General features: G+C 69.5%; 97 protein-coding genes, 3 pseudogenes and 1 riboswitch (2 of these 101 cut by a window edge). Of the genes and pseudogenes, 43 read left to right on the top strand and 57 right to left on the bottom strand.

Features of this window, described 5'->3' with window-relative positions; all coding sequences use genetic code 11:
- A protein-coding gene (locus ABEA24_RS39935; RefSeq protein ID WP_345438375.1) for an MFS transporter crosses the window boundary here: on the top strand, positions 1-796 show its 3' portion. It extends 473 nt beyond the left edge of the window; 796 of the gene's 1,269 nt are visible here — the last part of the coding sequence; its start codon lies beyond the left edge, outside the window; the stop codon is at positions 794-796.
- Positions 797-854: 58 nt separating this feature from the next.
- On the opposite strand, the gene ABEA24_RS39930 is transcribed toward ABEA24_RS39935, so the two are convergent.
- The 3 genes from ABEA24_RS39930 to ABEA24_RS39920 all read right to left on the bottom strand — a co-directional run bounded on the left by ABEA24_RS39930 (position 855) and on the right by ABEA24_RS39920 (position 4,966).
- The gene (locus ABEA24_RS39930; protein WP_345438373.1) at positions 855-2,780 is read right to left on the bottom strand and encodes an ATP-binding protein; all 1,926 of its coding nucleotides are present in this window, start codon (positions 2,778-2,780) and stop codon (positions 855-857) included.
- Between the two features lie 3 nt (positions 2,781-2,783).
- Positions 2,784-4,382 carry an acyl-CoA carboxylase subunit beta gene (locus ABEA24_RS39925; RefSeq protein ID WP_345438371.1) on the bottom strand — a complete coding sequence of 533 codons (1,599 nt, stop codon included), beginning with the start codon at positions 4,380-4,382 and terminating at the stop codon, positions 2,784-2,786.
- Between the two features lie 131 nt (positions 4,383-4,513).
- Positions 4,514-4,966: a MarR family winged helix-turn-helix transcriptional regulator gene (locus ABEA24_RS39920; RefSeq protein ID WP_345438369.1), complete on the bottom strand. Its 453-nt coding sequence runs from the start codon at positions 4,964-4,966 to the stop codon at positions 4,514-4,516.
- 99 nt (positions 4,967-5,065) lie between these two features.
- Between ABEA24_RS39920 and ABEA24_RS39915 the strand changes: the two genes are divergently transcribed.
- The 4 genes and pseudogenes from ABEA24_RS39915 to ABEA24_RS39900 form a co-directional block, all read left to right on the top strand.
- Entirely contained in the window at positions 5,066-6,112 is a 1,047-nt protein-coding gene (locus ABEA24_RS39915) for an alpha/beta hydrolase family protein (RefSeq protein WP_345438367.1), read from the top strand.
- Positions 6,109-6,513, top strand: a complete 405-nt coding sequence (locus tag ABEA24_RS39910) for a PPOX class F420-dependent oxidoreductase (protein WP_345438365.1) — start codon at positions 6,109-6,111, stop codon at positions 6,511-6,513. The genes ABEA24_RS39915 and ABEA24_RS39910 overlap by 4 nt, the downstream gene beginning before the upstream one ends.
- Positions 6,514-6,564: 51 nt before the next feature.
- Positions 6,565-6,798, top strand: a complete 234-nt coding sequence (locus ABEA24_RS39905; protein WP_345438363.1) for an RNA polymerase subunit sigma-70 — start codon at positions 6,565-6,567, stop codon at positions 6,796-6,798.
- A gap of 2 nt (positions 6,799-6,800) precedes the next feature.
- Positions 6,801-7,325 (top strand): annotated as a pseudogene (locus ABEA24_RS39900) (Clp protease N-terminal domain-containing protein); the annotation flags it as partial.
- Positions 7,326-7,524: 199 nt separating this feature from the next.
- On the opposite strand, the gene ABEA24_RS39895 reads toward ABEA24_RS39900, so the two are convergent.
- The gene (locus tag ABEA24_RS39895) at positions 7,525-8,316 is read right to left on the bottom strand and encodes a TetR/AcrR family transcriptional regulator (RefSeq protein WP_345438358.1); all 792 of its coding nucleotides are present in this window, start codon (positions 8,314-8,316) and stop codon (positions 7,525-7,527) included.
- Between the two features lie 165 nt (positions 8,317-8,481).
- Between ABEA24_RS39895 and ABEA24_RS39890 the strand changes: the two genes are divergently transcribed.
- Positions 8,482-9,123 (top strand): NAD(P)-dependent oxidoreductase, encoded by a 642-nt coding sequence (locus tag ABEA24_RS39890; RefSeq protein WP_345438356.1) that lies wholly within the window; start codon positions 8,482-8,484, stop codon positions 9,121-9,123.
- A gap of 69 nt (positions 9,124-9,192) precedes the next feature.
- Here the strand turns inward: ABEA24_RS39890 and ABEA24_RS39885 are convergent, their stop codons facing one another.
- Complete coding sequence (locus ABEA24_RS39885) at positions 9,193-10,722, bottom strand: MDR family MFS transporter (protein ID WP_345438353.1); 1,530 nt, start codon at positions 10,720-10,722, stop codon at positions 9,193-9,195.
- A gap of 466 nt (positions 10,723-11,188) precedes the next feature.
- On the opposite strand from ABEA24_RS39885, the gene ABEA24_RS39880 reads away from it, so the two are divergent.
- Positions 11,189-12,208: a pectate lyase family protein gene (locus ABEA24_RS39880; protein ID WP_345438351.1), complete on the top strand. Its 1,020-nt coding sequence runs from the start codon at positions 11,189-11,191 to the stop codon at positions 12,206-12,208.
- Positions 12,209-12,262: 54 nt separating this feature from the next.
- Here the strand turns inward: ABEA24_RS39880 and ABEA24_RS39875 are convergent, their stop codons facing one another.
- Positions 12,263-13,285: a glycosyl hydrolase 53 family protein gene (locus ABEA24_RS39875; RefSeq protein ID WP_345438349.1), complete on the bottom strand. Its 1,023-nt coding sequence runs from the start codon at positions 13,283-13,285 to the stop codon at positions 12,263-12,265.
- 13 nt (positions 13,286-13,298) lie between these two features.
- On the bottom strand, positions 13,299-15,179 hold the full coding sequence (locus ABEA24_RS39870) for a rhamnogalacturonan lyase (RefSeq protein ID WP_345438347.1): 1,881 nt from the start codon (positions 15,177-15,179) through the stop codon (positions 13,299-13,301).
- Between the two features lie 145 nt (positions 15,180-15,324).
- On the opposite strand from ABEA24_RS39870, the gene ABEA24_RS39865 reads away from it, so the two are divergent.
- Both ABEA24_RS39865 and ABEA24_RS39860 read left to right on the top strand, forming a co-directional pair.
- Positions 15,325-17,673 (top strand): ATP-binding protein, encoded by a 2,349-nt coding sequence (locus ABEA24_RS39865; RefSeq protein WP_345438345.1) that lies wholly within the window; start codon positions 15,325-15,327, stop codon positions 17,671-17,673.
- 156 nt (positions 17,674-17,829) lie between these two features.
- Positions 17,830-18,330 (top strand): IS5 family transposase, encoded by a 501-nt coding sequence (locus tag ABEA24_RS39860; protein WP_425551292.1) that lies wholly within the window; start codon positions 17,830-17,832, stop codon positions 18,328-18,330.
- A gap of 37 nt (positions 18,331-18,367) precedes the next feature.
- On the opposite strand, the gene ABEA24_RS39855 is transcribed toward ABEA24_RS39860, so the two are convergent.
- From ABEA24_RS39855 to ABEA24_RS39835, 5 genes are all read right to left on the bottom strand, one after another.
- Positions 18,368-19,045, bottom strand: coding sequence for a hypothetical protein (locus ABEA24_RS39855; protein ID WP_345438343.1), 678 nt, complete (start codon positions 19,043-19,045; stop codon positions 18,368-18,370).
- Between the two features lie 231 nt (positions 19,046-19,276).
- Positions 19,277-20,725 (bottom strand): NF041680 family putative transposase, encoded by a 1,449-nt coding sequence (locus ABEA24_RS39850; RefSeq protein ID WP_345438597.1) that lies wholly within the window; start codon positions 20,723-20,725, stop codon positions 19,277-19,279.
- Between the two features lie 120 nt (positions 20,726-20,845).
- The gene (locus tag ABEA24_RS39845) at positions 20,846-21,823 is read right to left on the bottom strand and encodes a leucine-rich repeat domain-containing protein (protein WP_345438341.1); all 978 of its coding nucleotides are present in this window, start codon (positions 21,821-21,823) and stop codon (positions 20,846-20,848) included.
- A gap of 48 nt (positions 21,824-21,871) precedes the next feature.
- Entirely contained in the window at positions 21,872-22,618 is a 747-nt protein-coding gene (locus ABEA24_RS39840; RefSeq protein ID WP_345438339.1) for a hypothetical protein, read from the bottom strand.
- Positions 22,619-22,730: 112 nt separating this feature from the next.
- Positions 22,731-23,051, bottom strand: a complete 321-nt coding sequence (locus tag ABEA24_RS39835; protein ID WP_345438337.1) for an antibiotic biosynthesis monooxygenase family protein — start codon at positions 23,049-23,051, stop codon at positions 22,731-22,733.
- Between the two features lie 184 nt (positions 23,052-23,235).
- Between ABEA24_RS39835 and ABEA24_RS39830 the strand changes: the two genes are divergently transcribed.
- Positions 23,236-23,790 (top strand): TetR family transcriptional regulator, encoded by a 555-nt coding sequence (locus ABEA24_RS39830; RefSeq protein ID WP_345438335.1) that lies wholly within the window; start codon positions 23,236-23,238, stop codon positions 23,788-23,790.
- Between the two features lie 33 nt (positions 23,791-23,823).
- Here the strand turns inward: ABEA24_RS39830 and ABEA24_RS39825 are convergent, their stop codons facing one another.
- Positions 23,824-24,474, bottom strand: a complete 651-nt coding sequence (locus ABEA24_RS39825; protein ID WP_345438333.1) for a PhzF family phenazine biosynthesis protein — start codon at positions 24,472-24,474, stop codon at positions 23,824-23,826.
- A 24-nt stretch (positions 24,475-24,498) separates the two neighbouring features.
- Positions 24,499-25,455, bottom strand: a complete 957-nt coding sequence (locus ABEA24_RS39820; protein ID WP_345438331.1) for an SDR family NAD(P)-dependent oxidoreductase — start codon at positions 25,453-25,455, stop codon at positions 24,499-24,501.
- Positions 25,456-25,511: 56 nt separating this feature from the next.
- On the opposite strand from ABEA24_RS39820, the gene ABEA24_RS39815 reads away from it, so the two are divergent.
- Positions 25,512-25,931: a MerR family transcriptional regulator gene (locus tag ABEA24_RS39815; protein WP_345438329.1), complete on the top strand. Its 420-nt coding sequence runs from the start codon at positions 25,512-25,514 to the stop codon at positions 25,929-25,931.
- A gap of 4 nt (positions 25,932-25,935) precedes the next feature.
- On the opposite strand, the gene ABEA24_RS39810 is transcribed toward ABEA24_RS39815, so the two are convergent.
- Positions 25,936-26,958 (bottom strand): hypothetical protein, encoded by a 1,023-nt coding sequence (locus ABEA24_RS39810; RefSeq protein WP_345438327.1) that lies wholly within the window; start codon positions 26,956-26,958, stop codon positions 25,936-25,938.
- A 329-nt stretch (positions 26,959-27,287) separates the two neighbouring features.
- Here ABEA24_RS39810 and ABEA24_RS39805 point away from each other — a divergent pair, with 329 nt between their 5' ends.
- The 4 genes from ABEA24_RS39805 (at position 27,288) to tenA (ending at position 29,638) form a co-directional block, all read left to right on the top strand.
- Positions 27,288-27,734, top strand: coding sequence for a GNAT family N-acetyltransferase (locus ABEA24_RS39805; RefSeq protein WP_345438325.1), 447 nt, complete (start codon positions 27,288-27,290; stop codon positions 27,732-27,734).
- 40 nt (positions 27,735-27,774) lie between these two features.
- A complete protein-coding gene (locus ABEA24_RS39800) occupies positions 27,775-28,218 on the top strand; it encodes an SMI1/KNR4 family protein (protein ID WP_345438323.1) in 444 nt (147 codons plus the stop codon).
- Positions 28,219-28,277: 59 nt separating this feature from the next.
- The gene (locus tag ABEA24_RS39795) at positions 28,278-28,718 is read left to right on the top strand and encodes a PaaI family thioesterase (RefSeq protein WP_345438321.1); all 441 of its coding nucleotides are present in this window, start codon (positions 28,278-28,280) and stop codon (positions 28,716-28,718) included.
- Positions 28,719-28,797: 79 nt separating this feature from the next.
- Positions 28,798-28,896: riboswitch (TPP riboswitch) on the top strand.
- Between the two features lie 61 nt (positions 28,897-28,957).
- Positions 28,958-29,638, top strand: a complete 681-nt coding sequence (gene tenA / locus ABEA24_RS39790; RefSeq protein ID WP_345438319.1) for a thiaminase II — start codon at positions 28,958-28,960, stop codon at positions 29,636-29,638.
- Between the two features lie 50 nt (positions 29,639-29,688).
- On the opposite strand, the gene ABEA24_RS39785 is transcribed toward tenA, so the two are convergent.
- Positions 29,689-30,048 carry a hypothetical protein gene (locus ABEA24_RS39785; protein WP_345438317.1) on the bottom strand — a complete coding sequence of 120 codons (360 nt, stop codon included), beginning with the start codon at positions 30,046-30,048 and terminating at the stop codon, positions 29,689-29,691.
- A 241-nt stretch (positions 30,049-30,289) separates the two neighbouring features.
- Here ABEA24_RS39785 and ABEA24_RS39780 point away from each other — a divergent pair, with 241 nt between their 5' ends.
- On the top strand, positions 30,290-31,702 hold the full coding sequence (locus tag ABEA24_RS39780; RefSeq protein WP_486303932.1) for an NsdA family TPR-like regulatory protein: 1,413 nt from the start codon (positions 30,290-30,292) through the stop codon (positions 31,700-31,702).
- Positions 31,703-31,881: 179 nt separating this feature from the next.
- On the opposite strand, the gene ABEA24_RS39775 is transcribed toward ABEA24_RS39780, so the two are convergent.
- The 4 genes from ABEA24_RS39775 to ABEA24_RS39760 all read right to left on the bottom strand — a co-directional run bounded on the left by ABEA24_RS39775 (position 31,882) and on the right by ABEA24_RS39760 (position 43,860).
- The gene (locus ABEA24_RS39775; protein WP_345438313.1) at positions 31,882-32,343 is read right to left on the bottom strand and encodes an SUKH-3 domain-containing protein; all 462 of its coding nucleotides are present in this window, start codon (positions 32,341-32,343) and stop codon (positions 31,882-31,884) included.
- A 172-nt stretch (positions 32,344-32,515) separates the two neighbouring features.
- The gene (locus ABEA24_RS39770) at positions 32,516-32,995 is read right to left on the bottom strand and encodes a hypothetical protein (protein ID WP_345438311.1); all 480 of its coding nucleotides are present in this window, start codon (positions 32,993-32,995) and stop codon (positions 32,516-32,518) included.
- Positions 32,996-33,495: 500 nt separating this feature from the next.
- On the bottom strand, positions 33,496-39,795 hold the full coding sequence (locus ABEA24_RS39765; protein WP_345438309.1) for a polymorphic toxin-type HINT domain-containing protein: 6,300 nt from the start codon (positions 39,793-39,795) through the stop codon (positions 33,496-33,498).
- A 720-nt stretch (positions 39,796-40,515) separates the two neighbouring features.
- On the bottom strand, positions 40,516-43,860 hold the full coding sequence (locus ABEA24_RS39760; RefSeq protein ID WP_345438306.1) for a LamG-like jellyroll fold domain-containing protein: 3,345 nt from the start codon (positions 43,858-43,860) through the stop codon (positions 40,516-40,518).
- A gap of 543 nt (positions 43,861-44,403) precedes the next feature.
- On the opposite strand from ABEA24_RS39760, the gene ABEA24_RS39755 reads away from it, so the two are divergent.
- Both ABEA24_RS39755 and ABEA24_RS39750 read left to right on the top strand, forming a co-directional pair.
- Positions 44,404-47,370: a beta propeller repeat protein gene (locus tag ABEA24_RS39755; RefSeq protein WP_345438304.1), complete on the top strand. Its 2,967-nt coding sequence runs from the start codon at positions 44,404-44,406 to the stop codon at positions 47,368-47,370.
- A gap of 61 nt (positions 47,371-47,431) precedes the next feature.
- The gene (locus tag ABEA24_RS39750) at positions 47,432-48,538 is read left to right on the top strand and encodes a GDSL-type esterase/lipase family protein (RefSeq protein WP_345438302.1); all 1,107 of its coding nucleotides are present in this window, start codon (positions 47,432-47,434) and stop codon (positions 48,536-48,538) included.
- A gap of 5 nt (positions 48,539-48,543) precedes the next feature.
- On the opposite strand, the gene ABEA24_RS39745 is transcribed toward ABEA24_RS39750, so the two are convergent.
- Genes ABEA24_RS39745 through ABEA24_RS39715 form a run of 7 tightly spaced genes read right to left on the bottom strand, consistent with a single transcriptional unit; the run spans position 48,544 to position 57,318 of the window.
- Positions 48,544-49,779, bottom strand: coding sequence for an acyltransferase family protein (locus ABEA24_RS39745; protein WP_345438300.1), 1,236 nt, complete (start codon positions 49,777-49,779; stop codon positions 48,544-48,546).
- Positions 49,780-49,784: 5 nt separating this feature from the next.
- The gene (locus ABEA24_RS39740; RefSeq protein WP_345438297.1) at positions 49,785-50,960 is read right to left on the bottom strand and encodes a sialidase family protein; all 1,176 of its coding nucleotides are present in this window, start codon (positions 50,958-50,960) and stop codon (positions 49,785-49,787) included.
- A 5-nt stretch (positions 50,961-50,965) separates the two neighbouring features.
- Entirely contained in the window at positions 50,966-52,360 is a 1,395-nt protein-coding gene (locus tag ABEA24_RS39735) for an ATP-binding cassette domain-containing protein (protein ID WP_345438295.1), read from the bottom strand.
- Positions 52,361-53,257: an ABC transporter permease gene (locus ABEA24_RS39730; RefSeq protein WP_345438293.1), complete on the bottom strand. Its 897-nt coding sequence runs from the start codon at positions 53,255-53,257 to the stop codon at positions 52,361-52,363. It abuts the gene before it with no gap.
- Positions 53,254-55,278 carry a glycosyltransferase gene (locus ABEA24_RS39725; RefSeq protein ID WP_345438291.1) on the bottom strand — a complete coding sequence of 675 codons (2,025 nt, stop codon included), beginning with the start codon at positions 55,276-55,278 and terminating at the stop codon, positions 53,254-53,256. The genes ABEA24_RS39730 and ABEA24_RS39725 overlap by 4 nt, the downstream gene beginning before the upstream one ends.
- Positions 55,275-56,426, bottom strand: coding sequence for a UDP-galactopyranose mutase (glf, locus tag ABEA24_RS39720; RefSeq protein WP_345438289.1), 1,152 nt, complete (start codon positions 56,424-56,426; stop codon positions 55,275-55,277). The genes ABEA24_RS39725 and glf overlap by 4 nt, the downstream gene beginning before the upstream one ends.
- Positions 56,416-57,318 carry a glycosyltransferase gene (locus ABEA24_RS39715; RefSeq protein WP_345438287.1) on the bottom strand — a complete coding sequence of 301 codons (903 nt, stop codon included), beginning with the start codon at positions 57,316-57,318 and terminating at the stop codon, positions 56,416-56,418. The genes glf and ABEA24_RS39715 overlap by 11 nt, the downstream gene beginning before the upstream one ends.
- A gap of 185 nt (positions 57,319-57,503) precedes the next feature.
- On the opposite strand from ABEA24_RS39715, the gene ABEA24_RS39710 reads away from it, so the two are divergent.
- On the top strand, positions 57,504-58,373 hold the full coding sequence (locus ABEA24_RS39710) for a glycosyltransferase (RefSeq protein ID WP_345438285.1): 870 nt from the start codon (positions 57,504-57,506) through the stop codon (positions 58,371-58,373).
- On the opposite strand, the gene ABEA24_RS39705 is transcribed toward ABEA24_RS39710, so the two are convergent.
- Positions 58,345-59,943: an LCP family protein gene (locus tag ABEA24_RS39705; protein ID WP_345438283.1), complete on the bottom strand. Its 1,599-nt coding sequence runs from the start codon at positions 59,941-59,943 to the stop codon at positions 58,345-58,347. The genes ABEA24_RS39710 and ABEA24_RS39705 overlap by 29 nt on opposite strands.
- A gap of 254 nt (positions 59,944-60,197) precedes the next feature.
- On the opposite strand from ABEA24_RS39705, the gene fdhA reads away from it, so the two are divergent.
- Positions 60,198-61,415 (top strand): formaldehyde dehydrogenase, glutathione-independent, encoded by a 1,218-nt coding sequence (gene fdhA / locus ABEA24_RS39700; protein ID WP_345438281.1) that lies wholly within the window; start codon positions 60,198-60,200, stop codon positions 61,413-61,415.
- Here the strand turns inward: fdhA and ABEA24_RS39695 are convergent, their stop codons facing one another.
- The 6 genes from ABEA24_RS39695 to ABEA24_RS39670 all read right to left on the bottom strand — a co-directional run bounded on the left by ABEA24_RS39695 (position 61,416) and on the right by ABEA24_RS39670 (position 69,051).
- Positions 61,416-62,345: a hypothetical protein gene (locus ABEA24_RS39695; protein WP_345438278.1), complete on the bottom strand. Its 930-nt coding sequence runs from the start codon at positions 62,343-62,345 to the stop codon at positions 61,416-61,418.
- A gap of 138 nt (positions 62,346-62,483) precedes the next feature.
- Entirely contained in the window at positions 62,484-63,422 is a 939-nt protein-coding gene (locus ABEA24_RS39690) for an aldo/keto reductase (protein WP_345438276.1), read from the bottom strand.
- Between the two features lie 89 nt (positions 63,423-63,511).
- Positions 63,512-64,810 (bottom strand): lanthionine synthetase C family protein, encoded by a 1,299-nt coding sequence (locus tag ABEA24_RS39685; protein ID WP_345438275.1) that lies wholly within the window; start codon positions 64,808-64,810, stop codon positions 63,512-63,514.
- A 19-nt stretch (positions 64,811-64,829) separates the two neighbouring features.
- On the bottom strand, positions 64,830-67,775 hold the full coding sequence (locus ABEA24_RS39680) for a lantibiotic dehydratase (RefSeq protein WP_345438274.1): 2,946 nt from the start codon (positions 67,773-67,775) through the stop codon (positions 64,830-64,832).
- A gap of 202 nt (positions 67,776-67,977) precedes the next feature.
- Positions 67,978-68,166 (bottom strand): hypothetical protein, encoded by a 189-nt coding sequence (locus tag ABEA24_RS39675; RefSeq protein WP_345438273.1) that lies wholly within the window; start codon positions 68,164-68,166, stop codon positions 67,978-67,980.
- Positions 68,167-68,301: 135 nt separating this feature from the next.
- Positions 68,302-69,051: a dienelactone hydrolase family protein gene (locus tag ABEA24_RS39670; RefSeq protein WP_345438272.1), complete on the bottom strand. Its 750-nt coding sequence runs from the start codon at positions 69,049-69,051 to the stop codon at positions 68,302-68,304.
- A gap of 221 nt (positions 69,052-69,272) precedes the next feature.
- Here ABEA24_RS39670 and ABEA24_RS39665 point away from each other — a divergent pair, with 221 nt between their 5' ends.
- From ABEA24_RS39665 to ABEA24_RS39655, 3 genes are all read left to right on the top strand, one after another.
- Complete coding sequence (locus ABEA24_RS39665; protein WP_345438271.1) at positions 69,273-70,121, top strand: helix-turn-helix transcriptional regulator; 849 nt, start codon at positions 69,273-69,275, stop codon at positions 70,119-70,121.
- A 24-nt stretch (positions 70,122-70,145) separates the two neighbouring features.
- On the top strand, positions 70,146-71,744 hold the full coding sequence (locus ABEA24_RS39660; protein WP_345438270.1) for an adenylate/guanylate cyclase domain-containing protein: 1,599 nt from the start codon (positions 70,146-70,148) through the stop codon (positions 71,742-71,744).
- Between the two features lie 280 nt (positions 71,745-72,024).
- A complete protein-coding gene (locus tag ABEA24_RS39655; protein WP_345438269.1) occupies positions 72,025-72,828 on the top strand; it encodes an HAD-IIA family hydrolase in 804 nt (267 codons plus the stop codon).
- Here ABEA24_RS39655 and ABEA24_RS39650 read toward each other — a convergent pair.
- Genes ABEA24_RS39650 through ABEA24_RS39640 form a run of 3 tightly spaced genes read right to left on the bottom strand, consistent with a single transcriptional unit; the run spans position 72,744 to position 75,640 of the window.
- Complete coding sequence (locus tag ABEA24_RS39650; protein WP_345438268.1) at positions 72,744-73,769, bottom strand: FAD:protein FMN transferase; 1,026 nt, start codon at positions 73,767-73,769, stop codon at positions 72,744-72,746. The genes ABEA24_RS39655 and ABEA24_RS39650 overlap by 85 nt on opposite strands.
- Positions 73,766-74,254: an FMN-binding protein gene (locus tag ABEA24_RS39645; protein WP_345438267.1), complete on the bottom strand. Its 489-nt coding sequence runs from the start codon at positions 74,252-74,254 to the stop codon at positions 73,766-73,768. The genes ABEA24_RS39650 and ABEA24_RS39645 overlap by 4 nt, the downstream gene beginning before the upstream one ends.
- A 15-nt stretch (positions 74,255-74,269) precedes the next feature.
- On the bottom strand, positions 74,270-75,640 hold the full coding sequence (locus ABEA24_RS39640; RefSeq protein ID WP_345438266.1) for a ferredoxin reductase family protein: 1,371 nt from the start codon (positions 75,638-75,640) through the stop codon (positions 74,270-74,272).
- A gap of 186 nt (positions 75,641-75,826) precedes the next feature.
- On the opposite strand from ABEA24_RS39640, the gene ABEA24_RS39635 reads away from it, so the two are divergent.
- Both ABEA24_RS39635 and ABEA24_RS39630 read left to right on the top strand, forming a co-directional pair.
- A complete protein-coding gene (locus ABEA24_RS39635; RefSeq protein ID WP_345438265.1) occupies positions 75,827-76,582 on the top strand; it encodes a response regulator transcription factor in 756 nt (251 codons plus the stop codon).
- On the top strand, positions 76,579-78,090 hold the full coding sequence (locus ABEA24_RS39630) for a sensor histidine kinase (RefSeq protein WP_345438263.1): 1,512 nt from the start codon (positions 76,579-76,581) through the stop codon (positions 78,088-78,090). The genes ABEA24_RS39635 and ABEA24_RS39630 overlap by 4 nt, the downstream gene beginning before the upstream one ends.
- A 1-nt stretch (position 78,091) precedes the next feature.
- Here the strand turns inward: ABEA24_RS39630 and ABEA24_RS39625 are convergent, their stop codons facing one another.
- The 4 genes from ABEA24_RS39625 to ABEA24_RS39610 form a co-directional block, all read right to left on the bottom strand.
- Positions 78,092-78,946 (bottom strand): universal stress protein, encoded by an 855-nt coding sequence (locus tag ABEA24_RS39625; protein WP_345438595.1) that lies wholly within the window; start codon positions 78,944-78,946, stop codon positions 78,092-78,094.
- A gap of 244 nt (positions 78,947-79,190) precedes the next feature.
- A complete protein-coding gene (locus ABEA24_RS39620) occupies positions 79,191-80,786 on the bottom strand; it encodes a GAF domain-containing sensor histidine kinase (protein WP_345438261.1) in 1,596 nt (531 codons plus the stop codon).
- An 89-nt stretch (positions 80,787-80,875) separates the two neighbouring features.
- On the bottom strand, positions 80,876-81,937 hold the full coding sequence (locus ABEA24_RS39615; RefSeq protein WP_345438259.1) for an acetate/propionate family kinase: 1,062 nt from the start codon (positions 81,935-81,937) through the stop codon (positions 80,876-80,878).
- Positions 81,934-84,297: a phosphoketolase family protein gene (locus ABEA24_RS39610; protein ID WP_425551291.1), complete on the bottom strand. Its 2,364-nt coding sequence runs from the start codon at positions 84,295-84,297 to the stop codon at positions 81,934-81,936. Before ABEA24_RS39610 ends, ABEA24_RS39615 begins: the two co-directional genes overlap by 4 nt.
- Before the next feature lie 326 nt (positions 84,298-84,623).
- Between ABEA24_RS39610 and ABEA24_RS39605 the strand changes: the two genes are divergently transcribed.
- The 4 genes from ABEA24_RS39605 to ABEA24_RS39590 all read left to right on the top strand — a co-directional run bounded on the left by ABEA24_RS39605 (position 84,624) and on the right by ABEA24_RS39590 (position 87,035).
- Complete coding sequence (locus tag ABEA24_RS39605; protein ID WP_345438255.1) at positions 84,624-85,052, top strand: pyridoxamine 5'-phosphate oxidase family protein; 429 nt, start codon at positions 84,624-84,626, stop codon at positions 85,050-85,052.
- A complete protein-coding gene (locus ABEA24_RS39600) occupies positions 85,049-85,555 on the top strand; it encodes a CBS domain-containing protein (RefSeq protein WP_345438253.1) in 507 nt (168 codons plus the stop codon). The genes ABEA24_RS39605 and ABEA24_RS39600 overlap by 4 nt, the downstream gene beginning before the upstream one ends.
- 55 nt (positions 85,556-85,610) lie before the next feature.
- Positions 85,611-85,796 carry a hypothetical protein gene (locus ABEA24_RS39595; protein ID WP_345438251.1) on the top strand — a complete coding sequence of 62 codons (186 nt, stop codon included), beginning with the start codon at positions 85,611-85,613 and terminating at the stop codon, positions 85,794-85,796.
- A 321-nt stretch (positions 85,797-86,117) separates the two neighbouring features.
- The gene (locus ABEA24_RS39590) at positions 86,118-87,035 is read left to right on the top strand and encodes a DMT family protein (protein WP_345438249.1); all 918 of its coding nucleotides are present in this window, start codon (positions 86,118-86,120) and stop codon (positions 87,033-87,035) included.
- 9 nt (positions 87,036-87,044) lie between these two features.
- Here the strand turns inward: ABEA24_RS39590 and ABEA24_RS39585 are convergent, their stop codons facing one another.
- Positions 87,045-88,034: an alpha/beta hydrolase gene (locus ABEA24_RS39585; protein ID WP_345438247.1), complete on the bottom strand. Its 990-nt coding sequence runs from the start codon at positions 88,032-88,034 to the stop codon at positions 87,045-87,047.
- A 392-nt stretch (positions 88,035-88,426) separates the two neighbouring features.
- Between ABEA24_RS39585 and ABEA24_RS39580 the strand changes: the two genes are divergently transcribed.
- A complete protein-coding gene (locus tag ABEA24_RS39580) occupies positions 88,427-89,692 on the top strand; it encodes a lactate racemase domain-containing protein (RefSeq protein WP_345438245.1) in 1,266 nt (421 codons plus the stop codon).
- A gap of 63 nt (positions 89,693-89,755) precedes the next feature.
- Here the strand turns inward: ABEA24_RS39580 and ABEA24_RS39575 are convergent, their stop codons facing one another.
- Positions 89,756-90,127, bottom strand: a complete 372-nt coding sequence (locus ABEA24_RS39575; protein WP_345438243.1) for a hypothetical protein — start codon at positions 90,125-90,127, stop codon at positions 89,756-89,758.
- A gap of 328 nt (positions 90,128-90,455) precedes the next feature.
- Here ABEA24_RS39575 and ABEA24_RS39570 point away from each other — a divergent pair, with 328 nt between their 5' ends.
- Positions 90,456-91,688: a cytochrome P450 gene (locus ABEA24_RS39570; RefSeq protein ID WP_345438241.1), complete on the top strand. Its 1,233-nt coding sequence runs from the start codon at positions 90,456-90,458 to the stop codon at positions 91,686-91,688.
- A 72-nt stretch (positions 91,689-91,760) separates the two neighbouring features.
- Here ABEA24_RS39570 and ABEA24_RS39565 read toward each other — a convergent pair whose 3' ends face one another.
- From ABEA24_RS39565 to ABEA24_RS39555, 3 genes are all read right to left on the bottom strand, one after another.
- The gene (locus tag ABEA24_RS39565; protein ID WP_345438239.1) at positions 91,761-92,459 is read right to left on the bottom strand and encodes a polysaccharide deacetylase family protein; all 699 of its coding nucleotides are present in this window, start codon (positions 92,457-92,459) and stop codon (positions 91,761-91,763) included.
- A gap of 23 nt (positions 92,460-92,482) precedes the next feature.
- Positions 92,483-93,172, bottom strand: a complete 690-nt coding sequence (locus ABEA24_RS39560) for a glycoside hydrolase family 11 protein (RefSeq protein ID WP_345438237.1) — start codon at positions 93,170-93,172, stop codon at positions 92,483-92,485.
- Positions 93,173-93,406: 234 nt separating this feature from the next.
- The gene (locus ABEA24_RS39555) at positions 93,407-94,276 is read right to left on the bottom strand and encodes a helix-turn-helix domain-containing protein (protein WP_345438235.1); all 870 of its coding nucleotides are present in this window, start codon (positions 94,274-94,276) and stop codon (positions 93,407-93,409) included.
- A 316-nt stretch (positions 94,277-94,592) separates the two neighbouring features.
- Here ABEA24_RS39555 and ABEA24_RS39550 point away from each other — a divergent pair, with 316 nt between their 5' ends.
- Together ABEA24_RS39550 and ABEA24_RS39545 are read left to right on the top strand one after the other, a co-directional pair.
- On the top strand, positions 94,593-96,362 hold the full coding sequence (locus ABEA24_RS39550) for a GH25 family lysozyme (protein ID WP_345438233.1): 1,770 nt from the start codon (positions 94,593-94,595) through the stop codon (positions 96,360-96,362).
- Positions 96,363-96,427: 65 nt separating this feature from the next.
- Positions 96,428-97,993: an FG-GAP repeat domain-containing protein gene (locus tag ABEA24_RS39545; protein ID WP_345438231.1), complete on the top strand. Its 1,566-nt coding sequence runs from the start codon at positions 96,428-96,430 to the stop codon at positions 97,991-97,993.
- Positions 97,994-98,075: 82 nt separating this feature from the next.
- On the opposite strand, the gene ABEA24_RS39540 is transcribed toward ABEA24_RS39545, so the two are convergent.
- On the bottom strand, positions 98,076-99,503 hold the full coding sequence (locus tag ABEA24_RS39540) for a polysaccharide lyase 6 family protein (RefSeq protein WP_345438229.1): 1,428 nt from the start codon (positions 99,501-99,503) through the stop codon (positions 98,076-98,078).
- A gap of 213 nt (positions 99,504-99,716) precedes the next feature.
- Entirely contained in the window at positions 99,717-100,703 is a 987-nt protein-coding gene (locus tag ABEA24_RS39535) for an ArsR/SmtB family transcription factor (protein WP_345438227.1), read from the bottom strand.
- 157 nt (positions 100,704-100,860) lie between these two features.
- Here ABEA24_RS39535 and ABEA24_RS39530 point away from each other — a divergent pair, with 157 nt between their 5' ends.
- The gene (locus tag ABEA24_RS39530) at positions 100,861-101,379 is read left to right on the top strand and encodes a tetratricopeptide repeat protein (RefSeq protein ID WP_345438225.1); all 519 of its coding nucleotides are present in this window, start codon (positions 100,861-100,863) and stop codon (positions 101,377-101,379) included.
- A gap of 27 nt (positions 101,380-101,406) precedes the next feature.
- On the opposite strand, the gene ABEA24_RS39525 is transcribed toward ABEA24_RS39530, so the two are convergent.
- Together ABEA24_RS39525 and ABEA24_RS39520 are read right to left on the bottom strand one after the other, a co-directional pair.
- A complete protein-coding gene (locus ABEA24_RS39525; protein ID WP_345438223.1) occupies positions 101,407-101,892 on the bottom strand; it encodes a bacteriocin immunity protein in 486 nt (161 codons plus the stop codon).
- 127 nt (positions 101,893-102,019) lie between these two features.
- Entirely contained in the window at positions 102,020-102,220 is a 201-nt protein-coding gene (locus tag ABEA24_RS39520) for a hypothetical protein (protein WP_345438221.1), read from the bottom strand.
- 43 nt (positions 102,221-102,263) lie between these two features.
- On the opposite strand from ABEA24_RS39520, the gene ABEA24_RS39515 reads away from it, so the two are divergent.
- Entirely contained in the window at positions 102,264-103,610 is a 1,347-nt protein-coding gene (locus tag ABEA24_RS39515; protein ID WP_345438219.1) for an exo-alpha-sialidase, read from the top strand.
- A 174-nt stretch (positions 103,611-103,784) separates the two neighbouring features.
- On the opposite strand, the gene ABEA24_RS39510 is transcribed toward ABEA24_RS39515, so the two are convergent.
- On the bottom strand, positions 103,785-104,414 hold the full coding sequence (locus tag ABEA24_RS39510; RefSeq protein WP_345438217.1) for a hypothetical protein: 630 nt from the start codon (positions 104,412-104,414) through the stop codon (positions 103,785-103,787).
- Between the two features lie 311 nt (positions 104,415-104,725).
- Here ABEA24_RS39510 and ABEA24_RS39505 point away from each other — a divergent pair, with 311 nt between their 5' ends.
- From ABEA24_RS39505 to ABEA24_RS39470, 8 genes and pseudogenes are all read left to right on the top strand, one after another.
- A complete protein-coding gene (locus tag ABEA24_RS39505) occupies positions 104,726-105,694 on the top strand; it encodes a YihY/virulence factor BrkB family protein (protein ID WP_345438215.1) in 969 nt (322 codons plus the stop codon).
- 430 nt (positions 105,695-106,124) lie between these two features.
- Positions 106,125-107,207, top strand: coding sequence for a pentapeptide repeat-containing protein (locus ABEA24_RS39500; protein WP_345438213.1), 1,083 nt, complete (start codon positions 106,125-106,127; stop codon positions 107,205-107,207).
- 245 nt (positions 107,208-107,452) lie between these two features.
- Positions 107,453-107,932: a S26 family signal peptidase gene (locus tag ABEA24_RS39495; protein WP_345438211.1), complete on the top strand. Its 480-nt coding sequence runs from the start codon at positions 107,453-107,455 to the stop codon at positions 107,930-107,932.
- A gap of 201 nt (positions 107,933-108,133) precedes the next feature.
- Entirely contained in the window at positions 108,134-108,274 is a 141-nt protein-coding gene (locus tag ABEA24_RS39490) for a hypothetical protein (protein ID WP_345438209.1), read from the top strand.
- A gap of 45 nt (positions 108,275-108,319) precedes the next feature.
- Positions 108,320-108,823 (top strand): annotated as a pseudogene (locus ABEA24_RS39485) (MauE/DoxX family redox-associated membrane protein); the annotation flags it as partial.
- 31 nt (positions 108,824-108,854) lie between these two features.
- A complete protein-coding gene (locus ABEA24_RS39480; protein WP_345438207.1) occupies positions 108,855-109,382 on the top strand; it encodes a TlpA family protein disulfide reductase in 528 nt (175 codons plus the stop codon).
- Positions 109,379-111,187 (top strand): ABC transporter ATP-binding protein, encoded by a 1,809-nt coding sequence (locus ABEA24_RS39475; RefSeq protein WP_345438205.1) that lies wholly within the window; start codon positions 109,379-109,381, stop codon positions 111,185-111,187. Before ABEA24_RS39480 ends, ABEA24_RS39475 begins: the two co-directional genes overlap by 4 nt.
- A 421-nt stretch (positions 111,188-111,608) precedes the next feature.
- Positions 111,609-111,959 (top strand): annotated as a pseudogene (locus ABEA24_RS39470) (transposase family protein); the annotation flags it as partial.
- Between the two features lie 208 nt (positions 111,960-112,167).
- On the opposite strand, the gene ABEA24_RS39465 reads toward ABEA24_RS39470, so the two are convergent.
- From ABEA24_RS39465 to ABEA24_RS39440, 6 genes are all read right to left on the bottom strand, one after another.
- Entirely contained in the window at positions 112,168-112,575 is a 408-nt protein-coding gene (locus ABEA24_RS39465) for a DUF1877 family protein (RefSeq protein ID WP_345438203.1), read from the bottom strand.
- Between the two features lie 379 nt (positions 112,576-112,954).
- Positions 112,955-113,350 carry a hypothetical protein gene (locus tag ABEA24_RS39460; protein ID WP_345438201.1) on the bottom strand — a complete coding sequence of 132 codons (396 nt, stop codon included), beginning with the start codon at positions 113,348-113,350 and terminating at the stop codon, positions 112,955-112,957.
- A 42-nt stretch (positions 113,351-113,392) separates the two neighbouring features.
- Complete coding sequence (locus tag ABEA24_RS39455; protein WP_345438200.1) at positions 113,393-113,641, bottom strand: GntR family transcriptional regulator; 249 nt, start codon at positions 113,639-113,641, stop codon at positions 113,393-113,395.
- A gap of 65 nt (positions 113,642-113,706) precedes the next feature.
- A complete protein-coding gene (locus tag ABEA24_RS39450; protein ID WP_345438198.1) occupies positions 113,707-114,357 on the bottom strand; it encodes a histone deacetylase in 651 nt (216 codons plus the stop codon).
- Positions 114,358-114,673: 316 nt separating this feature from the next.
- Positions 114,674-115,252 carry a hypothetical protein gene (locus ABEA24_RS39445; protein ID WP_345438196.1) on the bottom strand — a complete coding sequence of 193 codons (579 nt, stop codon included), beginning with the start codon at positions 115,250-115,252 and terminating at the stop codon, positions 114,674-114,676.
- Positions 115,236-115,343: the 3' portion of a hypothetical protein gene (locus ABEA24_RS39440; RefSeq protein WP_345438194.1), read on the bottom strand. Its footprint extends 336 nt past the window's final position; 108 of the gene's 444 nt are visible here — the last part of the coding sequence; its start codon lies off the right edge, out of view; its stop codon occupies positions 115,236-115,238. The genes ABEA24_RS39445 and ABEA24_RS39440 overlap by 17 nt, the downstream gene beginning before the upstream one ends.

Here is a 115,343-nt window from a genome sequence, read left to right as displayed (position 1 = left end):
CGCCCTGGTCGGCGAACGCTGGGGCTGGCGCGCCACGTTCTGGGCGATCACCGGGATCGGCGTGCTGGCCGTCGCTGCCATCGCCGTGTGGGTCCCGGCCTGGGCGGGCGCCGTGGACGAGGCCCACCGGCCGGCCGGCCTGCGCCCCCAGCTTCGCTGCTTCCGCTCCTGGCAGGTCTGGCTAACCCTCGCCGCCACCGCCCTCGGCTACGGCGGCATGTTCGGGGCGTTCAGCTACATCGCGTACACCTTCACCGAGGTCACCGGCTTTTCCAGTACCGACGTCGCCTGGCTGCTCGTCGTTTACGGCAGCGGCCTGGTGATCGGCAACGTCGCCGGAGGCCGGGCGGCCGACCGTGACCGCGACCGCACGCTGATCGCGTCCCTGGCGGGACTCGCCGCCACGCTCGCGGCGTTCGGGCTGCTGGCCGACGGGCGGGTCGCGTCGGTGGTCCTGGTCTTCCTGATGGGCGTCTTCGGGTTCGCCGCCGTCCCCGGAATGATCACCCGCGTCACGGACGCCGCCGGCGGCGCGCCGCTCGCCGCCAGCGCCAACGTCTCGGCCTCCAACGTCGGCAACGCCCTGGGCGCCTGGCTCGGCGGCCTCGCGATCAGCGCTGGCCTGGGCTACACAGCGCCGCTGTACGTGGGCTCCGCGGTCGTGGCGGCCGGTCTCGCCGTGATGGTGGTCACCGCGCGCACCGGGCGTGCCGCCCCACCTGCCCCGGCCGGCCCTGACCGGGCGGCCGGTCACCCCTGGCCGGACCAGGAACGCAGGCACAGCACCACCCGGTAGCCGCCTCGGAGCCCCAGCCGCCACCTCGGCGCCCGGGTCGCCGCCTCGGCGTCCGGGGTCAGCTCTCGGCGACGACGGCGAGCACGGCGCCGGTCTCGACCTGGCGGCCGACCTCGGCGTGCAGCGCCGTGACGACCCCGGCGGCCGGGGCGAGGATCTGGTGTTCCATCTTCATCGCCTCGAGCCAGAGCACCGGCTGCCCGCGCTCGACGGCGTCGCCCTCACGGACCGCGACCCGGACCACCGAGCCGGGCATCGGGGCGACCAGCGTGCCCGGCGCGATCTGCTCGGCCGGATCGGGCAGCCGCTCGACCGCGGTGAGGGTCACCGGCCCGAGGACGGAGTCCACGTGCACGCGCCGGTCGTACGACGCCACGGCGAACCGGAGCCGTACGCCGCCGTCGTCGAGCACGACCTCGCCGGGCTCGGCGGACACCAGCGCGATGCCCGGATGGCCCTCGGCGACCAGGCCGTCGCGGGTGAGGCGGTAGGCGACCTCCGCCTCCTCGAAGACGGCGCGCTGCGGCTGGGACGAGACGTTGCGCCAGCCGCTGGGCAGGTCGCGCAGCACCGGGGCCGCCCGGCGGTTCGCGGCGGCCCGCGCGAGGGCGGCGGCGAGCGCCGACAGGCGCACGGCATCCTCGCCCGCGAGCGGCGCGGTCGTGGGATGGCGGTCCAGGAAGCCGGTGTCGGTCGCGCCGGCGAGGAAGGCCTCGTGCCGCAGCGTGGTGACGAGCTGGTCCCGGTTGGTGACTAGGCCGTGGACGCGGGCCCCGGCCAGGGCGGCGGCCAGGCGGCGCACCGCCGCGGCGCGGGTGGGCGCGTAGGCGATGACCTTGGCGAGCATCGGGTCGTAGTGCGTGGAGACGACGCTGCCGGAGACGACACCGGAGTCCAGCCGCAGCCCGTACTCCGAGGGGACGGCGAACTCGGCGTCCACGCCCGGGATCGCGAACGCGTGCAGCGGACCGCTGTGCGGCCGGTACCCCTCGGCGGGGTCCTCGGCGTAGAGCCGCGCCTCGATCGCGTGGCCGCGCGGGCGGGGCGGGTCGCGGAGCACAGCCCCCTCGGCCGCCTCGATCTGCAGCGCCACCAGGTCGACGCCGTACACGCACTCGGTGACCGGGTGCTCGACCTGCAGCCGGGTGTTCACCTCGAGGAAGTAGAACCCGCCGTCGGGGACGAGCATGAACTCCACGGTGCCCGCGCCGGTGTAGCCGATCGCGCGGGCCGCCGCGGCCGCCGCCTCCGACAGGCGCTGCCGCAGCGCGGCGTCGACCGCCGGGGACGGGGCCTCCTCGATCACCTTCTGGTGGCGGCGCTGGATGGAGCACTCCCGCTCCCCCAGCGTCCAGACCGTGCCGTGGGAGTCCGAGAGGATCTGTACCTCGATGTGGCGGGCGCCGGTCAGCAGCGGCTCGCAGAAGACCGTGGGGTCGCCGAACGCCGACGCCGCCTCCCGCTGCGCCGCCTCGACGGCGCCGGGCAGTTCCTCGGCGGTCCGGACGACGCGCATGCCCCGGCCGCCGCCGCCCGCCGACGCCTTGACGAGGACCGGGAAGCCGGTCACCGTCTCGGGGTCCAGCTCCGGGAGGACGGGCACGCCCGCCGCTTTCATCAGCCGCTTGGCCTCGATCTTCGAGCCCATCGCGGCGATCGCCGCCGGGGGCGGGCCGACCCAGGTGAGCCCGGCGGAGAGCACGGCGTCGGCGAACGCGGCGTTCTCCGACAGGAAGCCGTAGCCGGGGTGGATCGCGTCCGCGCCGGAGGCCTTGGCCGCCGCGATGATCGCCTCTTGGTCGAGGTAGGTCTCGGCGGGGGTCGCGCCGGGCAGGCGCACCGCCAGGTCGGCCTCGCCGGCGTGCGGCAGCGACGCGTCGGGGTCGGAGAAGACGGCGACCGTGGTGATGCCGAGATCGCGGCAGGTCCGGAACACCCGGCGGGCGATCTCGCCACGGTTCGCGACGAGCAGTCGTGAGATCATCGCCTACATCCTGAAGACGCCGAAGCCCTGCGCGGGCTCGGCGGCGGGGGCACTGTTGATCGCGGACAGGCAGAGGCCGAGGACGGTGCGGGTGTCGCGCGGGTCGATCACGCCGTCGTCGTACAGCCGCCCGGACAGGAAGAACGGCAGCGACTCGGCCTCGATCTGCTGCTCGACCATGGCGCGCATCTGAGCGTCCGCCTCCTCGTCGTACACCTGGCCGCGCGCCTGGGCGGCCTGCCGCCCGACGATGGACAGCACGCCCGCCAGCTGCGCCGGGCCCATCACCGCCGACTTGGCGCTCGGCCAGGTGAACAGGAAGCGCGGGTCGTACGCCCGGCCGCACATGCCGTAGTTGCCCGCGCCGTACGACGCGCCCATGACCACGGTGAGGTGCGGCACCCGGCTGTTGGACACCGCGTTGATCATCATCGCGCCGTGCTTGATGATGCCGCCCTGCTCGTACTCCGCGCCGACCATGTAGCCGGTGGTGTTCTGCAGGAAGAGCAGCGGCGTGCCGCTCTGGTTCGCCAGCTGGATGAACTGCGCGGCCTTCTGCGCCTCCTCGCCGAACAGCACGCCGCGCGCGTTGGCGAGGATCCCGATCGGGTGGCCGTGCAGCGCCGCCCAGCCGGTGACGAGGCTGTCGCCGTACAGCGGCTTGAACTCGTCGAAGTCGGAGCCGTCGACGATCCGGGCGATCACCTCGCGCGGGTCGAACGGGACCTTCAGGTCTTCCGGGACGACGCCGAGCAGTTCGTCCTCGTCGTACGCGGGCGGGCGCGCGGGCAGCGGCTGACGGCCCTGTTTCCGCCAGTCGAGCCGGGCGACGATGCGGCGGCCGATCCGCAGCGCGTCGTGCTCGTCGGCGGCCATGTAGTCGGCCAGGCCGCTGGTACGGGCGTGCATCTCGGCGCCGCCGAGGCTCTCGTCGTCGGACTCCTCACCGGTGGCCATCTTGACCAGCGGCGGGCCGCCGAGGAAGACCTTGGCGCGGTCCTTGACCATGACGACGTAGTCGCTCATGCCGGGCAGGTACGCGCCGCCCGCGGTGGAGTTGCCGAACACGAGCGCGATCGTCGGGATGCCGGCGGCCGACAGCCGGGTCAGGTCGCGGAACGTCCGGCCGCCCGGGATGAAGATCTCCTTCTGCGTCGGCAGGTCCGCGCCGCCGGACTCGACGAGATTGATCACCGGCAGGCGGTTGCGCAGCGCGATCTCGGAGGCCCGGAACGACTTGCGCATCGTCCACGGGTTGCTGGAGCCGCCGCGTACGGTCGGGTCGCTGGCGGCGATCACGCACTCGACACCCTCGACCACGCCGATGCCGGTGACCACGCTCGCGCCGACCGTGAAGTCGGTCCCCCAGGCGGCCAGCGGCGACAGCTCCAGGAACGGCGAGTCCGGGTCGATCAGCAGCTCGATCCGCTCCCGGGCCAGCAGCTTGCCGCGCTTCCGGTGCCGTTCGACGTACTTCGGGCCACCGCCCGCGACCGCCTTGGCGTGCTCGGCGTCCAGCTCCGCCAGCTTGGCCAGCATCGCCGCCCGCCGGGCGGCATAGGCCGGGCCGGCGGTGTCGAGCGCGCTGGTGAGAACCGTCATCCCATCCCTCCGTCACCGTGCCCCGTTCCCCGTCCGTCGAGTATGGCCAACCGCACCGGCGCAGCGGAAGATCGCCGGGCCGGTGAGTCGAATCTCATTCGGTCAACTGCCGAGCCGGGAACCGCCGGATCTCATTCGGCGGCCTGTTCGGCCGCCTCCGCCTGGATCGCCTTGGCGAACCGGGCGAGGAGGGCACGGAGGGCGTCGCGCTCCTCGGGGCTGAACTCCTCGAAGACGCGGCGCTCGATCGCCGAGGCCCGCGCGTCCGCCTTCTCGAGCGCCGCCCGGCCCTTCTCGGTGAGGCGCGTCTCCAGCACGTTGCGGTGCCAGGGGTGCGGAGTGCGCTCGACGAGGCCGCGCTCCTCGAGGTTCTTCAGGACTCCGGTCATCGCCTGGGGCGTGACCACGCAGGCGCGAGCCAACGCGGCGCCCGACATGCCGGGGTTGCCGGCGAGAACGTACAGCGCGGCGTACTGCGGGACGGTCAGCCCGGCGACCTTGACCGCGGCGTGCTTGGCCGCCATGAGCTCCTGCTCCACCCGCTTGAGGTCCATTCCGAGGCGTTCGTCCAGCGGCATGCCCATGCCCGGATCATACAGACCCGAGCAATCGTTCCGGTCTTGACGAATATCAAGGTCTTGATATCGTTCCCGGCCGTACCCATCCGCACGACATGGAGGTGCGTGTTGACCTTCTTGGACGATCCCCCGGCGTTGCCGGGGTTCATCGCCTCGGCCCGCTCGCGTGCGGTGTCCGCGGGCGTGGACGCCAGTGAGTACGACGCCGTCACGGCCGGGCTGACCGCCCTGCGCGACTGGCCGGCGGCGTTTCGCCGGACCGGCCGCGAGCACCTGGAGGCGGGTGAGCGGGCCGAGAGCGAGGGTCGGCTCGTCTCCGCGGGCGAGGCCTACCGGGACGCCGCGCTGTGGTTCCACTTCGCCACGACGATCCCCCACCCCGACCGGAACGGCCACGGCGAGTCCGCCGACGCGATGCGCCGGGCGCTCACCCTTCTGGACCCCACCTGGGAGCGGGTCGACGCCGGAGAGGTCGTCGGGACCCTGCGCCGGCCGGCCGGCGTCCGGAGGCCGCCGCTCGTCGTGGTGATCCCGGGGATGGACTCCGGCAAGGAGGAGTTCGTCTCGATCGCCGACGCGCTGCTGCGGCGGGGCCTGGCGACGCTGGCCATCGACGGCCCCGGCCAGGGCGAGCTCGCTCCCGGGACCGCGCCACGACCCGACTACGACAAGGTCACCTCCGCCGCGATCGACGCCATCGCCGACCGGGACGACCTGGACACCGGGCGGATCGGCGCGATCGCCCTCAGCCTCGGCGGCTTCTACGGGGCCCTGTCGCTGGCCGCCGAGCCGCGCCTCCGGAGCGGGGTACTGGTCAGCGGACCGACGCGGCTCGACTGGGACACGCTCCCGCCGTTCGTCACCGAGACGCTGACGCTGCGCGCCGGCGACGCGGACGCCGCCCGGGAGTTCGCCCGCCGCATCGACGCGACCGGCGTGCCGGAGCGCATCGAGCAGCCGCTCCTGGTCGTCGACGGCGGCCGGGACGTCATCCCGGGCGCGACCAATGGCGAGGACCTCGCCCGGCACGCGCCGCGCGGGGAGTACCTCCTGATCCCCGAGGGCGACCACCTGGTGGCCAACGCCCGATGGACATGGCTCGGCCTCGCGGCCGACCGGCTCGCCCGACACCTGACCGGGAGCGATCAATGACTCACGCCCCACGCACGGACATTCCAGAGACCCATCGGGACCTCCTCGAGCGCCCGCTGTTCGGCCATCTGGCCACGACCGGCCCCGGCGGGCGCCCGCAGGTCACCCCGGTGTGGCTGCTCTGGGACGGCGAGCACCTGCGCTTCACCACGACGACCGACCGCCAGAAGTGCCGCAACGTCCAGCGTGAGCCGGCCGTCGCGATCTCCGTCAACGATCCCGACCAGCCGTACCGCTATCTGGAGGTTCGCGGCATCGTCGAGAACGTCGAGCCCGACCCCGAAGGCGCGTTCTTCGACGTCCTCGCCCGCCGCTACGGGCTCTCCTACGAGCCGCCGCTGCCCGACGCGGACCGGCGGGTCGTCCTGGTGATGCGCCCGGCGCACGTTACGTTCCAGTAGGCGCGTCAACTTCGGTTGACAATCAGGCTGTTGTCAACCTATGTTGACGGCATGAGCGATGGAGTCCAGCTCGCCCAGGAGGCGAGCAGCCGCGACCCGGCGATCGGGTTGCGAGCGGTACGCGCGCTGCGCGAACTCGCCGAGCGCCTGGAGGCGCTGCAGGTCGAGAACGCGCGTGACCAGGGATGGTCCTGGCAGGAGATCGCCGTCTGCCTCGGCGTCAGCCGGCAGGCGGTCCACAAGAAGCACGGCGGCGGCCGACGGATCCTCGGAAAGGAGCGGTAGCGATGTTCGAACGGTTCGCCGACGACGCTCGGCAGGCGGTGCGTCTGTCCCAGGAGGAGGCGCGGCGCCTGCGTCATCCGTTCATCGGCACCGAGCACCTGCTGCTGGCCCTCCTCGACGAGGGCCACGGCCCGGCGGCGCAGGCGCTCATCGACCACGGCGTCACCCAGAAGGACCTGCACGGACGAATCGCCCGGCTCACCACGCCGGCGGACGACGCCCTCGACCCGGACGCGCTCGCCATGATCGGCATCGACCTGGACCAGGTGCGCCAGGCGACCGAGGCGAGCTTCGGCCCGGGGGCGCTCGAACCGAAGGCGCGCCGGGCGATGCCGAAAGGGCACATCCCATTCACCAGACGCGCCAAGAAGGTGCTGGAGCTCTCGCTGCGCGAGTCCCTCAACCTCGGGCACAACTACATCGGCGGCGGGCACATGCTGCTCGGCCTGATCCGGGAGGGCCAGGGGCTCGCCGCCCGTGTCCTCACGGACTCCGGCGTCGACCTGGCCACCCTCCGTGTCGACGTCACCCGGCGCATCCCGCCCAAGGCGGCCTGAGCCCGAAGAAGATCAACCATAGGCCCGACGGGGGTGGCCGTTCCACGCCGTCGAGTGCGGGCTCATCGCCATCTCCCTCCCGGGAGAAGGGCGATGAGCCCTCCGCTCGCCCCCTGTGGACGGCGGCCGGACGGGTCAGAGCGGAGATCGCGCGGCAGGACCGGACGGCTCAAGGGCCGGAAGAGCCGGGTGCGTCGGCATGCCGCGCCCCCGCCCAGGTGTCGCGGGCGCGGCGCAGGCGGGTCAGCACTTGCTCGCGCGACCGATCACAGGCCCGCGCCGCCCTGGCGAGGTGATCAGGGTCGTCATGCCCCTGCACCAGCAGGGCGAAGGACCACAGTCCGGTCTCCAGCAGACTCGCCGCCTGTTCGATGTCGGCGACGACCGCGGCACGGGCAGCGGCGGCATCGGTCGCGGTCTTCGCCTCGCGCCGCAGGGCGCGGAAGGCGACCGCCCACAGGCCGGTGATGGCGGTGGCGGCGATCTGCGGTGCCGGGTCGAGGGGGTCCACGCCGGCCCGCCGGGCCATCGCCTCGGCGGCGACCTCAGCGAGGCGGTCCATCATGTCACGCTGGGCAGCCCGCAGCGACGGCGACGACTCGATGACCTCGGCCAAACGCAGCACCTGCCGGAAGTCGCCGCCCGCGGTCCCCGAGCGATCGAAGAAGGCGCCGATCTCAGCGATGAACGCCTGTTTCACGGCCTCGATCGGCGAGGCGATGAGCGTGGCCGGGCCCAACGCCTCACGCAGCATGTCGGAGAGGTGGGCCTCACGGTCCAGCAGCAGGGATTCCTTGGTCGGGAAGTAGTTGTAGACGGTCTTCTCCGACACCCCGCAGGCGGCCGCCACGTCGACGACCCGTACCGCGTCGAACCCCCGCTCGAAGAACAGGGCCGTCGCGGTGTCGGAGATCTGCTGCCGGGTCTGGCGCTTCTTACGCTCCCGCAGCCCTTCCGCCACCCCAGCTCCTCCTCGTCTTCCACGTCACCGGTACGCGGCCGGAACCACGGTAACAGAAATACCGCCACTATATTTTTACAGCCACTAAATGATTACTGGTACTGTACGTTCTGTTCGGGGTCACCGCCCTCGCGGCCCGAGCTTTCACACGGAAGAAAGGGCGTCATGAGCCGTCTCATCGTCTTCGGTGCCGCCGGACGCACCGGCGAGGTCATCGTCCGCGAAGCGCTGCACGCCGGCCACGCCGTCACCGCGGCCGTACGCGACCCTGGCCGTTTCAGCCCTGACTTCGGAGTGGAGGCCGCGAGACGCCTTTCGGTGGCCCGGGCGGACGTACGCGATCCGGCCGAGGTCCGTGCCGCTCTGGCCGGACACGACGTCGTCGTCTCCGCGATCGGGCCGGCCGGCCGCAGTGCGCACGGCCTGTACTCCGGCACCGCCCGATCGCTCGTCGCCGCGATGACGGCGACGGGCGTGCGCCGTCTGCTCACCATCTCCTCCGCCGGAGTCCGCGACGACGATCCGGGCTTCCCGCTGTGGTACCGCGCCGTCGCTCACACGCTGCTCAAGGAGCTCTACGGCGACATGCGCCGGATGGAGACGATCATCCGCGAAAGTCCTCTGGACTGGACGTTCGTACGTCCCACCCGGCTGACGGACACTCCCGCCACCGGGGAGTACCGCGTCGGCGAGGGCATCACCCCGCCGCGAGGCCGGATGATCGCCCGCACCGACCTCGCCCGCTTCATCGTCCGCGAGCTGGAAGAAGGCCGCTGGTCACGGAAGGCGCCCACCCTCGCCCGATGAGTCACGGCCGTGGATCCGCCGATGAGCCACCCGGGTGAGGGCGCCGCCCGCAGGCGCGTCCGTGGCTCCTCAGCCGAGGTCGAGGGGCTCGGCCCGGCGCGGCATCAGGGCCACCGCCGCCACCCCGATGACCGCCAGCACGACGAGGGTGAGAAAGACGTTGTGGGCCGCCTGGGAGAGCGAGGTCCGGACGAACGCCGCGGTCGCCGCGTCCCGCGCGCCGCCCCGGCCGGCCGACACCAGGCTGGCGGCGTCGACGTTCTTGCCCAGCCGGCCGGCGAGCGCGGCCGGAGGGTGGGCGAACCGGCTCGCGAGGGTCCCGTTGGCGATGGCGCCGAACACCGCCGCGCCGACCGCGCTGCCGAGCGACCGGCCGAACATGTTGGTCCCCGTGACGACGCCGCGGCGCTCCCACCCGACGACGGACTGCACGGCGACCAGGGTCGGACTCGCGGTGAAGCCCATGCCGATGCCGATCACGAAGCACGCGCCGGCGACCTCCCAGACCTTCGCGTCCGCGCCGAGCGGGAGGCACAGGAGCGTCCCGGCCACCGCCACGACGCTGCCGATCAGCGCGGTGTCGCGGAATCCGATGCGCAGGTAGACGCGCCCGGCCTGCGAGGCGGAGATCGGCCAGCCCACCGTGAGCGCGGCGAGCGCGAACCCGGCCACCAGCGCGCTGGTGCCCAGCACTCCCTCGGCGTACGTCGGCACGTACGAGCTGAGCCCGATCAGCACCGCGCCGACGACGACGGCCGTGAGATTCCCGCCGGTCAGGATGCGGTGGCGGAAGACCCACAGCGGCAGGATCGGCTCCGCCGCCCGCCGTTCCAGCAGGCAGAAGACCACGAGGGCGACCGCGCCGATCGCGAAGATCAGAAGGCTCGGCGCCGACGCCCAGCCCCACGCCACCCCGCCTTCGAGCAGGCCGAGGATGATCAGGGAGCAGCCGGCCGTGAGCAGGACGGCACCGTGGTAGTCGATGCGGTGCGAGCGCCGCTCGACGACCTCGTTGAACCGCCGCGCGAGCATGAGAGCGGCCAGCGCGCCCAGCGGGAGGTTGACGAAGAAGATCCAGCGCCACGACAGGTAGTCGGAGAACACGCCGCCGAGCGTCGGGCCGACGACCGAGGCCACACCCCAGACGCTGGCGATGTACCCCTGCACCCGGGCGCGTTCCTCGACGGTGTACATGTCGCCGACCATGGTCATGCTCATCGGCTGGACGGCGCCCGCGCCGACGCCCTGGACGGCGCGGAAGATGATGAGGCTGAGCATGCTCCAAGCGGCACCGCACAGCACGGAGCCGAGGAGGAACGCTCCAATCCCGAAGAACATGATCGGCTTGCGGCCGAAGACGTCGGCCAGTTTCCCGTACAGCGGCACGGTGACCGCCTGGGTCAGCAGGTAGATCGAGAACAGCCAGGGGAACTGCGTGAAGCCGCCGAGGTCGTGGACCACGGACGGCACCGCGGTCGCGATGATCGTGCTGTCCAGGGCGACGAGCCCGGTGCAGAGCATGAGCGCGGCGAGCACCGGCCCCCGCTCTGATCGCAGGCCCACTCCCTCTGCCGTCGACGGGGCCCTTGTCGTCGTCACGTGGTGTCCCTTTCTCCCGGCAGCGCGAGACCGGCCCTCCCGAGGGGAGCGACCGGCCGTTAGCTCGCACAACCATTTCACTCCAGGTCGCATTCCACCTCAACCCGGCGCGTTCCGCTTAACGGACCATGAGCGACGAATCCGCCTCCGCCGCGAGCGACGGTCGGCCGAGCCCGTCCGGAGCGATGGAGACCTCGCCGCCCGTACGCCCCACGCGGCGCGCGCACCCCCCGGCCGGACCGCCGGTGAAACTTTCACGGCGGTCGCCCGCCGCCTGCCCGGCCTCCGCCACACGTCCCCCCTGGTGACCCGATGCTCCGGATGCACGCGTGACCACCGGGCCGATCGACGCGCGCCACTCCGCGCACCCGCCGTTGACGGTTCGGTAACAACGGCGCGACCCTGGCCGTCAGGAAAAGCTTTTCCGACGCTCCCACCGCACCACCCACCCTGGAGGAGGTTCACCGTGGGGAACACGCAAGGCACGGCTCAGGGCCGGCGGCTTCCGCTGCGCCCCTGGAGCGTGGTCGCGGCTGTCGGACTCGCACTCGGAGCCGGTGCGCTGACCGGTACGGGTGCGACCGCGAGGACGGGCACCGCCGTACCGGCCGCCGCCGCGGCGTACGAGTCCAGCCCCGTCGGGTTCGCGAGCCTGAACGGCGGCACGACCGGCGGCGCCGGCGGCACGACGGTGACCGTGACCAGCGCGTCGCAGCTGACCGACTACGCCTCGCGCAGCGGCTCCTTCGTCATCAAGGTCAACGGCTCGATCTCGCTGTCGTCGATGACGAAGGTCACTTCGAACAAGACGATCATCGGCGTCGGCGCCGCCGGGAAGATCACGGGGTACGGGCTCAACGTCGCCAACGCCAAGAACGTGATCATCCGGAATCTGACGTTCACCGGCTCGGCCGACGACGCCATCAACGTGCAGTACTCCACGAACGTGTGGATCGACCACAACGACCTGTCGAACGCCTACGACGGCCTGACCGACATCAAGCGGGCGTCCGACTACGTCACGGTGTCGTGGAACCGCTACCACAATCACGACAAGACCGCCCTGCTCGGCCACTCCGACGACAACGGGTCCGAGGACCTCGGCCACCTGCGGGTGACCTACGTGCACAACTGGTTCGACGGGACGACCCAACGGCACCCGCGGGTCCGCTTCGGCAACCCGGTGCACGTCTTCAACAACTACTACGGCGCCGTCACCAGCTACGGTGTCGCCTCCACCTGCAACGCGGGCGTGTTCGTCGAGAAGAACTACTTCGACAACGTCTCCCACCCGACGGTCATCCAGACCGGTGACTCGCCGGACGGCAACCTGAAGGCGGACGGCAACTACCTCGTGGGCTCGGGTACCGTCACCACCCGCAACGCCTCCAGCGTCGCGAGCATCCCCTACTCCTACTCCGCCGAATCCGCCTCGTCGGTGAAGTCCAGCGTGACCGCGGGCGCGGGCGTCGGCAAGGTCTCCTGACCGGACGCCCGGGACGACGGCCGTGGCGGGGATGCCCGCCACGGCCGTCGCCCGTCAGGCGTTCAGGAAGCCGTTCAGCGCCGTCGTGGGACGCCGGGTGGCCGGGTCCCAGGCCCCCATCCCGTAGGAATTGAACGGGGAGTACACCTCCGGCTCCCAGTAGAACAGCCCCAGCCCGCCGAACTTCTTCAGGCCGGTGATGAACGTCTGCAGGTCGGTGCGGGTCCGGTCCGCCCGGTCGTAGCGCCCGCCGAACTCCACCTGCATCACCGGCTTCCCGTACTTCGACTGGATCGCCGTCATGTTGGACAGGACGCCCGGGATGTTCGACCCACTGGCGTAGGACGACAGTCCGGTGACGTCCCACTTGCCGCCGTTGCCGCGGTAGGCGTCGAGGAACGCGTAGACGCCGTCGAGGTTCTGCGGCTGGGCGAGGTGGACGAGCACCGGCGTGCTGGGGAACACCTCCTTCACCATGTCGTACGCGGCGTTGAGCAGGCCGGTCATCTGCGCCGGCTTGCTGAGACTGCCGACCGGATGGCAGATGCCGCCGTTGGTCTCGTTGCCGATCTGCACCCAGCCGGGCGTGACGCCGCCTGCCTTGATGACGTTCATCGCGTGGAAGACGTAGTCGTACATCGCCTGCAGCATCTGGCTGTACGACATGTTCGCCCAGGCGGCCGGCGGGTTCTGCACGCCGGCCGAGTTCCACATGTCGCCGAAGTGCAGGTCGATGTCGACCGGCAGGCCCGCGTCCTTGCAGCGCTTGGCCATGGCCGCGGTCTCGTCGATCGAGCAGTGGCCGTTGCTGGGGTCGTTGGAGGGGTTCACCCAGGTCCGCAGCCGGATCGCGTTGATCCCGTACCCCTTCAGGATCGTGAGCAGGTCGCGTTCGACGCCGCCGCTGTCGAAGAACGTGTAGCCGTTCGCCTCCATCTGCGGCAGCCAGCTGACGTCGGCGCCCTTGACGAACGTCGCCGCCGACGCGGGCGTGGCCGGGAGCAGGGATGGCAGTGCCAGCGCCGCCGCGCCGGCCCCGGCCGCCTTGAGCACGGCCCTTCTGCCGATGTGGTCCATGGCGACTCTCCCGTCAGGGGGTGTAGATGTTCGGCCGGGCGGGCTCGGCCATGCCGTCGCCGATGAAGAAGCTCGGGTGCGGCGGCTGGTTGTAGGCGGTGTTCTGCCAGGCGATGGCCGTGCGGTACTGCGTGTCGTGCATCAGCGTGACGATGCGCCGGTCGGTGACCGCCGTCGTCGTGTAGATCCGCAGGGCCGTGCTGTCGGACGTCCGCCAGATGACCTCCTCGCGCCAGTCGCCGAGGATGTCGCCGGACAGTGCCGGGGTGGACTTCGTGCTGTTGTTGGACGCGACGCCGGAGCCGGTCAGCAGGCGCGTGTCGGAACTCGTGCCGTACTCGTCGATGTGCGTGCCGTCGAGCAGTTCCCGTACGGGGTCGGCGTCCCACCAGATGAGGAAGTTGATCGACGACGGCTTGCGGCCGACGACGTTGCCGTGGGTGTCGCGCAGACCGTCGGCGTGGGACGACCAGGACTCGGCGCCGGGGCTGCCCGCCCAGATGTCGCCGGAGACGCCACGGCCGTTGTCGCCGTTCGGGTCGGTCTTCCAGATGATCTGGCCGGTACGCGCGTCGGCGAACCAGGAGCTCGGCTTGGAAGAGTCCTCATCGACCTTGAACTCCTCCAGACCGGGACGGCTCGGATCGAGGTCGCCGACGTGCATCGCGTCGCCGTGGCCGTTCTTGGTGGTCCACAGGCCGGCGCCGTTGTCGTCGACGCACATCGCGCCGTAGACGATCTCGTCCTTGCCGTCGCCGTCCACGTCGGCGACGGACAGCTGGTGGTCGCCCTGGCCGTCGTAGCCCTTGCCGGAGTTGGTGGAGCTGTTGGTGTCGAAGGTCCAGCGGCGGGTGAACGCCCCGTTCCGCCAGTCCCAGGCGCTGATCACCGTACGGGTGTAGTAGCCGCGCGCCTCGATCAGGCTCGGCCGCTGCCCGTCGACGTACGCGGTGCCGGCCAGGAAGCGGTCGACCCGGTTGCCGTAGCTGTCGCCCCAACTGGAGACGGTGCCGCGCGCGGGGACGTAGTCGACGGTCTGCATCGCCGCGCCGGTCTGCCCGTTGAACATCGTGAGGTACTCCGGGCCGGACAGGATGTACCCGCTGGAGTTGCGGTAGTCGGCGGAGGCGTCGCCGATGACCTTTCCGGTGCCGTCCTTGGTGCCGTCGGCGGTCTTCATGGCGACCTCGGCCTTGCCGTCGCCGTCGTAGTCGTACACCTGGAACTGCGTGTAGTGCGCGCCGGCCCGGATGTTGCGGCCGAGGTCGATCCGCCACAGCCGGGTGCCGTTCAGCCGGTACGCGTCCACGTAGACGTCGCCGGTGTAGCCGGACTGGGAGTTGTCCTTCGAGTTGGACGGATCCCACTTGAGAATGATCTCGTACTGCCCGTCGCCGTCGAGGTCGCCGACGCTCGCGTCGTTGGCGCTGTAGGTGTAGGAGACGCCGTCGGGCGTCGTGCCTCCGGCGGGCGGCTGGATCGGCACGTCGAGATAGCCGTCGCCGAACCGCAGCGACGACTCCGATGGCGACTGCTCAGCACCGTTCACCACGGGCCGTACCGTGTACGTGGCCGCGGCGTCCGCGCCGGCGTCGTAGTAGTTCGTGGAGTTCGTGATCGGGCCTGCGTTCACCTTGGCCGAGCCGCGGTAGAGGTTGAACGCGACGCCCGAAGGGTCGGTGCCGAGCAGCCGCCAGCTGACGAAGTTGCCGCTGCCGGACCGTACGCTGACCAGTCCGCGGTTCAGCTTCTCCACCTGGCGCGCGGTCGCCGCCAGCGCGTCATGCCGGGGCAGCTGCACGCCGCCCGCGATCACCGTCCCGGCGGCGAGGGCGATCGCGACCGCTCCGGCCCGCCGTCCTGGGCGTTGTCGCGTACTTCGTGGACGTCCCATCCGGGTACTCCCCTTCCGACCGACGAGGAAAGCGTTTTCCGGGCAATCGACGAAGCTAACCCCCTTGGTCAGGTGGGACCAAGGCGCTTTCACCGCCTTTCACAGCGGCGGAATGCCCAGCCGGCGTGGCGGCGTAGTGTGAGGTATGGCCGCCGGAATACGGAAGACCGGAAAGCTGCCATGTGGCCTGACCAGCTTCGTGGGCCGTCCGCGCGAGATGGCAGAGGTCATTGGGAGGCTGTCCGCCACTCGCCTGGTGACGTTGACCGGGCCTGGTGGTGTGGGGAAGACCCGGTTGGCCCTCCAGATCGCGGACGGGAGGCGGAGGGCGTTCGCGGACGGCACGTGGCTTATCGATCTTGCGCCGCTCCAGGACGGTGGCCTGCTGGCGCGATCGGTCGCGGCGGCTCTTGGGCTGCGGGAGGATTCGACACGGTCTCCGACGGCCATGCTGGAGGAGCATCTCGAAGACAAGCATCTCTGTCTGGTGCTAGATAATTGCGAGCATCTACTTCGCGACTGCGCCATCCTGGCCAAGAAGTTGCTTACGGCGGCTCCGCGGCTGCGGATTCTCGCGACCAGTCGGCAGATTCTCAACATCGAGGGCGAGTTCGTCTTCCAGGTGCCGCCCTTGTCAGTACCTGAGGCGAACCACGGCCTTACGGTAGGGCGAGCCCGCAAATATGAAGCGGTTCAACTTTTTGTTGAGCGAGCGGCGACTGCTGCGCCGTCTTTTGCGCTTACGTCCGATAACTGCACTACAGTGGCTCGCCTGTGCCAACAGCTCGACGGTATTCCATTGGCGATCGAACTGGCCGCAGTGCAATTGCGGTCGCTGTCCGTCGAGCAGATCCTCACGCGGCTGGAGGATCGCTTTCAGCTACTGGCCAGCAAGCGCCGTGCCGCGCTGCCGCGACACCAGACCTTGCGAGCCGCCATCGACTGGAGCCATGAGCAGTGCTCGCAAGAAGAGCAGGTCTTGTGGGCTCGGCTGTCGGTGTTCTCCGGATCGTGCGACCTCGAGGCAGTTCAGGAAGTATGCACCGGCGGCGAGATCGCCGAGGAGGACATGCTTGACCTGCTTGCCAAGCTGCTGGACAAGTCGATCCTCACACGAGAAGAGTCCGCCGGCGTAGTGCGATACCGGATGCTGGAGACAATCCGCCAATATGGGCATATGCGCTTGATGGAAGCCGGGCAGATAGAGGCCACGCGCCGATCATTCCGCGATTACTATATAAGAAAAAGCCGACACTTGGAGCGCGAATGGCTCGGTCGACACCAGAAGGAATGGATCGAATGGGTCGAGCCGGAGTGGGATAACCTACGGGTCGTGTTGCACTCTTGCATGAGTGATCCCGATGGGGCGCATGCCGGAATAGAAATCATCACCGCACTGTGGGAGTGCTGGACGTTCTTCGGACGCATCGGTGAAGGTCGAGACTGGCTTGACCAGGCTCTCAAGAAAGAGAATCGACGCGATACCACAAGAGTCAAGGCATTGGCGGTGAACGCCCATCTCGCCGTCATGCAGGGCGATATGCCGGCCGCACGGCGAGCTCTCAATGAAGGCTACGCCGTCGCGCGCCGACTCGATGACATTGATGCGCTCGCACATCTTTGGCTCGCCCAAGGCGTGGCCGCCGTCACCCGGGGCGACCCACAAGAGGGGATCCCACTACTAGAAAAGGTCCTGGACACTTATCGCGACGACACTGGCACGCACTCCAGAAACGCCTTGCTGATCACCTTCATGTGCATGTTCTTCTTGGCATTGGCCGACATATTCACGGGCGATCGTCGCACCTCCTCTTACGGCGCCAGATGTCAGGAGCTGGCCGAGAGCGTCGGCGCCGAATGGTCGACGACCTGGGGAATGTGGATCAGCGGTCTCGAACAATGGCGGAACGGAGACATGCCGAGCGGCACCGCGATGCTCCAAGAAAGCCTTCGCCGTCAACGAGCACTCGATGATCGATGGGGGTCGACGTGGAATATCGAGGTACTCGCCTGGACGGCAGCGTCCTCCGGACAGCACGAACGCGCAGTTCGCCTTCTCGGGATCGCGCAGAGCCTTCGAAAGACGAGTGGCGTATCCCTTTTGGAAATGCTGCCGTTCGCCCGCGCGAATGAGCAGTGCGAGGCGCAACTGCGGCACGCGCTCGGGAACGAAGATTTCGCAGCGAACTTCCGATACGGCATGGAATTGGACTTCGATTGCGCTTTCGCTTACGCGGTCGGCGAGGATGTGGTAGCGACAGCCTCGGTCGCGGCATCGGCGGATGCCTCGCCTCCGATTCCGCTGACAGCCAGGGAGTGGCAGGTTGCCAGGTTGGTCAGCAATGGCATGAGCAACAAAGAGATCGCCGACGTTCTCGTCATCGCTCAACGGACCGCCGAAGCTCACGTGGAACACATCTTGACGAAACTCGCCTTGACCTCTCGCGTGGGTATCGTGGCATGGGTAGCGGACCAGGAGCCGGGTCCCCGCTGAGGGCTGTCCAATGGATCGTGACCGATCTGCAGGCACGAGCCGACGCTGAGGGCCTGATCACCTGGGATGTCTCAGTCGACTCCACCGTGGCCCGCGCACACCAGCACGCCGCCGGTGCGCGTAAAAAGGGGAGGGGCAGAAGGAACCGCCGGGCGGGTGCGCCGCGGGCCAGACGATCATGGGCTCGGGCGGTCCAGGGGTGGGCTGACCACCAAGCTGCACCTGGCCGTCGATCACGGACAAAAGCCGCTGTCGCTGGCGATCACCGCCGGGCAGCGAGGCGACTCCCCGCAGTTCCGGCCGGTGCTGGAGGGCATCCGGGTGCCCCGCCCGGGTGGGGGCCGCCCGCGTACCCGTCCGGACCGGGTCCGGGCCGACAAGGCCTACTCCTCCCGCGCCAATCGCGGTTACCTGCGGCGACGCGGTATCAAGTGCACCATCCCAGAGAAGAAGGACCAGGCCGCCCACCGACGCAAGCGCGGCTCCCGTGGTGGCCGGCCGCCCAAATTCGGTGTCACTGATTACCGCGGCCGGCACGCAGTGGAGTGTGCGATCAACCGGCTCAAACGTAACCGGGGGATAGCGAACAGGTACGACAAGCTTGCCGTTCGCTACGACGCCACTGTGTACATCGCCTGCATCAACGAGTGGCTGTGACCAACTGTTGTGGAGGTGGGTGGGGCGAGGTGACTCACTAAAACCTAGGCAAGGCACCGGAATAGGTAGTAGACCACCGCATGCCACCGGACAGGTGCTCCAGGTATTGGGCTCCGCTCACCTCGACGGTGAACTCTGCGTATGGACGTGCCTCCAGGGGACGGTCACGGAGCAGCCCGTCAAGCTCGTCCTCGAACAGATCCGAGATGTCGACTCCGGTTGGCACGTTGTGCTGCTCGCCCAGCTCGTTGGAGATGATGATCTCCTGGGCCCTCTTTCTGAACTCGGTGGGCTTGGGCTTGAGCATGATGTAGTGGGTATCTCCGTCGAAGCCTTGCCCGCCGTAGGGATGGAGATCGTCCTTGTAGACCTCTGACGCTCTGACTTGAGGTGTACGGACCTTCTTGGAGCCATCCTCCAACAGGTAGCCGCCTGCGTCGACGCGTACCTTTTTGCCGCTGAAGAAATCGTAGAGTTCCTCGAACTCGTCCTTCGCTGAAGATTCGGTGGCTCTCTCCTTGCCTTCGTCACGCGAGAAGGGGGCCAGCTCGAAGGAGAAGCCTTCGTTCATGCACCACCAGGCATCCATGATCACCTGCATCGGGAACTCGGGTCCCCGCGGAAAGAAGCACGCATCGGGGTTGATGATGTGCACTCTTCCCCGGAGAGTCCGGTCATCGCGGGCGTCGATCGAAACCGTGAAGAGGTCGGTCATGGTGGAGGCATTCCGTTCTTCTCGCAGTGACGGGATCAAGCAACTCCGCCATGTCGGCGACGGAGCCTATGGGGGAAGAAGATAGCGATCATGCGTGACAGCCCGAGGGGCAAGTCCTGAAGTGACATCAAGGGAGCGGATCGACCAGGCATGACCAGGTGCATGTTCACCGTGGCGAACGGTCAGCCTCTTGAGTATCTGATCCTTGTGAAACAGGCCCTAGCTTGATCTTTAACCCGTCCGGCGTGGTCGTGGGGTCGTGGATTTTCTCGTTCGTCGCTGTCTGGTGTCGGTCTTGGCGATGATGTGCACGTCGTGGCGTGGGGTCGGGTGGATGTTGGGGCGGCCTGCCGGTCGTCCTGGGCCGGGCCGGGAGGGTTTGGGTGCGCTGGCCGGGCAGGGCAGTTGTGGGCGCAGGTGCCGAAACCCGCGGCGGACTCGGGCGGGGGTGAGGCGGTCTTGTGGTGCCGGTTGTTCCCATGGGCGGCGTGGGTCGGCGGCCAGCGGGCGGGCCAGGCGGAGCTGGGTGTAGGCGGCCAGCATGATCCAGGTCCACCGGTCGGCGGCCTGCGGGGTGCGGATCTTCGGGCAGATCCATCCGAGGGTTTGTTTGAGCAGGCGGAAGGTGTGTTCGATGTCGAAGCGGCGCAAGAACGCCTGCCACAGATGGTCGACCTCAGCGGGGGTGGCGTCGGTGCCGGACCACCACAGCCACACCGGCTTGGGGATCGCGCCGCTGGGCAGGCGGGTGATGTCCAGCCGGATGACCGGCCCGTCGATGACGGGCAAGGTGCCGGCCTGAGCGACCCACGCCGAGCGATGTGTCAACCGGGGGTGCAGCCGGTCCCAGGACCGGACGGTGGCCTTGCCGTAAAGACGGGTGTCGCTGGTGGTGGTGACGTCCGGGGTGCCCCAGGTGGTGGTATCACCGAAGACGAACTCACCGCCGTGCCGGGGCGGCCGGCCCAAGGTTCCCGGCACCCACGACGGGGCCGCGCGTCGCAGGACACGGTCCGAGCGCATCCGGGCCAGCACCTGAACAGGCAGATCAGCCAGGAGGTAGGCCAGGCGGGGCCCGTCGTAACCAGCGTCGGCCACCACCCAGATGTCAGGGTCACCCGGATGCCACTGCCCTGCCGCGATCAGCCGGGTGATGGTCTGGCGGAGCTGGGCGGCCGTGGCCGTGGCGGCGTCCTCGCCCGGTGTGAGACGCCGCGCGTCCAGCGGCGCGGTCCAGGAGGTGCGGCCAGCCTCCAGCGCGCAGATCACCGAGTACGGCCATCCGGGGATCATCAGGTGCTGGTCTTTGCCTCGCCCGTAGGTGTGACACAAGATCCGCTCGGGTGAGGTGTGGGCTTCGGGGCGCAGCCAGCAGGTGATGTCCACGGCCAGCACCAGCCGGCCATCAGCGGCCCGCGGCAACGCCACCGCCGCAAGCGCCCCGCCCAGCCGCGCGATGTCCACCTCGCCGCGGGCCAGCGCCGCATACAGCGATCCGTGACCGCGGCGGTGCTCACCGACCAGCGACAACTCCACCAGCGAATGGACCGGGCCGTCCGCGCACAACACCGCGTCCGTCAGCTCGAACAACGCATCCGCCCGCCCGGTCAGGCACCGGTAGAACTCCTGCCGGAACGCCGACAGCCCCCTGAGCGCACCGGCAACCCCGGCATCGTGCACACTGATCAATTGAAGCCCTTGGTCGTGATCTTCCGTCTGTCGCAAGAAGGAATGATCAACCAAGGCTTCATCCATGATCAACCGGGGTCGCGCCACCGACGCCGCAGGTTAAAGATCAAGCTAGAGCAGAACGACGCAGCCGCGCGACCGCAGCCGTTCGACGCAGCCGGGGATCGCATCGAGCTTGGTCCAGCGCAGATCGAGCTTCTCCAGCCGGGGAAGGTCACCGAGTCCGTCCGGCAACTCCCGCAGCCGGGTGGCCCGCAGGTCCAGATGCGTGAGCCGCGTCAGCCGTACGATCGCCTCGGGCAGCCGGGTCAGCGGGTTGCTCCGCAGGTCGAGGAGGCGCAACTCGACCGATCCGCCGATCGACTCGGGCAGCTCGGTGATCCGGTTATCGCGCAGGTGCAGCTCCCGCAGCCGTACGAGCCGCCCGATCGAGCCCGGCAGCCTGGTCAGCCGGTTGTCCTGGAGCCGCAGCTCGTGCAGCGCGGCCATCCGGCCGATCGCGTCCGGAAGCGTGGTGAGCCGGTTCCCGGCGAGGTTGAGGTAGCCGAGCCGGTCGAGCCGCCCCAGCGAGGCGGGCACGGACGTGAGCCCGTTGTCGCCGAGGTAGAGGTAGTCGGTGAGCCCGGCCAGGTCGCCGATGCTCTCCGGGATGCGGCGGAGCCGGTTGTGCGCGAGGTCGAGCATCCGCAGCGCGGTGAGCCGCCCGATGGCCTCGGGGATCTCGGTGAGGGCGTTCTCGGCGAGGTTGAGCGAACGCAGCCCGGTGAGCCGCCACAGCGTTCCGGGAACGGAGGACAGCAGGTTGCCGCCGACGCTCAGGTGGCGCAGGGACGTCGTGTCGCCGAGTTCGGGCGGGAGCGTGGTGAGACGGTTCTTGTAGAGGAGCAACGTCTCCAGCCGCGGGAGCCGCGCGATGTCCCTGGGAAGGGCCGTCAGGGCGTTGCCGTCCAGGTCGACGTGGCGCAGCCCGGTGAGGTCGCCGATCGAGGACGGGAGCGCGGTCAGGCCCGCTCCGGGCGCCGTGAGCGCGACCGCGACCCCGTCCTCGTAGCGGAGGGAGCCCTCGAGTGGCCCGGCGATGTCGGTCACGGCGACCGACCCTAACGCCGCGGGTCCCGTTTCTCCACACGCCCTTCGCTACCTGGAAGAGGGCATTCCGCCATTCAGTCGTGCCAGCACCATCGAGACGATACTGCGCACCGAATCCTCGGAGCCGTACCGCAGATACTTGCGAACCTTTCCAAGCACATTGACCGCCATTTCATCGCCGGCGGGGCCGACCGCGACGTGCAACGGCCCGATCATCGGCTCCCGTCCGAGCACCCAGCGCCCGCCGGCGGCCGACCGCAGCACCTCGCCCGCGTACGCGCCGCCGAGCACGATCAGGTCACCGTCGGCGAACTCCTCGTCGGTGTCGTCCGGCCCGAGCCCCTCCTCCCGCCGGCGCGCCTCCAGGACCTCGTCGAGCCGGTCCAGAGACGCGACGGTGCCGTCCAGGCCGTGCCGCCCGGCGAAGTCGGCGGCGTTCGCGGCCTGCAGGGCGCCCAGGTCGGGGCTCCCGTCGGGCAGGTTCGGGAACCGGGGCGGGCGGCCGACGGCGGGCCGCTCCCGGTCCCCGAGGCCGACCACGGCCCGTACGCCCGCGGCGCGCAGGAACTCCAGCACGCCGGCGGGCGGCTCGTCCGCACTGTGCACGGTGACCGAGCAGCGTTTCCCGCACGTCTCGGCGTAGTGGAGGGTCCCCGTCAGTTTGACGAGCAACTGCACGTGGTAAAGCGCCTCACGCTCCGGCGGCCACCCGTTTCCGACGACGATATGCAGACCCTCGGTCCCGTCGTCCTCCATGGCGACGACATCGATGGTCTGCAGGTCGGCCAAGCCCATGAGAATCCCTTTTCTGATATGACCGTCAAGCCGTTCGGGCAATGGCCGCAAGCGTAGATTTTCGCGATTCACAGGGTCAATCGGTTTGTCGACGCGAGGGTGCCCGGCGAGCTCACCGCGAGACGGAGATGATCTCGTACAGGTTGGGAGCGGCCCGCTGCACCAGGCCGCTCACCCGCTTTCTGGTCTCCTTGATGACCGGGTGGTCGGCCGTCGCGCGCTTGAGCGCGTCCTCGCTCGTCCAGCACATGAAGTTGATCACCTGCGTTCCGTCCAGGCTCCGGAGCAGGTGCATGGACAGCAGTCCCGGAACGTCCGCCGGGTCGCCGGCGTCCCGGATGCAGTCGATCAGCGACTGCTGGTCGGCCGGCCGGACGGTGAAGACGTTGAGCGCCAGCACGCCGCCCTGGTCTGGCATCGGGACGATGTTCACGTGGATTCCTCTCGGTCGGGAAACGGGTCATGGTCGGCCGTCGCCTCGCTCGGCGGTGTCAGGCCGTTCCCCGCTGAGGCTAGAGGAATATCTGATACGCATATGTAACACTTAAGACGTGCGTGAGCCCCCGAGTCGGCCTCGGAGCCGTGGCCCCCGATCCGACGCCCAGCGCAATGACCGCTTGATCCTCGAGGCGGCGGCGCGGGTTCTCGTCGAGGACCCCAAGGCGACGATCCAGCGCATCGCCGACGAGGCCGGGGTCGTACGCCTCACCGTCTATCGGCGTTACCCCAACCGCGACGCGCTCCGCCGCGCGATCTTCGAGGCGGCCGCGGTGGAGGCTCGGAAGGTCGTCACGGACGCGCTCGATCGCGAGATGGATCCGGTCGACGCGCTGCGGAGCCTGATCCTCGAGATGGCGACGATCGCCCAGCGCTACCCGCTGCTGTCCGTCGGGACCGATCTACAGCCCCTGCCGGCGGACGCACGCCGCCCGACGCCGCCGCCCGAGACCAGGGCGATGCACGAGGCGGTCATCACGCTCGTACGGCGAGGCCAGGAACAGGGCAGGCTGCGATCGGACCTGCCCGCCGAGCTTCTCCCCCAGGCCATCGCGGGCACCCTGCGGCTCACCCTTCGCTTCGCCCGAAGTCTCAAGACCGATCCATCGGCCATCGGTCTCCAGGTCGCCGACCTGCTCCTGCACGGCTTCGCGACGACGCACCACTCGCGCTGACCTGGGGCGGAGCGGCGGTTTCACACGTCGAACTCACTGCCGCTCGGCGGGGCGAACGCGGCCACCCACCTCGATCAGGCCGTCCGGCGCCGGTCTCGTCAGGAGCTGGGAGCCGCGTCCCTGCGTGATGGTCAGGGCGCGGCCGAGGCGGGCGGTCAGCAGCAGTGCCGCCGCGCCGGTCGCCTCGTCCTCGGCGATACCGTCATCGCGCCCGGGGAAGGCGCGCGCCCGCACCTGCCCGGCCGTCTCGTCCTGCCACGCCCACGCGTAGATCCACTCCCCGGGTGGCGGCACGGGCAGCGCGTCGACCTCGGCGGCCGAACCGTACTGCCGCAGGGTGCGTGGCAGCGCCCACTCCGCCCGCGCCTCGATCCACGCCCACTCTCCGTCACGGCGGGCCCGGACGCGTCCCGCCGGGGTGATCAGCGCGGGCAGGCCGAGCAGCCATGCCGTCCCGACACACGGATATCCCGCGAACGGCAGCCGCAGCGTCGGTGTATAGATGTCGATGACACCGCGCTCGGGGTCGTCGACGAACACCGTCTCGCTGAAGCCGAGCTTCCGCGCGAAGGCCTGGCGCTCGGCCTCGGTCGGGACGGCGGCCCCGTCGCGGACGACCCCGAGCTCGTTGCCATGCTTGCCGTCGGGCCCGCAGAACACATGCAGCACCTCGTACTCGATCACCCGCGCAGTGAAGCACACCGTCCCTCAGGAGTACGCGTCGACGCCGGTGAGCTCGGCGGACAGCTCCCAGAGCCGGGCGGCCTCGTCCGCGTCGACCGCCCAGGGCTTGACACCGCCGATGAGCATGTCGTCCGTGGTGGCGGGCTCGGCGATGTCGCAGTCCTGGCAGTACGCCCCACCGTGGGCGTCGAGCAGCGGCGACGTCGCCGCCCATATGGCCGTCGCGGCCCCCTGTGCCGGAGTCTTGAACCCGGCCGCCGGCCGGCCCTCCGCGTCGATCCATCCCTGGGCGATCTGCTCGGCACGAGGGACGTGCCGCTGCAGCGGAGTCAGGATGCTGCCGGGGTGCACCGCGAAGGATCGCAGCCCGTCGGCCGCCCCGAGCGTGTCGAGATGCACGGCGAACAGGGCGTTCGCGGTCTTCGACTGCGCGTACGCCAGCCACCCGTCGTAGCCCGTGCGGAAGTGGAGGTCGTCCCAGCGGATGGGCGACAGGAAGTGCCCCGCCGAGGACACCGAGACGACCCTCGCCCGGCCGGGGGCCAGCGCCGGGCGGAGCCGGTTGACCAGGGCGAAGTGGCCAAGGTGGTTGGTCGCGAAGTGCGCCTCCCAGGCCGGGCCGACGCGCGTCTCCGGGCAGGCCATGATGCCCGCGCCGGCGATGACGATGTCGAGTGTGCGGCCCGTCTCCAGGATCCGGCCGGAGAAGACCCGGACGCTCTCCAGGTCCGCCAGGTCGAGTTCGTGGACCTCGGTGCCGGGGACGTCGCGGAGGGTCTCCTCCGCCGTGGCCCGCCGGCGGGCGGGGACGATGACGTGCGCTCCCGCCCGGGTGAGGGCGCGAGTGGTCTCCAGCCCCAGGCCGGAGTACCCACCGGTGACCAGAGCCGTCCGGCCCCACAGGTCGACCCCGGTCAGAACCTCCTCCGCCGTGCTCTGCGCGCCGAATCCACTGCCGATCCTCTGCTGTTTCGCTGCCATGGCTCAGGACGCTAAAACCTAGAGTGTTCTCTAGGTCAAGCTGTACGCTCGGTGCCGTGACGAGGCATGCGGAAGGGCTGTCGATCGGGCAGGTCGCGGACAAGACCGGGCTCAGCGTGCACGGCCTCCGGTTCTTCGAACGCGAAGGTCTCTTTCTCCGCCCGATCCGCCGGTCGGCGGGCGGCCAGCGGATCTACGACCCCGCCGACGTCGAGTGGCTGCTCCTGTGCAACAGGCTCCGCGACTCCGGCATGTCGATCGCCACGATGAGGCGGTTCGCCGAGCTTGTACGCTCCGGCCCCGGCAACGAGCGAGAGCGGCTGGCCCTGCTCGAGGAGCACGAGCGCACCGTCCGCGCCAAGATCGCAGAGCTGGCCGAGAGCCTCGAGGTCATCCACGGCAAGGTCACGGTCTACCGCCGGCACGTCGACAACGACACCGCCGCCGGCCTCTGGTCACCGACTCCCGACCGCTGACCCGTCAGCGGCGATCCGCGGCAGGGACGCGACGAGGAGAGCCGGGCCTGAGGCGGCGGAGTTCGGTCGCGATGATCCACGCGACGAGCAGGTCGATGGCCAGGCCGGACAACGCGGCGAACTGGTTGATCGTGAACTTGAAGACCTGCCCGGCGAGGATGTCCAGCAGCACTACGGCGTTGAACACCCGGAACGCCGCCGTACGATCGCGGCGCAGCCGCGCCAGGCCGTACGCGCCCAGAACCGTCGACACGACCGCGCAGCAGGCGACGGCCGCCACCGCGCCTGTCTCCCGTTCTCCGGCACGAGTCACGATGGCGTCATCGGCGATCACTCCGGCCATGGTCAGGGCCCCCTGGGCCACGAGGTAGCAGACGGCGACGCGGAGAACCATGCGGTGCGCGGCCAGCCGCCCGGCGACGGTACGGGCACGGGCCACCGCCGTACGCACCGGGCGCGGGGTGGCGGGCCGCCGGTCGGGTGCCGCCGCGAGGAGGTGCAGCAGGGCGGCCTGGGCCTCGCCGTCCACCTCCTCGATCAGGCGTACCGCCGCACGGCGCTCCTCCGGCGTCAGCCCTGACGTTATCCCGGCCAGCGCCGCGGAGGCGGCGTTGACCGTACGCTCGCGCGGGGTGAGCAATGTCCGTCCGCCCGCCCGCTGGGTGAGGACGGCGAGCAGGGTGAAGGTGAGGTAGATGAGCCCTGCGGCCGGTCGGTAGAAGTAGCCGGTCTTGTGGACCAGCTTGCCGATCTCGTCGATGAACAGGCCGAAGCCCACGCCGCCCACCACAGTGGCCCACATTCGCGCCGGCCGGCCGAGGAAGACGACGGCGATGACCACGCCCGCCGCCATCAGCAGGCCACCCCACAGGGCGTGGGCGATGTGCAGATTCCCGCTGCCGACCTTGGGATAGCCGGCCTGCGCCAGGGAGGCCCGGGTCACGAGCACGGTGGCGATTCCCGAAAGGACGAATCCCCGCAGGTACGCCGCAGCGTTCGCCGCTCGGACGAGTCCGAATCGGTGCATCGACACTCCGGCCTGTTCCCTCCGCGTCACCCAGTGATCGGCAGCGTGGACGCGCCGGCTCCCGATCTCTGCTCGGCAGCCCACGCTACGGCCGCACCGGCGCCCGGGACACTGCCGCCAGCCCCCGATCCGCCCGTACGGACAGCCCCACCTCCGGCGACGGCCTCCGGGGGGCCGCTACTGGTCCTTCCCTTTCGCCGTGAAGTGGCCGTTCTCCCGGAAGAGCACTCGTCCCTACGCTCGGATGCCTGAACCCGTCCTCGCCGACCAGCCCGTACGTGGGGAGCGTCCGTCGACGTTCGGCTCGCTCGCCCCGCCAGGAGACATCGATGATCACCATCCGGAAGCTCGTTCCGTCCGACAGGGACACCTGGGAGGACCTGTTCCGCGGTTACATCGACTTCTACGAGCGGGTGGAACCCGCGGAGATGTACGAGCGGGCGTGGAACGAGTTCCTGGCGGACACGCGCCTGCACGCCCTCGGCGCGACGCTGGACGGCCGGCTCGTCGGCATCGTGCACTTCCTCGTTCACGCCAGCACGTCGATACCCGACGCCGACGTCTGCTACCTGCAGGACCTGTTCACCGCACCGGACGCCCGGGGTTTGGGCGTGGGACGTGCCCTGATCTCGGCGGTAACCGACTGGGCCAAGGCCCACGACTGCGCCCGGGTGTACTGGCACACCCACGAGTCGAACACGACGGCGCGGCGCCTGTACGACAAGGTGGCCGAGAACCGCGGCTTCATCCAGTACCGGATCGAGCTGCCACGCTAGGTTCTGATCGACGTTCCTGCGGACAGCGAGAGAGCCTGGGATGTGGCGAGACCTGATCGAGCGGCTGTACGACGACGCCGAGTTCGCCGATCCCGCGTCCGACACGGACATCGATCAGATCGAGCGGCGATTGGGACAGCCGGTTCCGGAGGAGCTGCGGCGGCTGCTGCGGGAGACCGACGGCGTGCGGGCCGACTACGGATCCGGGCTGGTGTGGTCGCTTCAGGAGATCATCGAGCAGAACACCGAGTTCCGGGAGAGCGCGGACTTCGCCCTGCTGTACATGTCGTTCGGCCAGCTCATGTTCATGGCGGACGACGGTGGTGGGGATCGGTTCGCCTACGTCCGGGTCCCGGCCGGACGGCCCGATGACCTGTTCGTGTGGGACCACGAGACCGACGAACGCAGGTGGGTCGCCCGGTCGTTGCAGGACTACCTCGAGCGCCGGGCCGATGGCGACGACTGGTACAAGAAGGGCCTCTGAGGACGACTGCTCTCGGACGTCGCGCCGAGGTTGTCGGTGCGCCCCTGTTCAATGCGGGCATGGAGCCCGAGACGAACCAACGAGGGTTGTTCTGGGATGTGCTGGCGGGGCGGGTTCCCCCGCCGCCCGCCGCGTCGCTTCTGGGCTGGGAGCTCGTCGAACTGGACCCCGAGCGCGGCACCATCGAGGTGGCGTTTCAGGCGAGCGCGCGGTTCGCGAACCCTGTCGGTGTCATCCAGGGCGGGTTCCTGGCCGCCATGCTCGATGACACCATGGGGCCGGCGCTGGTGGCGACGCTCCCCGAGGATCAGTTCGCGCCAACCCTGGATCTGCACGTTCAGTTCCTTCGGCCCGCCCGCCCCGGGCGGCTGGTGGGGCGAGGACGTGTCGTGCAGCGCGGCAGGGACGTCTGCTTTCTGGCCAGCGAGCTCCTCGATCCCGACGGCAGGCCGGTCGCCACGGCGACCGCGACCGCGCGGATCCAGACCGTCCGAACGTGACCGCCGGCGATCCGCGTGACACCCGGTCCGCGAGGCCGCCGCCACGGCTGGTCATGACCGGCCGGTTGTTGTTACGGTCGGCGGTGACGCGGGGTGCCCGGAGCCTTTCCGGGCTGAGATCACACCCGTCGAACCTGATCTAGCTAGGACTAGCGAAGGGACGTCACCGGTGACCGGAGCTCTCCTGGTGTTGCTCGAACGTCCGCTCCTCGCCGTCCGGTGACCGCTGAGAGGATCCGATGTTCTGCGACGACGTGTGGAAGCGCTCGGCCCGCCTGATCCGCGCGATCCACGAGCACCCGTTCAACACCGCCCTCAGCGCCGGCACGCTCGACCGTGAGCGGTTCGCGTTCTACATCGTGCAGGACGCCCGCTACCTGGAGGCGTTCTCCCGGGCGCTCGCGCTCGCGTCCGCGCGGGCCACCGACACCGAGGACGCGGTCTTCTTTGCCGAGAGCGCGCACGCCGCGCTGGCGGCGGAGCGTACGCTGCACGCCGGCTACATCGAGGAGTTCGGCCTGACCGCCGACGACCTCGCGGGCATCGGCACCTCCCCCACCTGCCTCGGCTATTCGTCGTTCCTGCAGGCGACGGCCCTCGCCGACCCGTACCCGGTGCTCGCGGCGGCGGTACTCCCCTGCTTCTGGGTCTACCAGGACGTCGGCACGACCCTGCTGGAGAACACGGCAGGTGTCGAGGACCATCCTTATCGCGCTTGGATCGCGACCTACTCCGACCCGGCCTTCGCCGAATCGACCGAACGCGCCAAGAACATCACCGACCGCCTCGCGGCCACCACCGACGACGCCACCCGCGAGGCCATGGCCCGCGCCTTCTTCCGCGCCACCGAGTACGAATGGATGTTCTGGGACAGCGCCTGGCACCGCGAAACCTGGCCCACCGCCGAATGGCTGGCATAGCGACTCGCGGAGAGCGACTTACGACCATCTAAGCAAGGACCTCGCCCCGATCAGCGACTGCCCACCCACTGTCCGCGCATCGCAGGAGCCAGCGGATCACCCTCCTCGATCGGGGAGTGCTTGCAGTGATCGACTCGCGGCCCATAGTCCTCACGACATTCATTGTTCGGCCCAGACGAGCTTGCCGCCGTTGCGGCAGCGAACGGCGTCCCACCGATGACAAAGGAAGTCGATGATTTCCAGAGCTCGCTCATAATGAACTCAGCGTTCTCCCGGAGATCGGTAGGGAGCCGCCAGTGGCGGGTCACTTCAGCGACGAGCCGCCGGGCCAGCGGAACGGCATTCGAGGTGGCAGCCAGCGTCACCGCCTCGTGCTGCTTGGCGGGGAAGAACGCTTGGACCGGCATCATGCGACCGCCGCCCTTGGGCAGCGCGCCTCATCACAGCTGCCAGGAACGAGCCGGGCGCGTCCCAGTTTGGGTTGATTTGACACGTCGAACCACCGCCTCTGCCAACACTCTGATCTCGATCACTATTTGTGATCGAATCAATCTCTAGCGTCACAATGGCAGCAGCCAACACTCATCTGGGGCCAGAGGTCGAGCGTTGCCTGGGTGTTGCCGACCCTTCGTAATAGCGCCTTCACCTGCGATGGAGACGGCTACGGTGGTCGCACAAACAATGGTCTCGGCGTCGGGGGCCGTGATGAGTGATACGCCGTTCCGCCACCCACTGGCAGCGCTACGTGCCCAACTCGGGCTATCCGCCACGGAGTACTTGAGGCGTTTGGACGCCCACCACCGCTCGCTCGGCCACGGAGCAATGGCCACCCGGCGGGAGAAGGTCGCCCGCTGGGAGGCCGGTGTCTGCGCCCCCGAGTTGTCCGCACAACTGGCCATGGCCGATCTCCACAACGTCTCCCCCGTCTCGGTACGAGAACTCAGTTGGCCGGACTGGCTGCGCCTGGCGTTCGACGGCGACGACGCCGTTCTTGCCACACCCTGGACACCCATGGGTACGGTGACGTCGATGACCGCCACCGCGCGAGGAGGCTCCGTGGATCGACGCGGGTTCTTGATCGCCACCGGAACGACGCTCGCCGCGATCGCCGCAGACTGGACCGGATCGCTCGACCAAGTACCCGCCGCCTCGTCCGCTGGACGGCGCCGCTTGGATATGACGATGGTCACCCATCTAGAGCGCCGCCTGAATCACCTGCGGCACTTGGACGACGCCCTCGGCGGCGGGGACCTACGCCCTATTGCGATCGCCGAATTTCAGTTGGTCAGCAAACTCGCCGATGAGACCTCCTACGACCAGGCCACCGGGCGACGACTGTTCGCCACTCTGAGCGAGGCCGGACGGATTTGCGGCTGGTTGCACTTCGATCAAGGTCTACACGCCGCGGCCCAGAAGTACTACGTCACCGCCCTACGCGCGTCGGCCACCGCCGGCGATCGAGCGGTCGGCGCGAATGTACTGGCGTTCATGGCGATCCAGACGTATTCGGTCGGCAATCCACAAGACGCCGTCAACCTTGTCCAGACCGCCCAAGACCAACTCCGCCATCGTTCTACGCCACTTGTCCGCTCGATCCTGCACGCCCGCGCCGCCCGCGCATGGTCCAAGGCCCCTTATGGTCGCATCGCCTGTACCCGAGAACTCAACAAAGCACGCGATGCCCTCGCGGAGGGACGGCGCGATGACGACCCGCCGTGGGCCTACTGGGTCACCGAGGCCGAGATCGAAATGCTCGCCGGATCCTGCGCCCTCGATCTAGGTGACGCACGGCAGGCATTGCGGTTCTTCGATCACGCCCGAGCCGCCGACCACGCTGCCGACGGCTATATCCGCGACAACGCTTTGTTCCTCGCCCGCGCCGCCGACGCTCACTTGACCCTTGGCCAGATCGACGAGGCCTGCGATATCGCCCGCCAAGCCTACGAGCAAAGCGGCGGCGTCGACTCCGCACGACCTTCCGGCGCGCTCGCCGACTTCCGCAGCCGCCTCGTCCCCTATCGGAACCTCGCAGCCGCCCGCGAATTCCTCGCGCTTACGGCCTGAACCTGTTTCTTATACGTCGGCGAGGCGTACAAGATCTTCATCCACCCAGAATAACTCCAACCCGCAGACCAACGAACCAGGTCTCCCATAGAACTGCGGTAAGGACTCTGAAATCCAGGCAAACGCTATTCAGAAGCACACCTGGAGAGGACGAAACTCATGCTGGCCGACAGATAGGTTCACCTCGACAAGACTTGAATTGGTCGATCGGCATAGACGATCGCATTAATAAATTCCTCAACGCTACCGACTCGCCATACCCCAAAAACGCCGACCGCGAAGACCTCTCCTTTGGGAGTTATCAAGGGAGTCATATCATTCCTCCACAACCCCAACGGAAATATGCTTGTTTGAGAAACCTCGATTGCAGCAAAGACTCGATCAAAATCGTCCCAGGCGGCCAATAAAGGATCGAAAATCATTTCACCGTTCGGATAGTTAGGCCCTCTCGACTTGCCAGCCCAAACGGTTAGATCACCGAGCTCCGCCAATACGTTACGCGCCACAGCGAAGTCTTCGTATCCTTCGATGGTTAATGCCGACATCCACTTCCATGTCGGAACACGTCGAGAGTCACTCCATCCGGCATCTTTGAGTACACGGATGGATTCTGGGCGAAGAGCCTTCAAATCGAGACCCAATTTTACCAGTCCATATTGAGTCGGGAAAGAACTCCATGACACCCAGCACAAGGCGAGACAAGGAGTGGACGCCAGGATGTCGCAGCTGCGGAAGTATCGAGATTCGAAAGCTCGGCCACTTAATCTCTACATGACGTTGATCCCCGAACAATCGGGTCTTGCAGTCAATAAATCAGCCACCGCAATAGACGTAGTGATCTCCGCCTTCTACTACCAGCCGCCAGCTTTCGACTCTGCCGGAGACTGCAGGGAACAGCTCCAGCGAAATCCCATGAGACATTTGGACCGTTACCATACCTGCTTCGCCGACCGTACAGTCGTTCACCATGAACATCGTGGACTCCAGGGCCGACTCGAGCCGCTTCGCTCCGCGATCGTACATCGTTCGAAACGATTCCATAGCGCCAGCCGGATCGATCGCTCGATCCTCCGGCCAATTCATGTCGTCGGAACCGAGAAGAATCTTGCCCGCACGCACGAGCCGGAAAGAACACTGGATGTGCAGTCTGATCGTCGGCGTCCGCCCCGCATCTGGGTCTTGCATGGCGTCGCGGACGGGACCGAAGGTGAAAACACCCATTGCGGCTGCCCGCCCGATACCCGTCACCGGACAGCCGACAAGCTCGGCGAGCGCGACCTCGACACCATCCACTAACAGGCACCCCAAAACCAAATATAAATCAGGCTGAATAGCTACGGCCGCCCTACCAGATCACCCACTTCCGTCAGAGCTTATGGATCACCACGACTCATCGCCCGTAAGAACGATCACTACCTCATCAGGCTCATCGGTGCCGTCTCCGTAGACATCGACCCGATTCTCTACATTCGGAACAGGAATCAGCAACCTCACTGATTCATTTGGATCCGAAATTTCGAGGGACGCCCTAGGTAGGATCAGATTCCCTGAGTACACAAGGACTTTTCCGCTCGGCCGGTAAGGCCCCTGCACGCATTGGACCGACACCGGGCCACTGGCAGCTTGTTGGACCGAGATGAACAAGGAGTCCACACCACCGTGAACTACATCAGTCGCGGAGTCCCAACCTGCGTGCATGTCGACACTCCCGGGCGCGGCAGCGACAACGAGACCGTGCGCGAATCTCGTCGTACACGAAGCGAAGAGCATCATTGATCCACCTACTGGCTCGGTTACTGCACAGGGAAATCATAGTACTCCTTGAGGAGTGATCGCACGATTCCACCCTGCTGTTTAGAACATCCCTTGCAGTGCGGATATAGAGTCCACGGCCCATTGGGGGCGAGCTTATTCGCCGGGTTGTGATCACCAGTCCAGTGCCCGTCCCCGTAACCAGATTCTGTGGCACCACAGGCAGCGCAGCCATTCCGATCACCGAATTCGTTGATCATCTTCTGTTCATGTGCGAGAACGGTATCCCCGCGCTCGGCAGCAACTCCCTCTGCCGTTTGCCCTCGCAAGCTGGGCCCGAGCGTCAAATTGCAGAAATTGGTTTCGTTAACGTTGTGAACGAGGACCGGAGTCGAACTCGCCAGTACATAGTACGTGTGGATGCTGGCGACTGTCAGGTTATTGACCTGCTGGTACTTGCTGTAGCGCCACGCGTCAATGACCGTGGTGATCTTTCCAGACGAGGTCTGCAGGGTGTCACCGGCCTGTAGGTCGGAGGCGTCGACCCAGGTTCGCTTCGCCGGTGACCAGAAGGGGTGACCAGCGGTGGCGACGATCACGCTTGGCCGCTTAACGTTTCCATTCTTTGGTACACCGACTGTGATGCGAACCAAATCCTTCCGACCGATGCCGATGATCGTGGCGACCACAGGCATCGCGCGTGTTCGACCCGTCTTCGGATCCGTTGCCAAGACCTTGTCGCCGGGTTTGACCTTGTCGATTGGCTTCGACCGGCCGTTCGCCAGACGGACGAGCGTCTCGGGCGCAAAGCTGTTGCAGGCTGCTTTCACCGCGCGTTCGGCCGCACCAGCCTCGTCGCCGATCTTCAGAAGATCCTTGATGGCCTTGGTGACCGTCCCGACGAGTCTGCCAACCGCGCCGACGAGCTTGGCGGCCTTGGCCCACTTCCACGGGGCGCCGTATTTGGCGACGAACTTGCCGAGCAAGCCGCCGGCGAAGCTGGCCAGCACGTTCAGGGCGGTCTCGCCGCACGCTCCGATGTCGCCCTTGGAGAAACAGTCGATGCCGGCGGTGATGCCGAGTTCATCGGCCGCGATCTTCAGCAACGAGCCAAGGGCGCTGGCGAGCTTGCGCTTGAGCTCGATCTTCTTCTGCTGGGCCGCCCACAGCCGCTTGAGCGCCGCCAACTGGGCGGCACGCTGCCGCGCCGCCGCAGCCGCGCTGGAGTAGTAGCCCTCGTGGTAGTAGGCGTCGCCGTAGTAGGTGTGGTGCGCCGGTGTCCAGCCCGGGAACGAGTGTTGGATCTGGCCGACCGTCGCCCCGGCACATGATTGGGGATTGCCGCCGATACCGCAGTCGTCGACCTTCATCCCGCTCGGGTCAGCGAGGGTCTCCGGATTGTTCTCGCCGTAGGAGTAGGCGTTCATCTGCTGCGGATCGCTGCTATCGATCACCGGGTCGACCGACAGGAACCGCCCGTTGTCCGTGTCGTACTCGCGCGCGCCCAGATGGGTAGTACCGAGCGTGGAGTCGGTGGTGCCGCCCAGGTATCCGCGCTCGCCGGGCCATTCGGTCGGCTTGGCTCCGCGCTGGCCCCCGAACGGGGTGAAGTACCGCTTGGTGACCTGGTTGGTCTCGGAGTCGATGACGCGCGTCGCCGTGCCGTGCTGGTCGTCGGCGAGGAACTGCACGCCCTTCGCCGTCCGTACCGCCACGGTGTCGTCGCCGAGCGTGTAGTAGCGCGTCGCCGACACACCGGTGCTGTCCAGGCGAAGCTCCATCGAGCCGAGGTACAGCGTCGTCGCGCCGGGCTCGCGGCGGATCAGCCGGTCGCCGTCGGCGTCGTACACGAACGACGTGGTCTGGTCACCCTTGGTCGACTTGGCGAGGTGGCCTTCGGCGTCCCAGTCGAGCTTCTCGTCGTCACCGGCGATCGTGCGGACCGTGGTGTTGCCGGTGTCGTCGTACTTGAACGAGTCGACGCTGGTGCCGCCGGGGCTGCCTCCAGGGACCGGCGGCGTGACGGTGGTGACCGACTGCAGGGCGTGCGGCTGCTTGGCGCCCGCAGTCGGATACGCGTAGGTCTTCGTGGTGTCCTGGGTGGTGTCGCCGTCCAGGTTGTGATCGGTCTGCTTGGTGCGGTTGCCGGTCAGGTCGTAGTCGTAGGACTGCCAGTACGGCGCCGGGCCCGTCTTGTCGATGGTGATCGCACTGGCCGGAGCCGCGCAGGAGTCATTGGCCGTCCAGGCGTCACTCAACCGCTGCAGGTAGTCGTACTGGAAGCACTGGGTCTCCGCGGGCTGGCCGTTTCCGGGCTGGTCCGCGATCGTCCTGACGTTTCCCGAGTCGTCGTAGTCGTAGGTGGTGTTCTCCACCCGCAACGGCGATGTCTTCTCCCGGTCGGTGACGACGTTCTTCAGCCGGTCGGTACCGGTCTCGTACGTATAGGTGCGCTGCACCTTCGAGCCGGTGGTGGTCGCCATCAACTGGGTGGTGAGGTTGCCGACACCGTCGTAACCGGTATCGATGACGTAAGGGCTGGTGCCCTTCAACGTCTGGGGGCGACCGAGGTCGTCGTAGCCGAAACGCAGCTTCTCCATCGGCAGACCGCCGACGGCGGGCAGCGTCATCGTCGCCATAGACCCGTCGGCGTTGTACGACATCGCGGTGTCGTACGTCTTGGCCAGAGCGCCGTTGCCGTCGACATCGGGAATCGTCACGCGAGTGCCGGTCGGGCGGTAGGCCGCGTCGTAGCCGGTGACGTCCGTGCGGTACGCCTTGTTCGGGTCGCCGTCGACATACCGGATCGCCGAGACCGCCTGCCCGAAGACGTTCGTCGAGCCGAGCTTGTCGTAGATCCATTCCGCCAGCTTGGGACCGTCGGCGGAGTCGGCGTGCTCGGCGGTCTGGCGGCCGAGCAGGTCATAGTCGTGGAACAGCTTCTTGCCGCGCGCGTCCTCGGTGGACTCGACCTGGTCGAGGTCGGTGTACGTGTAGGTGGTCGCGCCCTTGTCGGGGTCCTCGACCTTCGTCTTGCGGCCGAGCAGGTCGTAGTGAGTGCGCCAGACGTTGCCGGCCGGGTCGGTGACGTCGGCCAGGCGGCCGGCCGAGTCGTAGCCGTACTTCGTGGTGTCGTAGTCGCCACCGATCGTCCTGCCGTGGTATTGCCGCAGCTCGGTGGTCCTGCCCTTGGCGTCAGTGACCTTCGTGGTGGGCGTCGAGCCCTTGGGCGGCACCACGCTGACGCTGTCGCCGGTGTAGGTGGTGGTCGTCCGCCACTGCTCCACGCCGAGCTTCTGGAACGCCTCCACGGTCGGACGACCCTGACCGTCGTACGTCGTCACGGTCTGGCCGGGCACCTCATTGTCGGTGGGCGCATACAGGGTCCCGGACGGCACGGTCGCGTTGTAATAAGGATCGTTGGTCTTGGTGACCAGCCCACTGGAGTTGTAGAAGGTGTCGGCGATCATGCGGCCGATCACGGTGCCGCTGCCGTCGACCTTTGCCGGAGCCTGGGTCTGGACCGGGCGCAGCAGCCCGTCGAACAACTGGTACGACGTCGAGTACGCGGACCCATCGGCCATCAGCCGCTGCGTCGACACCACCGCCGGCTTGTCCTTGCTGATGGTGTACGTGAACTGCATGTGCGGTGAATCCGAGCTCGGACGGCCCGGTAGCCATACCTTGGTGAGTCGACCGAGCGGGTCGTACTGCTGTTCGGACTTCTTGCCGTTGGCGTCCGTGACAGACGTGCGCGCGGCCCACGCCGGCTGGTAGGTCGTGGTCTCGGTGTGCCCGAGCGGATTGGTGACGACCGTCTGGTTGACCAGTCCCCCGCCCGAGATCTGGGTGTAGGCGGTCGTCGTCTTGTGGTCCGTCTTGCCGCCCTCGTACGAGGCGGTGACCCGGCCGTAGTCGTCGTAGTCGGTCTTGGTATCGGTCTGCCAGTCCGGCGAGCCGTCGCTGAAGCCCGTGAGTCGTTTGCTCTCCGTCACGTCTCCCAGAGACGGCGCGTCGCCGAAGTCCTTGTGGTCGAAGAGGTTCTGCACCCCGGAGGTGAGCTTGTCGTTGGGCAGGCCTGCATCCGATGCAGGGCAGGCCGCGGACGCGGTTAGCTCCCGGCTGACGTAGTTGAGCATCCACGCGCCCTCGTTGCGGGCGTATGTGGTGCGTGTGCAGGTCTCGTCGTCCGACTTGGAGAGGTCGCCTTCGTCCTCGGTCTCGACGGCCAGGCCGTGGTCGTCATAGTGGGTGACCGCCTGGGTCCGCCGCCACGTGCCGTCGCCGAGGAGCGTACGGTCCGCGACCGTGCCCGACCGGACCATCGCGGCGGTTGTGGTTCCCCAGGACTTGACGCGCTTGGCCGTTGGGTCGCTCACCCATGGCGTGTTAACCGTGGCCGACTGGATCTGCCCGCCCGGCTTGTCGTAGACGATCTCCTCGCGTACCTGGCCCTCGAGGACGTCGGAGTCGGGGACCGCGTGGCCTTCGGAGTCGGTGATGGTGACATCGCGGCGGCCGGTCGGCTTGCCGCCCGAGTCCTTCAGCTCGTCGCCGTCCATGCCGCGGTAGAACAGGGACTCTGTCTGCGACTGGGTGTCGCCGTCGCGGCCGGTGGTGACCTTGACCTTGGCATAGCCGCGCCACTGGGACCAGGTCTTGTACTTCTCCTCCACGAGGCCGTCATCGTCGTCGTGGTGCCAGGCCGGCGCGCCGACGTAGGTGTAGGTGGTCACGACCGGCGGAGTCCCGGAGACGCGCGGGTCGTTGACGACGGAGGCGACCGGATACTTCTGGAAGTACTCCAGCTTCTGGCTGGTCGCGCCTTCGGGCGTCCAGTAGAGCGGGAAGCAGCGCTTGTCGTTCTTGTCCTCGGCTGCGGGCAGGTTGCTCTGCGTGCACTCGGCCGGCATGTAGTTCACCGACGTGACGCCGCCGGACTCCGACGTGATGGACGCGACCCGGAACTTGATCATCTGTGGTCCCTGTTTGGGATCCACTCGGTTGGGCAGCTTGGTGGGTTCGAACGTCACCTCGGGCAGCGCGGCGTCACCGTTGACCTTCCCGGCATGAGTGATCCCGTCCAGCCAGAGCCCCGCCGAGGTGCCGTCGCCCGGGTCCTTCATCTCCTGGCGCAGCGTCCAGCCGTCGACCGGGTCGTACTTGGTGCCGTTCCAGATCTGCGTGGAGACGGCGGTCAGCCGCTTGCGGGTCCAGAAGGTCGGGGTGTTCTTGTTCGCGCAGGAGTCACCGGACTTGCAGTTCTGGTCGACGGGGACGTCGGGCCAGTACTTGGCGTTCGCGGTGGTGAACTGGGCGTCGGAACAGGTGATGCTCCCGGTCGGGAAGCAGCGCTCACCGGTGGTGAAGACGACCTGGGAGGGCGCCTTCGCGGTGAAGAGGGTGTCCTTGCGCTGGCCGTAGTCGATCCGGTCGAGCGTTCCGCCCCGCGTGTAGGCGACGCCGGTGGACTTCAGGTTCCGCTCGTAGTAGTTGGTCTCGGGCGTGTACCAGTAGGTCATCGTGTTGCCGTGTGGATCGACGACGTAGTCGAGGTTCCAGCGCCACGCCTGCTGGCACGAGGACTTGTCGAACGTGTCGGCGGCGTCGGTACCGGTCTTGTGGCACGGTTCCTTGTCGTCGTTGCCGAAGACGGGCACCGTCCATGCCGAGTTGGTGGAGTCCTTGCCGCTCGTCCACCCGGGAAGGTGGTTCAGGCCGAAGTAGTACTGCGTGCCGTCGGGGGTGGTGATCCGCCAGTGCTCGCCCTTGTCCCCGCTGTCGCCGTCGTCGCCGTTGGACGCGCCGGTCAGCTTCTCGACCTTCGATCCGTCGTCGTCCTTCGGCTTCCAGACACCGCTGGCGTCGTCGCGGATCAGCTCGGTGGACCGCCCGTTCAGCGACATGGTGGCGTTGTCGTACCGCCAGCACAGGTCCTGGCGTTTCGGGGACAGGCTGGAGTCGTCGCCGCAGGACCGGTAGCGGCGCTCGATGTAACCGGGCCAGAAGTCGAAGCCCGTGCCGATCCACGACGGCTGGTTGTTGGTGGACGCGGTCTGGCCGTCCACCGCGCTGGAGGAGTAGCCGAGGGTGATCTGCGGCACCGGCCCGCCCAGCGACGGCGGCATCCGCAGGGGGTACGACCAGGAGAAGTTTCCGGTCTGCGCACCCACCTGCCACGTCGAGGACGGTGCGAGCGGCGTCGCCGCGAAGCTGCCCGCCGAGCCGGACGCGCCGGCCGCCAGGGCGACGACGCCGGACTCCCCCGAGGCTGCCTGCGCGGCCGGAACGGCGACCTGCGCCGTGACCTTGCCGCCGGCGACGTCGTTGGTCGATGCCAACGGCGTCTGCGTCCGGCACTCGGGCCGCCCCGGGTTCGTCAGCGCGCACGCCGGCAGCCGGACCAACCGAAGCCGGGAAGCCCAGTCACCACCTCCCGCGTACCGGAACCGCGAGTAGTCGACCTCCAGTATTGCTCTACCTGGTCGGCCAGACGTTTGCGATCGAGACGGCGTCTGGGTGGAGCCTGCCGGGGTCGGTGAAGCCGTGGCCCGCTGTCCCGGAGACGCCGTCGCCGCGGTGAGCAGTAGCCCGTCGACTCCGGCGCGTTGCGCGGTGGCCTGATCCAGCAGTTGAAGCCGAACCTCGCCGGAGGCCGCCTGTCCGGAGGCGGCTGGCTTCTTGCTCGTGGCCGGGCCGAGGCGTACCGGAAGATCATCGGCCTGCGTCAAACCGCTCGAGGGGACGCTGACCTCGGCCGTTCCGGACTTGGGCCAACTCACCGTCGGCGGCGGCTTGGGTTTGCTCCTCATGGCCGCGTGGCCCGGCCGATAGCCGCTCCGATGGCCGGGGACCGACCGTTGTTCCCGCGCCTTTGCGGGCTTCCACCGCTGATCCGCACCGGCCGGCATCGCCGACAGCAGGCTGACCGCCAGTGTGACAACGACCATCGCCGCGATATGCGGCACCATCCGCATCCAACGGGCTCTCAGCCGACGACGTGCCACCAATGCCTCCACTCGGTGACGTTCCGAATTCATGCGCATACCGCCGGGCCTCACTCAGGAGCCCATCTCGTTGATCTCGGTGTCGGTGAGGACACCGGTATAGGCCTGGGCGTCGTCGATCCCGCCAGGCCAGAAGTCGGTCGCGGCGCCTTTGTACTTCGCCCCGCCTATGTGGAATCCGCTGCCGGCGTTCCAGGGCGTCGCGACGGCGGTCTCGGCTTGAAGCGTGCCGTCGACGTACAGACGGATCTTCTTCGCCGCCGGGTCGTAGACGCCGGCGAGGTGGTGCCACTCACCGTCGACGGCGACCGGGCTCACGCTGTGTGCGTGGATCCATTCCGCGTCGTCGGTGTCGGCCGCGGGCATGGTGAACGACCAGTAGCCGACGCCGTTGAAGACCCGATAGCCGAGATAGAAGGCACTGCGACGGGATCCGTCCTGGGCCAGCACTGTGGCGTTCCCGCTCGGGAGCCTGGCTGGTCGCGCCCACGCCGTGACCGTGAAACCGCTGTCCGTTTGCACGACCGGTGCTGCGATCGTGGCGTGCTCCTTGTTCGCGTCGTTCAGGTTGAGCGCCCCGTCGACCTGGCCGTCCGCGGTCCAGGCGGTTGCGGAACTCAGCGTCGCGTCGTGGCCTCGCCCGCTGGAGTCGGCGACGGTCGTGCCGGAGCCCAGGTCACCGGTCCAGTACCCCTCTTGGACGGTCGGCCGGTTCGCCAGATCCGCGATGCCGCCGGTCGATCCGTCGATCGCATTCGGCTCCGTGTCGTAGACGACGCGGTCGTAGACCTGCACGTCATCGATGGTGCCGGGGAAGAAGTCCACTTTCTCGTTGTCGAACTTCCCGCGGCCCATCACGAGAGGCCCATCGGTGGCACTCCGTGGAGCTGGGCAGTCGATGACTTTTTGCAGCGCTCCGTCGACGTAGAGCCGGTCCTGCTTGGCCGCCGCGTCGTACACCCCAGTCAAGTGCGTCCATCTGTTCAACACAGGGGGACTCAGAGACGTCGCTCGAGTCCCGCAGCCGGCCATGGCCCAGCGGTTCTCCTCGAGCGAGTACTGCAAGTAGAAGGCACTATTAGGCGTGCCGTCCTGGCTGACGGCCGTGGCCCAGAACTTGGTGTTCTCGAGCCTTACCCAGGCCGTCACCGTGAAACTCTTGTCCGTCCGGAGCACAGGGCCGGACGTCTCGGCATAGTCGGTGGTGCCGTTGAAACCGACTCCGGACTGCACTCGCCCCGATGCTCCGGGAGCACCACCGTTCAGCGTCGCATTGTTCGTTCCAGCGGAGTCAGATAGGGCAGTCCCACTGGTTTCGTCCAGCGTCCAGTGACCGACAGGCCCCGACGGAGAGGAGAGCTGGAACTCGAAGACGCCCGGATTCGCACTCCGGTTGCTCGCCTTGTCGAAGCTGAAGACGTACAGCCGGAAGGTGATGTCCGGGGTGAAGGGCACTGTGAGCGTCACCTTCGCTGTACCGTCGGTTCCCGCCGGAACCGACGGTGCGTTCGCCGCTCCGGCCGCCGCATCGTCGTTCCAGGCATACCGGTAGTTGGTGACGCCCGTGGCCCCATTCGGCGCGAACGTGAAGGTCGCCGTACGCCCGATGGCGTCGTTGGACTCGCCGGAGTCGAGGTCCTTCAGATCGGACGTGACACCGGGAGCCGATTCCGGCGCCGTCCTGTCGATGCTGTAGAAGCACCAGCCGCTCGGTGTGCCGGCGTATGCGGTGTCCACCGGAGTGACCCGCCAGCGGAAGGTCTGCCCGTCGACGAGTGCGGTATCCGGCAACGCCATCGAATGCTGGGAGCCGGATTTCGCGCCCGCCGTCGTCTTGGAAGCGACCTTGCTGCCTCCGGTCGCTCCGCTCCACACTTCGAAGTCCGCGTGCGGATTCTCCGGGTCAGGATCCAGGATGGTGGCGACCAGGGACGGCTTGGAGTTCCCGACGACGATCGGCGCCGTCGACGACCCGCACCCGGTCTTCGGGTTCGACATGCCCAGCCCGGAAACGGTCGGGTACGAGTCGAAGTTGACGGTCAGATAGACGTTGCTGAAGTACTTGTACGAGTGGCTGCTCTCGCTACCGCCCTTGAGCGCCAGGTAGACCGACGATGCGTTACCCGTCACCGCCTTGGTGGCGTTGAGCTTAACGTCGTGGGCGTCGCATCCCGGCTCTCCGCCCGAGGTCTTCGACGACGCGATCTCGGAGCCAGCGACCAGCGCCGGCTTGTTCGACCACCGGGTCGAGCTGGAGAACGCCTTGGTCTGCCAGAGCTCCACCGCCGACTCGGTGCAGGTGAACGATCGGTCCAGGAAGGCATGGAACTCGGCCGAGATGATCTTCTTGTGCAGTGCCTTCGACACGTTGTACTTGAAGAAGGCACGGTAGGTGTCAGAGCTCGGACTCCCCGGCCACCCCTCGTAGTGGCCGACCTTGACCTGCTTCCACTCGCTTCCGTTGTACGAGTGAAGTCCGGACGACGAGACGTCGGCCCATGCGGTGCCCTTGCTCCCGAGCTTGGACGTCGTCCAGTCCGGGTCGAGGACGACCGGGAACTGCGTGTCCGGCGACCTCATCATCGTCTGGTCCGGCGCGACGACCAGGTCCTGACCCGACAGGCTGACGTCCATCTGCGCCTGATGGGTGCTCTCGCCGGGTTCTTCGGCAGCCACACGAGGCGAACCAGAAATCTTCTTCGCCGTCGTTGAGCCGGTGCCGCCTGCGGAGTCCCACATCATCGGCGTCGGCGCGTGGAACAGGGACGTACCCGCGGAATCGGCGAAGTCGATATCGCCTTCGCCGTCCGACCGCAGCGACCCGCCACCCTGGATGCTCGCCGTGAACCGGACCTGCGCGAGCTTCGGGTCGGCCGCCGCCTCGCGCGTCTTGACGATGACCTGTTCGGAGAAGCCCTGCGACCCTGCGCGCAGGCGGAGATCGACTCCTGCCACGCCCGGGATCGCCTCCGGGTAGGTGGCGGTGTCACCGTCGACGACCGGGGTGGGCAGTTTCCACGGCCACGCCAGCGACAGCTTGTCGCCGCCCTTCGCAATCGTCACCAAGGCCGAGTCGCCACCGCCGGAGAAGCTGAGATCCGCCGAGGTCGCCTTCGGGGCCAGCACACCACTCGCCTTCCGGACGAGTGACGTATCGACCGGGATCCAGCCGTCGGATCGTTTCACCCACTTCGGCTGCACATAGTCCTCGAGCGTCATCGACCCGTCCGGATTCGCCAGGACCCGCTGCGACTCGGACCGCTCTTCCAGCACCTCGGTCGGTTCTCCGGTGGCGCGGGCCTTCCGTAGCGCTGAGACCCGAGACTTCGCCGACGGGCTGCCGGTGAGCCGCTTCGAGGGAGCCGCCGCATCGGCGGGCCCGCCCTTCGCGACCGACAACAGCGACATCGTCAGTGCGAGCGCGAGCGCGCCCGCTGCCCTCTTTGTTCGGGCGCGCGGCCGTCTCTCCTGCCCAGCGCGTGCGAATGCCCCGTTACCCCGTCGGCCGACCACGCCCGTCCCCCTGAAAGTAAAGAATCTTTAAAGAGCGAACGGACGGTAACATCGCCGACCTTCGCCTCAACAGGGAGCAAGAGGTGATGTAAGTCACGAATCAACGCGTAAACCGATTCACCTAGGGCTCTCACCTGCAATAACGCAACGAGCATCCTCGAGCGATCCGATGATCGGCCGGAAGCGGCCACTTCCCTGCGCCATCCGAGTCACGCGACGACGATCACTTTCCGTAACGATTCGCGAATACGCTCGAGCCCGTTTCAACTGAGTGGGTGACGGTCCACCACTTGTCCGTGCGTCGTCACGGGACTCGGGAGGCAAGCACACCGCATGACCGCTTTGTCCCGATAAGATTTGCGCCACGACTCTCCGTGCGGAAGGTCGGGTTGGGGGTCGCCCTCGCGGCGATGGACGGGAAGGGTGCACGTGGCCGGGCAGAAGACGCCGGACGACGATCCGAACACGGAGCCTCCGGCCGACGACGAGTGGTCGTCTCCTCCCCCGCCGCCTCCGGCGGCTTGGGGGCCGGATCCGGCTCAGCCGCCGTTGCCGCCCTGGGCAATGCCCACATCGCCGTCGTACGGCGCCGCGCCGCCGGGCCTGCCCGGTTCGCCGCCGTACATACCTCCGTCGGAGAACGACCCGGCCCCACCGCCCTACGGCCCACCGCCGCAGGAGACCGAGAGGCCGGCGCCGCGCGACTCAGCGTGGCAGGAGCCGCCGGAGACCCAGGAATGGGCGCCGCAGCCGCAGGCCGACCCGTGGCGGATACCGCCGCAGCCGGTCTGGGACCCGTCGGTGGAGCCCTCCCCTGCCGCGCCTCCACCTCCATACGGCGCCGCCGAGGAGGAGCCGCCGACCGCACCGCGCTTCCCGGCGTACGACGCAGGCGGAGCGAACCAACCGGCCGCCCTCGACCTGCCGCCGTCCGCGATGGTGCCGCGGTCCACCCCACGTCCGCCGGTGGCGCCTGAGCGAGAGTCACGAACCTCTGGAGAGCACGGGACCGTCCGGTTCGACGAGCCGTGGCGGATGGAGACGCCCGGCCGCGCGGGCCGTCGCACGCGCCTGCGACCCATCCTCATCGGGGTGGCAGGCCTGGCCGTCGCAGGCCTGGTCGCCACCGGAATCATCGTGTTCTCGGGCAACGTCGGCAAGAAGAAGCAGTCCGCCACCGCTGCTCAACTCGCCGGCGGCCTGTTCCCCATAGACCCCGCGGCCAAGACCGACGGCCGTGATCAGGAACTGCTCGGTGTCGCCGCGGTGAACTCCACGGTGGTCGCGATAGGCGGCGAGTTGGACCACGGCGACTATCGCGGACAGTTCATCGTCTCGACCGACGGTGGGCGGTCGTTCCGGCTGGCCACCGTGCGCACTCCCGAGGGCTGGCAGCCCCGGTACGGCGACGCTCCGCAGCAGGTCACCGGAACGGACGGCGCTTGGGTCGCGCTCGGCGTATCACCGACGGGTGGTGTGGTGTGGACCAGCCGCAACGGCACCGACTGGACCCGCCAACCGGATTCGGCCGGAGAGCCTTTCTCCGGTTCCAACCGTCTGGCTCAGATCACGCGAACGACGGCGGGCTTCGTCGCCGTCGGCACGACCTCCGCGAAGGGCGACTTCAGCGACATGCAACCGGTCGTGTGGCGGTCGACCGACGGCCGACGCTGGGATCGGATATCTGCGGACCAGCTGAAGATCTCGGGAAAGGGAGAACGCGCCACCCTGGACGGGGTGGCGGCCAACGGTGACACGGTCGTCGCACACGGATGGACGGCCTCCGGACCGAAGAAGAGCGACATCCGAGAAGGGTTCTGGCGATCCACCGACGGCGGCGCCAATTGGGGCTCCATCAGCACCCCCCATCCGGACGGCAACGGCCTCACGGTCGGCGCCGCGTTCCTCGCCTTTGGCCCGGGCGGGTTCCTGATCGGCCGCGACGCCGATAAGAAAGGTGGCGGCGGCAGTCCCTACTGCGTCCTCATGAGCTCGGCCGATGGCCAAAGGTGGGCTTCCGCCGGAGAGATTCATGTTTCGGGGTATGGAAGGTTGCTCCGCCTCACCGGCTCCGACCAGGGGTGGACGGCGACAGTGGCCACCGGCTCGTCCGTGACCGTGCAACGCAGTGCGGACGGCAGATCGTGGGCCGGCGCGGGGACCGTTCCGATGCCGGGCGGCCGTACTCTGACCGGCACGGCGGTGACTTCGGGCGCGACCGTCCTTGTCGGACGCGACGGCACGGCCGAGGGGAACAACGCCGTTCTGGCCGTACGGGATCTGCACGGGCAGGAGGTCGGCATCGACCTGACCCGCGTTGCAGGAGCCGTACGGACCGACCAGTCCGTGAACGCGATCGCCTCCGCAGGTGGCCAGTTGGTGGCGGTAGGGAACTCCAATGGCGATGCCGCCGTCTGGACGTCGTCCAATGGCCGCCAGTGGAATCGCGGTCAGGCGGAGTCCAAGGCGTTCGCCCGTCCGGGACCCCAGCAGCTGACCGGTCTGGCGTCCGGAGGGGCCGGTTGGGTGGCCGTCGGTTTCAGCGGTGCCGCCCCACGGCGGCCGCTCGTCGTGACTTCCCCGGACGGGAAGGCCTGGAAGGCGGTCGACGGCGACAAGGCGTTCGAGCCAGGTGATCCCGACCAGATCGACACCGCTTCCGTGACAGCGGGGCCGACCGGATATGTCATCGTGGGTGATCAGGCATCCTCTGCGGCCGTCTGGCAGTCGGCCGATCTTAAGACCTGGACTCGTGGTGAGGGTACGACCAAGGACGCGCTGGACGGCTCACCGGGTGCCGAACGCTGGATGCGCAGTGTGGTGAGCGGGCCGTTCGGTTACGTGGCCGTCGGCGGCCTCAACGACCCATCGGTTCAGAACGCTCCGAGAGGCCGTCCTGCCGTTTGGACCTCCGCGGACGGCAAACGCTGGGCGCTTCAGCAGCTTCCGCTTCCCGCCGGCATGCTCGAGGCCACGTTCCACCAGGTGGCCATCAGGCAGAACGTGCTCACCGCCGCCGGTACCGCCAAGACCTCCGCCGGTACGACCGTCTTTGCCTTCACCTCGGTGGACGGCGGAAAGACCTGGAGGCAGGTCCCCCTTCCCCCGGGGAGTGGAGGCCGTGCCCGCTCGGCCGTCACCGTCGTCACCGCGACGCCACGGGGATTCGTCATCGGCGGCTCGATGGACGTACGAGGCGGCGACGATGTAATCATTTGGACTTCATCCGACGGGCTGTCATGGAAGACTCAGACGCCGCAAGGGACCGGGCTTTCCGGTCCGGGTGACCAATGGCTTACCGGCATGGCCGTAACCGGGAAAGATCTGCTGTCCGTCGGCGTGACTCGAGACGATCGCGGCGGGCAGCCGACGCTGTGGCGGAGAGCGCTGCCATGACCCGGCGACGAACCGCGCGGCTCGGGACTCGGATGTGAATCGTCGGCTTAGGAACGCCGTTATGGGAGCGGCGCTGTTCGCTTTGACCGTGGGATCCGTCACGGCGTGCCGGGCACAGGCAGAGTCGCAGACGCGGCCGACCGACCGGCCGCCGTCCTCGGCGACGAACGCACCACGGCCCGCTTCCCCGCCGCTGCGGGTAATGCCCCTCGGCGATTCGATCACCGATGGGCTTCAGGTGCCCGGCGGCTATCGCACTGATCTATGGCAGTTCATGGCGGCCGACGGCATGGCGGCTGACTTCGTGGGGTCCCAGGCCAGCGGTCCGGCGCAGCTTCCCGACCGCGACCATGAAGGCCATCCCGGCTGGAGAATGGGCCAGATCTACCTTCAGGTACGGTCGTGGCTGCGTAGTTACCGGCCGCAGGTAGTACTCCTTGACATAGGGACGAACGACATCCTTCAGAACAAGGAGCTGGAGCACGCTCCTTCCCGGCTGTCGATGCTGATCAACCTGATCACCACCACCTCGCCGGAGACGCGGGTCTACGTGGCGACCATCGGTCCGTTCGCCCGTCCCATCGACGAGGCGAGGGCCCAGCGCTACAACGCGGCTATTCCTACGATCACAAGGTCCCTGGCGCAGAGGGGCCGTCGGGTCCAGACCGTTGACATGCACGCGGCGCTGGGCAAGGGAGACCTCGCCTCGGACGGCATCCACCCGACGGCCGGGGGATATTCCAAGATGGCCGCCCGCTGGTACTCCGCGTTGACAGCGTCCTCGATCACCCGCTGGGAGGCGGAGAATCCGGCGTACGCCGCGGTGAACAATGGCGTGCGGCTCCAGACACGTGCGGCATCCGGAAACGGCAAGGTCGGATATCTCAACTATGCCGACAGCTACCTGGAATTCACCATCGATGTTCCACGCGCCGGCCGTTACCGAATGTACGCGCATGCCGCGGACGGGATGGGAACCCCCTGCGACCAGCGGCTGAGCGTCGATGGGAGGCCGCAGGGGAACCTCCGGTTCCCCAACGTCGGCTGGGACGAATGGATCATCAGATCGGCCGACCTGACCCTCAACGCCGGACGCAATACCGTGCGTTTCAGCCGCGGAACGTGCAGTACCGAGATCGACGCGATCGACCTTCGGGCATTGCGCTGACGACGCTAACCGGAGGTACCGGTAGGCGCCTCTGACGAGGTACCGGCTTCGACAGCGTCGCCCCGATCCACACGGCGGATCTCTTCGATCGCCTTCCGGAGCCGCCCCCGTAGCCACCGTTGACCGGGTCGCTCGACGACGGCCCAGATCAAGCCGGCCGCGACGAGACAGGATGCGATGGCGATTCCGAGAACGGTCCACCGGTTCAACTGCGGGGCCAGCCATTTGATCAATGGTCGAGATACCGTCTCATGCACCAGGTAGAGCGGGTAGGTCAGCCCACCCAAGACGGTGAATCCACGCCACCGCAGCCAGCCGAGCCGATGAGTGGCGGCGAGCGCCATGACCAGATAGATCGCTGTGATGATGCCGGGGATCGCGTACTGGTGGACGCCCGGCCAGGCGTTCGCCGGGTTCATGTTGTGAACGCCGTAGTAGACGGTGAGCGCCCAGCAGAACGCCACGAAGAGCCAGAGCGCGATGTTCTGCCCGAAGCGGTACACGAGGAACAGCGCCATGCCGGCGATGAAGTACGGGGCGTACTGCGGGAACAGCAGCGCCTTGAGGATCGCCGAGTCGGCCTCCTGCGCGAAGACGCCGAGCAAGAGCCAGGCGGACATGAACGCGACACACCGCGGATAGGTGATGCCCCACCACGCGAACAAGGCGATGAGCACGTAGAAGTGCAACTCGATCCAGAGGGTCCAGTAGACGACCTCCATGTTCGGTGCTCCGGTCCCCGTCTGGAGCATCGTGAGATTCGGCACGAACCGGAGCAGCGGACCCTGGCTGCCCGGCCCGTAGTCGACGGCGGCTCCGGTCGTGAGGTAGACGGCCATCGTGAGACCGACCGCGAACCAGTAGGCCGGGAAGAGCCGGACGACGCGCGATAGGGCGAAATCCCCGACCCGCCGGCCCCAGACGCTCATCAGAATCACGAAGCCGCTGATCACGAAGAACAACTCGACGCCCAGGTAGCCGAAGTCGGCCGCCGGGTTCAGCTCGGGGAAGACCTTGCGGGCGTCCTGCGGCCAGGCTCCTGTGGGCACGCCGGTGAAGTGGTGCATCATGACCGCCACCGCGGCCACGAAGCGGAGGAGGTCGAGTTCCCGCAGGCGGCCTCCTGGCCGTTTCGCCGCGGAGCTTTCCATCACGTTGGTCGACGCGGTGCCATTGGTCGAGGTCAGGTCACCCTGCGCGGCCGATGAGGCGTTCGCTGCTGAACCGTTCGTCGGTGGCATGGCCGTCAGCCCGTGGTGGCGGTCGCGAAGGAGGGGCGGCAGACCTTTCCGGCATAGTCCGTGGCGATCTCCAGCACCGAGGTGCCTGTGGCCGCCGGGAGCAGCGCGGAGCTGTAGTTGGGGCAGTACTCGTCCCTCGCGTCGGGAACGGCGACCGGGGCCGTCGCCGCGCGCCAGGTGCCGGTGCCGCCCTTCGTGCCGACGAACAGCGTGCGGCCGTTGCCGGGCGCGGCCTTTCCGCTCGCGTCGACCAGCATCTGCCCGACGAGAAGCAGCGATCCGTCCGGGCGGGGGGCGATGGTCGGGGCGTGCGCGAAGTGCCGGCCGCCGACCGCCGGGCGGGTGCCGAGGGCGGTCGCCGTGCCCCAGCTCCATCCGTTCGCCGACGTGCGGAGCCGTACCTCGCACTTGCGGGAGCCGCAGAGCTCGTAGCTCATCGCGTAGTGGCCGTTCGGCAGGCGCCGTACGACGGGCATGCCGGGACGCTCGGCCTTGGCCGCGAGGGAGACGGTGTTCGTCGGCGCGCTCCACTTCCGGCCGTCGGAGGAGCGGACGCGCACGATCTTCTGGCTGTGCCGGGGGTCGGTCTCGTCGGAGTAGAAGGCGGCGAGCCTGCCGTCCGAGGAGACGGTGAGCTCGGGCTCCCAGAGGCCGCCCGTCGTCTTGGCCTTGACGACCGTGGACAGGTACGACCAGGTACGGCCGTGGTCGAGGCTGCGCCACAGCCGGATGGTCATGCGACGGTTCGGCTTGACGTTCTTGCCGAAGGCGGCGGCCCACAGGAGCGTGCCGGCCTGGTTGGCGCCGACCTTCTTCGGCAGCTCGTACAGCGTGCCGCAGCATGTCCCCTTGCCGCCGGAGCCGGAGGGGTCGGCGATGGAGCCGATCTGACGGAAGGTCTTCCCTGCGTCGTCGCTCTCGTACACCGACCCGATCCCGGCGTTCCCGGAGAATGTGACGACGCTCGCGATGACGCGGCCGTTGGCGGATCCGCTGTGTGCGAGGCGGACGACGCGCGGGTACAGGCCGGTGTCGGTACGCAGCGGCGTGGCGGTGGCGGCCCGGGCGGCGTTGCCCGCTCCCACGGCCCGCTGCCCGTCGGAGCCGGCGGCGGCCACCGCCGCGCCCGCGCCGCCGAGGAGCAGTGCAGCCGCCGCGTACACCGGGATCCTCTTGTCCATGGGGGTCATTGCTCCGTTATCCGTACGATGACCTGCTCGTTGTCGCGCGTGTAGCCCTCGTAGCGGAACCGCAGGCCGGTCTCCTCGACGTGCTCCGCCCAGGCGCGGTACTCGTGGTCGCGCCAGCCGGGATAGCCGAAGAACTCGTCGAAGACGATGACGCTGCCGGGCCGCAGGCGGGGGCCGACGTGGCGCAGGACGGTCGATGTCGAGGAGTACAGGTCGGCATCGACGTGGAGGAAGGCGACCGGCTCGGGGTGCTCGTCGAGGAAGCCGGGGAGCGTGTCCTCGAACAGCCCGACGACGAGTTCGGCCCCGAGCACCTCGGGCGGCTCGTCGACGGCGAAGGTGCCCGCCGGGAAGCCCTCCCGCCAGTCCTCGGGGAGTCCCTCGAAGGAGTCGAACCCGAAGACGTTCTTGCCGTCGCGGGCCGCGGTGATGGTCCGCAGCGTACGGCCGGAGAAGACGCCGAACTCGAGCGCCATGCCCTCCTGCCCCTCGGCGAGGGACAGGGCGTGCTCGAGCGTCGCCTGCGGATCGACGAAGGCCGAGGCGTCGGGCATGATCTCATCGATCAACTCGGCCGTCTCTTCCGCCGCGGCCTGCTCCTCCTTGAGGGTGGCGGCGGCGAGTTTCGCCTCCTCCCGGGCACGCTGGCGCCGTGCGGCGTCGAGCGGGCCGTCCGGCGGGGCGAGGAAGTCGACGGCGTCGGCGATGTCGCCCTCGAACGCCACCTGACCCTCCCGCAGCACGACGCCGCGCTCGCAGACCTTCTCCAGGGTGCCCATGTCGTGGGAGACGATGACGAGTGTCCGCCCCTCGTCGTGAAGCTCCTCGATGCGCTCCAGGCACTTCTTCTGGAAGGGCGGGTCGCCGACGGCCAGCACCTCGTCGACGAGGAAGATGTCCGGTTCGGTGTGGACGGCGACGGCGAAGCCGAGCCGCATGAACATGCCGGAGGAGTAGAACTTCACCTGGGTGTCGAGGAACTTCTCGATCTCGGAGAACGCGACGATCGCGTCGTACTTCGCCTCGGTCTCCGCCTTGCTCATGCCGAGGATCGCGGCGTTGAGGAAGATGTTCTCCCGGCCGGTCAGGTCGGGGTGCAGGCCAGCGCCGACCTCGATCAGGCCCGCGACCCGGCCACGTACGCCCACCGACCCGCCGTCGGGCTGCATGACGCCGGAGATGAGCTTGAGGAGGGTGCTCTTGCCCGAGCCGTTGAGGCCCATGAGGGCGAGCGACTCGCCCTGTTCGACGGTCAGGGACACCTCGTCGAGCGCCGTGAACCGCTCGGACAGGCTCTGGCGCCGCGCGGCCCGTACGGTCATCTCCTTGATCGAGTGCGCGTGGCGCAGCGTGAAGCGCTTGGTCACGCCGTCGACGACGATGGATTCCATCTAGAGCTCCTGGGCGAACCGCCGCTGCAGGCGGAAGAAGACCATCTGCGCCAGCCCCAGCAGCACGACCGCGGCCAACAGGCTTTCCAAGCCTCGTACGGTCAGGTGGTCAGGAAAGGCATGCTTCCCGTCGGGAAAGGTGGGGGTCCCGTCGGGAAGCTCGGCCTTGTGAGGGTTGGCGGGCCACCAGAAGGCCCGCTGGAACAGCAGCGTCGCGGTCGCGAGAGGGTTGGCGAGGTAGATCTGCAGGCCGAGGCCGTTCCCGGCCGACTCCTGCACGGCCGTCCACGGGTAGATCATCGGGGCGGTCCACGGGATGACGATGTTGAGGATGTCGACGACCTGGCCGAAGTCGCGGAAGAACACGTTGATCGCGGCGAACAGCAGGCCGACCGCCAGGCCGAGCACGGCCACGATCGCGAAGCCGAGCGCCATCGACCCGAAGCCGAGGGCCGAGGGCGTCCAGCCGCCGAGCAGCGCGCCGATCCACAGGATGGCCAGGCCGGGCAGCATGTGCACCGCCGAGACGAGCGCGGAGGAGGCCGGGAACATCTCGCGGGGCAGATAGATCTTCTGGACGAGCGGCGCGTTCCCGATCACGGACCACGTGCTGGTGATCAGCGTTTCGGTGAAGAAACTGATCACCACCATCCCGGAGAACAGGAACACCGGGTAACCGGGGATCGCCTTGCTCATCTTGAGGAAGACGCCGACGACGAAGAAGTAGACCGCGAAGCTGACGGCCGGGCGGACGTACGACCAGCCGAGTCCGAGCAGGGATCCCTGGTAGCGGCTGCGCAGCTCCCGGCGGACGAGCAGGCGCAGGAGGTAACGCCGCCGCACCACCTCCAGGAGACCGCCGCCGCGGCCCGGGGCGGTCAGCGGCGGTACCGTCACCGCTCCTCCGAGGCCGCCGTGTCGCTCTCCCCAGAGACCGCATCCCGCTCCGCCGGCTTCGCGACCGGCGGAGTGGCGGCGCCGAAGGTCTCGCGCCAGCGCTCCGGAGAGGTGAGGTCGGGAAGGGCCGTCCGGTAGGCCCGGCGCAGCCTCGACCAGTCCTTCACGAGCCGCGCGTGCAGAGCGGCGTTGCGCTGCAGGATGGAGCGCAGACGGGCGGGATCGCGCTGGTACCACGACACCTTGGTGCCGTCCGCCGCCGAGACGAGGGCGCTGTCGAACCGCGACAGCAGCCACCACGACTGGTCGACGTGCGGGACGGTGACCTCCGGATGCGTGCGGGGAGACGAACCGACGGGACGCAGCTGCCGCGTCATCCCGGTGAGCGCCGTCTTGATCATCTCCTTGCGGTTGCCCGGAGGCAGCGGCTCGCGTCCCTTTTTCGGCGGCTTGCGGCGGCGGACCCGTGGGAAGTCGTCGATGTCCGGCTTGGCCTGCGCGTCGGGGAAGGCGGCGCGCAACCTTCGGAGCTCGGCCATCTTCGTGGTGATCGAGTCGTGCAGCCCGTCCGGGCCGTTCAGGACGTCCTCGAGGCCCAGCAGCATCAGCTCGGCGGTGGAGTACTGCATCGCCAGTGCGTGCTTGGTCACCATGATCAGGCTTTCCTTCAGCATGTTGCCGCCCCTGTCGTACGGGGAGTGCAGCAGCGCGCTGATGATGCGGTTCCGCTCCTGGAAGTAGGCCTGCCAGTCCAGGTCGTTGTCCTTGGAATGCCAGGGCACGTGCCAGACGGCGGCGCCGGGCAGCGGCACGGTCGGGATGCCCGCCTCCCTGGCGCGGACGCCGTACTCGATGTCGTCCCACTTGATGAAGAACGGCAGCGACAGACCGATCTTACGCAGGACGTCGACCGGGATGAGGCACATCCACCAGCCATTGAAGTCCGCGTCGATCCGCCGGTGCAGCCACGGCGTCTCGCGGAGACTGTGCCCCTCGCGGGCGAGGTCGTGCCAGTAGAACGTGTGCGGCGCGGGCACCATCCACCAGCGGTAGCGGGCGACGTTCTCCCCGTGGGCGTGCAGGACCGATCGGTTGAACAGGTCGAACATGTGCCCGCCGACGACCGTGGGAGTACGGGCGAGGTCGGCGAAGGCGACGGCGCGCAGGATGCCCTCGGGTTCGACCACCACGTCGTCGTCGAGGAGCAGCACGTAGCCGCTGCGCCCGGCGTCGAGGGTCTCGGCCATGGCCCGGGAGAAGCCGCCCGAGCCGCCGATGTTGGCCTGGTCGATGACGCGCAGCTTCTCGCCGAGGGCTTCGGCCGCCGCAGGGAAGTCCGGGTGGTCCACGACCCGCTTGGTCCCCTGGTCGACGACGAAGATCTCGTCAACGACATCCAGCACGTCGGTGGCCTCGCCGAGGGCGAGCAACTGCTCGACGCAGAACTTCGGCCGGTTGAACGTCGTGATACCGATGCTGGTGCTGCCCTGCGACCGGTCGGTGTCGGCGCACCACTCGGCGCGTTCGAGGACGACGTTGCGGTCGCCGGCGACGATGTCGAACCAGTACCAGCCGCCGTCGATGAACGGCTGGAGCGGCAGCTCGACCTCGCGCTCGACGGCAACGTCGGAGTCGACGTGCAGTTGGGTCACGCGCTGGGTGAAGCCCTTGCCCGTGGACCGGTAGACGATGACGATGCCCTCGCCGCGCAGCCGGAGCCTCAGCCGTACGTCGTCGACGACGCTCCAGCGCCGCCAGTAGCTCGCCGGGAAGGCGTTGAAGTAGGTGCAGAACGACACCCGCCGCCCGAGAGGCACGACGAGGCTGCGGCGGCCGACGATCCGGACGCCGCGCCGGGTCGCGAGGACGGCGTCCTCCGAGGAATCGCCGGCCAGGTCCTCCGCCGCGGCCGTCTCCTGGGCGACCGCTTCTTCGCCCCGGACCATCCGGCCGTCGACGTACAGCTTGAGCACGTCGAGGTCGCGGTCGACGGGCAGCACGAGCCGCTGCAGGACTCTCATTCGTTACCTTCGTTGCTGGAGCGGCCGCCGAACAGCGGCCGCAGGCGGTTCTCGTACATGGTCAGCGCGGAGGCGATGGCCATGTGCATGTCCAGGTACTTGTACGTGCCGAGACGTCCGCCGAACAGCACGCCCTTCTCCGCGCGGGCCAGTTCGCGGTACCGGTTCAGGCGCGCGCGGTCGGCGGGTGTGTCGATCGGGTAGTACGGCTCGTCGCCGGGTCCGGCGAAGCGAGAGTACTCACGCATGATCACGGTTTTGTCACCCGGGTAGTCCCGTTCGGGGTGGAAATGCCGGAATTCGTGGATGCGCGTGTACGGGACGTCCTCGTCGGCGTAGTTCATCACCGGGGTGCCCTGGAAGTCGCCGGTCGGCAGGACCTCCAGCTCGAAGTCGAGGGTGCGCCAGCCGAGCTCGCCCTCGCGGTGGCCGAAGTAGCGGTCGAGGGGACCGGTGTAGACGACCGGGACGTTGCCGGCGGCGTCGAGGTCGAAGAAGTCCGTGCCGAGCCGGACCTCGATCCTCGGGTGGTCGGCCATGCGCTCCAGCCAGGCGGCGTAGCCGTCCACCGGCAGGCCCTCGTACCGGTCGGCGAAGTAGCGGTTGTCGAAGGTGTACCGCACCGGTAGCCGGGTGATGATCTCCGCGGGCAGCTCACGGGGGTCGGTCTGCCACTGCTTGGCGGTGTAGCCCCGGATGAACGCCTCGTACAGCGGCCGCCCGATGAGGGAGATCGCCTTCTCCTCCAGGTTGGCCGGATCGGTGATCTCGGCGGCCTGCCCGGCGATCAGGGCGCGGGCCTCGTCCGGGGACATGGCCCGGCCGAAGTACTCGCAGATCGTGCCGAGGTTGATGGGCATCGGGTAGACGCGGTCCTTGAAGATCGTGAAGACCCGGTGCCGGTAGTCGGTGAAGGCGGTGAACCGGTTGACGTACTCCCAGACCCGCTCGTTGGAGGTGTGGAACAGGTGCGCGCCGTACCGGTGGACCTCGATGCCGGTGGCCGGCTCGGCCTCGCTGTAGGCGTTCCCGCCGATGTGGTCGCGGCGCTCGACGATCAGGACCCGCAGGCCGAGGTCGCGGGCGCAGCGCTCGGCGATGGTCAGCCCGAACAGCCCGGCGCCGGCGACGACCAGGTCAGCGTTCACGCGTCTCCTCCACGGACGACGTCGGGTTCTCCACAGGCGACTCCACGGACGGGATCCGGGCCCTCCGCTCGCCGCGCGGGGCGACGAAGCGCCGGTACAGGGGGCGGCGGATCCAGGCGGGCGTCAGGCGGTACCCGCCACGGACGCTCACGTTGCGCAGGTACTGCGCGGGCGTGGTGAAGCCGCTGCGCAGCAGTTCGCGCTGCAGGCGCAGTTCCGCGCGCAGCAGGACCAGGCCGCCGCGGCGTTCGTACGCGCCCTCGCCGACGCGGTAGTACACGAGCGGCTCGGGAAGGTTGACGACCTCGGCTCCGCTCGCGATCATGCGGGCGAACAGCCAGTAGTCCTCCATGAGCGGCATGTCGCCGTAGCCGCCGGCGGCCAGGACGGCGGTGCGCCGGTACACGATCGTCGGGTGGTTGAACGGGTCGTGCAGCCGCGCGTACCGGGCGATGTGCCCTGGATCGGAGACCGGCGTCCGGCTCCCCACGATGTCCTCCCGGCCGGCCCCGAACTCCAGCATCCCCGCGCCGACCAGGTCGGCCCCCCGCTCGATCACCGGCAGCTGGACCGCGAACCGGCGCGGCATCGCGATGTCGTCGGCGTCCATGCGGGCGACGACGTCGTACCGGCTGGCCGCCAGCCCGGCGTCGAGGGCCAGACCCAGGCCGCCGTTGTGCTCCAGCGGCAGGAAGGTCACGGGTACCGGGCTCTCCTTCGTGAGCTCGGCCAGGCAGCCGGCGAGCTCGGCCGAGACCGGCCCGTCCTGGACGAGGATCACCTGGTCGGGGCGGCGCGTCTGGGCGTCGACCGCGCTGCGGAACGCCTCTCGCACGTGGTCCGCCCGATCCCCGCCGTAGACGGTGAGGAGGAGCGCGAAGGGTTCGGCCATACGTCCGTCCTGTTGGCCACCCCCATGGCTTCGCCCCACCACCCCCTGGTACGGATGGGATGGCGATGAGGCCAGCGGGGCGGAATGCATCTTATGCTACTTTTGCGGCTTTCATCCGTGCGTCTTACTCCCACCGACTCGGCGATAACGTGAGGTGTCAGCTGAAAGACGCCCAAATCTCCGCCGTGGTTGTCACGTACGACCGGCGGGATCTGCTGACCGAGGCGCTGACCGCCCTCGAAGGGCAGACCAGGCCGCCGGACGCGATCGTGGTCGTCGACAACGCCTCCACCGACGGCACCTCCGGGCTCGTCCGCGAACGCTTCCCCGACGCCCGTCTGCTGGAGCTCTCCCGCAACACCGGCGGGGCGGGCGGGTTCGCCGCGGGCATCGCCTGCGCCCTGGAGCTCGGCGCGGACGCGCTCTGGCTGCTGGACGACGACACGGTGCCCGAGCCCGGCGCGCTGGCCGCCCTCTTGGCGGCGCGCGAGCGGGGACGGGACGACGCCGGGCGGCCGCCCGCGCTCGTCGCGAGCCGCGTCGTCTGGACCGACGGCCGCGACCACCCGATGAACACCCCCCGGTCCAGGCCGTCGGCCGTCGCCGGGTGCGCCCGGATCCGGTCCGCGTCGTTCGTGTCGGTGCTGGTCGACGCCGAGGCCGTACGGGAGCGGGGGCTGCCCATCGCCGACTACTTCCTGTGGAACGACGACTTCGAGTTCACGCTGCGGCTACTGCGCGGGCGCACCGGCCTGCTGTGCCGGGACAGCGTCGCCGTGCACAAGACGGCCTCCCCAGACTTCGACCCGGGCCGGCGGTTCTTCTACGAGGTGCGCAACAAGGTGTGGCTGTTCACCCGCAGCCGCTGCCTCGGCCCCGGCGAACGCCTGCTCTACGCCGGCGCGACGGCGCGCCGCTGGGCCCGTACGCTCGCGGGCCCGGCCGACCGGGCGGACCTGGCCCGCGAGCTGGGCCGGGGACTGTGGGCGGGCGTCCGCTCCGGTCCCCGACCCAACGAGGCCGTGCTCACTTGCAGGGATTCTGGGCCGCGTTGATCTCGCCGTCGACCTTGGGGATGTCCGGGTTCTTCACCTGGACGCCCTCCGGGCCGACCACCAGGGAGACGGTGCCCGGCGCGACGGTCTTGTCGGCGGCGATGACGACGCCCGGCACGGCGACCGCGAGAGCGTCGGCGAAGCGCTCCGCCCCGGTCCCGTACAGGATCCTGGTCTGCGGCTGTGCCGGGCCCTTCGCCGCCGTCACCTGGAAGCCCTGGGCCTTCAGGTCCTTCACGGCCTTCTTCGGCGCGTTGACCGCGCTGACCTTGACCTCCTGCGGCTTCGGCGCCGCCGGCTTGGACGGCTCCGGCTTGGGTGCGGGCAGGTCGTCGTCCTTGCGGATCGCCTCGAACAGCGGACCGGCCTGCGCCATGTCCCACTGCACGCGGTTGGGGTCCTTGGGGTAGGTCTGCGTCGGCACGGTGACGAACCGGACGGTGCCCGCGCTCATCCCCTTGAGGCTCGTGGCGAGCTTCTTCATCGCGGACACGCTGAACTCGTCGTCGGTGGCGATCGACTTGGTGACGGCGTTCAGGAACCGGTACGCCCGGGTGGGGTCGGTCAGCATGTCCTGGCTCGTGGCCTTCTTGACCACCGAGGCCATGAACTTCTGCTGCCGCTGGATCCGCTCGAGGTCGGAGCCGTCGCCGAGACCGTAGCGCGTGCGGACGTACCCCAGCGCGTCATTGCCCTTGACGACCTGGCGACCGGCCTTCAGGGAGAGGTTCGCCCGTGGGTCGTTGACCGCCTGCGGCACGCAGATCTCCACTCCCCCGAGCGCGTCGACGACCCGCTTGAACCCGGTGAAGTCGATCTTCACGTAGTGGTCGATGTGGATGTCGGTGTCCGACTCGATCATCTTCCACGTACAGGTCGCCCCGGCGTAGGCGAAGGCGGCGTTGAGCATGCCGAAGAACGCGGGGACCGTCCCGCCGCGCTTCTTCTTGCAGTCGGGGACGTGGACCATCGAGTCGCGGGGGAAGCTGATCGCCACCGCGCGGTCCCGGTTCGGCGACAGGTGCAGCAGGATCGTCGTGTCCGAGCGCTCCCCGCTGATGTCCGGCGACCAGTACTCCTTGTTCTCCCCGTCCCGGGAGTCCGAGCCGAGCAGCAGGATGTTCATCGACTTGTTCAGCTTCGGCGGGCGGTTGGTGCCCAGTTGCTGCTGGTCGACGTGCTCCTTGTGAATGTTGCCCTGCAGCTTCTCGTACAGCCCGAAGGCCGTGCCGCCGGCCAGGACGAGCGCCACCGCGACGCCGGCCGCGACCCAGCGCACGACACGCCGACGACGGCCGCGCTCGGGCGGCGGCGCGGGCACGCCCTCACCGCCGGGCTCTCCGGGCGCACCGGTGTCCCCCGGCCCGCCGGCCCCGTCGGATTCGCCGGCTTCCTCGGGAGCGTTCGCCCCGCCCGAGCCGGTGCCCTCCCCGACCTTCTCGTCGCCCGGTTCTTCCCTCTCGCCCCGTCGCGTCTCCGCGGCCGGCGCGTCGTCCGCCGGGCCACCGGAGTCCGGCGCCTTCGGCGACGCGTTCTCCGGCGTCACGTCGTCAGCGTCGTTGTCGGCCATTCCACCTCATCGATCGGTCGCACGGGCGCGCCGCGCGGGTCTCTGCCCCCTTAGACGCACGCCGAAGTGCATCGGATGACAATCACGGCATTTAACCCGCAAAGTCAAGAATCAACCCACCCCTATCGATCTACCTGGGCGTTTACCGCGAATCGCCACAGGCGTAGACTTTGGTCACAAGGCGCCGCAGGGGGGCGGTGTCTTGCCGCCGCCCCGACGCCAAGCGTGGGACATCCGCTTGGGGGGGATCAGTCGTGGCGGACACCAATCGAGGCGTCGTCTACGTCGAACCCGGCAGGGTATCGGTCGAGGACATGCCCTATCCGACGCTCGTCCTGGAAGAACAGAACAACCGCAGGCTCCAGCACGGAGCCATCCTCAAGGTGCTGGCCACCAACATCTGCGGCTCCGACCAGCACATGGTGCGCGGACGCACCACCGCTCCCGCCGGGCTCACCCTCGGCCACGAGATCACCGGCGAAGTGATCGAGACCGGGGAGGACGTCGAGTTCATCAAGGTGGGCGACATCGTCAGCGTCCCGTTCAACATCGCCTGCGGCCGCTGCCGCAACTGCAAGGAGGGTCACACCGGCGTCTGCGAGAACGTCAATCCCGCCCGGGCCGGCGCGGCGTACGGCTACGTCGACATGGGCGGCTGGCACGGCGGCCAGGCCAGGTACGTCGTCGTCCCGTACGCCGACTGGAACCTGCTGAAGATCCCGGCGGACCGGGACACCGTGATGGCCAAACTGCTCGACCTGGCCATGCTGTCGGACATCTTCCCCACCGGATACCACGGCGCGTACACCGCCGGCGTCACCACCGGATCGACGGTGTACGTCGCGGGCGCCGGGCCCGTGGGGCTGGCCTGCGCCACGGCGTGCTTCCTGCTGGGCGCCGCCGTCGTGATCGTCGGTGACATGAACAAGGACCGGCTCGCGCAGGCGAGCAGCTTCGGCTGCGAGATCGTCGACCTGTCGGCCCACGGCAACCTCGCCGAGGAGATCGAGCACGTCCTCGGCATGCCCGAGGTCGACGCCGCGGTCGACTGCGTGGGATTCGAGGCGCGGGGCCACGGACCGGAGGGCTCCACCACCGAGCAGCCCGCCACGGTCCTGAACTCCCTGATGGACGCCACCCGTGCCGCCGGTCGGGTCGGCATCCCAGGCCTGTACGTCACCGGCGACCCGGGGGCCGCCGACGAGAAGGCCAAGGAGGGCACGCTCGGCATCCGCATCGGCCTCGGCTGGGCCAAGTCGCACGTCTTCACGACCGGGCAGTGCCCGGTCATGCGCTACAACCGGCAGCTGATGATGGCGATCCTGCACGACCGCGTCCAGATCGCGCGCAACGTCAACGCCCTCGTCATCCCGCTGGACCAGGCGCCGCACGGCTACGAGGAGTTCGACAGGGGAGCCGCCCACAAGTACGTCCTCGACCCGCACGGCGAACTGGCGGGCGCGCGGTTCTAGCTAGGCACGCTCGCGCGCGGGTGAGGTCAGCGCGGCGCCGGAGCGCTCCTCCACGGCCTCGTGCCGGGGGAACAGCACCAGCGCCGCGCCGGCCAGGACGAACGCGCCGATCCGCAGCGCGAGGAGCAGCCGGTCGGACGGCCACGGCTCCTTGTACAGCACCGTGCCCAGGATCACCAGCTGGGTCTTGGCGGTCACGGTGAGCACGGACACGACGATCGACATGCGGCAGCGCTGCAGGCCGATCTGCAGCTGGGCCAGGCCGAGCGCCGCCATCCCGACGGCGACGTACGGGTACGGCGAGCCGTAGGCCGCGGCCGCGAGCCCGTGCGCGTTGTAGATGGCGGCCACGCCCTTGAGCGCGAGCTCGGAGACGCCGAGGCTGACGCCGCACCCGATGCCGTACGCGATGCCGGCCAGGGGCCGGGCGTGCCGGCCGAACGTGCGGATATCACCGCCGACCAGTACCGCCACGCCCACCAGGATGCCCGGGATCACCACGGCGAACAGGGTCACAGGTCCCGCGACCGCGCTGGTCATCACCTCGCGGCGGCCGTTGGACGTGCCGACCATCACGGTCGCCAGCCCGAACAGGCCGACGCACGCCCACTCCCGGCCGGTGAGCCGCTCGCCGAAGAAGACGCCGGCGTAGAACAGGATGAAGACGAGGCTGGCGGCGAAGATCGGCTGGGCGAGGCTCAGCGGGAGCATCGTCAGCGCCTTGACCTGGGTGGTCACCCCGGCCAGGACGATCACCAGGCCGGACAGCCACAGCCAGTTGGTGTAGGTGTACCGGATCAGGCTGAACGGCCGGGTGCCGCGGAGTTCGGGCATGCGGTTCGCGGCGACCCGGAAGACGATGAAGCCCAGGTAGTAGATGAGGGTCGCCATCAGCGCCAGGATGGCGCCTCTGATGTCGGATCCGCCCATGCACCGAGCCTTTCGTCCCGTTTTCCCGCCACAAGATCATCGCTCCAAGTGCCACGACTGTCGCGGATAGCGATCATGGCGTCAAGTCATGTTGGCGGATATACGGGGATTTCGCACAGTGTTTCGATGATTACCGGATTAGTTCCACGGCAGGGCGGCGCGGCGTTCCCAGTACTCCCCCGGCGGCGTCGCCAGAGCGCCCAGCTCGGCGAGCTCGTCCTCGCTCAGCACGACGGCCGGGGCCGCGAGATTGGACGTCAGCTGGCCGGCGCTCGCCGCGCCGCTCAGCACCGTGTCCGCCCAGGGCCGCGCGAGCACGGCCGCCAGCGCCACCGCGTCCGGTCCGACGCCGTGCCGCTCCGCCGCCTTCCGCACCGCCGGAGGCGGGTCCACCGCCAGCCGGCCGTTGGCCAGCCCCTCCTTGACCATGACGTGGGCACCCCGCGCATGGGCCTCGGCGAGCGCGCCGCCCGCCGAGGTCTCCAGGACGTTCCACGTCGACTGCACCACCGTGAACAACGGCCGCCCGTCCACCTCCACGTCGAGCGCGCGCCGTACCGTCTCGGCCTGGGACGGCCCGGACGTGGAGAAGCCGACGCGCACGCCCTCGGCGGCCAGGCCGGCGAGAGCCCGCAGCAGCCCGGCGTCGGCGAACAGCGGACCGTCCGCCATCAGCGAGTGGACCTGGTAGACCGCCAGGCGGTCGCCGAGCAGGCTCCGGGTCTGCGCCAGCTGATCCCGGAACCTCGGCAGGGAGTGCTCCTTGACCTCGTGCACGTCCGCGTCCATGCGCCAGTCGCCGACGTACGCGTAGCCCCACTTGCTGGAGACGGTGACGTCGCGGTGCCCGCGCTCGTCCAGCCAGCCGGCCAGGAACTCCTCGGCGAGGCCGTACGACCGGGCGGCGTCGGCCCAGCGGACCCCCGCCGCGTACGCCGCGTCGAGCACCCGCCATGTGGCGTCCCGCATCGCCGCCACGGTCCGCTCCGCGGGCAGCGCGCCGTCACGCCCCAGGTTGATGTACGCCGGCCGTCCCAGGGCGGCCAGGCCCAGCCCCATCCTCGCGATGACAGTCATCTCCCCACCGTGCCATGGGACCGGTCACCGCCGCGGAAGCCTCCCGTGGCCCGGCTTGCCGCATGGCGCACGGCACCGGACGCCCGTGCTCAGGCGACCAGCAGCGCCTCGTCCCAGCCGACGGCGGACCGGTCCTCGGCGTAGGCGTCCAGCGCGAGCGCGACACCTCCGGAGCCTTCGAGGAAACCCGGGCTGTCGGCGCCCGCGGTGAACCGAAGGCCGAACGGGAGGTCCTCGTCGAATCGCGCCACGATGACGTCCACGATCTCGTCCCGCGCGCGGGTGAGCCTCTCGTCGTCGATGTGCCGGTTCAGCAACCCCAGGAGGTGAAGAAGACCGCTCCAGCCATGGCACAGCGCGGTGTCATCGATGTTCCACCGGTCGCGAGGGGACGCCAGGAAGGCCAGCACGGAGGCACGGGCGAGGTCGTGCCAGTCGTCCCGGCCCAGGGCCAGCGCGGCCAGCTGGACGGCCCTGGACACCCCGGGCACGCCGTAGCACCACGACGGGCGCGGTCGCGTTCCCGGATCGGCTCGCCCCTCGGCCCACTCGTGCAGGGAGACGAACCCCGGCCAGTAGACGCCGTACTCGTCCTCGGACCGCCGGTCACGGAGCAGGCCGACGATGCGCTCGATCGCCTCCTGGTGCCCCTCGACGACACGGCCCGCCTCCCATGCCAGCGACAGCAGGGCGAGCGGCCCGGCGACGCCGTGCGAGAGCCCGAGGTTCAGGTGACCGCCGGGCAGCCTGGCCTCCAGGTCGGACCGCGGCGCGGCGAGCGTCCACCAGCGCGGCACCTTGTGTCCCTGATGGGGGACCTCGCCGCACGCCATGGAGACGAGGTACGACAGCACGAGTTCCAGTTCGCCGGCGCACTCGTCACCGCGGGCGAGCAGGTAGCGGCCGGCGCCGCTCACTCCACGGACCACCTCGAACTCCGCGTTCGTCCTGGCCGGGCCGTCCGTGGCGGACGGCAGGGTGACGCGGACGAGACGCCTGACGTAGGCGTCCAGTCCCCGCAGCGCCGAAACGTAACCGCCGGTCTGCCGGTGGGCGGCGAGAGTCGCGAACGCCACCGCCCCGGCGCCTCCGTAGATGCCGTAGCAGGACTCTCCGGCGTTCTCCACCGCCGCCATGGCCCGTGCCAGGTGGCGATGGGCGATGGCGGCCTGCCGCTTGTCGCGCAGTACGGTCCCGCTGAGGGCCAGCGCGACGCCGGGGTATCCGTTCGACAGGGCCAGGTCCTCCCAGAGCGGCCACGCGCGCCCGTCATCGGACTGATCCGCCGGAATCCGGCACGCGGCGACGGTGGCGTCGGGGTCGGCGAAACGGTCCAGCAGCCGGTCGGCGACGGCGCGTGCCCTCTCCCGCCGGGTTCCGTCGCTCATGTGTTCCGTCCCCTCGTGGTCAGCGGCGGGCCGCGGCGTGTCTCGCCCGGCCCAGATGGGCGCGGGCGACGCCGCGGAGGATCGCCGCGGCGGCCTTCTCCACGGACCGGTCGATGCCGATCAGCCGGTTGTGCTGCATGTGCAGCAGCGCGAGCACCGTCTCGGCGTGAGCGGCGGTACGAGGCCCTTCGGCGGAGGCGTCGTCGCCGGCCAGCAGCAGCTCTCCGTAGGCGCGCGGTTCGGGGGCCTCGGACCAGAGGCGGGCGAGGCCGGGGGCGGAGAAGCGTTCGGCGAAGCGCTCGGCCGTCCGTCCCGGGACGATCAGGTCGGTGGCCAGGGCCCGGTGCCGCTGGAAGATCGCATGCTCGGGAGCCTTCCGGAACGTCCGGTCGATCCAGGAGCACCAGTCCCACGAGCCGAGGGACTCCAGCAGGATCGCGTGGGCGACCGCGCCCAGCACCTCGTCCGGAAGCTCCAGCCTGCCCTGAGCGCGCATGCTCAGCTGGGCGATCGCCGACTGGCTGTCCAGGCAGAAGAGCCGCTCGGCAGGGACCAGGGCGTCGGGGCCGCCATAGCGTTCCGTCTCCGGCTCGTAGGGGGCCATGACCATCGTGCGGATCGCCCCGGCCTCCTGCCAGGCCCGGCAGTGGCGCGCGAGTTCGGGCAGGACATGGGCGCGGAGCGCTTCGGGCTCGCCGTGCAGCCGAAGGCGGATGTGCCATTCGGGATCCCGGTACCGGATGAAGAACCACCGGTCGACGTGGGCGTCGACGTCTCGGAGCAGAGCCGGGAGATGCTCACGAAGGAGCGGGTCATGCGTCCGCGGTACCGCGTACAACTTGGCGTGGATCCACTCCTCACCGGGCAGGTGAACGCGCGGGCGGTGCGGCCGGATCCCGGTGAGCGGGACTGCGGGCGGGCGCGGGGTCTCCCGGCGCGTCAGCGGCACGACCACCTCGGTGCTGTGGCCGGCGGCCCAGCCGAGTCCCCGGCCGTCCGCGGCGAGGTCCTCGAGGAGCACGAGCCGGCCCTTCGTCATCTCGTGCCGGAGCAGCCCGCGATGCCACTCGTCGCGAAGGTCGATGCCGTACGCCCGGTCCTGCTGGACGATCTGGACCCGGTCGGGGACGCGGTAGCGCGTTCGCCACTCCTCGAGAGCGGCCGCCCACGCCTCGTGGTCCGCCGCCGTTTCGCGCATCCGCCGATCGGGCCGCCAGCGTCGCGGCGAGGCCACGACCTTCCCGAACGACACGCGGGGCAGGAACGGCAGCGCCTCCAGGCCCGCCCAGTCCCATCCGGACACGGTCTTCGGCCGCGCGACGGTGATGTCCACGAGAAGCCGCGCCAGATTGGGCGCCTCCCGGTCGATCGCCAGCATGTACGGAGCGACCGGGACGACGCGTTGACCGGTCCGGCCCCGGAACAGCTGGAAGCCGGACTCGTCCATGGCCACCACGAGGTCCCGCCAGTCGATGTGCCGGGGATCCGACCGATCCGCGAACACACCGATCGGCATCTCGTACGGCAGCAGCTTCGGCGCCCGCACCACGTTCAGCGCCCGTACGGTGCGGGGCGGGAAGGTGAGCTGGGCGAACACCGTCGATTCGTCGGCGCCGGCCGTCAGGAGCCGGGAGAGGTCCGGCGCGAGGCCGACGAGGTCGGCGAACCTCCCGGCGGTCGCTCCGGCCACCCATGACCCCGCGTAGGGAGTGCTGACGAGACGGAACGCTCCCCGGTCCAGGTCTGCGGCGCTGTCGGCGAGCAGTTGGAAGCAGAACTCCAGCGAACGCGGCGGATCGTTGGGCGGGGCGTGCGTGAGCCGGTCGATGTCGGCGGCCGTCAACTCGATCTCGCGGCGCTCACCGAGCATGGCCTCCTGCACCAGCTCGGCGATCACGAGGCGCCGGGTACGGTCCTCCTCGGTCTCCGGGGCAGGGCCGTTCGCGGGTCGCTCCGCGGCGTCGGGCGGGTTGCGGTACCCGTCGGGGTATCCGAGTCCGCGGTGCGGATCGATCAGATCGGCGAGCGGCACGACCCCGGTCATGCCGTAGCGCTCGATGAACCGATCCCGGTAGTCGCGCATGTGCGTGTGCGTCGTCCACACCGGGGAGACGGCCCACATCGCGGACGCGTATCTCTGCGCCTCTTCGGCCACCGCCTCGGGCAGCACGACCGTCGCGTCGACGCGCAGGTCGACCTGTATCGGAGGACGCGGCAGGTCCCCGTCCGGGTCGATACGGCGCAGGAGCCGGTGCAGCGCGTCCTCGCCCACGCCCGGCTCGGCCGTCGCGTAGTCGTCCAGGGCGGAGCGGATGCCGCGGAGTCGCGCCCGGAGGTCCGGAACGTCGCTCACCGCCGCCTCGATCCGGTCCAGCAGGTCGGCGTCGACCCGCTGGGGCGTGATCGAGGTCAGCAGGTACCCGTGCCGGACGAGTTGCACGAGGAAGCCGTCGAGCCGGGCCTCGGGCGCGTCGGGAGAGCGCGCCGCCGCGGCGTCCAGCAGTCCGGTGTACGGCAGCGGGCGGGATGCGATCTCGCGGACCCAGGCCAGCAGCGCCGTGTGGCGGACCGAGATCTCGCCGTCGGGCCGGGGCAGCACGAGCCGGCCGTCCCGGACGTGGCACAGGTCGTTGGCGACCACGTCGACCCGTCGCCGCACCTCGGGCCGGTCGAGCCACGAGAGCACGGAATCCGTCAGCCACTCGGAGTCCAGACTGACGCACTTGTCGCCCGGCCCCCGGACCTCGACCCGCGCGGACGCGCCCAGCCGTCCCGGCGCGACCCCGGCGAACAACCCGAACGGCGTCGGCCGGCCGCCGAGCCGCAGGTGGTAACGCGTCGCCGAGATCGCCGCTCTGAGCGACCTCTTTTCGCCGACCTCCGCACCGGAGTCGATTTTGGTCAGGGAATTCGAAAGGCTGCCACTCGCGATCAGGATCGCTTCGCGGAGAAGAGGGTCGGCCATGACCTGACGGATTCGCGATCGCGAATCCCGGTGTCCGCTCTGCTCGGTCCGGCTCCGTGGAACAGGGCCCATTCGCACCAGTATCGGGTCAGCGATCTGGAAAACGTCGTCCCGCATTACTCCCCTGGTTCACGGTTCACGACACCCCGGCCGAGAAGCGGGAGGGCACCGCCCGGCAGTGCCCTCCCGCCCGAAGAGCGCCTTACGCGCAGCAGACGACGCACATGGACTGGACGCCGGAGGTCAGGTTCGGCGAGGTGTGTCCACCCGGGGTCCCGAAGCCGTCGTGCTCTCGAATCGCGTCCTCATTGAGGGAAATACGGACGTCGAGGTCCAGGTCTTCCAGTTCAGTGGGGGTGTCGAGCTCGTTCAGCAGGGCAGCGGTGGACATCTGGCCTCCCAATGGTTCTAGGCGCGCTGATAGCGCCCATGGACCGAAATCCCTTTTGGGGATCTTCGTCGGGAGCGTACCTCCAAGATCATCACATTGGAAGACGCGATCATCGACGAACTTGATCATGCCTGCTCAGGAAATCCCCGCCCCACCGTGCCGCCGGGTGAAGTCGAGAATGCGGTGCCAGGCGTCCGCGCACTCCTGCCGCCACTCGGCGTAGGACGCGTCGAAGAACGAGTGCGGGGCGCCGTCGTAGACGTGCGTCTCGTACTCCTTCCCGGCCGCGTCGAAGCCCGCCGTCAGTGCGTCGAACTCCTCCTGCGGGGTCGCGACGTCGTTCCCGGCGAGCAGCATCAGCAGCGGCGCCGACAGACGCGGCGTGACGTCGCCGAAGAAACGCGGTGGGCCGTAGAAGCCGACGGCCCCGGCCAGCCCGAGGCCGGCCGCGGCCAGCCGCCACGAGTAGGCCCCGCCGAGGCAGAAGCCGACGCTGAACACCGGACCGCTCCCCCGCTCGCGGATCGCCGCGACGGCCGCGGCCGCGTCGGCCTCCACGTGGGCGGGCTCGAGCAGTGCCAGGTACGCCATCCCGTCGAAGGAGCCGTCGCGGGGACCGGTGCCGGCGCTGCGCCCGTAGGGGTCGGCGGCCAGCGTGTGAAAGCCCGCCTCGGCGAAGCGATGAGCCAGTGCCTCGTAGAAGGGGTGCAGGCCTCGGACGTCGGGCAGCAGGAGCACGTTCCGGCCGTTCGGGACGGCCGGGGCCGCGCGGTAGGCGCGGAACCGGTTGCCGTCCGCCGCGGTGAGCTCCAGCCGTTCGTGCTCGGCCACCCCTCCGGTGACGACCGGAGCGGCGGGCGGAAGGGCGTCGACGCTGTGGCACATGGGGTGATCTCCGTTCTGGTGAACCCTGGGGATGTGCCGCAGCCTTCCGTGTGGCGACCGGGTCACCCAGATCCCGGCTGTTACGGGTACCCGCAGGGCCACCCTCGCCGTACGGGCGGGCCGGAAGGCGCCGAACGGGCCGAGCGGGCGCGAAGCCGATCGGGAGGACGCCGACGAACGGGCGGGCGGTCGGCGGGCGGGGCGCGGGCATACTGGCGGGCATGGAGGATCACCGGGAGCTGGGACGGTTCCTGCGGACGCGCCGGGCCCGCGTGACCCCGGAGAGCGCCGGGCTGCGCGGTGGGTCCCGGCGCCGGGTCCCCGGACTGCGCCGGGAGGAGCTGGCGCAGCTGGCCGGGATCAGCGTGGAGTACTACCAGCGCCTCGAGCAGGGCCGCGCCACCCGCCCGTCCGAGGAGGTGCTGAACGCCCTGGCCGAGGTCCTGGGCCTGGATGCGGTGGAGCGCGAGCACCTGCGCGTCCTGGCCCGGCCGGTCCGGCGACGGACCGAGCAGGCGGAACCGGCCGGACCCGCTCGTCCGGAGCTTCGGCGCCTGCTGCGGCTCATGAGCGTGCCCGCGCTGGTCATCAACGACCGGTTCGACGTGCTGGCGCTCAACCCGGCCGCCGAGCGGATCTTCCTACCGGCCGCCGGCGGTTCGGCGAGCGGGGTGAACCTGGCCCGTTTCCTGTTCCTGTCCCCGGAGAGCCGGGACTTCTACGTCGAGTGGGACCAGGTGGCGGCGGAGACGGTGGGGCAGCTCCGCGTCGCCGCGGGCCGCCACCCCGGCGACGCGGAGCTGTCGGCGCTCATCCGGGAGCTGCACGGCGGCAGTGACGCCTTCCGCCGGTCGTGGGCCGGCGGCGACGTGGGTGTGCGCACGCACGGCGTCAAGAGCTTCCGGCATCCTTCGCTCGGCACGCTCACCTTCGGCTACGAGAACTTCGACCTGGCCGGCGACTCCCGGCAACGGCTGGTCGCCCTCGCCCCGGTCGGGTCGAGCGAGGCCGTGTTCGGAGCCGCCGCTGTCGCCCGGAACGGGGGCATCCGTCACACTGGTGCTCCATGACGGCGTGGTGAGGGGGGTGGGCGGGTGGCCGCGAATACCCTGGTGAAGGGGCTCCGCGGCTGGCTGGACGGGCCGCCCGACGCCTCCCGCGCCGTGCTCGTACGCCGTTCGCGGTGGCTGCTCATCGTCGCGGTCGGCGGCGCGAATCTCGCCGGCGCGCTGTTCGTGCTGATGTTCTCGACGTTCGTGATGCCGGATCCGCCGGGGATCGCCGACCCCGCCCACGTCCGGCTCGTCAACCTGATCGTCTTCTGCGCCTATCTGGGGCTCGGCGCGCCGATCGGCGTGGTGTGGGGAATGTGGCTGTTCCGTCCGGTGCACACCCTCGCCGGTCACCAGCACGACCCGAGCGAGAAGGAGCGCCGCGCCGTGCTGCGCGGGCCGCTGCGGCTCATGACGATGCAGGGCACGCTGTGGGGTCTGGGCGCCGTGGGCTGGGCCGTCATCGACGTGTCGTACTCCGAGCTGCTCGCCCTGAAGGTCAGCATGATCACGGCGCTCGGCGGGATCACCACCTGCGCGATCGTCTACCTGCTCGCCGAGCGCCTGCTGCGGCCCATCGCGGCGGTCGTGATGGCCTCCGGCCCTGCGGCGTACGACGCCTGGTTCGGCATCACGCCGCGGACCATGCTCGCGTGGGCGCTCGGCAGCGCGGTGCCGCTCCTCGGTCTCATCGCGGCGGCGGTGGCGGCCCTGGTCGTCGACGGCATGTCCCTCACCCAGCTGGCCGTTACCATCCTGGCGCTGGGCGGCGTCGCCCTGTACGTGGGGTTCCAGGTGACCTACATCGCCGCCCGGGCGATCGCCGACCCTGTCCGGTCCGTACGGGAGGGGCTGGCACGGATCGAACACGGCGACCTCCAGGCGTCGGTCCCGGTCTACGACGCGAGCGAGCTCGGCCGGCTGCAGGCCGGGTTCAACACCATGGCGACGGGGCTACGGGAGAACGAGCGCCTGCGCGACCTGTTCGGCCGGCACGTCGGGGAGGACGTCGCCCGCCACGCCCTGGAGCACGGGGTCGTCCTGGGCGGCGAGACCTGTGAGGCCGCCGTCATCTTCGTCGACCTGAAGGGCTCGACGACCCTCGCCGCGACCCGGCCGCCCGGCGAGGTCGTCGCCCTGCTCAACGCGTACTTCGGGATCGTCGTCGACGTCGTCTCCCGCCACGGCGGCCTGATCAACAAGTTCCAGGGCGACGCGGCCCTGGCCGTCTTCGGCGCGCCCGAGCCGCTCGACGACCCGGCGGGCCAGGCCCTCGCCGCCGCGCGTGAGCTGACCCGGCGGCTGCAGGAGGAGTTGTCCCAGCTGATCGCCGGGATCGGCGTGTCGGCCGGTCAGGTCGTCGCCGGGCACATCGGCGCGGAGCAGCGCCTCGAGTACACCGTGATCGGCGACCCGGTCAACGAGGCTGCGCGCCTCAGCGACCTCGCCAAGACGTCCCCCGACCGGCTGCTCGCGTCGGCCACGGTCGTGTCCGGCGCCGACGGCGCGGAGGCGGCGCACTGGCGGCTCGGCAGCGCCGTGACGCTGCGCGGCCGTACGGCACGGACGCGCCTGGCCGCGCCCTTTCGCCGACCGCCGCCGACCGGCATCGACCGAGTGATCAACCGCCTCCGCCGATGACGGCGCCCGGTGCGATCCGGCAACGATCGAGCGGTCGACCGCCTCCGCGCTACGACGGCAGCGGGGCGGTCCGAACCGGAGCGATCAGTCGCCTCCGCCGACGACGGCCCCCCGGCGCGATCCGGTCACGACCTAGCGATCGACCGCCTTCGCCGACGACGGCGCGGGATGCGCGCCGGTCACGGTCGGACCGTCCGGTCACCCGGACGATGGCGACGGCTCACACGCCGGGCGCATCCCGGCTGCGTAACGGTCACGGCGATGCGGGATATTTGTTCGCATGAGCGAGCGTAAGCCGATCGAATGCTGGTTGACCGACATGGACGGGGTGCTGGTCCACGAGGGCCAGCCCGTGCCGGGGGCCAAGGAGTTCCTGGGCCGGTTGAAACAGGCCGGTAAGCCGTTCCTGGTGCTGACCAACAACTCGATCTACACGCCGAGGGACCTGCACGTCCGGCTGCGGGCGGCCGGGCTCGACGTCCCGGTCGAGTCCATCTACACGTCCGCGCTGGCCACCGCGCAGTTCCTCGACGACCAGCGCCCGCGCGGCTCGGCGTACGTCCTGGGCGAGGCCGGCCTGACGACCGCCCTGCACGAGATCGGGTACATCCTGACCGACCTCGACCCCGACTACGTGGTCCTGGGCGAGACCCGGACGTACAGCTTCACCGCGATCACCCGCGCCATCCGCCTGATCAACAACGGGGCGCGGTTCATCGCCACCAACCCCGACCCGATCGGCCCGTCCATCGAGGGCGCACTGCCGGCCACCGGCTCGGTCGCCGCACTGATCACCAAGGCCACCGGCGTGGAGCCGTACTTCGTCGGCAAGCCGAACCCGCTGATGATGCGGAACGCCCTCAACACCGTCGGCGGGCACAGCGAGAGCACCGCGATGATCGGTGACCGCATGGACACCGACGTGGTCTCCGGCATGGAGGCGGGCCTGTTCACGATCCTCGTGCTGACGGGCGTGACCACCGAGAAGGAGATCGAGCGTTACCCGTTCCGGCCCCAGCGGGTGGCCGCGTCCATCGCCGACCTGGTGGACATGGTCGACCTGCCGGACCTGGCCGAGGGCTGAGCCGGACCGCCGGACCCGACCGCGAACCGAACCCGGCCACCGGATCCGACCGCGAACCGAACCGGACCGCCGAACCCGACCGTGAACTGAGCCGGACCGCTGGACCGGGCCGGGCGGCCGGGGCCGGGTCCGGTCGAAGGCTGCGCCGGGCCGTCGGCGCGCAGGCCGGTGGTGGTCCAGGTCCGTCCGTCGAGGCCGATCCCGTACGCCTCGTACCCCGGAAGGCCCTCGATCCAGTCGCGGGCGGCCTCCCCCATGACGAACGCCGCGGTCGCGTAGGCGTCGGCGAGGGTCAGGCTGGGCCCGACCACGGTGACGGAGGCGAGGCCGCCCGCCACGGGCCGACCCGTGCGCGGGTCGAGGATGTGCGCCCCGCGTTCGGCGGTGCCCGAGGTCGCGACGGCCATGTCGCGTCCGGCGACGACCGTGGCCACCGTGCCGGGGCGCAGCGGGTCGGCGATGCCCACCCGCCAGGGGCGGCCCGGCTCGGGGCCGCCGGTCAGCCGGATGTCGCCGCCCCCGTTGACGTGGTGGTTGAGGGAGCCGGCGGCGCGGAGGATGCCGGCGGCGCGTTCGATCGCCCAGCCCTTGACCACGCCGGACGGGTCGAGGGCACCGCCGGGGTAGGCGCTGAAGCAGCCGTCGGTCTCCTCGGTGAGCCGCTCGCACAGGGCGAGGATCTCCCCCACCTCCGGTGCGCAGTCGCCGACGCCGACCTCGCCGCGCGCCAGGCGGCTGATGTCGCTGTCCGGCCGGTAGGTCGAGAACGTGGCGTCGACCCGGTGCAGCGAGCGGACGGCCTCCTCCAGGGCGCCTTCCACGGGGTACGGCTCCCGCAGGTCGAAGGAGAAGACCGTCCCCATGCAGTGCTCGACGTGCTTGCGCGCCGTCTGGGCCGGCGGGCGGTCTTCATCGCGATCGCCGCCGGGACCGCCGCTCATGTGCCCGCCTTGTCGAGGGCGCTCTGCAGGGACCGGATGTAGCCATCGCTGGTGACGGTCGCCCCGGAGACCGTGTCGATCTGCGCGTTCTGGGCGGCCAGGGCCTCCTGGTTCAGCTGCGGGACGGCGAAGCTGTTGATCTCCTGGTCGCGGGGGTTCTCGTGCGGAACCTGGACGGTCTCGACCTTGGTGATCTTGCCGCTCTTGAGCGTGACCCGCACCTGGACCGGTCCCCAGCGGGTGTCGACGGTGTCACCGGTCACGGTGCGCGTCGTGGACGCGCTGCTCTTCTTGGAACCCGAGCCGGTGCCGGAACTCCCGCTGGAGCTCTCGCTCGGCGCCGGGGCGGCCGTGTCGCCGCCGGTGCCGGTGCCCGTACCGGTTCCCGCGGCGGTGCCGCTGCTGGACGCCGGGTGCGTCTTGAAGCTCAGCAGCAGGACCAGCCCGGCGGCGGTGCCGAGGATGGCGAGGATCGCCCTCTTCATCAGGTGCCCTCTCTTCTAGAACTCGAAGGACTCGTGGTGGATGTGGCGACGCGGCACACCCGCCCGACGCAGGGACGCCTTGGCGGCGTTCACCATGCCGTCGGGTCCGCAGAGGTAGACGTCGTGGGCGTTCAGGTCCGGGAGGATCCTCGTCAGGACCGCCGGCGACAGCGGGTCGCCGCCGAGGTCCCGGCGCGAGCCGACCAGGTAGTGCAGCGTCGCGCCGCGGATCTCCGCGATCCGGCGGAGCTCCTCCTGGAAGACCACGTCGGACCAGTCGGTCGCCCGGTACACGAGCGTCAGATCGCCGGGAGCCGCCGGAAGGGTCTCGAACAGCGCGCGGACCGGGGTGATGCCGACCCCGCCGGCCAGCAGCAGCACCTTGCGCCGCCGCCGGCGACCGGCGGTGAACGCCCCGTACGGGCCCTCGGCGAAGACCCGGGTGCCGGGCCGCAGCCGCGACAGCGCGCCGCTGTGCTCCCCGAACGTCTTGACCGTGATGCGGAGCATGTCCGGCCGTGGCGGCGCCGACAGCGAGTACGGGTTGGAAGCCCACCACAGGTCACGGGTGAGGAACCGCCAGCGGAAGAACTGGCCCGCCTCGGCGCGCAGTTCGTCCAGGTGCCGTCCCCGGACCCACACCGAGACGACGCCGGGTGCCTCCCGGTACACGCCCTCGACGCGCATCCCGTACCGGAACGCCGCCCGCACCGGCATCACGAACCGGTACCAGACCAGCAGGACGCCGACGACGATGTACAGCCCGGCCCACAGGACGCGGGCGGCCAGGTCGGTCATGAAGTCCGCGCCGGTCGCGAACTGGTGGGCGAACGCCAGCGCGATCGCCAGATAGGTGTAGAAGTGCAGGTAGTACCACGTCTCGTACCGCATGCGGCGGCGCGCGGCGCGGGCGGACACGATGCCGACGCCGACGAAGAGGAGGCCGGCGACGGTCGCCATCAGCACGTCCGGGTAGCTCACCAGCAGCGTCCCCGTCTGGTGGACCACGTCGGTGTGCGCGGTGACCGCGTACCCCCAGATGATCAGCAGCGCGTGCGCCACGACGAGCCCGACCATGTACCGGCCGCCCATCGCGTGCCATCGGGCGAGGCGGTCCGTGCCGACACCGCGTTCGAGCGCCGGGATCCGCGCCATCAGGGCCACCAGGACAACGGCCGCGAATCCCGCGAGCAGGCCGGTGATGCGTCCCGCGTTGGTGAGCCAGTCCCCGAAGCCGGTGACGGCCGGGGTGTCGTGCCACCAGAGCGCGAGCACCGCGATCACTCCGAGGGCGATCGGGATCAGCACGTGCTCGGGTCGGGCACGCACCGGTCGCCGGTCGGTCCCCGGCCGACGTACGGCGGCCCGTTCGTCCAGAGTCGTCACATTTGTCTCCCCGTATGCTTTAGGTCGTTCGGATGACTACTTTGGGTCTGGAACCTTAAGGTTCCTTCTGAACGGCTTGTGCGTCCCTGCTAAGACCGCGCCGACCTGCACAGATGTGAGCGTTCAGAGGGGATTCTCAGGAAATCTTCACTCAGGTCAGATGTGCGGCGAGCAGCGTAGGTGGCGATGAACGACCCTCGATCCCCCGACTCTCCGGCGGCCCGGCACCCCCTCATGACCCGCCCCGACGGCTCGCCCGTGCGCGTGCTGGTCGTGGACGACGAGGCGAGCCTCGCGGAGGTCCTCGCCAGCGTCCTGCGCTTCGAGGGGTGGGAGGTGATGACCGCGGGCGGCGGCGCCGAGGCGGTCAAGGCGGGCCGGGAGTTCCGGCCCGACGCCGTCCTCCTCGACGTGATGCTCCCGGACTTCGACGGCCTGGAGGTGCTCCGCAGGCTCCGGGCGGACAACCCCGACGTGTGCGTGCTCTTCCTGACCGCGCGGGACGCCGTCGAGGACCGCATCGCCGGGATCACCGCGGGCGGCGACGACTACGTCACCAAGCCGTTCAGCCTGGAGGAGGTGCTGGCCCGGCTGCGCGGCCTGCTCCGGCGCTCCGGGCGCGCCCGTGCCCAGAGCGGTGAGGTCCTCGCCATCGGCGATCTCACAATGGACGAGGACGCCCGCGAGGTGCGCCGGGACGACGAGCCGATCGAGCTGACGGCCACCGAGTTCGAGCTGCTGCGCTACTTCATGCGCAACCCCCGCCGGGTGCTGTCCAAGCCGCAGATCCTCGACCGGGTGTGGAACTACGACTTCGGCGGGCAGGCGCACGTGGTCGAGCTCTACGTCAGCTATCTGCGCAAGAAGATCGACGCCGGGCGCGAGCCCATGATCCATACTGTCCGCGGCGTCGGTTACGTGCTGCGTCCGCCCGCATCATGACCCGGCACCGCGTCCCCCGCCGACGCCTCCTGCCTCGACGGCCCCGGGTCCGTACGCTGCGCGCCAGGCTGATCGTCGGGTCGCTCCTGCTGTTCACCCTCGCCTGCGGCATCGTCGGCGTCGCCACGACCGTCTCCCTGCAGCGCTTCTTCATCGGCCGGCTCGACCAGCAGCTCTACGACGCCAAGAACCGGTACGCCATCGGCCTCGAGCACGCCGTGGAGCGCCAGGACTTCGACAAGGTCAACGGCCAGTCCGTCGGCACGTTCGGCGCGCGCCTGGCCGGCGGCCGGATCACGCAGTGCGGTGTCGTCCGGGACGTACGGGACCCCCGCGGGCAGCCCGACCTCTCCGCGGTGGACCGGACGCGGCTCGAGAGGCTGCCCTCCGACGGCCGGGCACGGACCGTCCGGCTCGAGGCGCTCGGCAAGTACCGGATCGTGGCGAACCCGGGCGAGGACCGCGACGTCCTGATCACCGGGCTCCCCATGCACGGCCTCGACGACACGGTCGCCCGGCTCGAGATGGTCGAGGTAGCGGTGTTCGGCGTCGTCCTCGTCGCCGCCGGGGCCGCCGGCGCCTTCTTCGTCCGGCTCGCCCTGCGCCCGCTGCGCCGCGTCGCCGCGACCGCAATGCACGTCTCCGAGCTGCCCCTGGCCAGCGGAGAGGTCGCGCTGCCCGCCCGGGTGCCGGACCCCGACCCCGCGTCCGAGGTCGGGCAGGTCAGCACCGCGTTCAACCACATGCTCGAGCACGTCGAGTCGGCGCTCGCGCAGCGGCACGCGAGCGAGGACCGGCTGCGCCGGTTCATCGCCGACGCCAGCCACGAGCTGCGGACCCCCCTCGCCGGCATCCGCAGCCACGCCGAGCTGGCCCGCCGGGACCCCGGCGAGACCGGCCCCCGGGTCGACCACGCGCTGCGCCGCATCGAGGCGGAGGCGGCGCGGATGGGGCACCTCGTGGACGACCTGCTGCTGCTGGCGCGGCTGGACGCCGGACGGCCCCTCGCGCACGAACCGGTCGACCTGACCCGGCTGGCCATCGACATCACCAGCGACGCCCGGGCGGCCGGGCCCGACCATCGCTGGGCCCTCGACCTGCCGGAGGACCCGGTCACGATCCACGGGGACGAGTTCCGCCTGCACCAGGTCATCGGCAATCTGCTGACCAACGCGCGCACCCACACCCCGCCCGGCACGAACGTCACCGTGCGCGTCGCCGAGGCCGACGCGGCCGGGACGGTCGTCCTCGAGGTGATCGACGACGGACCCGGCGTCCCCGCCGATCTGCGCGACGACATCTTCGAGCGGTTCGTGCGCGGTGACGGCTCCCGGTCGCGCAAGGCGGGCGGCAGCGGACTGGGCCTGGCGATCGTGTCCGCCGTCGTCCAGGCCCACGGCGGGTCCGCCGACCTCGTCAGCGAGCCGGGACGTACGTGCGTCCGCATCCGCCTCCCCGTCGGGGCGCCGGACTCCAGGCCACGGGAGCCGGCACGCGGGACGCGGTGAGTCAGGGCCGAGCGCGTACGACGGCGACGGGGCAGTGCGAGTGGTGGATCACGCCGTGGCTCACCGAGCCCAGGTGGAGGCCGTACCGGCCGTTGCAGTTGACCCGCGCGCCGACGACCAGCAGGTCCGCGGCGGCGGAGCGCGCGACGAGCTCGCCGACCCGGTGACCGGACGGCGCCTGCTCGATGACCCTGACGTCGGGGTACCGCTGCCGCCAGGGTGCGACCACGCCGGCCAGGAGTTCCGCTGCCGCCGCGGCGCCCTCGCGAATGGCAGCCGGGTAGGCGGTCACCGTGACCGACGGCATCTCCCAGACGTGAACGGCGCGGACCCACGCGCCGCGGATCGCCGCCGCCTCGAAGGCGTACCGGAGGGCGAGGGCGGACTCCCCGGAGCGGTCCACGCCGACGACGACCTCGCCGCGGGTCTCCTCCGTCCCGCCGCGCACGATGATCACCGGGCCGGGCGCGTGACCGGCGACCTTCAGGCCCGTGGACCCGAGCAGCAGTGCCGCGACGCCGCCGAGGCCGCGGTGGCCGAGGACGACCTCGTAGGCGCGTCCGGCCGCCGTCCGGAGCGCCTCGGCGGGGCTCTCGTGGACGAGTTCGGTGGTGACGTCGATGCCGGGCCTGGCCTTCAGCGCCCGCTCGACGGCCGCCCTGAGGATCCGATCGCCGGTCTCGGTGAGAGACTCCGACAAACCGGGTGCCGGGTGGAACGGCATGTCGCAGGGCCAGTGTCCGGTGGCGTTGAGAACGTGCAGGGGCCGTCCCGTGCGCCCCGCCTCCTCCGCGGCCCATTCGACCGCGACGTCGGCGGGTGGCGAGCCGTCGGTCCCGACGACGATCGGCTCCATCACGATTCTCTCCTCTGCTCAGGGGGAGACCTCGCACAGCGCCGGGCCACGGAGATGACGCGATCTACGCGAGGGCTCGTTCGTCCTCTCCAGGGTCATCACCCCCACCAGGTTCCGTAAGGGACGAAGGTCCCCCGGTCTCCGGCCGCTCGGCACCCGGTCTCCGGCCGCTCGGCACCCGGTGACCGGCGGAGACGTTCACGGCGGCGGGACCGCCCCACTCGCCGGGTCGCGGAGGGGAGGGTCAGCCTCCGTCCCTCTCCGGGCCGTGGACGGGGACGCGCCATTCCAGCACCGTGCCGCCGCTCTCCCCGGGCCGGATCCGGAACGATCCGCCGAGCCGCTCGGCGCGTTCGGCCATGTTGCGCAGACCACTCCGGCGTCCGCCCTGCCGGAACCCGATCCCGTCGTCGATGACCCGCACCACCAGTTCGTCCCCCGCGCTCACCGTGACGCTCACCCGGCCCGCCCGCGCGTGCCGTGCGACATTGGACAGGGCCTCCGCGAGCACGGCCGGCACCTGTACGGCCACCTCGTCGCCGACCGCCAGGTCCAGGGGGCCGTCCAGCCGGGTCTCCGGGGCGAAGCCGAGACTCTCCGCCGCCTTGTCGATCACGTGCTGGATGCGCGCTCGCAGGCCGTGCTCGCCGGGCATCACCTGCAACGCGAAGATCGTCGAGCGGATCTGCCGGATCGTGTCGTCGAGGTCGTCGACCGCCCGCCGCACGCGCACCGCGACGTCACGCTTCTCGCTGATCTTGATGGCGCTCATCAGCGTGATGGCCGTCGCGAACAACTGCTGGATCACGGTGTCGTGCAGGTCCTTGGCGATCCGGCCCCGCGCCTCCAGCAGCGCGAGCCGCTCCGTGTCCTGCCGCCGGTCCGCCAGTTCGAGCGCCACCGCGGCCTGGGCGGCGAACGCCTCCAGCAGACGGCGGGCGGGTTCCCCGAAGGTGGCCCCGCCCGGCGGGTTCGACACGGCCAGGACGCCGCGGGCGGTTCCCGCCGAGCCGAGGGGAACGATCAGCGCCGGTCCGACCGGGATCGGCAGGGAGACGCCGGCCTGGCGGAACTCCTCCGCCGCGTCGGCCGTCTCGAGGGACCGGCCGCTCCGGTAGACCCGCCCCGCGATCACCTGGTCGATGCGGTACCGCCTGCCCCGGACGATGTCGGCGTGCAGACCGGCGGCGGCCTCGAGGACGAATTCGTCCCCGTCGACGAGCAGCACGCCGGAGGTCTCGGCGTCGCAGATCTGCCGGGCGCGTTCGGCGACCAGAACCAGTTCCTCGTACGGATCGGTGCCGGACAGCAGCGACGCCGACACCTCGGCCGACGCCGTGAGCCATCGCTCCCGCCGCCGGACCTCGTCGTAGAGCCGGGCGTTCTCGATGGCCACGCCGGCCGCGATCGCGAGGGCGGCGACGACGTTCTCGTCGTTCTCGTCGAACCCTCCGCCGCCTGCCTTGTCGGCCAGGTAGAGGGTGCCGAACGCCTGCTCGCGGACGCACACCGGCACTTCGAGACAGTCACGTGGCGGCGGCTCGTCGCCGAAGCCGCCGACCGTCACGAGCCGCCCGTACCCGTCCTCCTCCGGGAGCACGCGCAGCGCGCCACTCTGGGCCTCGACCAGGGTCGCCGACGCCTCCACGATCCGCCGCAGCACGCTGTCGAGGTCGAGGTCGGCCTCGATCGTCACCACCGCCTCCAGCAGGGCGTGCACCCGGTCACGGGTGGTGAGCACGGCGACCAGCCGCGTCTGCAGCTCGGCGAGCAGATCGTCGAGCCGCAGCTGCGGCAGAAGACCGGTCCGGTCCTGGCCCGGCTGGCTGTCCGGAGGCATGGGCAGCGCGGACCTCCCCCTCAGGCTGCTGGCTGGCCCGATGATTACAGTATGAGACCCGTCACCCGGCGTGGTCACGGTGCCCGGTGCTACGGGCGCGCGGCCCTCAGCACCCGCCGGGTCGCCGCCGCGATCTCGAGGTCCTCCCGTGCCGTCACCACCAGCGTACGCACCGGCGCGCCCGGCGCCCCCACCTCGGCGTCGGCGTCGGCGGCCGCGTTGCGGTCCGGGTCGAGCCGCACGCCCAGGAACCCCAGCCCGTCGGCCGCCCCCTGCCGGATCCGGGGCGCCCGCTCGCCGACGCCCCCGGTGAAGACCAGGACGTCGAGACCGCCGAGGGAGGCCGCCATCGCCGCGATCAGGCCGCGCAGCCGGTGCAGGTAGATCTCCAGCGCGAGCGTGGCCTCGGGGTCGTCGCGGGCGAGGATCCGCCGCATGTCGGCGGTTCCGGCGAGGGCGAGCAGGCCGGACTCGTGCTCGAGCGTCTGGGCGAGGTCGTCGGCGGACAGGCCGGCGTGCCGCTGCAGCCACAGCACCAGGCCGGGGTCGACGCTGCCCGAGCGGGTGGCCATGACGAGGCCTTCCAGCGGGGTGAACCCCATCGTCGTGTCCACCGAACGGCCCCGCGACACCGCGCACAGCGACGCCCCGGCGCCCAGGTGGCAGACGACGATGCGCAGCCGCGCCGGGTCGGCGGCGAGCAGTTCCCCTGCCCGCCGGACCGCGTACGCGTGGGACAGGCCGTGGAAACCGTACCGGCGCACGGCGTACTTCTCCCGCCACGCGGCGGGCACGGCGTACGTCGCGGCGGCGGGCGGGAGCCCGGCGTGGAACGCGGTGTCGAAGCAGGCCACCTCGGGAACGCCGGGCAGCACCGTGCGTACGGCGTCGATGCCGTGGATGGACTTGGGCTGGTGCAGCGGGGCCAGGTCGACGAGCGCCCGCAGCCGCCGCTCGACGTCGTCGTCGATCAGCACCGGTTCGGTGAACTCCTGGCCCCCGTGGACGATCCGGTGGCCGATCGCGTCGGGCGCGGGCAGGTCCGGGATCTCCGCCAGGTCGCGCGGCCGGGCCAGCACGGTGTCGTCCGCGCCGAGGAGGGTCAGCTTGAGGCTGCTCGACCCGGCGTTGACGACCAGCACCCGGGTCATCCGATCCCACCCCCGTGCGGCCAGACCCAGTTGGCCACGTCGGGCAGGTCCTCGCCGTGCTCACGGGTGTACGCGCGGGCGCGGATGCGGCGGTCCATCATCTGCTGGCGTACGTGCGCGGCCCGGCCGCCCAGCCGCGGCAGCCGGTCGATCACGTCCATGACGAGGTGGAACCGGTCGAGGTCGTTCATCATCACCATGTCGAACGGCGTGGTGGTGGTGCCCTCCTCCCGGTAGCCGCGGACGTGCAGGTGATCGTGGCCGTGCCTCCGGTAGGTGAGCCGGTGGATGAGGTACGGGTAGCCGTGGAAGGCGAAGATCACCGGCTTGTCGGTGGTGAACAGCGCGTCGTACTCCGCGTCGGACAGCCCGTGCGGGTGCTCGGTGTCGGGCTCCAGCCGCATCAGGTCGACGACGTTGACCACGCGGACCCGCAGGTCGGGGAAGTACTGGCGGAGCAGGTCGGCGGCGGCCAGCGTCTCCAGGGTCGGGATGTCGCCGGCGCAGGCCAGGACGACGTCGGGGTCGGCGCCCGCGTCGGTGCTCGCCCACTCCCAGATGCCGATGCCGCGCGTGCAGTGCAGGATCGCCTCCTCCATGGACAGCCAGGTCAGCGCGGGCTGCTTGCCGGCCACGATCACGTTGACGTAGTCGCGGGAGCGCAGGCAGTGGTCGGCCACGGACAGCAGCGTGTTCGCGTCCGGCGGCAGGTAGACCCGGATGATCTCCGACTTCTTGTTCACCACGACGTCGAGGAAGCCCGGGTCCTGATGGGTGAAGCCGTTGTGGTCCTGCCGCCACACGTGGGAGCTGAGCAGATAGTTCAGCGACGCGATCGGCCGCCGCCACGGCAGGCGGCGGGTGACGTACAGCCACTTGGCGTGCTGGTTGAACATCGAGTCGACGATGTGGACGAACGCCTCGTAACTGTTGAACAGCCCGTGCCGTCCGGTGAGCAGGTACCCCTCGAGCCACCCCTGGCACAGGTGCTCGCTCAGCACCTCCATGACCCGGCCGTGCGGCGCCAGGTGCTCGTCGGTCGGCAGCCGCTCGGCCTCCCAGACCCGGTCGGTGGTCTCGAAGACGGCCGACAGCCGGTTCGACGCGGTCTCGTCGGGCCCCGTGATGCGGAAGATGTCGGGGTTGTCGGCGACGACGTCCCGCAGGAAGCCGCCGAGCACGCGGGTCGCCTCACTGAACGTCGTGCCCGGCTTGTCCACCGGCACGGCGTACGCGCGGAAGTCGCGCAGTTCCAGGTCGCGCAGCAGCAGGCCGCCGTTGGCGTGCGGGGTGGCGCTCATCCGCCGCTCCCCCACGGGCGGCAGCGCCAGCAGCTCCGGGACCGGCCTCCCGTTCTCGTCGAACAGTTCCTCGGGCCGGTACGAACGCAGCCACGCCTCCAGCGCGGCGAGGTGCTCCGGGTCCTCCCGCACCCGGGCGAGCGGGACCTGGTGGGCCCGCCACGTGCCCTCGACGGGCACCCCGTCGACCTCGCGCGGGCCGGTCCAGCCCTTCGGCGTCCGCAGCACGATCATCGGCCAGCGAGGTCGGTCCGTGGTCCCGGTCACGCGTGCCGCCTCCTGGATGCGGGCGATGTCGTCCAGGGCGTCGTCCAGGGCGTCCGCCAGCTTCCGGTGCACGTCCGCCGGTTCGTCCCCGCTCACGATGATCGGCCGGTGGCCGTACCCCTCCATCAGCGCCACCAGTTCCCGCTCCGGGATGCGGGCGAGCACGGCCGGATTGGCGATCTTGTATCCGTTCAGGTGCAGGATCGGCAGGACCGCGCCGTCGGTCGCCGGGTCCAGGAACTTGTTGGAATGCCAGCCGGCCGCCAGTGGCCCGGTCTCCGCCTCGCCGTCGCCCACGATGCACGCGACGACCAGGTCCGGGTTGTCGAGCGCCGCGCCGTAGGCGTGGGCGAGGGAGTAGCCCAGCTCGCCTCCCTCGTGGATCGAGCCGGGGGTCTCCGGCGCGACGTGGCTGGGCACGCCGCCGGGGAAGGAGAACTGCCGGAACAGCCGGGCCATGCCCTCCGCGTCACGCGACACCCGCGGGTAGACCTCGCTGTAGGTGCCCTCGAGCCAGGCGTTGGCGACCGCCGCCGGGCCGCCGTGCCCGGGCCCGATGACGTACATCATGCTCAGGTCGCGCTCCTTGATCACGCGGTTGAGGTGGACGTAGCAGAGGTTGAGCCCCGGCGACGTCCCCCAGTGACCCAGCAGCCGCGGCTTGATGTGGTCCCGGCTCAGCGGCTCCCGCAGAAGCGGGTTGGCGCGCAGGTAGATCTGTCCCACCGACAGGTAGTTCGCGGCCCGCCAGTACGCGTCGATCCGCCGTACTTCGTCATCCGCCACGGTCATGTCGCGTCTCCTCGATCGAGAGGGTGCACGGTCGAGCCGGCGTCGCATACCCGCTCCGCGCCCCCTGGAAACGCCGCGCGGTCGGCGTTCCCGGGTCGGAGACGCCGGCCGCGCGGCCGGTCCCGGCCCCGCAGGGCTCCATCGGATCACGGGCGCGGACGCGTCAGCAGGGACCAAGGTCCCCGAAGCGGCGGACCCCCGCCGTGAATCGGAAACCACCCCCGGGACGAAGGTCCCGAACAGGGCCACTCCGGCCGGAGAACGGCCATCGGACGCGGGACGTTCGCCCCTGCCCCTGGCCGCCGGGGGCGGAACAGCATCGAGATATGCGGTTCGACGCGAACGGACTGGAGATTCTCGGCCGCGAGGAGTGTCTCGCCCTCATGGGATCGGTGCCGGTCGGCCGGGTGGTCTTCACCGACCGGGCACTGCCGGCGATACAGCCGGTCGACTTCCTCCTCGTCGACGACGATGTGATCATCGCGACGGCGCCGGGATCGAAGCTGGCCGTGGCCACGCGCGGCGCGATCGTCGCGTTCGAGGCGGACGCCTTCGACACCGGCGACAAGGCCGGCTGGTCCGTAACGATCATCGGCGAGGCGCGTGCGGTGCGCGACTCCCGGGAGATCGACGGACTGTCCCGGTTGCCGCTGCGGCTCTGGTCGCCGGGCCGGCACGACCACTTCATCCGGATCCGGAGCGACGTCGTCAGTGGGCGGCGGATCCATCCGACCATGCTGGAGGCGAGAGCATGACGGGCACCCTCGAGGAGCGGCCGGTGGGCGAGGCGATGTCGACCGACCTGCTCGCCGTCACGGACACCGAGTCCGCCCTGCTGGCCTGGGAGCTGATGCGGCAGGGCGGCTACCACCACGTACCGGTGCTCAGCGCCGACGGATGCTTCATCGACGTCCTCGACGCCGAGACCCTGGCCGCCGCCTGGGACAGCGGAGGCCCCGACCGGATGCGCAAACCGGTCGGCGCCCTCGTCGGTCACCGCCCGCTGCCCCACGTCCGCCCCGCGGACTCCGTCGCGACCGCCGCGCGGGCGATGCTCGCGGCGGAGACCGACTTCCTCCCGGTGCTCGAGGAGGACGGGCGGCTGGCGGGACTGTTCACGGCACGGGATCTGATCGCCCTGGCCGCCGGCGTCCACCGGCCCGCCCGAGCCGGACACGTCCCCGCCCCGACGCTCTACCGCATCGAGCCCGTCCTGCCGGCCCGGCATCCGCAGGGCAGCGCGATCCCGCCGAGCTGACCGGCGCCGCCGTCGTCAGCACGGCACGTTCACGGGGGTGGGGAAAGGAGAGCCGATGCCACGGCAGATCGCCGCCGGGTTGTCGGACCCGTCGATCTCCCTGCTCGAGGGCCGCATCCGCCGACTGGAGACCGAGGTCGCCCTGCTCGCCCATGCCGTCCAGGCGCTCACCCGCGAGCTGACGGAGCGCCGGGAAGAAGCCGACGACGCCGCGTCGAGCCGGCGAGACAGGGCCCGGTGACGCGAACGGGCCGATGACGCGCGGGCCCGCGGAGCCGTAGGCGCCGCCGCGAGCCGACACCTGGAACGGCGGACTGTTGGACGCGCGGCGGCCGGCCGCCCGTACACGTGCGCCCTGCGCGGTCATGAGGCACCTCCTGCGATCGGCCGCGAGCTGCCCCCTCCCTTCACGATCAAACCTGGCCGGCTGAGCGGTGCGGAACTTATCGGCCCCGGTGGATCGTCCAGGTTAGGAGGGCGGTGATCCTGCTCCCGACGCCGTGCACCCCCGCCCTCGGCGCCGGAGTCCCCCCGATCCGGCGGCGCACGAACGGAGCAATGCATGATCATCGGCCTCGTGACCGCCGTCGCCGCGTCCGCCTGCTACGGCACCGGCTCGGTCCTGCAGGCCGTGGGGTCACGGCGGTCCGCCCGCCGGGAGATCGAGGCGGGGTCCACCACGGCCACCACCACGTACGGCGGCCCGAGCCTGTCGTCGACCGCCAAGGCCGCAGTGACCTGGGAATTCATGCTCGGCACGGTCCTGGACGCCGCGGGCTTCGGGCTCGGGGCGCTGGCGGCGCGGCTCCTGCCGCTGTTCCTGTCGCAGACGGTGATCAGCGCCAACCTGGTGATCACCGCCCTGTTGGGGATCAAGCTGCTGGGCGTCCGGCTGAATCGCCTCGAATGGCTGTCGATCGCGGTGGTCTGCGCCGCGCTGGTGCTGCTGGCCGGGGCGGCGGGGCACGAGGGCGGCGGCCGGACGCCGATCTCGGCCCACTGGTGGCTCCTGACGATCTCCGTGCTGCTGATCGTCGGCGGGTTCCTGGCCGTGCGGCTGCTGGGCGCGAAGGCCGCGATCCTGGCCGGGCTGCTGTCCGGCCTCGGCTTCGGCGCCGTCGGCGTGGGCGTGCGTGTACTCAACGGAGTGCGCCCGTTCGATCCGGTCGCGCTCCTGACCGACCCCGCGCTGTACGCCGTCACGGTCGGCGGCCTCGGGGGCATGTACCTGCACACGGTGGCGCTGCAGATCGGCTCGGTCAACGGGGCGACGGCGGCCCTCGTCGTGGGCGAGACCGTCGTCCCCGGCCTGGTCGGCGTGGTCTGGCTCGGCGACGCCTCACGTCCGGGGTACAGCTGGGCGGCGCTCGTCGGCTTCGTGCTCGCCGTCGCCGGGGCCGTCGCGGTCGCCCGCTTCGGCGCCGCCGAGCAGGCCGTCGGCCAGGCCGCCCGCCCGGAGGAGATCCTCGACTCGCCCTGACCCTGGGGTTCAGGCCGCCTCTCCGGTCGCGTCGTCCGGGATGACGTCGCGGATGAAGTCGGCCGCCTCCCGTACGGCCGCCCGTGCTTCGGGGAACAGCCGGTTGAACAGCTGGAAGACGTGGATCTGACCCGGCCAGACCTGCAGCCGGCAGCTGTTCCCGGACTCGGTGAGGGCCTCGGCGAGCCGCTCGGCCTCGCCGCGCAGGACCTCCTCCTCCGCGACCTGGATGAGGAAGGGCGGCAGGTCGAGTCCGGCACAGTCCAGCAGGGACAGCCGCGGGTCGGACCAGTCGTCGTGGTCGCCGACGTAGAGCCGGCCGAAGTGACGCGCCAGGGCCGGGCTGATGAAGGGGTCGCGGTACTCGCGGTCGCTGAGCACGGACAGCTCGCAGCTCAGGTCGACCCACGGCGAGAACAGCACGACGCCTCCGGGGGACGGAAGGCCGGCCCGGCAGGCCTCGCCGACGAGGGCCGCGGCGAGGTGCCCTCCGGAGGAGTCTCCGGCGATCACGATCCGGGAGGCCGGCAGGTCGGCGAGCAGCCACCGGTACGCCTCCAGGGCGTCCTCGAGCGCCGCGGGGAACGGATGCTCCGGGGCCAGGCGGTAGCCCGGGACCAGGACGGGCAGCCCGGTGTCCGTTGCCAGCCGGCTCGTCAGCGTCCGGTGCGTGCGCGGCGAGCAGAACGCGTAGCCCCCGCCGTGCAGGTAGAGGATCGCCCCGTCGTGGGGCTCGGGGGGACGGACCCATTCGCCGGCGATCGGGACGTCCGCGTCCGTGCCGGTCAGCTCCTCGACGCGCACCCCGGGGTCGGGGCGCAACAGGCGGGTGCCGTGCTCCAGGGCCGTACGGAGGACCGTGAGGGAGACGAATCGTCCGTTCAGCCGGTCGGCCATGGGCCGCCATCCGAGCCGGAGCGCACTCGCCAGGGCTCTGGCCTGGCGGCTGGGGGCGACGATGTCCGCGAATCCAGCGGTGAGGTCGTCGTAGGAGGTCACGCTGCATCACCGCCGGAGGACGCCGCACCGCCCGACATCGGTGTGCGGCGATGGAGGGGGAATAGTGGGGTCATGATGCGCCTTGGTCCTGCGTCGTCAGGGGGAACCCTGACGAGCCTGCCTCGGTGCCCCCGACCCCCGACACGGGGGAACTCCCCGTTCCGATACCTGTCTTCGCGACCAGGTAGAACATCATCGGAGCGAAGCACGGACGTCGCCCGGCCCGTCATCCGCCCAGGCGAGCGGGCCGTCACCCGCCGGGCTCTCCCCGATCGAGAGCAGCGGATCGTTCCGCTGGACGTAACTCGGTTCTTTGTTCCGGGACACAGTGGTGAGATGGTGTCCGGAAGGAGCCGGGAGCCGACGCCGACCGAGGAGAGGGAGATCGCGCCGTGGCACTAGGTACGGGGAGCCCGGAACGCACGCTCACCGAGGACGAGATCCGGAGGATCGTCGCGGACTCGCTGACCGGTCACGACGTCGACCGCCTGCACGTCGTGGTGATCATCCCGGACGGCACCCGCTCGGCGCCGATGCCGCTGATGCTGCGCATGCTGCACGACGCGCTGGCCGGCCGGGCCCGCCGGATCGACGTCCTGGTCGCGCTCGGCACGCATCAGCCGATGGACGACGCCGCGCTCGACGCCCTCGTCGGCGCCACCGGGGTCGGCCGGGAACGCCTGCTCCCGGAGATGACCGTGGTCAACCACGCCTGGTCCGATCCGGCGACCTACGCGACCCTCGGCACGATCACCGCGGAAGAGGTCCGCGAGCTGAGCGGCGGACGGCTCGACAGCCCCGTCGACGTACGGATCAACCGCCTCGTCGTGGACGCCGACCTCGTGATCGTCTGCGGGCCGGTGTTCCCCCATGAGGTCGTCGGCTTCTCCGGCGGCAACAAGTACTTCTTCCCGGGCGTCAGCGGCCCGGAGGTCATCGATCTCTCCCACTGGCTCGGCGCCCTGATCACCAGCCACGACATCATCGGCACCCGCGGGATCACCCCGGTCCGGGCGATCATCGATCGCGCCGCCGCGATGATCCCCACGCCCAGGCTGTGCCTGGCCATGGTGGTGCGGCCGGGCGGCACCGACCTGAACGGCCTGTACGCCGCGCCCCCCGAGGAGGCGTGGGCCGCGGCCGCCGACCTGTCCGCCCAGGTGCACGTCCGCTACGTCGACCGGCCGTACAAGACCGTGCTGTCGATCATGCCCCGGCGGTACGCCGACATGTGGACGGCGGCCAAGGGGATGTACAAGGTCGAGCCGGTGGTCGCGGACGGCGGCGAGGTGATCCTCTACGCGCCCCACATCGACCGCTTCAGCGTGACCCACGGAGCCGTCCTCGCCGAGATCGGCTACCACACCCGCGACTACTTCCTCGCGCAGTGGGACAGGTTCCGCGACCACCCGCTCGGCGTCCTGGCGCACAGCACTCACCTGCGCGGGAAGGGCACCTACGAGGCGGGCGTGGAACGGCCGCGGATCGGCGTCACCCTCGCCACCGGCATCCCCGAGGACGTCTGTGCGGCCCACGGTCTCGGCTACCGTGACCCGGCGACCATCGACGTCGGCCGCTGGACCGACGACGCCGACCCCGACGTCCTGGTCGTCCCGGACGCCGGCGAGATCCTCTACCGCCTGCGCCAGAAGAACTGATTCGGTCGGCCCGCGCGCGCTCGAACGCCTCCCGGCCGTTCATTCCAAGGCGAGATCACCGGCTCATTTGTCATTGATGGTCATGTCGCGGCCCGCCTGGTATATCCGGCCGTTCCCCGACGCCTTCGCCTGCTGCTGAACGTTGATCGCACCATCCCCGGTCGAGGCGATCCCGCTGTTGTCGCCGCCGATCGCGATCGACCTCTCCCCCGGCGCGGTAACCCGTCCGGCCGCCCGGCCGCCATCGGCCGCCCGCCGGTCGGCGACCATCCCGTAGACCGCCACGGCCAGGCCGGCCACCGCGACGAACACCCCGATCACGCTGGCCAGTTTGTCGGCCTTGTCGAGACCTACCGCCGCGAAGTAACCGCCCAGCGCCACCAGGGCCGCCACCGCGAGCAGGCCACCGGCCCATTTCAGTACACGCCCCGTCATGGCAGACATCATCGGCCACCGACCCGCACCACGCCCAGTGGCCTACGCGATACCGGCATGAGACCGGCCGGATACGGACGCGGCGTTTGAATCAGCACTCATCCGAACATTCCGTAAAAACGACGGTCAGCCTCGGAGGGTATGGCCGATGTGACTGGCCCAGGCTTATGATCCCCGTCCTACGGGCGGCCGGTCCCGTCTCGAGTCGATCGGTATCACAGGTGGTGGCACATGCTGCAGCGGAAAGCGTCGGTCATGCGGTTCGCCGAGCGCGCGGGATGACGCACGCACCCTCGTACTCGCCGTCCACGACCGAGAGGAGCGCCTCGTGACCGCGCCGGATCCGCAGATCGGAGGCGCGCATTCCGAGGCGGTGCCGCTGTACGGCCGGCGCTTCGCCGGCAACACCGAGGAGCTGTTCCGAGAGATGCGGCGCGACCACGGGCCGGTCGTGCCGGTGCTGCTCGAGGGCGGCGACCCCGCGTGGCTGGTCATCGGCTACCGCGAGGCGCACCGCGTCCTCACCGACGGGCAACTGTTCGCCCGCGACCCGTACCGCTGCCACGGCCCGGACTACGTGCCACCGCCGGCCGTGGGTTACACGCCCGGCATGCTGATGTTCCTGGACGGGGACGCGCACGCGCATCGCGTCGGCGCGGCCAGTGCCGCACTCGCCGAGGTGGACCAGTTCCAGCTGCGGGCCGACTGCGAGCGGTTCGCCGACCGGCTGATCGACGCGTTCACCGCCGCCGGCGAGGCCGAGCTCATGGAGCAGTACGCGTACCGGATGCCGGTGCTCGTCATGGGCGGCATGTTCGGGATGCCCGACTCCGAGCTGATGAGCGTCGCCCAGGACATGAAGACGATGAGCGACGGCCGGGAGGACGCCATCGACGCGTACGGCCGGTTCGTCGCGACGATGAGGGGTCTCATCGAGAGCAAGCGCGAGTGGCCCGGGCCGGACGTCACGTCCCGCATGCTCGCGTACGGGACGGGCGTCACCGACGACGAGCTGATCCACGACATCCTCGTCGTGATCTCCGGCAGCCAGGAGAACACCGCCAACTGGATCGGCAACGCGCTGCGGCTCATGCTGACCGACGACCGCTTCGCGGCGACCCTCTCGGGCGGCCGCCACAGCGTCGGCCAGGCGCTGAACGAGGTGCTGTGGGAGGACACGCCGGTGAAGGCCGTTCCGGGCCGCTGGGCGACCCGGGACACCCAGCTCGGCGGCCGGACCGTCCGGGCCGGTGACGTGATCGTCGTCGGGCTGGCCGGCGCCAACGCCGACCCGCAGGTACGGCCCGCCGTCCACGGCGACTCGGGCGGCAACCACGCCCACCTCGCGTTCGGCACCGGCGACCACGGATGCCCGCACCCGGCGCCCGAGCTCGCCGAGGTCATGGCGCAGACGGCCATCGAGGTGCTGCTCGACCGCCTCCCGGACGTGCGGCTCGCGGTTCCCGAGGACGAGCTCGAGTGGCGGCCGGCCTTCCACCTCCGCGGCCTGTCGGCGCTCCCGGTCCGCTTCACGCCCGCGTTCGGCATCGAGAGCGGCTGACCCGCGCGACGGTGAGCCGGGTGGCGCGGCGGCGCGCAGGCCGCCGCGCCACAGCTGTGGTGTTCCCGGGGGTCAGCTCGGGGCCACGGCGCGGCCGGTCTGCGGGGAGATCATGCCGGCGCACAGGCCCTTGCTCGCCAGCGTCTGCGCGATGCGCGGGATGGCGGCCAGGGTGTTGGCGGGCCACTCGTGCATGAGGATGATCTGGCCGTTGGTGAGCCGGGCGTTGGCCTGCACGATCGCGTCCGTGCCGGCACCGTTCCAGTCCTGGGAGTCGACGTCCCAGATGATCTGCCGCAGGCCGTACTTGGCCTCCACGGACTGCACCGTCGCGTTGGTCTCGCCGTACGGCGGGCGGAACAGCTTCGGCGTGCCGCCGCCCGCGTTGGCGATGGCCTGCTGCGTCCGGGAGATCTCCGAGTCGACCTGCGCCTGGCTCTCCTGGGTCAGGTGCGGGTGGGTGTAGCTGTGATTCCCGATCCACATGCCCGCGCCGGCCTCGGCCCGGACCTGGGACGGGTAGGCGGCGGCGTACTGGCCCTCGTTGAACATCGTGGCCCGCAGCCCGTTCTGCCTGAGCGCGCCCAGCAGGCTCGGGGTGTGGGCGTTGGACGGGCCGTCGTCGAAGGTGAGCCCGACGTACCCGTTGCAGGTGGCGGCGTGCGACGGGGTGGCGTTGCCGGTGAAGGCGACGGTGCTCGCCACGGCCAGTGCGGCGACGGCCAGGCCGGTTACCGGGGAGCGTTTCGACAGATGTGGCGTGATCCGCATTCGAGGTCGATCCTTCCTGGCGTTCACCCGTTCACCGTTATATTGGAGTTTCCGCTGCTCTGATATCCCTCCGTTGCGAGGATCATGTAGTACTTGAAACTGCCGAGATTCATTCCGTAGCGGGCCCACGCGTCGAAGTGGTTGCCGGTGGTTATGGTGCCGCCCGTTCGCTTCGACTGGCGGACGCTCCAGTACTGATTAAAGGTGCGAGTGCCTTCGACGGACGGGGCGTTGTACCGCGTCGTCTCGTAGATGTCGTAGGTGCCGCCGTCGCTGGTGACCGTGCCCTTGTACGTGCCCGTAGGCCGGTACGTGCCCCAGTTGTCGACGATGTAGTACTCGACGAGCGGGTTCGACGTCCATCCGTAGAGCGACAGATATCCGTTGCCGGACGGGTTGAAGCTGCCCGAGTAGTTCACGCTCCTGCGCCCGCCGTTACTCCAGCCCTTGCCGGCGACGAAGTTACCGCAGTTCGTCCACGAGGTGCGGTAATTGCCGCCGGACGCCAGGGTCATGGAGACCGACCCGCCGCCGTCGGTCCAGAACGAATAGAAGTAGCCGTTATTGGTGCCGGTTTGATTCGTGGTGATGGTCGTGTCGGCGTTGGCGGTGCCGGGCAGCATCACCGCGGACGCGACCAGCGCCAAGGCCCCGGCCCGGCCGATGAAGCCTCTGCGGCTGATCGGATTGGCGGGGGCGTCGTTCATGTACATGCTTCCTCCTGAACGCCGGCGGGCCGATCGATGGAGCGAGCATGCGCCCAGAAGAGGACGGCGTCAACGATATGTATCGAAATCTTTCGAAGGTCTGGGCGGCTACTCCTCGCCAAATTGGGCGCTTGACATGCCAGAACTCAGCACCGAACGACAGAGCACCCGTTTGAAAGACCGATGAAAGCGCGCTCAGAGCCGCAGTGTATATAAAACATTTCGAAATAGATCGGCGCCCTACCAGAAGCCGGTACAGGCATCGCGGGGGAAGTTCTCGGCGGCGCGCGGAGTGTCGCCGCACGCCCGGAAGCGCCACCGTGTGCCGATCTCGTGGGCTCGGCTGGCGAAGGTCGCCGTGGTCGTCGTGAACGGCCCGCACTGGATCCAGGTCTGACCGTTGTTCCGGCTCCAGTCCAGCCAGACCCGGTCTCCGTAGCGGGCGCCGGTGATCTGGGCCCAGGCCATCGGCCGGCCGCCGACGGTACCGGTGAGCAGCCGGACGACGGGCGCGTGGCCCTGGCCGTGCACGGTCGCGGGCGGGATGGCGGCCCGGCCCGCCGTCCCGGTGGGCCAGGTCCAATTCGTGCAGGCGTCGTCCTGCGCCGCGGCCGGGACGACGCGCGGCCCGGGCGCCAGTTCCCGGCCCGTCACGAGGCCGAGCCCGCCGAAGACGACGGCCGTCATGACGGTCAGCGCCGCGACGGCCGTACGAGGGCGGCGTCGATGCCACCTCAGCGGTGGATCCGTCTTCTCCGGAACGTCGAGCGGGGCCGGTAAGGCGGTGACGGCCTCGGACGGCTCCGGCGCGCATCGGCCCTGCCGGTGACGTTCGCCGTCGAGGTGCTCCCAGAGCGGCCGGAGACGGTACGGGTCCTCGCCCGCCAGCCGGCAGAGCCGCTCGATGACCGGCCACGGCGGGACGATGCGGCCGGACAGGTAGCGGGACATCGAGGAGTCGCTGACGTGCACCAGTTCTTCGAGCCTCTTGAGGCTCTTGCCGGTACGCCTCCGGAGAGCCTGTAGCTCGGCACCGAGCCGCGCGGCGGCGGTACACCCACCCGCCTCCGGCCGTTCCGGGCCGACCGGGTCCTCCGACGCGGGTTCCATCCCAGGCCGTCCCACCTATGATCTCGGCCGATTTTCCCGCCGCAAGTGTACGGCGTGGTCCCCACGGCGACCCCGGCATTTCAGGCGTCCCAGGTTCATCCCACCCGGTACCGAATGCCGTCCGACATGACGATATTGAGAGCCGCGCCGAGGCCACGGGGGCTTCAGGAAGGCGCATCCATCTCACGGGGTGAACTCAGTGCGCATTCGCATGCCGAGGACCGGGCAGCTCGCCGCGGTCCCGACGGTCGCGGGGCCGTGACGGCGACGCCGGCCGCCGAGGAATCCCCATCGATGCGACAAAGGAGTGAGTTCGTTGTTCTGGCGAAGACATCAAGGCCGTAAAGGCATTCGCCTCGCGGTGGCGACGGCGGGCATTCTCGCCGTACTCGCCGGACCGTACGCGGGAGCGGCGCGCGCCTCGTCGGCGAGTCCGCCGGCCGGGAGGTATCCGGTCAAGGGCGTGGACATCACCGAGTACCAGCACCCTGGTGGCGCCGCCGTCAATTGGCCACAGGTGCGTTCCTCGGGCGTACGATTCGCGACGCTTAAGGCCACCCGCGGCACCAACATCGTCAACCCGTACTTCAAGAGCGACCTCGCCGCCGCACTTGATCAAGGCATCGCGACCGCTCCGTACCACTTCCTGATCGGCTACGACCCGAACACCGCGAGCGCCCAGGCCGACTACTTCATCAGTGCGCTGAAGTCGGCCGGCTACACCGGTCACCGGCGGGGCGAGCTGCCGCCCATCCTCGACCTGGAGTGGACGGACGACGGCAACAGCTCCTGCCCGCCGTACACGACGGTCGCCCAGGTGCAGACGTGGCTGGACAAGGTGCAGGCGGCCTTCGGCGTCAAGCCGATGATCTACACGGCCCGGGGGTTCATGACGGGGTGCCTCGGCAGCACCACCGCGTTCGGCTCGTATCTGCTCCAAGTCGCCGACTACACCAGCGGTCACACCGCCCCGGCGGTGCCGCCCGGCTGGCCGGACTGGCTGATGTGGCAGTACGCCGACGTCGGTTCGGTCCCCGGGGTGCCGACCCAGAACGTGACCCTCGACGTCTTCAACGGCAGCGAGGCCAAGCTCGACCAACTCGCCGGCCTCGGCTCCTCGTGGGTCAGCTCACCGGTCGACGTGAACGGTGACGGCAAGGCCGACATCGTCGCCCTCGACGGCAAGGGCCAGCTGTGGCTGTACCCGTCGACGGGCCAGACCGTGACCGACCACGTCCTCGCCGGTGCGGTCCGCATCGGCACCGGATGGGGTGGCTTCACCCGGATGTACGTCTCCGACGTCACCGGTGACGGCAAGGCCGACGTCGTCACGCTGGACAGCAAGGGCCAGCTGTGGCTGTACCCGTCGACGGGCCAGACCGTGACCGACCACGTCCTCGGCGGTCCGGTGCGCATCGGCACCGGATGGGGCGGCTTCGGCCAGATGTACGTCTCCGACATCACCGGCGACGCCAAAGCCGACATCGTCACACTCGACGACGAGAGCCAGCTGTGGCTGTACCCCTCCACCGGCCAGGCGGTGACCGACCACGTCCTCAGCGGCTCGGTCCGCATCGGCACCGGGTGGGGCGGCTTCAACCGGCTCATCACCGGTGATGTGACCGGTGACGGCAAGGCCGACGTCGTCACGCTCGACACCAAGGGCCAGCTCTGGCTGTACCCCTCCACCGGCCAGGCGGTGACCGACCACGTCCTCAGCGGCTCGGTCCGCATCGGCACCGGATGGGGCGGCTTCGGCCAGATGTACGTCTCCGACATCACCGGCGACGCCAAAGCCGACATCGTCACCCTCGACGACAAGGGCCAGCTCTGGCTCTACCCGTCGAGCGGCCAGACCGTGACCGACCACGTCCTCAGCGGCTCGGTCCGCATCGGCACCGGATGGTCCTTCCTCCTTCTTCTGACGAACGGCGACGTCAATGGCGACAAGAAGGCCGACATCGTCGCCGAGGGCGGCGACGGCCAACTGTGGCTCTACCCGTCGAGCGGGCAGGGCGTGACCGACCACATCCTCAGCGGCAAGGTGCGCATCGGCACCGGCTGGAACGCCTTCTCCATCATCTAGCGGCTCCGGAGAGATGACCGCACATCTCCCGCTGGACCATGCCGTATCCCAGAAACAGAGGAACCATGAATTCGACTCTCTCCCGGATCCTGGGCCCGTGCCCCAGGGTCGCGCTCGCCCTGTGCGTCGGGCTCGCGGCCGCGCTGATGACCCTCGCCACACCGCGTCCCGCACACGCCGCGTCCACCGCCGGAGGTGCGATCTCCCGCTCGGAGGTCCTCGCTCGGGCCCGCGACTGGTACAACCGGAAACCGGCGCTCGTCTACGACTCGTCGCGCGCCGCGGACACGCTGGTCGCGGACGTCGACGGGGCCCATCGATACGGCCCTGACTGCTCCGGCTATGTGTCCATGGCGTGGCACCTGGTGCCGGGCGGTTCCGGCGGCCTCAACACCTGGACCCTGCCCAGCGTCTCGGTCGCGATCAGCCGGAGCGATCTCAAACCCGGCGACATGCTGGACTACACCGACGAGCACGCGATCCTGTTCGAGGCGTGGGAGTCCGACCACGTCCACTTCTCCTACTACAGCTTCGGCGCCACTCCCATCGAGCACGTCACCCACGTGTCCTTCAATGACGGCACTCTGGCGGGCTGGCCGACCGGCGACTACCAGGCGTACCGCTACAAGAACATCGTCGACGATGGGCCCGCGCCCACGAGATGGGTGAGCTCACCGGCGGACGTCAACGGTGACGGCAAGGCCGACGTCGTCGCCCTCGACGACAAGGGCCAGCTGTGGCTCTACCCGTCGAGCGGGCAGGCCGTGACCGACCACGTCCTCAGCGGCAGGGTCCGCATCGGCACCGGCTGGGGCGGGTTCAACCAGATGTACGTCGCCGACATCACCGGCGACGGCAAGGCCGACATCGTCACACTCGACACCAAGGGCCAGCTCTGGCTGTACCCGTCGACGGGCCAGACCGTGAGCGACCACGTCGTCAGCGGTGCGGTCCGCATCGGCACCGGGTGGGGCGGCTTCAACCGGTTCATCACCGGTGATGTGACCGGTGACGGCAAGGCCGACATCGTCACGCTCGACACCAAGGGGCAACTGTGGCTGTACCCGTCGAGCGGGCAGGCCGTGACCGACCACGTCCTCAGCGGCTCGGTCCGCATCGGCACCGGATGGGGCGGCTTCGGCCAGATGTACGTCGCCGACATCACCGGCGACGGCAAGGCCGACATCGTCACACTCGACACCAAGGGCCAGCTCTGGCTGTACCCGTCGACGGGCCAGACCGTGAGCGACCACGTCCTCAGCGGCTCGGTCCGCATCGGCACCGGATGGGGCGGCTTCGCACAGCTGCACGTCTCCGACATCACCGGTGATCACAGATCCGACGTCGTCGCCCTCGATGACAAAGGCCAGCTTTGGCTCTACCCATCGAGCGGGCAGGCCGTGACCGACCACGTCCTCAGCGGCAAGGTGCGCATCGGCACCGGATGGGGCGGCTTCCCCACGCTCCTCATGAACGGCGACGTCACCGGCGACAGCGGGAGCGACGTCATCGCGATGGACACCTCGGGCCAGCTGTGGCTGTACCCGTCGAGCGGGCAGGCCGTGACCGACCACGTCCTCAGCGGCAAGGCCCGAATCGGCACCGGCTGGAACGCCTTCACCATCATCTGACACCGCATCGCGCCGGCCTCCTCGCCCACGAGGCGAGGAGGCCGGCATGTGCGAGCACTGGACCGTGGCGTACGGGGTGGGCTCAGGGAGCGGAGGGACCCACGTCCGCGGTGGTCAGCGCGCGGCGGCCAGTGCCGCCCGTGAGGTACTCGTCGGCGCCGACGTCCTTGGCGCCCGACCGGGCCTGCAGGTCCATGTCCTGGGTCACCTGGGCGTAGGTGCCGGCCGCGGCGTCGATGGCCGGGCTGCCCGCGGTGAGCCGGTCCAGGCCGCCGGAGTCCACGGTCAGGGCCGGGTTGACGGACCGGCCGCCGCTCGCGGGCATGTCGCCGCGCGACCCGCCCCAAACGATGTTGCCCTCCCACTTCGTGTTCGTGTCCCGGCCGACCGTCACGAGATTTCCGGAGCCGCCGACGAGGATGTTGTCGGCCACGGTCGTGTGGTCCGGCCCGTACTCGTGGCCCTCCGTGCCGATGCCGATGAGGTTCGTCTTCGTGCTCACGACCGTGTTGAAAGCCACGAGACCCCGGTCGGCCGCCTCATGGTCCGTCGTGCTGTCCGTATCGTCCCGGATGTTCCCGGAGCCGACCTCGATCGGCATGCCGCCGATGTTCTGGATCAGGTTGTTGATGATGACGTGGTCGTTGCCGAAGAAGCGGATCCCGGATGTGCCGCCGAGGATGATGTTGCCCTCGACGAGGGTCCGGCTTCCGTGGCGCAGGCAGATCTGCCCCCGGGTGTCGCGCAGCGTGTTGTAACGCACGGTGTTGTCCGAGGACTTCACCGAGATCGCCTCGGAGTCGCCGTTGGCCTTCTCGAAGAGGTTGTACTCGACGGTCGCGTGGGCCGATGCGTGCTGCCGGGAGCTGAGGCCGAGGCGGATGGACTCCCCGCCGTTCGAGCCGCTGTAGGAGTGGTCGTAGAAGTAGTTGTGGTGGATCCGGACCCGCTGTGCCATTCCCGAGCTCCCGGGCCCGGAGATCTGCAGGAACACGCCGAGTGAGCTTTTGTGCTGGAACGTGTTGTGGTCGACCTCGCAGTCGTCACAGGCGACCGTGACCCAGTTCTTGGTCGAGCTCTTCGACAGCTGAATCACGTTGCGCGTCAGCCGTACGTGGTCGGCGCCGGTCGGGAGGCTGATGGCGTTCCCGTGGGTGAGCCGGAAGCCCTCGACGGTCACGTAGTGGATCGAGCCGAACGAGAACCCGTCCGTGCCCTTGATCTCCGCCTTGCCGGTGTGCTGTGCGGCGATCGTGATCGGTGCCGACGCCGTGCCCGACTGGGTCAGCGCGATCGCCGACGAGGTGGAGTACGAACCATCGGCGAGCTCGATCCGGTCACCCGGCTGCGCCTGTTTGACCGCACTCTGCAGCGCGGCCACGGACGAGACCGAGATCACCTTCTTTGGCGCGGGTGCGGGCGCCGCGCCCGCCGGACCTTCGGCCGGGGCGGCGACCGCCCCGATCAGGGTGAGGGCGGTGATGACCGCCGTATGCCGTTTCAGTGCCATGAGGACCGCCTTGGGGGGAGCCGGAATTCGGCATGGTTTTACATCCGTCATCACTTCCCGTCAAGACATACACCCGATGTATCGGGGCGAGACTCTCTAGTAGCGGGTCGATTTCCGCAGCTTGGAGGTAGCAGCCGCCTAATGACATCGGATCTATCATCGTCTGACGAAGACGGACGTGGGTGGCGCCGGTGAGCCCGCCGGCCGGCTCCCCTACTCGCCGCCGCGTGCGAGGGCCGAGCCGATGCCCGTGCGTCGGTACCGGATCTCATGGCGGTGCCGCTCCCCGACGACGAGGCCCGCGTCCCGCAGTACCTTGATGTGCTCGGACACCGTGCTCGGCGCCAGTGCGTGCCGGTGCGCGAGCCACGTCGTCGACGTGGGCTCCTCGAGCGCGGCGAGCAGCGCGGCGCGGGTCCGGCCGAGGAGCCGCTCGAGCGCCGCGGTCGGGGATCCGTGCACCGGCTGCCAGAGACCGCCGAGGCCGCGCGCCGGGTAGGAGACGGTCGGCTGCCACGGCGGCTGCGTGATCACGATCGCCTCCTCCCACTTGAACACGCTGGGCATCAGCAGCACACCGCGTCCGGCGAGCTCAACGTGCTCGTCGCCGCCGGGGTCGCGCACGAGTGTGTCGCCGGTCCAATGCAGCGTCCGGTTCAGATCGGCGAACAAGTGGTCCAGGCCGCCCTCGGCCAGGCGTCGCGAGCGATACGCGATGTCGGCCTCCAGCAGCGCCCGCACCCGCGGCCACACCGGCTCGACGAGCGCTCGCCACGCGGCCCGTATGAGATGGGTCAGGAAGCTGAGCACCTCCGCCGGGTCGCCGAGCAGCAGCCTCCCCAACTCGCTCGCCTCCGCGCCCGGGGTCTCGCGCAGCGACATCTTGATCTCCTCATGCACCACCGGCGCGGGCGTCGCGGCGATCCGGGTCAGTTCGGCGTCGATGTCCGAGGAGGGGGCGAGCGGAGGCGGGGCGAGGAAGTCGGGGGTGTAGCCGCGGCGCGGCTGGAGCAGGGTGATCGGCCGCAGGTCGAGCGTCCTTTGGCGCGGGCGGGCGTCCTCCAGCCAGCGCCGGTGGTGCTGCCCCGGGCCCTGCGGACCGGTCGCAACGCGCACCGCGGCGAGCGTCTCGAACACCGGGGAGTAGGCGAACCGGCAACGCGCCAGGTCGGCCGGGCCGAAGCCGAGGCTGATGGCCATCGCCGCCTCCTTGCGCCTGTGAGCTCTTCGACACCGCGCCGAGCGCGGGTGATTCGGCCCTGGCCGAATGACTGGTGGCGATCCTAACCGCACGGCCACGATCGATCGCGTCGGCCGGCACCGGTCGATCCCCCCGATGATTCAAAGGATCATGATCATGCATGACGTCACCGACCTCTCCGACCTGCACGCCGACGTCAACCGTCGCGCCGCCGCCCTGTTCGCGGCCGTCGACGACTACGAGCAGGAGGACGCCTTCTTCGCCGAGATCGACGCGCTCGCGGCGGAACTGCCCGCCGGCGACGCCGACGGCCTGTTCCACCGGGCCTGCGCCCGTGACACCTGGGGCCACTCGGACCTGGCCGTACCGCTGTATCGCGAAGCCCTCGAGCGCGGCGGCCTGACCGGTGAGAACCGCCGCCGCGCCGTGATCCAGATGGCCAGTTCCCTGCGCAATATCGGTGAGGTACGGACCGCGCTCGCGATGCTCGAGGCCGAGCGCGCCCACGGCTCCGACCACCTCGACGACGCCCTGACCTGCACGACCGCGCTCTGCCTGGCCACCCTCGGCCGAGAGCGCGAAGGGCTGTCCCTCGCCCTCGTCGCCCTGGCCAAGCACCTGCCGCGCTACAACCGGTCCATGGCCAACTACGGCCGGGACCTGCTCGAGAACTGAAAAGGGGTCGCTTCCGATCTGGGTTGGTCACAACGCGATCGGGCGATAGGACAGTGCCGCCTCAACGATGGTCTCGGCGGGGGCGTCCTGCAGTTCGGCGGGGGGATGGAAGATCAGATCACTCACCCTGGGATGGGCCACGTTGACCTCGAGTAGCCGCAGGTAGTAGTCGGTCTCCGGATCTCCGGCCATGATCCTACGGACGATTTCGACGAGTTCTGACCGGGTGATGTCACCGACCCGTGGTCGTGCCGGGCGGGCGGCCTCGCGAGCGAATTCCTCAAGGTCCCGAGAGGCGCCGTACTCGACGAAGTCGGAGACCGCGTAGGTGTGTCCGGTTCTGGCGTTGAAGGCTGCCACCGCTTCATCGGCCTCGGACCGCCTGCCTTGATGAACCAGGTGCGCGATCCGCTCGATCTCCTCGCCGAGCTCCGCGAGTCGCTGGTGGTCGACTGCCGGGGGAAGCAGTTCAGGGCGCAGGTTCATCGCCTCAGTATCGGCCCGCCACCGCACACCGCAGGTGTGGGCTCGCACGGAAGCCGGACCGGCAGGAGCTCTCATCCACGGCGGTGGTCTTCCCAGCGGGCGCCCGAGGCCGCAGACGCCTGCGACTCCGCCTCGTCTCCCGCCGACCCAGGAGTCATGAATCGATCTTGGAGGCGAAGTTGATCTTGAGGCTGTAACGTCGGCCGTGCCGTTTGGCGCCTGCTGGGAACATGCCGCCGGCCGGGCGGCAGCGTTCCCTGTGGAGACACCCCCCATCGAGGATGAGGAAGGCAACGTTGAAACAACGTTCCAGGGCAGTGGTGGCCGCGGCGGCCACCATGTTCGCCTGCACCATTGCGGCTCCGTCCGCCTATGCGGGTGGTTCTGACCCTGCCAGTGTGGTGCCGGTATCGGGTACCAGTGCGCTGCCGGCAGGTTGTGGGCTGGCCGCGGGCGACGGCTATGTGCTGAACCCGAACGCCGAGGTTCAGCCCATGGTGGCGCGGGATCCGAAGAATTCGTCGCATCTCGTCGCCGTGTACCAGCAGGACCGGTGGAACCGGTACGGCAGCAACGGAGCCGTCACCGCCGTGTCCAACGACGGCGGCGCGACCTGGCATGCGTCGGCGACGCAGCCCGCGTTCTCCCGGTGCAACGGCGGTACCGCGGCCAACGGCGGGGACTACGACGTCACGACGGACCACTGGATCACGATCACGCCGTCCGGCTCGGCGGTGGCCGCGTCGTTCTCGCTGTCGCGTACCGGTCAGGTCACGGCGATGCTGGTGTCGCGGTCCAGCGACGGCGGCGAGCACTGGGACGCCCCGGTGACCCTGCAGCGGGACGACACCACGGAGTTCTTCAACGACCGCCCGGCGATCACCGCCGACCCGTACCACCCAGGCGTGCTCTACACGGTGTGGGACCGGTCCTTCAGCGAGTCGGACGGCACCTGGGGACAGCCGGTCTACATGGCGAAGTCGACCGACGACGGGAAGACCTGGACCACCAAGAAGGTGTACGACTTCCCCACCAACAGCGGCGCCATCGGTACGGTGGTGACACCGATGGCCGACGGTTCGCTGTTGCTCGGCATGCACGTGGAGACCGACACCACCGCCGCCACCCAGGTCGTCCGCTCGACCGACGGCGGCGACACGTGGTCGACGCCGACGCTCAACGTGGCGGCCCCGTTCACCGTGGGTACCAAGATCCCGGACCCCGACAACTCGAGCGACCCGGTGCGCAACGCCACAGAGCCGCTGCTGGCGGCCCAGCCGGGTGGCAAGGTGGTGAACGCGGTCTGGCAGAGCCAGGACTCCGACGGCACCTTCCACGTCGCGTACGCGCGGTCCGCGGACAGCGGGAAGACCTGGTCCAGCCCGGTTCGCGTGGACAAGACGCCCACCGGTTCGGCCGCGGTACCGGCCGTCGCCGTGACCCCCGGCGGTGCCGTGGCGGTCACGTACTACGACTTCCGGAAGAACACGTCCGCCACGACCCTGCCCACCGACTTCTGGGCCGTGACCTGCGCGGACGACTGCACGGAGTCCGGATCGTGGCGCGAGCAGCACATCGAGGGCTCGTTCGACGCGCGGACGGTGCCGTTGACGAGCTCGGGTCGAATGCTCGGTGACTACACCGGCCTGGTCTCGACCGGCTCGGCCTTCGTGGCCGTGTACGGCGTGGCCACCGGCAACACCTCCAACCCGGTGGACATCCACAGCGCGACCTTCTACAACTGACCGGCCCGATGCGGCCCGCGACGCCGGCAGGCCGCACCAGCCAGGTCACGAGCCTTGCGGGCGGCCGGGGCCTCGACCTCGCCGAAGTACACCCCGATCAAGGCTGAAGATCAAAAAGGGTTCCGGAGATCACTCCGGAACCCTTTTTGATCTGGCGCCCCTCAAGGCACCCGGCTAATCCTTCGACTTGTCCGCCAGGGCCTTGGCCTCGTCGTTGGAGAGAAACTCCGCCGCCGCCTTGGTGCCCTTCTTGTGATAGCGCACCGCTTCCCAGAGCGGCCCCGGAATCACGTGGATGCCGTAGTGGGCGCGATGGTGGTTGACGCAGAGCACCTCGAGGTTGCCGGGGGACTCCACCCACTCCTGGAAGTCCTCATCGGTCTCGAAGTGCAGGCCGAGGTGCTTCTCGACCGCCTTCGGGTCCACCTGGTTGATCTGGGAGAACTCGACGTGCGTGTGGTGCAGCTCCGGCTGCCCGTCGCAGAGCTCGTCGTCGATGACGCACTTCCAGAGGCCCTGACGCTTCAGGCGCTCCTTGGCCTGCTCGAACAGGTGGTAGTGCGGGTCGTCCTCACGTGGATGATGGCTCGGGATGTGGGTGAGCATGTGCAGCGTCAGCGCCTGCTGGTGGGCGGCCGTGACCACGGCGGCCTTCGCGTGCGAGGCGCGCTCGTGAGCGTGCTCGGCCTTCTCCTTCACCTTCGAGGCGGCCTTCGCCGCCTTCGGGTGGGACTGCGCCGCCTTCTTGGCGCGTGTCTTGACCCGGGCCTTCTCCTTGCCGAACCACCTGTTGAACAAACCCATCGTGGGCTCACGTCCTCAAATGATGTGCCACTGCCGGCAGACTCTTCTGCCCCACCGCAGGCCGGATGGCGAGCCGAACGTTATCGAGGGTCGTCGTTCTTGATCAACCGAAACGCACCATTTGTGCTGCAATGGTGACACAGAGCTCGGCTGGGTCTGCTGGACAACGCACCGCAGGCATTTACTCGTCCGGTGCTCAGCGGTCGACCAGCCAGGCACCACCAGGCCCGGGACATCAGGCGGACCCGGACGCGGGGCGGACTTCGTGTTGTGCGTGCGCGGTGACCGTCCGCACCCGTATCGTCTCCCCCGTGTCTGAAGATCAGCGACATATCCGGATTGCACTGCTCCTCAGGAGGATCCTGAACGCCCAGGCCATGCGCAGGGCCATCGCCGGGCCCGAGGGCTACACCGCGCGCGACTGGGTCATCCTGCTCCGCCGGGTTCGCGGCGAGGCGAAGGAGGACAACCTGCCGCTGATCGCGGCCGGTGTCACCTTCTGGGTCACCCTGTCGATCGTCCCGCTGACCGTCGGCGTCATCGCGGTGTGCGCGCTGGTGATCAGCCCCACGCAGATCGACGAGCAGCTCAGGCCGCTCACCGACGTGCTCCCGCCGCTGCTCGGCAGGATGCTGGCGGGCCAGGCGCACGACGCGGCCGCCATGAGCGGCCAGGGACTCACGCTCAGGCTGAGCGTCGCTCTGGCCGGCGTGCTGTGGACCTGCTCGCGTGGGTTCGAGGCGCTGATCAGCGGCCTGCACGTCGTCATCGACGAGCAGGAGACGCGCGGCTTCCTCCGCAAGAAGCTCATCGCGCTCGGGCTCGCGGTCGGCGCGCTGGTCACCGCGCTGACGGCGTTCGCCATCGTCGCCGCCGTGCCGCACGTCCGGCTGCACAGCGTCGACCGCATCCTCGGCCTCGGCATCCGCTTCCTGATTCTCGCGGTGCTGACGATGGCCGGCCTGATCCTGCTGTACCGGTACGGGCCCGACCGCAAGAAGGCGGACTGGCACGCGGTGCGGTGGGGCGCGGGCATCGCGATGACCGCGTGGCTCACCATGTCGATCGCACTAGCCGTGTACGACAGCGGGAAGAGCGGAGACAGCGCGACGTACGGCACGCTCGCCGGGGCGGCGGCGCTGGCGAGCTGGCTGTACCTGTCGACCTACATCATCCTGTTCGGCGCCGAGGCCAACGCGGAGATCGAGAAGGACCTCGGCCGGCGCGCCGTGCTGGGCGAGCAGCCAGAACAGCCGGAACAGCCGCTCACGCCGGCCTGACGGCCTTTCGGCCGCAGGCGGCCGTTCTACGATCCGGGCCCTTTGGGACGAATTCGGGATCGGCGCCGGTGGCCCAGGACCGGGTCCGACGCCACCACATGCCTTCGGCCGACAGCGTCAGCCGGACCTGGCCGCGGCCGATGTCGATGCCCAGGTCCCGGGCACTCTGGGGCAGAGTGTCCATTCGCCCGACCCACCGGGCACCTGGGCCGCCAGCTCACCGGAGGTTGCATCGCGCACCGGCCGGCCGGGCGGATCCCCGCTCCGCACGGCCCGGCGGATCTCCTGCCGGTGGCCCTTCTCCGTGACGGCGGAGCCGCCCTTGTGATCCACCAGGCGCGCGATCTCCTCCACGCCGAGCTGCCGCGCTTGAAGGCGTGTACGCCCCTGTCGGAGGAGGACATTCTGGACGTGCTGAGGTTCGTTGGTGATGGACTTCCGCAAGCGGTGTCTCGCCGAAGACGGGAAAATACCGGAGCAGCAGCGCGGAGAGGATGACCGGGTGCGGGTGTTCAACAGACGGTTCGCCACGGCGACAAGGCGGCTCGGACACGCCAAGACCGCGATGCGACTGGCCGGGGTGTACGCGCTTGCCGACCTGGCCGACGATTGGCAGGACGGTCGGCAGACCTGCATCGACGAGCTGTGCGCCTACCTGCGAATGCCCTACGAACCTCCCCCGGAGGCCGGCCCCCCGGCCGCCGAACAGCTGGCGTTCGGCGGCAGCCAGGAGATACACCACACCGTCATCTCGATCATCACCGCACACCTGCGCGACAACGCTCGGGTCTCCTGGCGAGGCCATGACTTCAACTTCACCGGTGTCCGCTTCGAGGGAGGCGACTTCAGCGGAGCGGTGTTCTCCGGCGGCACCGTCGACTTCCGCGACGCCGTATTCTCCGGCGGCACCCTCGACTTCACCGGCGCCGTATTCTCGGGCGCCACCGTCGACTTCACCGGCGCCAGGTTCTCCGGCGCCTCCATCGACTTCACGGGCGCGACGTTCTCCGGCGGCACGGTCCACTTCACCGGCGCGGAGTTCTCCGGCGGCACCGTCCGCTTCGCCGACGCGACGTTCTCCGGCACCACCCACTACTTCATCGGCGCGGAGTTCTCCGGCGCCTCCATCGACTTCAGCGGCGCGACATGCTCCGGCGGCGCCCTTGACTTCGCCGGCGCGGAGTTCTCCGGCGGCACCGTCCACTTCACCGGCGCGACGCTCTCCGATGGCATCATCGACTTCATCGGCGCGGAGTTCTCCGGCGCCACCGCCCACTTCAACGACGCGACGTTCTCCGGTGGCACTCTCGACTTCACCGACGCGACATTGTCCGGCGGCACCCTCCACTTCACCGACGCGGAGTTCTCCGGCAGCACCATCGTCTTCACCCGCGCGGAGTTCTCCGGCGGCACCGTCGACTTCAGCGACGCGACGTTCTCCGGCCGCCGGGGCGGCCTCGGTAAGGCCATCGCCACGGATCCGCCCGCGGGGCTACTGCTGCCTCCCGCATAGCCGTTCATCATCAACGCGGTCAGCGCGCCAACGCAGGCGACCGTGCCGAGCACGAGCTTCAGTACGTCCAGCAGGTCCCCTGCTGAAAGGGCCACACGGCCTCGCCCCTCGCCCGGCGCAGGAACGACCCCAGCGTGGACGGCACCCGGATCCCACCCGGAGAGCATCGTCATGTCCGGGGAAAGTCGCTGCTCACTACCGATCGGCGGGTTCAGGCTGATCAACCGGACTACCATCGGTCGGCCATGGGCCAGATGTCGATTTCACAAGGATGGACGCTGGGCGGGACGTGCCTGGCGGCGGTGGGTGCGCTGGGGGCGCTCGCATGGGCGCGCAAGAACCTCGTGGTCGTCGCCGTCAGCGGGACGAGCATGGAACCAACGTTGCGCGATGGCGACCGCGTCCTGGTGCGGCGCCGGTCCCTCCCCCGGGTGCGCCACGGGGACGTCGTCGTCCTGGAACCGCCGCTGGACGGCCCCTACCTGCCGGGCCCCGCGGGTCCCGACGGCCGGATATGGAACGTCAAGCGCGCCGCCGCGCTACCCGGGGACCGGCTGCCGCCCGGCGTTCCAGGAGACGGCGACACCGTGCCGCCCGGAACGCTCGCGGTCTTCGGCGACAATCCGGACAGCATCGACTCCCGCCAGCGCGGCCTGTTCTCCGGCGACCGACTACTGGGCGTGGTGGTGCGCCGACTGATCGTCACGTCGCACCAGAGTCAATAGCCGTCCCGATGGCAAGAACCGCCAAGATCACGACGCGTTTGATCGCACAGTCCACAACAGCGCGCCGCCGGGGACATCGCCCCTTGCCGACGATGATCAACAACATTTAGCTTCTGGATCAGCCGCGCTGATCATTTCGAAAGGCGCCATCCTCGGTACCCGCAGCTGGAACGTTCCGGCTCGACCTGTGAGGAGATCCTCGTGATCCGTGTACTCAACCGTTTGAGCGACCGGATGCTCGGCAAGGTCCTGCCGAGCACGACCGCCCGCGCCGAGGCCTGCTGGTGGGACCAGTGGGGCTCCTACTGCTGCATCTACGCCGGTAAGACCTACTGCCACTGACGCCGGCCGAATCGTCATGGAGTACGTCACGCGGCCGCCCGCTGCACACTGGGACTGGTCTTCCTCGTCGCGGTGTTCGGCAAAATCCGTTGCCGGGACGCCTTCGGGGAGTTCCGGCGGTCGGTGCCCGGCCTGGCTCCCGGCCTTCCGCCGGCGGCGACGTCCGCCGCGGTGGTGACCGCCGAGTCGGTGGCCGTCGTACTCCTGGCGTTCGAACGGACGGCGCCGGCCGGCCTCGTGCTGGCCGGCGCCGTCCTGCTCGCGTTCGCCGGAGGCGTCCACCGCGCGCTCCGCACCGGCCGGAGTGCGACCTGCCGCTGTTTCGGCACGGGCCCGGCCCCCGCCGGCCGCGTGCACGTCGTGCGCAACCTCGCCCTCACTGCCGTCGCCTGGGGCGGTCTCGCCGCGCACCTGACGGCTCCGGGGCAGGTGCATCCCGCCGGCGCGGTCATCGCGGTCGCCGCCGCGTCCGTCCTCACCCTGGTGTTCATCTTCTTCACCGAACTGGCCGACCTGCTGATCGCGCCGTCCGCGCACGCTCCGCGATGAGGCGGTCCGCCCAGGCCACAAGGAACCTTTGTTGCCATATCTCGTCACGGTGGTCGTCTTCGTCGGCCTCCTGTGCGCGTTCGACTTGATCCTGACCCTGGCGATCGTCCGACGGCTGCGCGAGCACGCAGCGCTGCCGGCGAGCGGACGGCCGAAGGTGCCGTTCACACCGCCCGGCACCCCGCTGCCCGAATTCACCGCGACCGCCCTCGACGGCACCGCGGTCACCCGCGCCTTCTTCGCCGGCCCGACGATCGTGGGGCTGTTCTCCACCACCTGCGCGTCCTGCCGGGAACGGCTGCCCGAGTTCGCCGAGCGCGTCCGTCCCGTGGACGCCGGACGCGTCCTGGCGGTGATCGAGGGCGACCGGGACGAGGCCGAGCCCTTCGTCACGGCGCTGTCGCCGGTCGCCACCCTGGTGGTCGAGCCGGTGAAGAGGCCGGTGAGCGGCGCGTTCGGGCATCCGGCGTTCCCCAGCTTCTACGTCGTGGACGAGGGCGCCGTGGTGACGGCTTCACTCCTCTCGCCGTCCGAGCTGCCGGCACCGGCCCGCGCATGACCGAGCCGCCCCGCGCGGCTGGGGGGCGGCCCCTCGTCGTCGCCGCGCTGGCATGGCGGGCGCACCGCGGCGCGACGGCCGCGTCGATGCTGCTCGCCGTGCTCACCGGGCTCGCGCCGGTCGCGACGGCCTGGCTCACGAAGCTCGTCCTGGACGCGCTCGCCGGCGGCGGGAACCGGGACGTCCTGCCGGCCATCGCCACCGGGCTCGCCGCGAGCGGGCTGTGCGTCATCGTGCTGCCGCACGCCGCCACCTACACGCAGGCCCAGCTGCGCCGGGCGGTGCGCGCCCTGGTCGTCGACCGCCTGTTCGCCGCCGTCGACTCGCACGCGGGGCTGCGCCGGCTGGAGGACCCCGCCTTCCAGGACACGCTGCGGCTGGCGCACGAGTCCAGCCAGCAGGCGCCGAACCGGCTGATCCTCGGCAGCCTGTCCATCGCGCAGGCGATCATCACGATGTCGGGTTTCGTCGGCACCCTGCTGGTGATCAACCCGGCGCTGGTCCTGGTGATCTTCCTGGCTGCGCTGCCCGCGCTTTGGATCCAGCTTGGGCTGAGCCGGGAACGGGCCCGCACGATGTGGAAGGTCAGCCCCGCGATGCGGCGCGAGATCTTCTACGGCGAGCTGCTGACCAGGCCGGAGGCGGCCAAAGAGGCGCGGCTGTTCGGGCTGGGCGGCTTCTTCCGCTCCCGGATGCTCGACGAGATCCGCTCGGCCAACGAGGCCGAACGACGGGTCGACCTCAGAACCCTGCGCAGCCAGGGACTGCTGGCCCTGGTCGGCAGCGCCGTCGCGGGCGGGGGCCTGGTGTGGGCGGTGCTGGCCGCCGCGTCGGGCGATCTCACCGCCGGCGACGTGACGGTGTTCATCGCCGCGGTCGCCGGGGTCCAGGCATCGCTGACGTCCGTCATCGACCGGTGGGCGGACGCGCACAACGCCCTGCTGCTCTTCGGCCACTTCGCCGCCATCGTGGAAGCCGAACCCGACATGCCCCCGCGTCCCGGCCGGCGTCCCGTCCCGCCGCTGCGGCGCGGGATCGAGCTGCGCGACGTGTGGTTCCGCTACAGCGAGAAACACCCGTGGATCCTGCGCGGCGTCGACCTGCACATCCCGCACGGCCAGAGCGTCGCCCTGGTGGGGGTGAACGGCGCGGGCAAGAGCACGCTGGTCAAACTCCTGTGCCGCCTGTACGACCCGGACAAGGGCTCGATCCACTGGGACGGCGTGGACCTCCGCGACATGGCCCCCGCCGAACTCCGCGAGCACATCGGCGTCGTCTTCCAGGACTTCATGGAGTACGACCTGACGGCGTCCGAGAACATCATGCTTGGCGACCTGAGCAGCGAGGGCGACACGCACCGGATCCGGGAGGCGGCGCGGCGGGCCGGTGTCCACGAGGCGGTCGAGGCACTGCCGCGCGGCTACGACACGATGCTCAGCAAGATCTTCGGCGGCCATGGCGAGGGCGCCGGCGTCGCCCTGTCGGGCGGCCAGTGGCAGCGCCTGGCGCTGGCCCGCGCGTTCCTGCGCCAGAGCCGCGACCTGCTCCTGCTGGACGAACCGAGTTCGGGCCTGGACGCGGACGCCGAACACGCCGTTCACGCGTCCCTCCGCCGCCACCGCCAAGGCCGAACCAGCGTCCTCATCTCCCACCGCCTCGGCTCCGTCCGCGACGCCGACCTCATCGTCGTCCTGGCCGAAGGAAAGATCACCGAGCGCGGCTCCCACGACGCCCTGATGGCCCTGAACGGCGAATACGCCCGCCTCTTCACCCTCCAAGCCACCCGCTACGCGCCCCGTCCCTGATCACCCGGCGCCTCGGGGCAGGGCGTCCCTCATGTACCCGGCGGTTCGGGGGGTGGCGTCAGAATGTCGCAGCCGCGGCCCTCCGCGGCGGCCCCGACCACTTCCTCATGCGCGTGCTACACGCCGACCCGCACGCACGCTCGGTCCCTGGCAAGCGCCCGACATCCACTCAATCACGCGGCCGATCTCACTGGGAGCCTTCGAGGACGCCCCCCCCCCCGGCAACCGCCCTCTGCTGCGCCGTCACGCCCTGATCGGCGGAGTCGCGGAGAGCCGCACCGCACTGCTCCCGGCAGAGCCCACGCCGGAGGAGCGGCCGGCGACGTCCGAAGGACGCCTCTGGGAGGCCCTACACGACGCCCCGGACAGTCAAAAGGGCTTCGGAGTGATCTCCGAAACCCTCTCTGACCTGCTCTCACACTGGGTGGGCGATACTGAGCACGACCTGAGAGCCGCCCAGATCTGGGGCATCCTGCGCGCCCTGGCGACCGCCGGCCTCATCGTTTTGGCCGACAAGGGCTACACCGGCGCAGGCCAGCGCATCGCCACCCCCTACAAGGGCCGAGGCAAGCCCGAATCCCAAAAGGCCGCCAACCGCTCCCACGCCTGCCTGCGCGGACCCGGCGAACGCGCGAACGCCCAGCTCAAGTCATGGAAGATCTTGACCCAACTCCGCTGCTGCCCCCACCGCGCCGGCCACCTCGCCAAAGCCATCCACGTCCTACAAACCCGCCAGGCCAACTCGTGGTTGGTTCGATCTCCGTGCTCGTGAACGGCTGGCCCGCGTGGTACGAACGGTCCGAGGTGGGGAATTCCTTGGTGATCCGTGGAGTCGTGTGTCGGCGTAGTGGTCGTACGGCAAGTTGATCAGAGCGAGTGGTCGGGGCATCGTTTGCCGTCGCTCGGGGAGGTCGAGTCCGGCAGGGTTAGGTAGCGGACGTTGCGGTAGCGCAGCACAGCGCGAAGCATTGGTTCACCTGCTACCAGGCCATGATCTTCATACCTGCCCCTGCGTCGGCCGCCCTTCGGTAGACGTCCATGAGGGTCATGAAGTGAGCCTTGAGGTAGTTGTCGATGCCCGGGTCGTTGCAACCCTTCCCCTGCGGCGTTTCCTGGTAAGCGGCCAAGTACCGCTCGAAGGTCACGATCTGCAGCTGTTGCCAGTTCCGCTGGACTTCTTCGGGGTCGAGCTGCCCCTCGTAGACACCTCCGCCGTCAGAGTCCTCGTCCCCGGTCGCGATGAAGATGTTCCCGGTCACGATGAATTCGCCGTCGAGCCCGAGTGCGTTGAGGCCTTCGGCGAGGTCGAACCAGCTCGTGTCGATGTCGACCTCCTTACCGGCGGGCTCCGCGCTGTGCACCGGCTGCAGGTATGTGTACACGCCCACGGCGTTCGTCTCCCTCGGGTCTGGCGTCCCCGCTCGTGCTGCCACAAGGCCCGGCCTGTATGGGGTCGTGCCGCAGCAACAGCGCGCCACATGATGTGGCGCGCACCATTATGTATCCGCACGGTCCCGCGCGTGGTTCAGGTCGGATCGCGCTGCACCAGCCCACCGCGCACGCCAGCCGTCCGAGCTCCTTCCCAGCCCGTCGTGCTCACCGGCCAGCGGCAACTATCCAGGGGCTGCGGCACGGGTCAACGCTGCGACCCGTTTACTGCCGGTCAGCTGGCGTTCGGGGGGGTGGAAAAGGCTCACTGGGTTCGAACCAGTGACCTCTTCGGTGTGAAGGAATCCCAAGCCTCCCGCGACCTGTACGCCCGCGCAGCTATACAAGAGGTCGGTGGCTCCGCAGCTCCACCAGGTCGCCCTCGTCCTCTCCGGTAACTGCGTACACCCGCAGTGGAATCGCCAGCAGGATCTCAATGAAGATGTCCCAGTAGTCAGCAAGCCTCTGCTGAGCGCTGATCACGGCATCCAGAAGAGGGTCGACATCACCTCCGAAGTGAATCCTCAGCTGACCTTCTTGATCCTTGGTTAGAAGCCCCAGGCATACCCAATCGTCGGCAGCATCGTAGAAGAACTCGAGGTTTGCCTGCCCGTTATTGAAACCGAAGTCTGGCCAGTCGAACTTTTCTGCTGCTGGCTCGCGAGACCATCCCACCTCCTTGAGGCGGTTGGTGATCCGCTTCTTTGTTTGCGCCCGTTCTTCCTTGTCGCGCACCTGTCAAGTTCCTCCTGCCTCGTCGGCGCCATCACACGGCTTCTACTCGGCGACGAAGGTCCCGCGCTGCGGCACGGTGTAGACCAGACCTTCCTCCCGAAGTAGCGCGATGGCGCGCCGCGCGGTCGTACGCGCCACCTCGAACGCGGCCACCAGGTCGGACTCCGTTGGGATGCGGGTGTTCACCGGGGAGTCGCCGCGCCCGAAACGGCGGCGCAGCACGGCCGCGATCTGCATGTACGGCGCCGCCGGCCCGGTCGGGTCGAGCTGCTCGCCCGGTTCGATCTCCACGACTCGAAGCTATCTGAGCCCGGGCGGCGGCCCTACCAGATCGGTCACATCGGCGGTGCGGCTGGTCATGGTCGGGGCGGTAGCTCGCCCTCGGGTGAGCCGGACGTGACGAGTGCCGTGATTTGCTCCGGTGTCCAAGTACCTTGCACTCCAGGGAGATTGGCAAGGTAATTAGCAACCTTCACAGAATCCCACCCATGGGCATCGCGCAGTCCCTGCCCAAGCATCCGCAAGTATTTATCGCTCGGGCTCAGCAGCGGAACATCGCCGATCCCCCACGGCGCAGTAAATGTGAGCAGGGGAGCCTGCTCATTCTGGCCGACGTACACGAGTGTCTCATAACGGCCATTCCCCACCTGGACGCGCCCGACGGTAACCACTTCCGCGATATCCAGGTCCGCGCCTGGATCTCGATACATTTCCTGGGCGGCTACGTCGGAGAATTGTTGGGAGGTAATCAGATAGGCCCGCGCAGCGGCCTTTCTCGGGATAGCGGGATCATAGAGGGCTCGTCCGCCGCCCCAGACTTGTGACTCTGTTGCGAAGTAAATACCGCCGGGAAGCCATACGGCCTTGTCGGCACGAGGCAAGGTGCGGTCCCGGGCTCCCGGATAGGAGCGTGCGGCACCGGGCGGGCGACCGCCTTGGATGTAGTAATGGAATCGCTCCGCGCTCATGTTGGAGCCGTATGAGACGTACCAGACGAGGCCGTTCATGCGCCCGCCCGGTTCCGCTCGTAGATGAGATAATGCCGGTCTCCCGCGAAGATGGCCATTATGACACGGAAAGACTCTCCATCTTTGCCGTAACCGACCCGAGTGCGTTGGCCGACCGGAGTGCCACTTGACAGATGCAATTCCGCCGCCTCACTGGGGGTTGGCATTCGTACCTAGATTTCGTCATGTATGCGAACCTGCGGATGGCCAATGGCGTTCATCAGCCCGCCCGGCACGGCAATATCGCGTGGCTCCATCAGGGCGGTACCACGGACTAGGTCTTCCGGAAACCAACTGGTCAGGCCGGATCCATCCATCAGCGTCCACGAACATCCGACGGCGACCACGACGGTTGCTGTACTTCACGGCTGTACTCGCCCGGGAAATCCTGCAGCCCGGTCCGGGGTTTGGGCGGCCCGCCGACCGGCTCAGTGGTAGCCGGTGATGCCGTCCCTATCGAAGACCACGATGTGGCCGCCAGCCGATACAGCGCGGCCCGCGGGGGAGGGTGACTCCCGTCGTGCCGGGCGGCGAGGCGCTGGAAGACGGTCTTCCCCGTGGTGGGATCGATGATCGCGACGCCGTCCCCGAGCGCGAACAACGTGCCGTCCTCGATGTCGCAGGAGAACCATTTCGTCCCGTGCTCCCGTGACCAGATGCATGCGAGGTCGTAGCCGCCGACAAGCGGGCCTGCAGAGCCTGGCGTGACGGCCACGATGGTCCGGCCGAGTATGCCCATGATGACCCCCTGAGGGGCGGTCCAGCGCGACAACGGCTTCCCGGTGCCGGCGTCGACCGGCCAGATCGCGTCCCTGAACCGTACGAGGACGACGTCGCCGCTGACGGCCGACAGGCCGGGCCTGGGCGCGTAATTGTCATCAGAGTCGTCGGACAAGCGGATGTCCTCGTCCGTCGTCGTACGCGGTGACCACGCCGGCCTCGTACGCGATGGCCCGCTTCCCGTCGGACACGAGCCTTGTACTGTC

The sequence above is a fragment of the Actinoallomurus vinaceus genome, from assembly GCF_039542055.1.
GTDB lineage: Bacteria > Actinomycetota > Actinomycetes > Streptosporangiales > Streptosporangiaceae > Actinoallomurus > Actinoallomurus vinaceus.
This window is presented reverse-complemented; position numbering and strand designations above follow the sequence as displayed.

Coding starts and splice junctions, on each gene's coding strand:
- ABEA24_RS39590 (WP_345438249.1), top strand. CDS start 86,118: ATGATCATCGGCCTCGTGACCGCCGTCGCCGCGTCCGCCTGCTACGGC.
- ABEA24_RS39495 (WP_345438211.1), top strand. CDS start 107,453: ATGGGCCAGATGTCGATTTCACAAGGATGGACGCTGGGCGGGACGTGC.
- ABEA24_RS39910 (WP_345438365.1), top strand. CDS start 6,109: ATGACTCACGCCCCACGCACGGACATTCCAGAGACCCATCGGGACCTC.
- ABEA24_RS39810 (WP_345438327.1), bottom strand. CDS start 26,958: ATGCACCGATTCGGACTCGTCCGAGCGGCGAACGCTGCGGCGTACCTG.
- ABEA24_RS39450 (WP_345438198.1), bottom strand. CDS start 114,357: ATGAACGGCCTCGTCTGGTACGTCTCATACGGCTCCAACATGAGCGCG.
- ABEA24_RS39655 (WP_345438269.1), top strand. CDS start 72,025: ATGAGCGAGCGTAAGCCGATCGAATGCTGGTTGACCGACATGGACGGG.
- ABEA24_RS39785 (WP_345438317.1), bottom strand. CDS start 30,048: ATGATGCCGGTCCAAGCGTTCTTCCCCGCCAAGCAGCACGAGGCGGTG.
- ABEA24_RS39690 (WP_345438276.1), bottom strand. CDS start 63,422: ATGACTGTCATCGCGAGGATGGGGCTGGGCCTGGCCGCCCTGGGACGG.
- ABEA24_RS39820 (WP_345438331.1), bottom strand. CDS start 25,455: ATGGCAGCGAAACAGCAGAGGATCGGCAGTGGATTCGGCGCGCAGAGC.
- ABEA24_RS39930 (WP_345438373.1), bottom strand. CDS start 2,780: ATGATCTCACGACTGCTCGTCGCGAACCGTGGCGAGATCGCCCGCCGG.
- ABEA24_RS39735 (WP_345438295.1), bottom strand. CDS start 52,360: ATGGAATCCATCGTCGTCGACGGCGTGACCAAGCGCTTCACGCTGCGC.
- ABEA24_RS39560 (WP_345438237.1), bottom strand. CDS start 93,172: ATGTACATGAACGACGCCCCCGCCAATCCGATCAGCCGCAGAGGCTTC.
- ABEA24_RS39595 (WP_345438251.1), top strand. CDS start 85,611: ATGCCACGGCAGATCGCCGCCGGGTTGTCGGACCCGTCGATCTCCCTG.
- ABEA24_RS39875 (WP_345438349.1), bottom strand. CDS start 13,285: ATGGACCACATCGGCAGAAGGGCCGTGCTCAAGGCGGCCGGGGCCGGC.
- ABEA24_RS39805 (WP_345438325.1), top strand. CDS start 27,288: ATGATCACCATCCGGAAGCTCGTTCCGTCCGACAGGGACACCTGGGAG.
- ABEA24_RS39520 (WP_345438221.1), bottom strand. CDS start 102,220: ATGGTGCAGGCGAACATGGTGGCCGCCGCGGCCACCACTGCCCTGGAA.
- ABEA24_RS39840 (WP_345438339.1), bottom strand. CDS start 22,618: ATGGGCTTGGCCGACCTGCAGACCATCGATGTCGTCGCCATGGAGGAC.
- ABEA24_RS39615 (WP_345438259.1), bottom strand. CDS start 81,937: ATGACCCGGGTGCTGGTCGTCAACGCCGGGTCGAGCAGCCTCAAGCTG.
- ABEA24_RS39665 (WP_345438271.1), top strand. CDS start 69,273: ATGGAGGATCACCGGGAGCTGGGACGGTTCCTGCGGACGCGCCGGGCC.
- ABEA24_RS39620 (WP_345438261.1), bottom strand. CDS start 80,786: ATGCCTCCGGACAGCCAGCCGGGCCAGGACCGGACCGGTCTTCTGCCG.
- ABEA24_RS39750 (WP_345438302.1), top strand. CDS start 47,432: ATGGGAGCGGCGCTGTTCGCTTTGACCGTGGGATCCGTCACGGCGTGC.
- ABEA24_RS39530 (WP_345438225.1), top strand. CDS start 100,861: ATGCATGACGTCACCGACCTCTCCGACCTGCACGCCGACGTCAACCGT.
- ABEA24_RS39725 (WP_345438291.1), bottom strand. CDS start 55,278: ATGAGAGTCCTGCAGCGGCTCGTGCTGCCCGTCGACCGCGACCTCGAC.
- ABEA24_RS39855 (WP_345438343.1), bottom strand. CDS start 19,045: ATGACCGACCTCTTCACGGTTTCGATCGACGCCCGCGATGACCGGACT.
- ABEA24_RS39685 (WP_345438275.1), bottom strand. CDS start 64,810: ATGAGCGACGGAACCCGGCGGGAGAGGGCACGCGCCGTCGCCGACCGG.
- ABEA24_RS39780 (WP_486303932.1), top strand. CDS start 30,290: ATGGAGACGGCTACGGTGGTCGCACAAACAATGGTCTCGGCGTCGGGG.
- ABEA24_RS39675 (WP_345438273.1), bottom strand. CDS start 68,166: ATGTCCACCGCTGCCCTGCTGAACGAGCTCGACACCCCCACTGAACTG.
- ABEA24_RS39650 (WP_345438268.1), bottom strand. CDS start 73,769: ATGAGCGGCGGTCCCGGCGGCGATCGCGATGAAGACCGCCCGCCGGCC.
- ABEA24_RS39575 (WP_345438243.1), bottom strand. CDS start 90,127: ATGACGGGGCGTGTACTGAAATGGGCCGGTGGCCTGCTCGCGGTGGCG.
- ABEA24_RS39535 (WP_345438227.1), bottom strand. CDS start 100,703: ATGGCCATCAGCCTCGGCTTCGGCCCGGCCGACCTGGCGCGTTGCCGG.
- ABEA24_RS39625 (WP_345438595.1), bottom strand. CDS start 78,946: ATGGAGCCGATCGTCGTCGGGACCGACGGCTCGCCACCCGCCGACGTC.
- ABEA24_RS39600 (WP_345438253.1), top strand. CDS start 85,049: ATGACGGGCACCCTCGAGGAGCGGCCGGTGGGCGAGGCGATGTCGACC.
- ABEA24_RS39475 (WP_345438205.1), top strand. CDS start 109,379: ATGACCGAGCCGCCCCGCGCGGCTGGGGGGCGGCCCCTCGTCGTCGCC.
- ABEA24_RS39540 (WP_345438229.1), bottom strand. CDS start 99,503: ATGGCACTGAAACGGCATACGGCGGTCATCACCGCCCTCACCCTGATC.
- ABEA24_RS39695 (WP_345438278.1), bottom strand. CDS start 62,345: ATGGGCGGATCCGACATCAGAGGCGCCATCCTGGCGCTGATGGCGACC.
- ABEA24_RS39645 (WP_345438267.1), bottom strand. CDS start 74,254: ATGAAGAGGGCGATCCTCGCCATCCTCGGCACCGCCGCCGGGCTGGTC.
- ABEA24_RS39745 (WP_345438300.1), bottom strand. CDS start 49,779: ATGCCACCGACGAACGGTTCAGCAGCGAACGCCTCATCGGCCGCGCAG.
- ABEA24_RS39740 (WP_345438297.1), bottom strand. CDS start 50,960: ATGGACAAGAGGATCCCGGTGTACGCGGCGGCTGCACTGCTCCTCGGC.
- ABEA24_RS39610 (WP_425551291.1), bottom strand. CDS start 84,297: ATGACCGTGGCGGATGACGAAGTACGGCGGATCGACGCGTACTGGCGG.
- tenA (WP_345438319.1), top strand. CDS start 28,958: ATGTTCTGCGACGACGTGTGGAAGCGCTCGGCCCGCCTGATCCGCGCG.
- ABEA24_RS39715 (WP_345438287.1), bottom strand. CDS start 57,318: ATGGCCGAACCCTTCGCGCTCCTCCTCACCGTCTACGGCGGGGATCGG.
- ABEA24_RS39630 (WP_345438263.1), top strand. CDS start 76,579: ATGACCCGGCACCGCGTCCCCCGCCGACGCCTCCTGCCTCGACGGCCC.
- ABEA24_RS39905 (WP_345438363.1), top strand. CDS start 6,565: ATGAGCGATGGAGTCCAGCTCGCCCAGGAGGCGAGCAGCCGCGACCCG.
- ABEA24_RS39925 (WP_345438371.1), bottom strand. CDS start 4,382: ATGACGGTTCTCACCAGCGCGCTCGACACCGCCGGCCCGGCCTATGCC.
- ABEA24_RS39795 (WP_345438321.1), top strand. CDS start 28,278: ATGGAGCCCGAGACGAACCAACGAGGGTTGTTCTGGGATGTGCTGGCG.
- ABEA24_RS39865 (WP_345438345.1), top strand. CDS start 15,325: ATGGCCGCCGGAATACGGAAGACCGGAAAGCTGCCATGTGGCCTGACC.
- ABEA24_RS39605 (WP_345438255.1), top strand. CDS start 84,624: ATGCGGTTCGACGCGAACGGACTGGAGATTCTCGGCCGCGAGGAGTGT.
- ABEA24_RS39510 (WP_345438217.1), bottom strand. CDS start 104,414: ATGGGTTTGTTCAACAGGTGGTTCGGCAAGGAGAAGGCCCGGGTCAAG.
- ABEA24_RS39555 (WP_345438235.1), bottom strand. CDS start 94,276: ATGGAACCCGCGTCGGAGGACCCGGTCGGCCCGGAACGGCCGGAGGCG.
- ABEA24_RS39705 (WP_345438283.1), bottom strand. CDS start 59,943: ATGGCCGACAACGACGCTGACGACGTGACGCCGGAGAACGCGTCGCCG.
- ABEA24_RS39500 (WP_345438213.1), top strand. CDS start 106,125: ATGGACTTCCGCAAGCGGTGTCTCGCCGAAGACGGGAAAATACCGGAG.
- ABEA24_RS39800 (WP_345438323.1), top strand. CDS start 27,775: ATGTGGCGAGACCTGATCGAGCGGCTGTACGACGACGCCGAGTTCGCC.
- ABEA24_RS39680 (WP_345438274.1), bottom strand. CDS start 67,775: ATGGCCGACCCTCTTCTCCGCGAAGCGATCCTGATCGCGAGTGGCAGC.
- ABEA24_RS39870 (WP_345438347.1), bottom strand. CDS start 15,179: ATGGGACGTCCACGAAGTACGCGACAACGCCCAGGACGGCGGGCCGGA.
- ABEA24_RS39890 (WP_345438356.1), top strand. CDS start 8,482: ATGAGCCGTCTCATCGTCTTCGGTGCCGCCGGACGCACCGGCGAGGTC.
- ABEA24_RS39545 (WP_345438231.1), top strand. CDS start 96,428: ATGAATTCGACTCTCTCCCGGATCCTGGGCCCGTGCCCCAGGGTCGCG.
- ABEA24_RS39565 (WP_345438239.1), bottom strand. CDS start 92,459: ATGCGGATCACGCCACATCTGTCGAAACGCTCCCCGGTAACCGGCCTG.
- ABEA24_RS39635 (WP_345438265.1), top strand. CDS start 75,827: ATGAACGACCCTCGATCCCCCGACTCTCCGGCGGCCCGGCACCCCCTC.
- ABEA24_RS39920 (WP_345438369.1), bottom strand. CDS start 4,966: ATGGGCATGCCGCTGGACGAACGCCTCGGAATGGACCTCAAGCGGGTG.
- ABEA24_RS39670 (WP_345438272.1), bottom strand. CDS start 69,051: ATGTGCCACAGCGTCGACGCCCTTCCGCCCGCCGCTCCGGTCGTCACC.